The organism is Pirellulales bacterium, assembly GCA_019636345.1.
Classification (GTDB): domain Bacteria; phylum Planctomycetota; class Planctomycetia; order Pirellulales; family Lacipirellulaceae.
In genome coordinates, this window is record JAHBXQ010000011.1 from 57,672 (window position 1) to 142,589 (window position 84,918).

Here is an 84,918-nt window from a genome sequence, read left to right on the forward strand (position 1 = left end):
CTCGCCGGTTCTTGGCGATGGCTCGACCGGAGGGTGGATTCTACAGCGATGGATTCGCCGCATTGGCCGCCGCGGTTGACAGCGAGGGGGACGAAGTTCGCATCACTTGGCGGCGGCCCCATATCCGCCCGGCCGCCTTGCTCACGACTCCGCTGCGGGGGCTCGGAGGACCGGCGGCGGCCGAATTGTGGTTTGAACGCGACGCCGAACACGGCATGCCTGCTGAGGCGCGCTATGCCCGGGCGGCGATGACGGATGAATCGCCCGGAGCGTCGACGGTCCCGCGCTACATCGTCGAACAGGCGTTCGACGACGACGAGGGGGCCGCCGCGGCGCTCGCCGGCGGTTCGATCGATTTGCTCGACCGGGTCCCGCCGTGGCAGGTCGAACGTCTGACGCGGGCCGACGGCGTGCGGGTGGGTCGATACCGGTTGCCGACGGTGCACGTGCTGCTGCTGAACTACGACAATCCGCTGTTGGAACTGCGGGAGTTTCGGCGGGCCCTCTGCTACGGCACGGATCGTCAAGGGATCGTCCGCGACCTGCTGCTGGCGGGACGCGAGCAGATCGGGTTCCGCGTCCTCAGCGGGCCGTTTCTCGCCGGCGAGAACTCGACCGACCCGATCGGATACGCCTATCTGGAGCAACTCGCCCCCCGGCCGTACGAGCCGCGGTTGGCCTCGGTGTTGGCGTCTGTGGCACGGGGAGCGCTGGCCAAGCGGAGCGCCGCAAGCGATGCCGCTTCGCAGTCCGCGGAAACCGATGACGCGGCGACCGACGAGGACGACTCGAACTCCTCCGAAGAGTCCGAGGAGAACGGCGACGACAAGCCTGCGGCTGCGCCCCCGACCCCGCTGCGGCTCGTTCATGCCGGCGATCCGGTCGCTCGGCTGGCGTGTCAGTCGATCAAGAGCCAGCTCGATCAAGTCGGCATTCCCGTCGAACTGATCGAAATCGGCAGCGAAGAGGATACGGGCGCCGACGGCAAGTACGACCTCGTCTACGCCGAGTTGGCGATGTGGGACCCGATCGTCGACGCCCGGCGATTGCTCGGTCCGCGCGGCATCGCGGGGCAGTCCTCGGCCTACATGAGCCTCGCGCTCGATCGGCTGGAACGCGCGGAAAACTGGTCGCAGGTCATTCAACGGGCAAAGGAACTCCATCGGATCGCCCATTACGATCTGCCCGTGATCCCGTTATGGCAGACGGTCAACTACTACGCCTACCGCGACTGGCTGCAGGGAGTCGGCGAAGGACCGGTGACGCTCTACCAGAATCTGCCGCAGTGGCGCAAATCGTTCGCCGAGGGGGACCAGCCATGAGCCGTTCCCTCCGCCGCATTGCTGGCGTCGCGCGACTTGTCTTGCTGCTCGCGGCGGCGTTTGTTGCGCGATCGACCGATGCCCTCGAGCAGAAGTTCTGGGGCGTTACGCCGTACCGCGTCCGGGTCGAGGTCGCGGTCGACGCTGCGCTGCGGCCTGAGCCGCAGTTGGCGGAGCGTCTCGCGGCGGAACTCGCCGAGCGGATCGACGGAGCGATTGGGCCGTTGTGGCGACTGGAGATCGTCGCGACCGAAGGGCCGCGCCGCTGGTCGATCCTCCGCGAACTCGACGCGATCGACCGACGCGAGCCGACCGTGCCGGATCTCGCCGTCGACAAGCTGCTGCTGTTGGCGGTTCGCGCCGAGCGGAGCGGCTGGCGAATTGCGGCACGAGAATACGACGACTACCTCCGCCGGTGGGGCGAGGTCGGCGAGCGTACGGCGCCGCAGCGCGAGCTTTTGGGAGAAACCTGTTTCGAGCAGTTGGTCGCCGTGTTTTCGCCGTTGCTGTTGGTGCGCCCCCTGGACGAGGACGACGAGCGTGTCGAGCTCCTTCCTCGCGGGCGCGAGTTGCCGACGCCGGCGGGCGAAGCGCTGTTTCTGCGCCCCGGTCAACCGCTGCAACCGCTCATTCGTCGCACCGATCGCGCGGGCGAGTTGCTTCCCGACGGCGTGTCGAACGTTCCGTGGACCTATCTCGAAGCGATCGAGCCGCAGACCGACGGCAGTTGGCTGGCCGAGGTTCGGTCGGGGATTCGACGGCCGTTCCGGGCCCGGCGTCGCGGCCAGTTCGAGCAACTGGCGGTCGGGTTGCGCCCCTCCGGCGACTCGACCACGGTGCGTTTCTACGCCCGCAACAACCCCGCGACGGGGCTCGCCGGCTACGAAGTCTTCCGCAAGCTGCCCGGCGACCAGGGGACGGAACTGGTCGGCGTGACCAACCGCGACGGCGAGGCCACGATCCCCCGCTATGCCGAATCGGTGTCGACGTTGTTCCTGCGCAGCGACGGGCAGTTGCTGGCCCGTATCCCCGTCGTGTCAGGGACCGCGACGCGGGTCGAGGCCCCCATTGCGGACGACGGCGCCCGGTTGCGGGCCCAGGCCGAGTTGCGAACCGTGCGCGAGGACCTGATCGATTTGGTCGCCCGGCGCGCGATCCTCATGGGGCGGGTCCGGGCTTATCTCAACGGGGGACGCCTCGACGACGCCAAGCGGTTGATGACGGAGCTGAGCGGCTTGGCGACCGTCGCGGAGTTCAGCAGGCGGATCGACGTCTCGCAACGAGCCAACCGCTCCCCCGATCCGCAGGTGCAGGAGCGAATCGACGCGATGTTCGCCGACACGCGCTCGCTGCTCGCAAAATTCCTGAGCATGAAGCAGATCACCGAGCTGCAAGCTGAAGTGAACCAAGCGAGCGCGGCGGCGGCGACGGAGTGAGCGCCTCCCTGCCGGCACGCGCGATCTCTTGGCAATGCACTTCAGATTCGCCGCAACAAGGCGCGAAAGGTTCCCCAGGGGTTGCGGTACGGTCCTGAGCGAGCTGACCGACAGGCGATCGGTCATCGCCCCATGCCCACCCACAACGCCGCTCCGATCCCCGTGGCGATCGCGGCGAACAGCAGCAACCGGGCCAGCGGGCTGAGGAGCCGTTCCTTCGGCTCTAAGGGCGACCCGGCCGACTCGCCGACCGCGGCCGGCGACGCCGCACTTCCCTGCGGTCCTGAGCCCTCGACTCGCGTTCGCGAGCCGCTGGCAACAGGCGTGCCGCCGCCCCAGGAAGAGGGGGTCGCGTCGACCCCCTCGGCGGGCAGCGTGTCGGCCAATCCCGCGGTGATCAGCGATCGTTCCTGCTGCTCGCCGGCGCATTGCCCCAAGGCCTGCAATCGGCGTTCGTCCAGCCGCTCGGTCCATGGCCGCAATCGTTCGACGACCTCGGCCGCCGTGGCGATCCGATCCTCGGGACGCTTGCGGGTCATCGCGGCGATCAGATCCATCAGGTCGTCGTGCACGGCCGAGTTGAACCGCCGGGGCGTGATCGGCAACTCCTCGACGTGCCGCCGCAGCTTCTCGCTGGTGCGACCGCCGGGGAACGGCACCTTGCCGGTGACGGCGTAATACAGCGTGCACCCCAGCGAATAGACGTCGCTTACCGGGCGAACCGCCTGGGGGGAGAGGACGCACTCGGGGGCGAGGAAATCCGGGGTCCCGACGATGTTGCTCCGCTCGGCGGCGGGGGCGGGTTCGGCGTCGTTGGCGAACGCGGCGAGTCCCAGATCGGTCAGTTTCGTGCGGCCCTCGGGCGTCACCAGCAGGTTGCCCGGCTTCACGTCGCGATGCACGAGCCCTCGTTCGTGGGCGTAGGCGAGCGCCTCGGCCGCTTGGGCGATGACCCACGCCGCCTGTTCGTCGTCAAGCGGACCGTGATGCCGCACGAGACGCCGCAAGTCGGACCCCGGCACGTACTCGGTGACGAGATAATACGTCTCCCCGTCGCGATCGGCGAACGACAGCCGCACGAGGTTCGGGTGATCGAGCTGCGCCTGGGCGCGGATCTCGCGACAGAAACTGGCGATCGACATGGGCGTCATCTGCGATCGGGGCAAGACTTTGATCGCCTCGATGCGGCCTAGCAGTTGGTGCTCCCCCTTGAACACGTACCCCATGCCGCCGCGGCCGATCGCGTCGAAGATGCGGTAGGGCCCCAGGGTGAACTTGGTGCGACCCTGACGCAGCTGCTCGGCTTGCCAGCGGTTCACGAAGCCCAAAGCGACGAGGTGCTCGGCCAGCAGTTCGTCGGTGACGTCGTTGAGACACCGATCGCCCCCCGCCGAGCCGGCCACCAGCGCATCCCACGCCCGGTCGATTTGCGCCTGGGTCAAGAGCCCGCTGGCCAGACCGGCCTGTTCGAGGAGTGAATGAGGCGAGGAGCTCACGGGCAAAGTCGCACCGGGACGAAGGAATCGCGCCGCACCGCCGGCGGCGCGATCAAGTGTACCTCGCCTCGGACGGCTCGGCAAAACGGGGCTACTCCTCGAAGCCGTCCAGCAGCGCAGCGGCGTCGCGCCGTCGCCGCCACGAGCGCGGCAGCGGGGCGAGGATCTCCAGCGGCTCGCGCCGCACCGGATGTTCCAGCGCGAGGAACCTCGCATGCAGCGCGATTCCCTCCGGAAACGGCTCCGTGCTGCCGTACTTGCGGTCCCCAAGGATCGGCCAACCCGCCTTAGATAGTTGCACGCGAATCTGATGCTTGCGACCTGTCTCCAATTCGATCTGCACGTGCGTCAGTTCTCCGCGGGAAGCGAGCCGGCGATACGCCAAGCGAGCCAGTCGGGCGTCGGGACACGCGGCATGCGTCGCATGAACCCGGCGATGGCGCTCGTCGTGCCGCAGGTAGTGTTCGAGCTCGCCCGCCGCCGGTTCGACTTCGCCCGCGACGATCGCCCAGTAGATCTTGTCGACCCGGCGTGAACGAAACGCTTCGCTCAGCCGAGCCGCCGCCTTGGAGGTCTTCGCCAACAGCGTGACGCCGGTCACCGGGGCGTCGAGCCGGCTGACGATCCCCAGGTAGACGTTCCCCGGCTTCTGATACGCCTGCTTGAGATAGTCCTTGGCGATCGTCAACAGGCTCGCCTTGTCCTCGCTCACCCCCATCGTGGGGAGCATTGCCGGCTTGTTGACGGCCAGCAGATGGTTGTCCTCGTACAGAATGTCCAGCGGTGCAGGCATGTCGATCGACGGGCAAGAAGAAGTTCGGCGCCCGGGGGAGAGCGTCGTCGCGGGCTATGCGCTACAATGCGTTTGCTCCCCGCAGCTTACCCCAAGCTCGGGCGAAGCGAAGCGGTCGATCGGCGCCAAACCCGATCCGTCCCCCGAACCGGCGGTCCATGGCCGTCAGCCAGTTGCAGATCTGCTTGGGAGACCATGCCGAATTTGCCTTCCTTGATTCTCGCCAGCGGGTCGCCTCAGCGTCGACGGCTGATGGCCGAGGCGGGCTATCGGTTTACAGTGATGCGGCCCGACGACCACGTCGAGTGCGGCATCTGCTCGACCGGCGGTCCCGCGGCCCTGGTCGCCGAGTTGGCCGCGGAGAAAGCGGCGCACGTCGCCGCTCGGCTGGCGCAGGGCGAGCTTCCTTGGTCCGATGACGGACAAACCTCCGTGTCGGTCGTCGCCAATCAGGCCGCATCAGCCTTGATTGTCGCCTGCGACACGGTCGCCGAATGCGAAGGCCATATCCTGGGCAAACCCCATGACGAGGCCCACGCCGCCGACATGTTGCGCCGCTTGCGCGGCAATCGCCACCGCGTGTACAGCGGATTATGCCTCTGGCCGTGGGGGGGACCCGACGCCCCAGTCCCTGTGACGCGGTTGGCGGTCTCGGAACTGTTCATGGAGTCGATTTCCGAGGACCAGCTCGAGGAGTATCTCGCCAGCGGCCTGTGGGAAGGCAAGGCGGGCGCCTTCGGCTACCAGGACCGCCACGGCTGGCTCCGTCTCGACAGCGGCAGCGAGTCGAACGTCATCGGTCTTCCGCTGGAACTGCTGGCCGAAATGCTCGCCGACCACGATCGGTCGCTCTCGGGAGAGCGGGAGAGGTGACGCCTCGCTTCCTCCTTGCTCCAGCCGGTTCGACCCCTGCCAAGCGCAGGCTGACGTTTCGATCCGAACTGTCAGCTGATTGCCCCTGCGGATATACTCTCGACAGCACAGTTCCTCTGCTCGTTCTTGCCCCATGACGGACGTCGGCGGTCATCCATGAAGGTCAAAGTCGGAGTTGTCGGCGTCGGGTCCGACTGGGAGTCGCGGCGATTGCCGGCGTTGCGGGCGTTGCCGGACCGATTCGAAGTACGGGCCGTGTGCGACCCGGTCGGCCACCGTGCCGCCCAGGCCGCCCGCACGTTGCAGGCCGACGTTCATGACGGATTCCGGACGTTGATCGCGCGGGACGACGTCGAGGCGATTTTGCTGTTCGCCGACGAGTGGTACGGCGCGCTGCCGCTTTACGCAGCGTGCGAAGCGGGCAAGGGGATCTACTGCGCCGCCGCCCTGGAGTTGCGCGACGAGGAGGCCGCCGACCTCCGCGACCAGGTTCGTGAGTCGGGGGTCGCCTTCATGGCGGAGTTTCCCTGTCGGCTCTCTCCTGCGACGTTGCGGCTCAAGGAGCTGATCGCCACGAAGCTCGGCCGGCCGCGGCTGCTGTTCTGCAATCGTCGCCAGTTGGTCGGCTCGACCCCCGCCGACACCGAACCATGCGAGCACGACCTCATCGAACTGATCGATTGGTGCCGGTACATGGTCGACGACGAGCCGTCGTCGCTGTTGGCGTCGATGCACTGCAGCGCCAAGGGACCGTCGGATTACTTTTCGCTGAGTCTCGACTTCTCCCCGGTCGGCGACGTGGGAACAGGACCGCTGGCGATCATCGCGTGCGGCGAGTACGTCGCCCCGCAATTCGACGAATCGCTCGCCTATCGTCGCCCCGCCGACATGAAGGTCGTTTGCGAACGAGGGATCGCATTTCTTGACTTGCCGTCGACCTTGATCTGGTTCAACGACGCGGGACAGCACTTCGAGCGGCTCGAACACGAGCGCCCCGTCGGCGAGCAGATGCTGCTCCACTTCCACCGGGCCGTGGAAAGTCTCGTCCTCAAAACGGCGAGTCTGGAAGACGCCCACCGCGCGATCGCGATCGCCCACAAGGCCCGCCTGTCGGCCCGCAACGGCCAGCGGGCGCTGTGCTAAGATTCGGGCCCAGGGTTGCCCGGTGAAACTCGGGCGAAGGCGCAAAGCCCGGCGCAGGTTGAGATCAGAAAGCCACGCCAAGCTTTGCGCCTTAGCGCCTTTGCGTGATTCTCCTAGCGCAAATGCTTGCGGGTTCGGCGCAGTTTTTTGCGCGGAATCGTCCCGTGTCGCCTGCCCGGAGGCGTGGCGGCGTCTCGTCGCCGGGGAGGTGATGAGTTATCTTGAGGGGCTGTCGTCGCCGCGATGGCGATTCCTCCCCGCACAGCCCTCCGCACGCCTTGCCATGTCGACCGTTTCTCAGGATCTCTCGCAACTGACGATCAACACGATTCGCACACTGTCGATGGACGGCGTGCAGGCGGCTAACTCAGGGCACCCAGGGACCCCGATGGCCCTGGCGCCGGTCGCCTATCAGGTGTGGACCGAGGCGTTGCGGTTCGACCCCGAGGCGCCTCGGTGGCCCAATCGCGATCGGTTCGTTCTGTCGTGCGGCCACGCGTCGATGCTGATTTATTCGCTGTTGCATCTGGCGAGGGTGAAGAAGCTCGACGCCGCCGGCGCCCCGACCGACGAACTGGCGGTGACGCTCGAGGATCTCAAAAGCTTCCGGCAATGGGGAAGCCGCACCCCAGGGCATCCCGAGTTCGGGCACACCTACGGCGTCGAGACGACGACCGGCCCGCTGGGCCAAGGTTGCGGCAACAGCGTCGGCATGGCGATCGCCTCGCGCTGGCTCGCGGCCAACTACAACAAGCCGGGCTTCGATCTGTTCGACTTCAACGTCTATGCCCTCTGCGGCGACGGCGACATGATGGAAGGGGTCACTTGCGAGGCCGCTTCGCTTGCCGGGCATTTGAAGCTCTCCAACCTCTGCTGGATCTACGACGACAACAAGATCACGATCGAGGGCGCCACGACCCTTGCATTCAGCGAGGACGTCGCCACGCGGTTTGAGGGGTTGGGATGGAACGTCGTGCGGGTCGACGACGCGAATGACTTGGGCGCCTTGAGCGGCGCGCTGGCCAGTTTCGCCAAGTGCGACGACGCCCCCACGTTGATCATCGTGCGGAGCGTCATCGGCTACGGAGCCCCGAAGAAGGCCGGCACCCACGGCGCCCATGGCGAGCCGCTCGGCCCCGACGAGGTCCGAGCGACCAAGGCCGTGTACGGCTGGCCGGAGGATGCCCAGTTCTTGGTCCCGCCCGAGGCGCCGCAGCAGTTCGCCGAGACGCTGGGGCAACGGGGCGCCAAGGGTCGGCAGGCGTGGGAGAAGCTGTTTGCCGAGTACAAGAAGCGGCACCCGGAGCTGGCCGAGCAAATCACGCTGATGCAGTCGCGGGAACTGCCGGCCGAATGGGACGCCGACCTTCCCGAGTTTCCCGCTGATCCCAAGGGCGCCGCGACCCGCGCCACGGGCGGCAAGGCGCTCAACGCCTTCGGCAAGAAGATCCCCTGGCTTGCCGGCGGTTCGGCCGACTTGGCCCCCTCGACCAAGACGCTGCTCGAGTGGCCCGAAGCGGGGCACTTCGGCCCCGACAACTACGCGGGCCGCAACTTCCACTTCGGCATCCGCGAGCACGCGATGGCCGCCGCGGTGAACGGAATGTGCCTGTGCGGCATTCGCGGTTATGGCGCCACGTTCTTCGTGTTCAGCGATTACTGCCGGCCTTCGATCCGGCTCAGTTCGATCATGAACCTGCCGGCGTTGTACGTGTTCACGCACGACTCGATCGGCGTCGGCGAGGACGGCCCGACCCATCAGCCGGTCGAACAACTCGCCGCGGTGCGGGCGATCCCCGGCGTTGTCGTGCTGCGTCCCGGCGACGCGAACGAGTCGGTCCAGGCGTGGCGTGCCGCGCTCAAGGAAACGCATCGGCCCGCCCTGTTAATCCTCACCCGACAGAACATGCCGACGTTCGACCGGACCAAGGTTGCATCGGCCGAGGGGGTGTTGCGCGGCGGTTACGTGTTGTCCGACGCCCCCGACGGCAAGCCGCAGGTCGTGCTCATCGGCACGGGAAGCGAGCTGTCGCTGGCGGTGGCGGCCCAGGAGAAGCTCGCCGCCGAGGGGATTACGTCCCGGGTCGTCAGTCTTCCCTCGTTCGAGTTGTTCCAGGACCAGGACGCCTCCTACCGCGAGTCGGTCCTCCCCGCCGCGATCAAGGCCCGCGTCGCCGTCGAGGCGGGCATTCGCCAAGGCTGGGACCGATACCTGGGGGACCAGGGCGAGTTCGTCGGGATGCACGGCTTCGGCGCCTCGGCCCCGGCGGGAACCGTGTACGAGAAGATGGGGATCACCGTCGACGCCGTCGTCGCCGCGGCGAAGAAATCGCTCCAGGGGTAAAGTCCCTTTGCCCCGGGCGGTTCGCGAATCGTTGCCGAGGAACCGATTTTGCGCAGGCCCGGCAGTTTCTCTAGCTTGCCGCGCCATTGACTCCCCCTCCCTGCCCTGCCACGCTATTTGTTCGGTGCGGAGGCCTCAATCGGTCTCGCTGGCGTATTCGGAATCGTTGTGCGGAGGTCCATGATGCAGGCGTGTTTCGCGGTGTTGGCGCTCTTGTTGTCCAGTCAAGTCCAAGGAGGACGCTACGACGCCGAGCCGGCCGCCGAAGCTGCGGCCACGCCTGAGACCGCGGTCCCCGATCCCGCCGCTCCTGCTGAGCGGCCGCAGTTCCAGTACGTCGACCAGCCGCAGGGCGCCCCTGCGGGCAACGTCCTGCGAGCGCAGCCGACGCCGCAGCCGACGCTTCCCGCCGGTTTCACGCCGCACGCTTCCTCGGCCGGAAACTTCAACGAGGAGCTCGTGCAGCCTTCGGTGACGCCGCTCGACGCCCAGGCCGACAGCGCCGCCGCCGTCTCGCGGCCGCGCGAGTTGATGCAACTCGTCCTGGAGACGCCCCCGACGGGAAGCCAGCTTGCCGGCACGCCGATCGAGTTGATGACCGCGGTCGCCGGCGCTACGGGCCGTCGCGAGCAGACGCAGCTCGCTACGGCGTATTGGGACCTCTCGGCCGCTGTGGCCGACTACTATCTCGCGCTGCAGGAGTCCGCGGAGCTGCGCTCACTGGCTGCCGGAATTGCGGCGCCGAACGAGTCGTGGAATCGCGCTGCGGGTCAGTTGCAGGTTCGCTTGGCGACCGCGCTGAAGCGGGCCCAAGCCGCTCAGTCGCGGCTGCAGGGTCTCATGGGTCCCGCTGCCGGAGACCGCGTGCCGTTGCCCGCCGACGCTCCGCACGCCGGGCGCTACGACACGCGCTACGAGGAGATCTTCGCGGATCGCGACGATCCCGCGGCGCTGCAGTTGCATGATCTGATCCCCGCTGAGTTCGACAACATCTCGCGGCTGTGCGACGCGGTAGTCGAAGCCGACCTGTGGCTGCAGCGCGGTCCCGGCTCCGCGAATGATCCCGGCGGCGAGCATGTGCTGCGAGCCCATGAGCTGCTGTCGCTCCGTCGTCGCGAGTTCGTCGAGGCGGTGCGGCAGTACAACCAGCACATCGCCGAGTACAGCGAGCTGGCCACTCCGGGCCGCGTCGAGACGCGGCGTCTGGTGGCGATGTTGATCAAGACCTCGACGACGGCCGGCTCGGCGCCTGTCGGCGGACGTTTCGACGCTGCGGTTCAGGGGGCCAGCGCCTCCGAGCCGATGCTCGCCAACGACGCCGCCGAGGCGGAGCGGCTCCCCGCAGTCCCTCCGACCTACGCTTCCGAACAGGACGCCCCGCAACAGGCGGCGCCCGAGGCGGAAGAGACGCGAGTTCGCCGTCCGATCCTCGACAATCTGCGAGATCGCGAGCACTCGATCCTGCGCCGCCCGTTGAACCGGCTTCGCGGCGACCGTCGCGGCTAGGGTTCGCAGGGCGTCATCCATGATCGCTCCTCCGTCGCCGTCGAGCGCCTCCCCGGTCGTCGTCGCGGCGCCGTTTTACATCGGCTCGCTCAAAGTCGACCCGCCGATCCTGCAGGCCCCGATGGCGGGGTTCACGAACTTCGCCTTTCGGCAGATCGTGCGCGAGTTCGGCGGCGTCGGGCTGTTGGCCACCGAGATGGTCAACGCTCGCGGGTTCGTCTGGCTTGACGAGCAGGAGGCCGAGCACCCCGACCGGCTGTGGGGCGTGGCCGACGAACCGCGCCCGCTGGCCGTGCAGATCTGGGACAACGAGCCGGAGACGCTCGCCAAGGTCGGGGCCCGGCTGGCCGGCGAATACCGCGTGAGCGTCGTCGACATCAACTTCGGCTGCCCCGTGCGGCAGGTCACGCAGAAGGCCCATAGCGGGTCGTACCTGTTGAGTTTCCCCGAACGGATGGGGGCGATCATCGAGCAGGTGGTCGCAGCCTGCGCCCCGACGCCGGTCACGGCGAAAATTCGCCTGGGGTGCGCCCGCGATCGGATCAACGCGATCGACGTCGCCCAGGTGGTCGAAGGGGCCGGCGCCGCGGCGCTGACCGTCCACGGTCGCACGGCGGCCGACATGTTTCGCGGCTCGGCCGATTGGGATCAGATCGCGGCAATCAAGCCGCATCTCAAGCGGATTCCGCTGATCGGCAACGGCGACCTCGACGCGCCGCAGAAGGTGGTCGACGCCTTTCGCCGGTACGACGTCGACGGGGTGATGATCGCCCGGGCGGCGCTGGCCAAACCGTGGCTTTACGCCCAAGCGGCGGCCGCGGTGCGCGGTGAGCCGATCCCCCCCGAGCCGACGCTCGCCGAGGAGCGCGCCCTGCTGGTCCATCACTTTGCGCTGGTGCGGGCGCGATTCGGCGACGAGCGAGCCTGCGTGCTGATGCGCAAATTCGCCTGCTGCTACGCCCAAGGTCGCCCCGGCGCCCGGGAGTTTCGCAAGCAGATCGCCGTGATCGAAACGCCCGAACGATTCTACGACGTCGTCGAGCGCTGCTTCCCCCGCGATTGAGCGGTCCGCGGAGCCATGTCGGTCTCCAACGCCAGTGCGTGCAGCGAGCGTTGGATGTCGCGCAGGAAAAACAGGATCGCCGCGCCCACCGAGCCGAGGCAGCCCACAAACAGCCCGCCGACTAGCGGGGCTGCCTGCCACCGCATCACCGCGGCGAGGAACAGCACGATGACGAGCATCGCGGCCAGCAAGGCCGACGAGGCGGCCAGAAAGATCGCCGTCCGCAGCAGTCTTGCTCGGATCCAGAGGATTCGCAGTTGAGCGTCGTTCTTGGCTCGATCGCCGTGAGCCTGACGGTTGAATTCGATCAACTCGCGAGTCCGGTCGATGACCCGACCGAACCGATTGGTCATCGTCAGCAGCAACAGGCCGACTGCGGAGATCAAGATCGCCGGCCCGACGGCCACTTGGAGGACGGGCGCCAGTTCTTCGAGCGGCATAAGGCGGGGCGGGGTACGGCGGGAGGCGGAGCGGAGTGCGCCGAGACGTGACGCGGCGAATCAATCGGCGTCGTGGGTGTCTCGGGTGTCGATCTCCAGCGGGGCTTTGAGGTGGGATTGAACCACCTCCGCCGGCAGCGTCAGCATCCGCCAGAAGCAGAACCCGGCCAGCGACAGGACGAATCCCAACGAACCGCACATAATGGCCCAACCGGCGGAGGTCATAAGCGGTGCTCCTTGTTCGAAGCTCAGGCGAGGTTGAGTCGCGACCCGGACAGACGGGAAGCGTGTTGGCTAGTGGTCCGAAGACCGTTCCCGCGGCTCATGGCGTTCGGACGTCGACTCCAGTTTCCCCTCGCGCTCCCACCGCTTGCCGGCGATGTGCACGAGGATGAGCAGGAAAACCAACACCGTGGCGATCACCATGACCGCGTACTGCGGCACGCCGGGGGTGCTGAGCGTCTTGGCGTACTCTGGCCCCTGGGTGTAGCAGATGCCCGCGAAAATCGCCAGCAAGTAGACCGGCGTCACGTACTTCAACACGTACTGCACGATCCGCGGCACGCGGATGTGGGCGCCGCGGTGGAGTTCCTTCTCGCCCTCTTCGATTCCCAGGGCCCAGCCGTAGATCAGCGATTGGATCATGGCCAGGATGAAAATCAGCACGGTGCCGACCCAAAAATCGAGCGTGTCGAGGGCCGCGATGTCCTTGGAAAAGAACACGACGAACCCGGTGCCGAAGGCGGCGATCAGCCCCAGCAGCGTCACCGAGGCGTGCCGCTTGAGCCCCAATCCCTCCTCGAAAAAGGCGATCACCGGTTGCAGCATCGAGACGCTGCTGGTGATGGCCGCGAGAAACAACATGAAGAACCAGCAGAAGCCGAAGAATCGCCCGGCGGGCATCTCGGCAAAGACGCAGGGGAGTGCGTGGAATCCCAACGCGAACGACGACCCTGTGCTGTCGCGCATGGTCGCGCCAAGGAAGATAAACGCCGCCGGCAGGGTGATGAGTCCGCCCAGGCAGACCTCGAAAAATTCGTTGACGCTGCTGGCCGCGAGCCCGCTGAGGGCAATGTCGTCGTCCTTCTTAAGATAGCTCGAGTAGTTGACGATGATCCCGAAGCCGACCGAGAGGCTGAAGAAGATTTGCCCCGAGGCGGCGAGCCATGTCTTGGGATTCCAGAGCTCTTCGGGCTTGGGATTCCACATCTCGCCGAGGCCGGCGATCACCTTCTCGCCGTCGAGCGTCAGAACCCGCACCAAGACGCACAGGGCGCACATCGCCATCAGCGGCATGGCGAACTTGCAGAACGTCTCGATCCCCTTGGCCAGACCGCGGTAGATGAACACGAAGTTCAGCGTGAACACCGCAGCCAAAATGACGACCAGCGAGTTGTTGCCCCCCTCGTAGATGAAGCCGTCGGTCCCGGCGCCGACGAAATCGACGAAGTGTTCCTTGTACGCCGCGGGCTCGCCTTTGATCGACTCCATGTTGCCGACCAGGTAATCCCAGGCGTAGCCCAGGCACCACGCCTCAATGTGGACGTAGTACATGTAGATCACCAGCGGGATCAACAGCGCGATCGAACCGAAGTAGCGAGCCAGCTTGTGCCGCCAGATGACGCTGTAGATCCCCGGGGCCGAGTTGAACCCCTTTCCCCCGCCGTAGCGGCCCATCGTCCACTCGGCCCAGCAGAGAGGGATCCCCAACAAGAGCAGCGAGATGAAGTAGGGGAGCATGAACGCTCCCCCGCCGTTCTGGGCCGCGTTGCCAGGGAACCGGAGGAAGTTCCCCAACCCGACCGCTGACCCCGCCACCGCCAGGATGACCCCGATCCGTGACGCCCACTGGTCGCCGGCCGGTTTGACGCGCGGGGCGGGCTGGTTCGACATCGGCTCGGTCCTTTGCGAAATCACGAGTCCCGGCGACAGGGCGCCGCTGGCGGGTCGTTCCTGCCAAGCGGCGGCGAATCGCTGCTGTCACAAGCGCCGCCCAGGAACTGCAGTCGGCAAGCCGCAGCAGGTCCCTCTTTTATCGAATAAGCTGTTTTCGATCAACAAGTTACGACGTCAAAATAAAACCAGTTGTCTATTTGAAAAATAGGCGGTTGTTAAAAATAGCCACTCCGATATGATTAAACGAACAGCCGGCGAGCGTCTCCGCGGGCGTGGAGGCCCGTGGATTGCGGCTTGAGAGGCGTTACCAGCGATCTGCGATCGCGACCCATGATGTCGGCCGTCAGCGAAACCACCGACCGGACGATCCTCGACCGCCTGCGGCGCGAGCCGACGGCGACCGTGCAGTCTTTGGCCGACTGGCTCGGGGTCACGGCGACGGCTGTCCGCCAGCGGCTGACGCGGCTGATGGACCAGGGGCTCGTCGAGCGGACCGCCGAGGCGGCGGGGCGCGGGCGACCGACGCATTACTACCGAATTACCGACTTGGGCCGTCGCTCGGCCGGGAACAACTACAACGAATTGGCCGTGGCCCTCTGGGAGGAAATCCGCTCCGTGCGCGATCCCGAGGTCCGGCAGGGGCTGTTGCAGCGGATCGCCGTTCGCGTGGCCGACCTGTATCGCGACCAAGTGACGGGCGACTCCGCCGACGAGCGATTGGCGAGCCTCGCTCAGTGGATGTCCGACCGCGACATCCCGTGCGAGGTGGGTCACGATGGCGAAACGCCGGTGATGGCCGCGCTGGCGTGCCCTTACCCCGATTTGGCCGAGCAGGACCGGGGGGTGTGCGCCATGGAGAAGATGGTGTTCGCCGAGTTGGTCGGCGCGGGGGTGAAGCTGAGCGCGTGCCGGCTCGACGGAGCCGATTGTTGCTCGTTCGTCCCTTCGGGCTCGATCGTCGCAACGCCGCAAATCCCCCCGGAAACCCCGCTGGAGAGCGCCTAGTCGCTTGCTAGCTCGAATGTTACGCTGGCTGGGCTACCGACCTTTTCAGGCCGGCCCCCCGTCCCGCGAACAAGGTATTCAGGACCGAGTGCGATGTCGCAACCATGGATTGAAGGGCGTTTCGAGGAGAACGTCATCACGACGACCGTCGAGCAGGCCATCAACTGGGCCCGGCAGTCGAGCGTATGGCCGCTGACCTTCGGACTGGCCTGTTGCGCGATCGAAATGATGGCCGCCGGGGCGAGCCGATACGACTTGGACCGGTTCGGCGCAGGCGCCTTCCGGGCGACCCCGCGGCAGGCCGACCTGATGATTGTCGCCGGGACGGTGACCTACAAAATGGCGAGTCGGGTGCGGCGGCTTTACAACATGATGCCTGACCCCAAGTTCGTCATCGCGATGGGGGCCTGCACGGTCGGCGGGGGGCCGTACTTCAAGTACGGCTATCACGTCGTGAAGGGAGTCGACCTCGTCGTGCCGGTCGACGTCTACGTGCCGGGTTGTCCCCCGCGTCCCGAGGCGCTGCTCGAAGGGCTGATGAGAATCCAGGACAAAATTAAGGGGCATCGCATCGCGAAGCGCGCCGGCACGACCGGTCTGGGTCAGCTTGGCGAGAAGCTCGATGACGAGTTGCCGATTCCCCACCACAGCGGTTACGTGTCGACCGCGATTGACACCGAGCCGCTGCACGACCATCAGAAGATTGCTCCGTAGCGTCGTCCGCTGTTCGTCGGCTCCGTGGAGCCGAACTGTCACGAACGACTTTCGACGCCGATCACCAGTAACCAGTCGCTAAACACCGCCCCCATGCTCGAAACGCTCAAAATCACCGACCTTCATGTCGCCGTCGAAGGGAAGCCGATCCTCCGCGGCGTGAACCTCGTCATCAACCGCGGCGAGGTGCACGCCCTGATGGGCCCGAACGGCTCCGGCAAGAGCACCCTCGGCAACGCGATCATGGGACACCCGAATTACGAGGTGACCGGCGGCGCGATCGAGTTGAACGGCGAGGACGTCCTGGCGATGGACCCCTCGGAGCGCGCTCGGGCGGGCGTCTTCATGGCGTTCCAGCGCCCGATGGCGATCCCCGGCGTGAAGCTCGCCGACTTCCTCCGCCACGCGACCACCAACGTCCGCAACCCGGCCCGCAAGGAAGGGGAGGAGCTGATCCCGATGCGGCAGTTCCGCAAGGAGCTGACCGAGAAGATGGAACAACTGCGGATGGACGTGGACTTTGCCCGCCGCTACGTCAACGACGGGTTTTCGGGCGGCGAGATGAAGCGGGCCGAGATATTGCAGCTCGCCATGCTGCGGCCGAAGTTCGCGATCCTCGATGAAACCGACAGCGGGCTCGACGTCGACGCGGTTAAGCTGGCGAGCCAGAGCATCGCCGAGATCGGGGGCGCCGAGATGGGCATCCTGATCATCACCCACCACGACAAGCTGTTGGAGCACAACGCCCCGGACTTTACGCATGTCATGCTCGGCGGGCGGATCGTCGAAACCGGCGGCGTCGAACTGGCCCGCGAACTGTACACCCAAGGTTACGACCGCATCCGCGCCGCTTACCCCGCCGCCGCGGCCGTAGGCGACGAGATGACGACCGTCGCGACGGCTTGAGAGCTTCGCCGCGCAGTTCGCGGCGAATGCAGAGAGAGAGGCCAAGCAGATCGAAGCGATTCGCTCGCTGAGAACTCTTGGCGCTCCCTGGCGACGGCAAGGTCGCGACGAAGACGAGTTTCCCCCCCCATTTCGCGTAGGCAGCAATCATGGCCACCGACCTGAGCGAAGACGTCCATCCTGTCGCGTTGGGCGAAATCAACAAGTACGATTTCGTGACCCCGGCTCACGACGTGTTCAAGTCGCGCAAAGGGCTTGATCGCGAGATCGTGGCTCAGATTTCCGACATGAAGCAGGAGCCCGCGTGGATGCGCGATTTCCGGCTCCGCTCGCTGGAGATCTTCGAGTCGAAGCCGATGCCCCAATGGGGCGGCGCGATCAACATCGACTTCCAGGACATCTACTACTACCTGAAGCCGACCGAAGGCCAAGGCAAGACCTGGGACGACGTTCCCGCCGAGATCAAGGAAACGTTCGATCGTCTGGGGATTCCCGAGGCCGAGAAGAAATTCCTCGCCGGCGTCAAGGCGCAGTTCGAGAGCGAGGTCGTCTACGGCTCGCTGCAGGAGGACCTCGGCAACAAGGGGGTCATCTTCACCGACACCGATACGGCGGTTCGCGAGCACAGTGACCTGTTGCGGGAGTATTTCGGCAAGATCATCCCGCCGGAGGACAACAAATTCGCGGCGCTCAATTCGGCCGTGTGGTCGGGGGGCTCGTTCATCTACGTCCCCAAGGGGGTCAAGATCGAGTTCCCGCTGCAGGCCTATTTCCGAATCAACGCCGAGCGGATGGGGCAATTCGAGCGGACGTTGATCATCGTCGACGAGGGCGCCGAGGTGCACTACGTCGAGGGGTGCACGGCGCCGATGTATTCGTCCGAGAGTCTCCACTCGGCGGTCGTCGAGGTGATCGTCAAGAAGAACGGTCGCGCGCGATACACGACGATCCAGAACTGGGCGAACAACATCTACAATTTGGTCACCAAACGGGCCGTAGCGTACGAGAACGCTCTGATGGAGTGGATCGACGGCAACCTGGGAAGCCAGCTCACGATGAAGTACCCGGCCGTCTACATGATGGAACCGGGCGCTCGGGGCGAGATCCTGTCGATCGCCTTCTCCTCGAAGGGGCAACACCAGGATGCGGGCGCCAAGGTCGTCCACTGCGCCCCGCACACCAAGAGCCGGATCATCTCCAAGAGCATCTCGAAGAACGGCGGCCGCAGCAGCTATCGCGGTCTGTGCAAGGTCGAGGAGGGCGCCACCGACTGCAAGAGCAACGTTGTGTGCGACGCTCTGATCCTCGACAGCGCCAGCCGCAGCGACACCTATCCCTACATTGAGGTCGAAGAACAGGACGTGCAGGTCGAGCACGAGGCGAGCGTCTCGCGGATCGGCGAAGAGCAACTCTTCTACCTCATGAGCCGCGGGCTGACCGAGGCCGAGGCGAGCTCGATGATCGTCAGCGGGTTCATTGAGCCGTTGATCAAGGAGTTGCCGATGGAGTACGCCGTCGAGATGAACCGGCTGATCGAGCTGCAGATGGAAGGGTCGGTGGGTTAAATCGCCATCGTGATCGGCAAAGGAGTTTAACGGTGAACACCTTCAATCCGCTCGACTTGCTGATCTCCGAACTCTACTCTGTCGACGGGAAAGCCGAGATTGTCGATGGCAGGATCGTCGCTATGAGTCCGACCGGAAGTCGCCCAAGCCGAACGAGCGGTTTGATCTTCGCCAGCCTGTTGGAAGTTGAGGAGACTGCGAACGGTCGGGCGTATCCAGACAACGCCGCGTATATGGTCGACCTTCCCTGCCGGAAGTCTTTCAGTCCCGATGCCTCATTTTTTACGGGGCCCGATTCGGGGATGAAGTTCTTGGAGGGAGCGCCTGACTTTGCCGTCGAAGTTCGTAGTGAAAACGATTACGGTCCTGCTGCCGAACGAAAGATTGCCGCCAAGCGGGCTGACTATTTCGCCGCCGGAACGAAGGTTGTGTGGGACGTTGATTTGCTGAGCGACGAGGTCATTCGTTCTTATTGCAGCCAATCCCCCGATTCGCCCCAGATTTTTTGCCGCGGCGAAGTTGCGCGTGCAGAGTCTGCAGTGCCGGGTTGGATTGTCTCCGTGGATTCCATCCTGCGGTAGCACGGCAATTCGTCCGGTGCTGTTCGCCGCTTCATTTTTTTGACCGCCCCGAGTTGGGCTGCTTGGCATGACTGCTGCGACATTGAAGACGACTGGTTTCACTCGCGAGGCGTTCGACGCTTGGCTCGCTTCGCGCGACGAGCCAGGGTGGCTCGCCGATTTGCGGCGCGACGCGTGGCGGCGGTTCGAGTCGCTTCCGATGCCTTCGCGGACCGACGAGGAGTGGATGCGGACCGACGTTCGTCTGTTCCGGCTTGATCGGTACGCTCTGCCGAGCGACCTGCCGGCTGGCGTCGTCGCGCCTGCGGCGGTGCTGGCGGCGGGGGTGGAGTTGGGAGGGCGCGCGGTCTCGCTGAATTCGCGACCCGTCTCGAGCGACCTTGCCCCCGAACTGGCCGCCAAGGGAGTTCTGTTCGGCAGTCTCGACCAATTGGTCGCGGAGCATGGCGAACTGTTGCGGCCGTACATTGAACGGCACGTCGTCGATCCCGGTTACGACAAGTTCGCGGCCCTCAACGCGGCCTGCTGGAGCGGCGGTTCGGTGCTGTTCGTCCCGGCAGGGGTGCGCGTCGAGCAACCGCTGCACGCCCTGGCGGCCATGACCGACGGGGGGGTCGATCTGTCGCGGACGCTCGTCATTCTCCAGCGCAGGGCCGAGGCGACGCTGCTGACCGAGACGGCGAGTACGGGTGCGCAGGACTCCGGATTCCACTGCGGTTCGATCGAACTGCTGGTCGAACCCGAGGCCCGGCTGCGGTACGTCAATTTGCAGAACTGGGGAAGCGGGGTTTGGCATTTCGCCCACCAGAAGGCCCACGTCGCCCAAGCCGCGGGGTTGCAGTGGACGATTGGCGCCCTCGGCGCGCGGCTCGCCAAAGTGAACCAGCACGTCGCCCTGACCGGCCAGGACGCCGAGGCCCAGGTCAACGGCGTCATGTTCACGCACGGCAAGCAGCATTTGTCGTACAACACCCACCAGCACCACCAAGCGGCTTACTGCCGCAGCGACCTGCTGTACAAGACGGCGCTTCAGGACCAGTCGCGCACCGTGTGGCGCGGGATGATCAAGGTCGACGAGGGCGCCCAGCGGACCGACGCCTATCAGCGGAACGACAACCTGATGCTGTCCCGCGACGCCCGGGCCGATTCGATCCCAGGATTGGAGATCGAGGCGGACGACGTCCGCTGCACGCACGGCAGCACGGCGGGCCGGATCGACGACACGCAGGTGTTTTACGCGATGACCCGCGGCTACACGCGGACCGAAGCGATGCGGATGATCGTCGCGGGGTTTTTTCAGCAGGTGTTCGACAGGATCGCGATCGAGAGCGTTCGCGAAGCGCTGGGGCGGGCGATTGGGGATCGCGTGCGGGCGATCTCGGAGTAGGCGACTTGAGCGCCGCGTTCATGTCTGTCGACAGACGTGAGCCTGATAAGTCAGAGATCGCCATGGGTACGTCGGAAGACCACCGTGACCATGGGGCCCGGCGAGCAGACATGCGATCGTGGGTATGCGACCGGCTGCGGACCCTCTGGGCATCGTAGATATCACGAAAGCAACTTCAGAAGCCCGACCAACACGATTACAAAAACGCACAGCGAGAGGATGTACCAATAGCACCCAGAAGGTTCTCCGGGTTTCATGTTGACCCGGAACAGAGGTATATGCCGTTCCATAGCTTGCGCTTCGCGATTGAAAGCAAATGTCGGCGGACTCTGAAAGCGGGAGTTAGCGGCAGATCGAACTCCAAGAGTGAATCATAGCTGACGCCCCCGTTTCAAGAGAGCATGAACGAATTTCAAGCCGTGGCCTGTGTCGCCGATGTTCCTGATCCAGGTTCGCAACTGGTCGAGGTCGGCGATCGGCTGGTGGTGCTCATTCACGCGGCCGGGCATTGGTACGCGCTGGACGACGTTTGCACCCATGACGGGGGGCCGCTGTCCGACGGACCGGTCGACCCTCGACAGGTCTCGATCGCTTGTCCGCGCCATGGGGCGCAGTTCAGCGCCGAAACCGGGGCCGCGCTCACCATGCCGGCGACCAAAGCGACTGTTGCGCACGAAGTGCAGATCAACGGCGACCGCGTCTTAGTGCGGCTGTCTGACGCCTGACAATCGCCAGCCATGCGACTCTCGATAAGGAGCTCCTCATGCCTATCGCCGAAGACGCCGTTCGCGAGGCCCTCAAGTCGGTCATCGACCCCGAGTTGTTCGTCAACGTGGTCGACCTGGGGTTGATCTACACGGTCAACGTCGCCGAGCAAGACGACGGAACGTCGAACGTCGACGTCGAGATGACGATGACCAGCCCCGCGTGCCCCGCCGGGCCCCAACTGTTGGCCCAATCCAAGGAGGCGGTCGGCCGGCTGGAAGGGGTTGGCGCCGTCGACGTGCGGCTGGTGATGCATCCCCCGTGGACGCCGGATCGAATGACCGAGGACGCGCGAGATCAACTCGGCATTTTTTGAGCGTCTCGTCTTAGCGTCGCGATCGATCACCCTTCCCATTTCGCCCCCGGCCATCGGCCGGGGGTTATGTGCAAATGCACGTTTTCGTTTATGAATGGATCACCGGCGGGGGGCTCGTCGAACAAGCGGGGCGACTGCCGGAGTCGTTGCTGGCCGAGGGGACGGCGATGACGGCGGCCCTGACGGCCGACCTGCTAGCCATCTCTGGCTGCCGCGTGACGCGACTGGCCGATCACCGCTTGAGCGAGCCGCTGGCCGAGCGGGAGCGCGTGATCGAGGTCCACAGCGAGTCGCATCGCCGCGCGGAGTTCGCCGTCGCGGCAGCGGAGGCCGATTACACCGTCGTTATCGCCCCGGAGTTCGACCGCATCCTGATGCGATCCTTCCGCGCGGCGCTCGAAGCAGGAGCCCGACCGTTGGGGGGCTCGGCCGAATTCATCGCCCTGGCGAGCGACAAGCAGCGAACGGCCGGCCGGCTGGCCGCCGCCGGCGTGTCGACGCCCGAGGCGGTGCTCGTGCCCGCGGACGCCGAGCGGTTGCCGCACGACTTCCGTTACCCGGGGGTGCTCAAGCCGCTCGACGGGGCGGGCTCTCAGCACACGCTGCTCGTCGAAGGCCCGCAGGACGAGCCCCCCCCCTATCCTTGGCCGCGACGGTTGGAACGCTACTGTCCGGGGCGCGCGGCGAGCGCGGCCTTTCTGTGCGGGCCTGCCGGCGCCGTGGCGTTGCCGCCGTGCTGGCAGCACCAGTCGACCGACGGACGGTTTGCTTACCGAGGCGGCGCCGTGATCGACGATCCCGCGCTCGCGGCGCGAGCCGTTGCACTGGCCGAGCGGGCCCTCGCCGCGTTGCCCGCAGCGTACGGATACGCGGGAGTCGACCTTGTCCTGGGGGATGCTGCGGACGGCAGCGACGATGCGGCGATCGAAATCAATCCGCGGCTGACCACTTCCTACGTCGGCCTGCGGGCGGCCGTCGAGGGCAACTTGGCGGAAGCGATGATCGCCGTCCACCGGGGCGAATCGACGACCATGCGACCGCTCGAACTGTCGGTCGAGTTTACTGCCGAAGGAGGCGTCACGACCAAGCCTCGGCTGCAAGCGACCGCCGCGGGAGAGGGAGCATGAGCTGGCTCGCCCTTGACGTCGGCGGCGCCAATCTCAAGGTCGCCGATGGCCTTGGCTACGCAGCCGCGCGGCCGTTCGCGCTGTGGCGTGCTCCCGAACGATTGAGCGAGGAACTGGCGGCGCTCACGGCCGCGGCGCCCCCGGCGACTCGCTGGGCGGTGACCATGACCGGCGAGTTGGCCGATTGCTATTCGAGTCGCACCGACGGGGTCCGCGCCATCCTGGCCGCGGTCGAGACGGCGGCGGCGGGACGCGAGACCTGGATTTATCGCACCGACGGGCGCCTCGCTCCCCCTCCCGCCGAGGCGGAGTTGTTGTCGGTCGCCGCCAGCAACTGGCGTGCGCTCGCAGAGTATACGTTGCGGTTCTGTTCGACCGGGCGGGGGCTGCTTGTCGACATAGGTTCGACGACCGTCGACGCCATCCCGCTGGTCGACGGTCGCGTCGCGGCGCGCGGAAGCGATGACTTCGGGCGGTTGGGCGCCGGGGAACTCGTCTACACGGGGGTCGAGCGAACCCCCCTCTGTGCGGTCGTCGACGCCTTGCCGATCGACGGGCGCGAGTGCCCTGTCGCGGCGGAGCTGTTCGCCACGACGGCCGACGCGTATTTGCTCTCGGGCGATCTGCCGGAAGAACCGTCAAATTGCGACACGGCGGACGGCCGGCCGCGGACCCGCGAGCACTCCCGGCGCCGAATCGGACGTATGCTTTGCAGGGAAGTTGACGACGCGGCGGCCGCTGCATGCGCCCGTCGGGCCTGCACGGCGCAGCTCGACCAACTCGCCGGCGCGGTCCGACGCGTGGTCGCCGAGCTTGGCGGGCCGCTTGGCGTCGTCGTGCTCAGCGGACATGGCGAGTTCTTGGGGCGGCGGTTGCTCGAACGGTTGGAACTGCCCGACCCGCAACCTCGCGTCCTCTCGTTGGCAAGCGAACTTGGCGCCAGCGCGTCGCGCTGCGCCCCGGCCCACGCCCTGGCGGTGTTGGCGCGAGAAGGTTGTGAACGATGACTAGCCCCTCCTGCATTCGCGTGGTGAAGGTCGGAGGGAGTCTCTTTGATCTGCCCGACCTTCCCGAGCGATTGCTCGCATGGATGGAGCGGCAGACGCCTGCTCACCATGTGTTGGTGGCCGGAGGGGGCGAACTGGTCGAGACGATTCGCAAATGGCACCGGCAGCGGGCCCTCGACGCGACCGCCGCGCATTGGATGTGCGTCGATCTGATGACGGTCTCCGCTCATTTTTTGCACGATCGCCTGCCGCAGGTCCCCCTGGTCGAGGACGACCGGCTGTTGTGCCAGCGGGTCGGCGAGCAAGGGGTCACGATCTTCGGTCCGGCTCCCTGGATGCGCAGCGCCGAGCCGGCGCTGCCGGGGGTGTGGCTTCCCAGCGACTGGGTCACGACCAGCGACGCCATCGCCGGCCGTTTGGCCGTGGCGTTGCGGGCGCACGAGTTCGTGCTGATGAAGTCGGTGCTTCCTCCGCGCCGCAGCGGCTGGGAGTTGAGCGCGTTGGCTGCATCGGAGTTCATCGACCCGATCCTCGCCCAAATGGCGCCGGAGCTTCCCACGACCCGGTTGGTCAATATGCGTTCGCAACCGCCGGCCGAGGGGCGCGTGTCGCGCCCCGGCGAGGCGGCGTCGCGGTGACGATTCAGTGCTGCGCTTCGCGCGCCTTGTGAGCCCTGCCCAGCCAAGACGCCAGCAGGATGGACGCCCCCGCGACGGGAAGCATCCATCGGGCGTAGCCCGTCGCAGTGGAAAGCTGACCGCACCAAGCGGCGATCGCGTCGCCGACTCGCTTGAGCACCGTGTCGGCGAAGGCCTTGGCCCGATACTTTTCGTCGGGCGCCACCGTGGTGAACAGGACCTCGCGCGCCGGCCCCGCGAACGCGAAGCTGACGCACCGCTGCAGGACGTCGAACGCGCCCAGCAGCCACAGTTCGGAGTATCCCAGTCCCAGCACCGCGAACCCGGCGAGGTAGACGATCGGAGCGACCGCCAGCGTGGCGCCGACCCCGGCAGTGCGCATCAGCCACGACACGCCGACGAATTGCCCGAGGAGCGTCAGGCCGTTTTGGTACAGGTTGAGAGCGGAAAACCACTGACGCCGCTCCGCTTCGTCGGGAAGCTGCTGGCGGACCAGCTCGAGCATCTGCACGTAAACCCCGGTCGCGTTCACGCACGCCAAGACGATCGTGACGCCAATCGCCGCCAGAAACGGCGAACGGGCGACGTCGATTGCGCCGCGGAACGCCGAGAACGGATCCTCGGCCGGCACGCTCTCATCGGGAAGATCCCCCTCGTCGGGAGAGGCGTTCGCGGCGCGGCGCAGTCGATTGCCGCAGGCGATCGACCCGACCAACAGCGCCGCCGAGGCCAAGAGGACGTCATGCGGTCGACCGAATCTGACGAATGCGTCGCAGAGGAGCGAGCCGACGATTCCCCCTGTGGTTCCCGCAGCGGCGATGACGCCGAACAGCCGTTTCCCTTGGGCGCTGGTGAAGCTGTCGACCGCGACGCTCCAAAACAGAGTCACTACGTAGAGATTGAACACGCTGAGCCAAACGAAAAAGACCCGCTTGAGCGCCAGCGGGGCCGGGTCCCCGGCGTGGGCCAGCCCCCACCAAAGCCCCAGGAGATTCAACACGAAAAAACCGTCGACGACTGTCAGCAGGCGGCGTCGCGGCAGGGCGGCCACGACCAGCGAATAGATCGGCGTGGCGACGACCATGGCCGCGAGGGTCCAGACGAACGACCAAGCGAGCTCTGCGGAGCTGAACCCGGCCCCGTACGCCTCGCGGACCGGCCTCAGCACGTAGTACGAGGCGAGCACGCAGAAGAAACTCCCCGCTCCCCAGGCAAGCGGCCAAGCCTCGCCGGTGCGGACGTCGACCAAGGGGGGGCGGCGAGTGTGCGGATCGGACGGCATTGTGCGGGTCGGGCAAACTCGACGCAGGGTCGGCGGCTTGGGGCGTTCCCGCGGCGCGGGTATACTTGGGGACGACGACCGATTGTGACACTCCGCCGCAGCGGCCTCAATTCGACTGATTCGAGATTCTCATGGCCACGATTGATTCCGAAACGCTCCTCGAAGAGGACGTTGCCGTCTCGGACGACCCGACCGCGCTGAAGCCCGCCGACGAGCGCACGCTCGAATGGCCCGAGTCGACGGTCAATCCCGTTCAAGTCCGCTGGCGGTACGCGCTGGGCATTCCGCTGATTCACGCGTTGGCGTGTCTTGCGTTCTTTCCGTACTTCTTCAGTTGGACCGGCGTCGTGCTGGCCGTGTTGGGGTTGTACGTGTTCGGCACGCTGGGGATCAACTTGTGTTATCACCGCCTGCTGACCCATCAGGGGTTCGTGATGCCGAAGCGGCTGGAGCACTTGCTGGCGATCCTCGGCGTCTGCACGCTGCAAGACACGCCGGCCTGCTGGGTCGCGATGCACCGGATCCATCACCGCCACAGCGACGAGCGACCCGACCCCCACAGCCCGCTGGTGACGTTCTTGTGGGGGCACTGCGGGTGGTTGATGTTCAAGAATCGCGAGTTTCTGAACGTCAACTACTATCAGCGTTTCACCCGCGATCTGCTGCGAGACCCGTTCTATCTCAAGCTGGAACGGGGAGCCAAGTGGTTGTACGTCTATCTTGGCAGCATGCTTTTCTTTTACGGAATCGGCTTCGCGATCGGGGCCGCCTCGGGAGGGCTTGCCGCGGGGGTTCAATTCGGCGCCAGTTTAATGGTGTGGGGCGTCTTTGTGCGAACGGTCGTTACGTGGCACATCACCTGGAGCGTCAACTCGGTGACCCACGTGTGGGGCTATCGCAACTACGAGACGAGCGACAACAGCCGCAACAACGTGCTGGTGGGCCTGTGGAGCAACGGCGAGGGGTGGCACAACAACCACCACGCCGACCAGCGCGCCGCCGCTCACGGCCACAAGTGGTGGGAGTTCGACGTCACCTGGTTGACGATTCGTCTGTTGGAAAAAATCGGCTTGATTCGCGACGTCATCCGTCCCCGATCGTGGCAGGAACCGAAGACCAGACCCGCCCCCGGCGCATGAAAAAGCCCCGACCTTCCGGCCGGGGCTTGTGAACTGTGCGGATTGATCGGGACGTCGCGGCGGGCGTCAGTACGCCCCGTTCGCCGCGGCGAACTTTTCGCGGACTTCGGCCAAGGCTGCGACTGTCTCGTGCTTCTCGACGATCTGCCAGGGGAGCATCTCGACTCCGCCCGAGGCGGTCACGATCCAGTTGCGGCCCTTCTTCAGCAGCGTCGCCTTGCTGGAGGTCTGCGTAGCCGCCGCAAACCGGGCTAGGGGCAGCTCGCCCCGCAATTGCGGCGCGTCCAGTCCGGCCCGCTCGAACATCTGTTCGCGTTCGACCAGGGCGCCGACGACCGCCAGGTCCATCAGGTTTCGCAACTGGCCGAAGGTCGAGTCGTGCGCTGCCAGTTCCTCGTAGGCGGCGGTCATCATCGCGGCCCACTTTGCGGCAAGCGGGTCGCTCTGACCGGTCCGCTGTCGCTGGCCGTCGGCCGCGACGAATTCGCTTTCGCTGAGGCACTTCACCCCGGGACCGCGCAGTTCCCACGACAAGCCGTCGGCCGTTTGCGCGAGCGGCTCGTAGCTGGGCGCCAGCCACCACCGCGGGGTCATCGTTGCGCTGCGGCCGCTCATCATTTGAACGAAGCTCGGCAGGCCGCCGACCGGCGCCGGCTCGAATCCCATCGCGATCCGCTTCATCCGAAAGTCGGCGGCGACCATCGTGCGGGCGAACCGACTGGTTGCGGGGATTCCGGTCACGGTGATCCGCTGCGGTCCAAGGGCCTCTTCAACGGCCGTTGCGGTCTCGTCGGGATCGCCCATTCTCGACATCCGCGCAAACAGGGCCTGAGCCCGGGCCAAGCCCTCGGGGCTTGGATCAATCGAGCACGTGATTGGCTCGAGTCGCGACGGCGCTCCGCTGCGGAGGCCCGCCAGCAGGTCGTCGAGCAGAATGACCGGGCGATTCGTCGTGGCGCCGACGACGTTCCCCAAGCGGTCGATTTTCCAACCCTCGGCCGGGCCCACCAGCACGACATCGCCGCGCTCGGGGAAAGCGAACACGTAGCGCACCCGCTGCAGGCCGGCGACGTACGCGACCGCCGCAGGGACGTCCTTTCCTTCGGCTGTTGCTTGGGCGATCGACGCTTCGAGCCATTTCAGCGAAACGGCCCGCAGTTCTTCGTACTTCTCCAAGTCCTTCGGGACGCCGAGGTCGATTCTGGCGCGGGCGGCGGCGAGAGCCTCTTCCTCGGCTTGGGTCGGGGCTTCGAGGACTCCGTCGGCGTCGACCGAGACCCCGCCGACGGCACTGGGGAAGATCTGAGCCCCGGCGCCGGATGCAAGGCACGTCGCAGCCACGGCGACGACGAGGATCCCGCGAGAAAGAAGCCTCAACATGAACGCGTCTCCTAATCCGGCCCCGACCCGCACGCACGGGCGCGCGGGGTCGGAGGACCGGAAATGAACCCGGGAGCGCCTGCAGCCGGGGCGGCAACCGCCTGGCTGTGGGCGCAAAATCTGTTCCGTTGGCGGGGCACGCGCCGGCGTCGACGCCGAGTCCTGCCGCTCCACTCAGCCTAGTTGCTAACCCTTTGGCATTCAACAGTTTTGCCTGCCGCGCGGGCCGTCGTGACGGGCCTGAGCCGGCGCGGGCGGCACAATCGGCGCGTCCGGACCGGTCGGAATCGCCGGGCCCAGGCCGTTCCGCTCCCGGGCGATCGTCCGTGACCGGGACGATACGTCGTAAATCCAAGCTATTTCGGCGTTTGCGTGGCTGCCAGCTTGAACCCCGATGGCGTTGCGGAATAAGGTGATAGAGGGGGACCAAGTCCGCCTGAGTGTGGCAGAATTGAACAACTTCCCCGGGCGCACCCCGCCGCCGCCGCGCCACGCAGCCCGTGGTGCTCGACCTCAACGCCGCTGAGCATGGCCAACGCCTACCTGATCACGCGCGAGGGCTCCAAGTGGGCCGACGTCATCCGGCTCGTGCCGGGCGAGTCGGCGACCATCGGCCGAGCCCCCACCAACACGATCGTGATCAAGGACGAGCGCTGCAGCCGTAATCACGCCGAGGTGTTCCAAGCCGGCGGCGTCTGGAAGCTGCGCGACCTCGACAGCCGCAACGGCACAATCGTCGCCGGCGAGCGCGTAGTGCGGGACTACGACTTGCAGCCGGGCGATATTGTCCAAATCGGCAGTTCGCATTTGGCGTTCGTCGACGATTTGGCCAGCGCCTTTCCCGATACGAGCACGCTTCTCAAATCTTCGCGGCTGGTCGAGGGAAACACGGCCGAAATCGTGCTGCCCGTCGATCCCGACGAGGAGAGCGTGTTCGACGCGTTCGAGCCGACGACGATTACGCACCGCAAGGAACAGACGCGGTTTCTCGACGCGTCGTCGATCGACGAGGCCGAGGATTCGAGCCCCAAGATCGGCCGCGCCGCGGCAAAGTTGTGTCGGCTGGCGTTTGAACTGGCCAAGAGCACCGACGTCGTGTCGCTGGCGAATGTGGCGCTCGAGGGACTGTTTTCCGGCACGCAGGTCGACGCCGGCGCCGTCTTGCTTCGCCGCCGCGACGCCACCGGCCAACGCAGCGGCGAGGAGCTCGAGGTCGTCGCCTCGCGCAGCGAGAGCAGCCACTCGTATCATCGCGTTTCGGCGTTTCTGGCCGCCACCGTAATGCGCGACGGTCAGGCGGTCATGGCCCGCAACGTGATGGACGACAGCCAACTGGGCAATCGCGACAGCCGCGGCGAGATCCTCGCTACGAGCGTCATCTGCGCCCCGGTTCGCATGGACGGGCGTCTGTTGGGACTGATCCACCTCTATTCGACCGATCCCGAGCGCAGTACCGACCCTGAGGATTTGGAGTTCACCCTGGCCGTGGCCGACACGGTGGGCGTGGCGTTGCAGAATCTCAGCAAGCGGCAGGAACTGGCCGAGAACCTCAATCAGATCCGTACCGAGAATGTGCAGCTTCGCGAGCAATTGGGGGTGCAAAGCGAAATTGTCGGGGGCAGCGAGGTGATGAACCGCGTCGCCCAGCAGATCGGTCGTGCGGCGCCAAGCCGAGCCACCGTGCTCATCCGCGGCGAAAGCGGCGTCGGCAAGGAACTGGTCGCCCGGGCGGTTCACTTTTCCAGTCCGCGAAAGAAAGGTCCCTTCGTCTGTCTCAACTGCGCTGCGCTGTCCGAGACGCTGCTGGAGAGCGAGCTGTTCGGCCATGAGAAAGGGGCCTTCACCGGCGCCACCGAACGGAAGATCGGCAAGTTCGAGCAGGCGAATCGCGGGACCCTCATGCTCGACGAAATCGGCGAAATGAGTCCCACGATCCAAGCCAAGTTTCTGCGCGTGTTGGAAGGGCATCCGTTCGAGCGCGTCGGCGGCGCCGAGCAGATCAAGGTCGACGTCCGCACGATTGCCGCCACGAATCGCGATCTTGAGAAGGACGTCGCCGAGGGGAAATTCCGGCGCGATCTCTACTTCCGCCTGCACGTGCTCGAAATCATCGTCCCGGGGCTGCGCAAACGGCCCGAGGACATTCCGCTGTTGGCCGAGTACTTTCTTCGCAAGTTCAACGAAGAGACGGGCCGCAAACTCAAAGGCTTCACGCCCCGCGCGATGGAGGAGATGCTCCGCTATCGCTGGCCCGGCAACGTCCGGGAGATGAAGAACGTGATCGAACGGGCCGTTGTGTTGGCCCGGGGCGAGTACGTCGATCACGACGATCTGGTGTTGTCGCACCTCAAGACGGCCGGCGACACCGAGGTCGGCTACGAACTGGGCGAGCGACACGTCGGCTACGAGCCGGCCTCGCTGGTCGACGTCGAGCGGGCCCACATCCTGCGGACCCTCAATGCCACGCATTGGAACAAGAGCAAGGCCGCGTCGATCTTGGGGATCGAACGCTCGACGCTTGACCGCAAGATCAAGCGCTACCGCCTCAGCGACGACCGAGCCCGGTTCTGAGCTTCTTCGGCTTGCGGCACAGCAGCGGGCGCAGCGGGCCGGCTGTGCCGGCTGTAGCGTGCGGGGAGCCGCGTTTTTCCGGTTCTCGCCAGGCGAGGAGGGACGCCCCAGGCAATTGGCTATCCCATACTTTGCCAGCGCCGCCTGAGGCGGCGGCGCCGTTTCTGTTCCCATCCGATGTACGCGAGTCCGTTATGAGCGCCGCCCTTGCCGAGCGACAGTCTTTGGAAGCCGTCAGCGTCAATGGCGTGCTGTTCGACAGCGTTCAGACCGCCGTCCGAAACGCAATGGACATGTGCGGCGTCAAGATTCGCTGCACCGGCGTGTCGAGCGTCCCCACCGCGCAAACCGGGATCGTCACGGGCATGATCGGCGTGCACGGCAAGGTGACCGGGTTCGCCACGGTGAATCTTGCCGAGCAGTTCGCCGTGCGAGCGGTCGAGGGTCTTCTTGCCGACAAGTTCGACAAGCTCACGTCGCAAGTCGTCGACGGGGCCGGCGAGATCACCAACATCATCGTCGGCGGCATCAAGTCGGGGCTCGCCAAGACCGAGTGGGGATTCTCCCACATCACGATCCCGTCGGTGCTGGTGGGCAATAATCTGACGATCGCTTACGCCCGCGGGCTGGATTTTCTGACCGTCAGCTTCGAGCACGACGACCCCGAGGCGGTCCGCCTGGAAGACCGCATGATGCACGTCAGCCTGTCGCTGCTGACCCTATAGGGTCGGCGCGGCTGACGAGCGAGAGACCTGCGGAGCGATTCAGCCGGCCTACGCTTCGTCTGCCGCGCGCATCCACTTCGTGATCGTCGGCGTGTCTTCGCACAGTTCTTCGGGTTTGAAGTAGAGGGCGATCTCGCGGGCCGCGGCTTCTTCGCCGTCCGAGCCGTGGACGAGGTTCATCTGCCGGCTGCTGCTGAAATCGCCGCGGATCGTGCCGGGGGCGGCGTTCAGGCCATTGGTGGCGCCCAGCATGTCGCGGACGACGCGGATCGCTTCGAGCCCTTCGAGCACGGCGGCCACGACGGGGCCGCCGGTGATGAACCCCTCGAGCGTCGGGTACCAGCCCTTCTGCACGTGCTCGGCATAGTGCTGCTTGGCCAGTTCGGGGGTAATCCGCAGCATCTTCATCGCCACGACGTTGAGCCCCTTGTCCTCGAACCGGGCGAGGATGCGCCCCATCAGGCGGCGTTGAACGCAATCGGGTTTCAGCAGAATAAACGTGCGTTGCATGGCGAAACGGTCCGTGGTCAAGAAAGTCCGAAGAATGGCGGTCGAAACGATCGTCGCTGGTCTCCGCCCGCGGCGAACGCGAATTGTAAGCCAAGCCCTCTCTCCCCTCAACCGCCCCCTGTGCGCTGCGGCTGCGAGCCGCTAGCTTGGGCCGCATGGCACTGTTGGGCGCCCACATGTCGATCGCCGGCGGCTATTACAAAGCCGTCGAAGCCGCCTCCCGCGTCGGATGCGATTGCGTGCAGTTGTTCACCAAGAACAACAACCAGTGGCGGGCCAAGCCGATCGCCCCTGCCGAGGCCGAGCGGTTCAAGGCCGCGCTGGTCGAATTGGGAATCGCGCATCCCATCTCGCACGACTCGTATCTGATCAACCTCGGCAGCCCCGACGACGAGTTGTGGACGAAGTCGATCGACGCGACGGTCGTCGAACTGCAGCGGGCCGAGCAACTCGGGATCCCCTACGTCGTCGCCCATCCCGGGGCGTACACCACCAGCAGCGAGGCGGCCGGGATCAAGCGGATCGCCCAGGGGCTCGACGAGGTTCACAAGCAATCCCGCGGCGTCGCGGCGATGATCCTGCTTGAGACGACCGCCGGCCAGGGGAGCAACCTCGGCTGGCGGTTCGAGCACCTTGCGGCGATCCTCGATGCGGCGCGGCAACCCGAGCGGCTGGGAGTGTGCTTTGACACTTGCCACGTCTTCGCGGCGGGCTATGCGATGGGGACGCAGAAGGATTACCGGGCGACGATGCGGGCGTTCGATCAGTCCGTCGGCCTCGACCAGATCCGTGCGTTCCACCTCAACGACAGCAAGGCGAAGTTCGGTTCGCGCGTCGATCGCCATGCGGCGATTGGCCGGGGCGAGATGGGGATCGAGCCGTTCCGGTTCCTGGTGAACGATCGCCGCTTCCGCCGCGTGCCGATGTATCTGGAAACGCCCAAAGGGGAGGAGAACGGCGTCGACCTCGATGTGATCAATCTCGCTACGCTGCGCGGATTGATCGCGAAGCGAGCTTGAACGCTCGTGGCGCTCTCGGCGTTGCAGGAAAAAGCTGAAGCCGCAGCCGCCCGGGTTAGTTGGGGATCTCGCGCCCGTGCGGGTCGGTCCGCGCGTCGTCGAGCTTTTGCTCGAGCGACTCTTTCATCGTCGCGTCGATGTAGTGCTCGACCCGATCAGCCGGGGCGTGGACATGGTCGAGCGGCAGGCCGAGGTGCTGGACGAGGTAGTTTTCCCACAGGCGGTGGGCGCGGACCAATTGCCGCGCCGCGTCGCGTCCCGCAGGGGTGAGCTCCAGCCGACCGGTCGTCTGCGTCACCTGTCCGGCACGCAGCAAGCCGGCCAACCCGCGACGAGCGAGCAGGCCGCCGCCGACGGCCGCGCAGGCCTCAGCCGCGGCGAGGCGATGCTCGGTTCCCAGTTCTTCCAGTCGGTACAGCACTCCCAGCAAGTCGTCACGCACCACGGCCAAGGCGAGCCGAGCGTTGCGGACCACGGCGCTGAGGATGCCGTATTGCGGCGAGAGCAGCACGGCCAATCCGTAGAGCCCGCCGGCGACGACGGCCATCATGCCGGCGATGTTGACGTCGAACCACGCAGCCAGGGCGTATCCGAGACCGCTGCACACGGCCCCGAGCGCCGCGGAGAGAAAGACCATCGGTCCGAGCCGATCGACCAGGAGGTGGGCCGTCGCCGCGGGGACGATCAGCATCGCCACGACGAGGATCGACCCTACGGCCTCAAACGACGCAACTGCCGTGATCGCCGTCAGGGCCATCAGCAGATAGTGGAGCAGCCCCGCGGAGAATCCCATCGTTTCGGACAGCGCGGGGTCGAACGAACTGAGCTTCAGCTCTTTCCACAACAGCGCGACGATCAGCAGGTTCATGGCAAGCACGACCCCGCCGACGACCAATGCCCGGGGGAGTTCGACCCCTGCGATCGTGACCACGTACAGCGGCGTCAGTTCGAGGGCGCCCTCGAAGACGCATTGCTTGTCGAAGTGGACTCCCTTGACCTGCGTGATCAGAACGACCCCCAGCGCGAACAGCGACGTGAATACGACCCCCATGCTTGCGTCGGCGGGGACGCGAGCGTAGTGATGCAGCGATTGCGTGAGGGCGGCGGTCGCCAGACCCGCCACGATGGCGCCGACGAGCAACGGGCCCACGGAGTACGATTGGGTGATCAGAAACGCCGCGGCGATCCCGGGCAACACGGCATGCGAGATTGCGTCCCCCATCATGCTCATGCGCCGCAGCACGAGGAACGACCCGAGCACCGCGCAGGCCGCGGCCGTCACGGCTCCGGTGGCGATGATCGCCGCGGCGTCGGACACCAGCCACGTCGGCCACCCGACGGCCAAGGCAGGAGAGCAGCCGGTCATGGCGCGTCGCCCCCCATGCGATGCGGCGACGGGGGGACCGTGGGCGCGGCGGCGGCTTCGGCCGCGGTTTCGGCAGCCAGTTCCGCTTCCAACTCCAACAGCACGGCCGGCGGCAGCAGGTGCTCGACGTCGTCGGCCGAGCGATCGACGTGATCGGCCGCGGCCCCCGCGACCCGCATCATGTAAAGTTCCCACAGCCGATGCCGGCGCGTGGCTTCCGCGGCGGCGCGGATTCCCAGGGGTGTGAGCGTCACGGCGTCGCCCCGATATGCGAGCAGCCCCTGCTCCTGATTCGCCGAGAGCAGACGTCGCAACCGTGCCGGGCGCCAGCCGCGGTTGGCCGCCAGCGCGGCGAACGGGATCATCGGGGTCTCGGCGAGTCGCGGCTCGGCCAGTTCGTACAACGACCGCAGCAAATGGTCCTGCGCAACGCGCCGTCGCAGTCGCTGCTCGTGGACGAGCCGGGCGATCATCCCCTGCTCGGGGGCAAACAGCAGCGAGAGGACAAACAGCGTTGCGGCGGTCAGCACGATCGCCGGTCCCGCGGGTACGCCGTGCCCCAGCCGCGGACCGACTCCCCCGGCGACGACGCCCAGCGCCCCGGCCAACAACAAGAGCGTGTGAAGCCGATGGGTCCACATCCTTGCCGTCGCCGCGGGCAGGATGATCATCGCCGCCATGAGCACGACCCCCACGATCGGCAGTCCCGCAATCGTCACCGCGGCCACCAGCGTCATCATCGCCAAGTCGAGGCGCGTCGCGGGCCACCCCTGCGACAAGGCGAAGTCGGGATCAAACGCGACCAGCTTGAATTCCTTGAACAGCAGCGCCAGCGTCGCTGCGGAAGCGATTCCCACGGCGCCGATCAGAGCCAAGTCGCTGGTGAGCATGTTGCCCGGCTCGCCGAACAAGAAGGAGGTCAGTCCCGCGCTGTTGCCGCTCGCGGTCGAGCGGGTCGCCTTGGACAACAGCACGACCCCCAGTCCGAAAAAGGTGCTGAGCATGACGCCGATCGCGGCGTCCTCCTTGGTTCTTGTCCAGCGGATGACCAGCGTCATCAGGCCGACCGCCGCCAACCCGCTGGCCAGGGCGCCGACCGACAGCACGGCGAGGCTTCGCGAGCCGGTGAGCAGAAAGGCCAGCACGACTCCCGGCAACGCGGCGTGAGACAGCATGTCGCCCAGCAGCGAGCGACCGCGCAATACGGCGAGCGCGCCGATGGCGCCGGCGATTCCCCCCAGGGCCGCTGTACCCACGGTCACCTTGGTCGACAGGCTCAGGGCGAACATGGCATCGGGGACGTTCATCGCACGGCTTCGCCCTGCCGCATTGCCTCGGCGGCCGCATCGAGGATTGTGAGCCGGCCGCCGTAAGTCTTCTGCAGGTTCTCGGTCGTGAAGGTCGACTCGACCGGCCCGCACGCCACGAGCCGCATGTTGAGCAGGATTACGTAATCGAAATACTCGCGGACCGTTTCCAGGTCGTGGTGGACGACGAACACGGTGCGACCGTCGCTGCGGAGCGACTGCAAGAGCGCGACGATCGCCGACTCGGTCGCCGCGTCGACGCCGGCGAACGGTTCGTCGAGAAAGTAGATCCGCGCTTGCTCGGCGAGCGCCCGGGCAAGAAACACCCGCTGTTGTTGCCCGCCGGAAAGTTGCCGGATTTGCCGTTTGGCGAACGGCAGCATGCCGACCTGGTCGAGGCTGCGCGCGGCGGTCTCGCGCTCGCGGCGTCCCGGGCGTCGGATCCAGCCCAACCGACCGTAGGTCCCCATCAGCACGACGTCTTCGACGGTCACGGGGAAATCCCAGTCGACGCTCTCGCGCTGCGGCACGTATCCCACCAGATGCCGCTGCTCGCGGTAGGGTTTGCCGTAGATCTCGACCTTGCCGCTGGCCAGCGGCGTGAGCCCCAAGGCCGCCTTGATGAGGGTCGTCTTCCCTGCGCCGTTGGGGCCGATGATTCCCACCAGTTTTCCCTCGGGCACGATCAGGTCGACGTCCCACAACACGGGCCGACGGTGATAGGCGACGGTCATGTCGTGGATTTCGAAGGCGGGAGGCATAGGAGGATTGGTGCTTGGCGGGAACTGGTTGGTTGGCGGGCGTTCCTGGTGTTGCCAGCGGCGAAGGACAGCTCAGGCTTGCGGTGGATAACTTCTTGGGGCCGAGTTGCGTGAGAGAGGTCCTTGCCTTGTCACTTGCTCAGCCCTTCGACAATGACTCGAACGTTGTGTCGCAGCATGCCGGCGTAGGTCGCGGCGTCGCTGTCGGGGGCGCCCAGGGCGTCGGCGTACAGCGGTTCGTCGGGGAGCACGAGCGCGAACCCACGGGCCCGGACCGGTTCGACCAGCGCCTGCACGACCCGCGGAGCCACGGCAGACTCGACGAACACGGCCGGGATCTTTCGTTCGATAATCATCCGTTGCAAGTCTTCCTGCCGGCCTAGATCCTTCTCCTCTTCGGTGCTGATCCCCTTAAGACCGTGGACCTCCAAGCCATATGCGGCGCCAAAGTAACCGAAGGCGTCGTGGGCGGTGACCAACACCCGGCGTTCGGCGGGAATCTCCGCGATCGCGGCCCGGCACTCGGCGTCGAGCGACTCAAGCTCGGCGACGTACGCCGCCGCGTTCGCAAGATAATGCTCCGCATGAGCTTCGTCGAACTCGGCGAACGCCGCCGCGACATCGCCGGCGCACGTCGCCCACAGCGCCGCATCGTGCCAGACGTGCGGATCGTACAGCCCGGCGAACTCCGGCGGTTCGCGCAACCGCGGATCGTTGCGTTCGACCAAACCCGCCGCGACGGCGAGCGTGAATCTCCGTCGGGCAAGTTGCTCGAACAACTCGGCCATCCGGCCTTCCAGGTGGAGCCCGTTGTAAACGATCGCGTCGGCCCGCCGCAGCCGCGACACGTCGGAGGCGGCAGGGCTGTACAGGTGGGGGTCGACTCCCGGCCCCATGAGGGCCTCGACGCGGACCCGCTCCCCCCCGATGCGGCGCACCAACTCGGCCACCGGGCCCGTCGTGCAGACGACATGCACGGGCCCCGCGCCGGCGTAATGATGCACGACTTGTCGTTCGTCGGCATGGGGCCCCGCGGCGCCGCTCGAACAGCCGCCGCCGACCGCGATGCAAGCCGTCGCCACGACGGTTGCGACTGTGCCGAACAGGGCCGATGCGGTCGCGCCGGCTGCGGGTGAGCGGGCAGAGTTCATTTCGCCGGGCGGACCTGGTGTTGCATGAGCTTTCGGGCCGCGGTGCGTGCGGCGGCCCACTCGCCGCGCCGGGCGTCCTCGAGCATGTCGCCGAGCCGCTCGGCTTCGCTCGGCGAGAGTTTTCCCGCGGCGACCAGTTCGTCGATTTTCGCCGCCGCCGCGTCGATCTTTTCGGGGGCCTCGCGATTGGCCAGCGCATAAATCGCAGTCGCCGTTTCGTATCCTTCGGCGCTCAGCGGGGGTTCGCCGCAGCCCGCCGCGACGAGCGGCAGAACCAACGGGACGGACCGGAGGATGCGCCGCACGCGGCGCTGCGGGCAGCAGTGCGATGCAGTCATAGCTCGCCGCCCCCGACTTCGCCCTCGTTGATGCTCGAGTACTCGGCCCACACCAGCAGGTTGACGTCCTCGGAAACGAACCGCACCGAGGCGTCGCCGAGGGCCACGTTCCCGCCGCCGGCGTGCTCGGCGTACATCTGGCCGACGTGGAGCGTCGGAAAGTTCACCGGATGAATGATCGGCAAGCCGGTGATGTCCAATTCGCCCCCCGACGGCCCGCCATGCACGAGCACCAGCGTCGCGGCCGCATCGTCGCCGTTGGCCGGCGATTCCAATTTGGGAAGCGTCAGGGCGCCCGGCACGACGCCGACCCAGGTCTTGTCGCTCAGGAGCGAGGAATGCTCGCCGAAGAAGATCGTTTGCGACGTGCCGTCGGTGATTTCGCGGAGCGTGATCTGCGAGTTGCGATAGAACGGCCCGTCGGCCACGATCTTTACGTCGCCCCGATGCTCGACGACGGTCGTCGACCCCGAGTAGATGTCGGTGAAGACGAGGGCGTCGTTCGCGGCGCCGCATTCGCCCCAACACGACTCCTGACCGTGACTGGCCACGTAGTGCGAACGTCCGAGCTCGACCTGACGACCGCCGATCGTCAGCGGGGCCCCCTGGGGGTCGGTCACAAGGAACGGCTCTCGCTCGCCGGACGACGACGGGCAGAGGAACGACTCGATCTGCGCGCGCACCAGCGGGGCGAACTCGGCGATCCACAGCGGATCGTCGAGCCGAATCTGCTGGCCGATCGCGGTCTGTTCCATGTAGGGCAACAGATGGGCGGCCCAGCCCCAGCCCGGGCCCGCGTCCCATGTGTCCGGGTCGCGATCGGCTCGCGGGGGCTGCTCCAAGCTCCGCGACGCGTACCCTGGCGGCAAGACGCGCCGAGCCGCTTCGTGGTTGAGAGTCGCCAGACCGATCTGCCGCAGGTTGTTCGCGCACTGCGAGCGGCGGGCCGCCTCGCGCGCCGCCTGGATTGCCGGCAGCAAGAGCGCCACCAGCACGCCGATGATCGCGATGACGACCAACAGCTCGACGAGCGTGAAGCCCCGCGCGCCACGAACAGCGGCGCGGGGCCGACCGGACGATCGCAACGCCGAGAGCGAAAGCGAGGAGGCGGGACGACACTCCGTCAGACGAACCATGACACGACTCGCGGGCAAGGAGCGGGGCGCTGGGCGAGGGAAATGTAGCCAGTGCTACAAATCTGCGGAAAGTGTAGCCGCGGCTAAATTCGCCGTCAAGCGGGTTGGCGCCGTCAAAAAATTGCCGTCCTTGGTCGTCAGTTCTCCGGCTCCTGCCTATACTGCCTGCGGAGGCTTGTCCGAACCGGTCGGGCCGTTCTTCTTTCGCCCTGGCTCCTTGCGTGTGCGATGCCCCGCCCTGCCCCCGCCGCCGCCGACCCGCATCGCCGCACCCGGGACGATCACGCCCAAGAGACGGCCGAGGACTACGTCGAGGCGATTGCCGAGGTCCACGCCGCCGAGGGGCGTTGTCGAGTCATTGATCTCGCTCGGCTGTTCGACGTGAGCCACGTCACCGTCAGCAAGGTCGTCGCCCGGCTGCGCCGCGAGGGGCTGGTCGAGGGGGAGGCCTATGCCCCGCTGACCTTGACCCCTCGAGGTCGGCAGCTCGCCGACGAGTCGCGTCGCCGGCACGAGATCGTCTACAATTTTTTGCGCGCCATCGGGGTGAGCGCCCGCGTCGCGGCGATTGATACCGAGGGGATCGAGCACCACGTGAGTCCCCAAACGCTCGAGTGCTTCCGGAAGCTCACCGCCAAGATGCAGGGTTGATTCGCTGAATTTCCAGGCGGAGCCCCCCCGCAAACGCGGGATTGTCGATTCGGTTGCGGTTTGGCAGTTTGGCGTTCCGCCTCATTTCTTCTCCGGTTCGAGCCGTTTTGTTGGCCGAATCGGCGACAAGTGGTATCCTTGCGGAAGCCAAACCGTCCCCCCTCGGGGTCGGTCCGCCAAACCTGCCCGCGCAATCGGTCCCGCACACCTCGCCCGCATATGCGCACCTTCAGCTACCGGTACTACAAACGGTTCCGGATGGAACTCGATCTGCGCCGCTGGCGCCGGCCGACTGCCGCCGTTTGGTCTCCCGAGTACCGGCTGGTCCCCTGGTCCGCCGCTTTGGTCGAGTCTCACGGCGAAGTCAAGTTTCTCAGCTTCCGGGACGAGTTGGACGCGGTCGTCTTTCCGTGCCTGGGGCAAATGAACAGTTGCATTCGGCTGATGGAGGAGATCAGCCGGAAGCAGGGGTTCGTCCCCGAAGCGACTTGGCTGGCCGAGTACGTCGGCGCCGGGCCGAGGCTGGCGGAGTACTGCGGCACGATCCAGGCGATACGCATCAGCCGCTCGAAGGCCAACCTGCAGAACATCGGCGTCACCCCCCTCCACCGGGGCCACGGGGTCGCCAAGGCCCTGCTCGTGGCCGCCTGTACCGGGCTGCAGCAGGTCGGCGTCTCGCGAGTCGCTCTCGAGGTGACCGCCGATAATCAACTGGCGATCGGCTTGTACCGCCGCATGGGCTTCCGCACGGTGAAGACCCTCTACAAGGCGGTTGAACCGGACATGCCGCCGAACCCGGCGGCAGTGTAAGGGCGTCGAACTCGCCCGCGACGCCATTTTCGCCCGAGTCTCTGCCGTCGGCGCCCTCCGCAGGCGAGACGGCGCCTGAGAGCCCCGGTTGTGAGAATCCTGCGCGACCGCTAATCTCGGGGCGTCGCTTGTGCCGCCCGGATGGTCTTTGCCCCCTTTTCTATGACCGCTTCGCCCGTTTACCACGATCCGCCTGCTCGCGTGCACGAGTTTGCCAACGGGCTTGTGCTGTTGGCCGAACCGATCCCGTCGATGCAGTCGGCGGCGTTCACGCTGATGACCCCCTGCGGGTACAGTTGCGAGCCTGCCGATCGGCTGGGGTTGTCGGGGTTGGTGTGCGACATGGTCCTCCGCGGCGCGGGACGTCGCGACAGCCGGGCGCTGATCAACGACCTGGAGAACCTGGGGGTCGAGCGGGGCGAATCTGTCGGCGCCTCGCAGTCGAGCTTCAGCGGCGCCACGCTCGCTGAGAGCTTGCCTGAGGCCCTTTCGATTTACGCCGACATCGTTCGCCGGCCCCACCTGCCGGCTGATCAGCTCGAAGCTGCGCAGCAAGTGTGCCTGCAGGAGATTCGCGGCGTCGAAGACGAGCCGGGGCAGAGGGTGATGGTCGAATTGCGGCGCCGCACGTATCCCGATCCCTGGGGCCGTCCCAGCCACGGCGACGAGGCGGGCGTCATGGCCGCCACCGACGCCGAAGTCGCGGCCCACTGGCGGCACAACTATCGCCCCAACGGCTCCATCCTGGCGGTCGCAGGGAACTTTGACTGGGATCGACTGCTCGACCATGTCGACGACCTGCTCGGCGATTGGCCCGCGGTCGCCGTCGAACCGGCGATCGACCGCGATCCGGCCGACACGTCGCCTCACATTGAGTACGACTCGAACCAATGCCACATCGGCATCGCGTATGCGACCGTGCCGTACAAACACCCCGATTACATGCAGGCGTGGGCCGCGGTCGGGATTTTATCGGGGGGGATGAGCTCGCGGCTGTTCACCGAGGTCCGCGAGAAGCGGGGGCTGTGCTACACGGTGAGCGCCTCGCTGCAGACCCAGCGCGAACGGGCTCGGGTCCTGTGCTACGCCGGCACGACCGCTGAACGAGCCCAGGAGACGCTCGACGTCACCTACGCCGAGCTTGTGCGATTGGCCGACGGAGTGACTCAGGCCGAACTCGACCGGCTCAAGGCCCGCATCAAGAGCAGCCTGATCATGCAACAGGAATCGACCTCGGCCCGCTCGAGCGCGATTGCCCGCGATTGGTTCCACCTCGGCCGGGTTCGGACGCTCGAAGAGATCAGCGACTTGGTCGACGCCCTGACCGCCGAGACGATCAGCTCCTATCTGGCGGCCAATCCTCCGAGCGACTTCACCTTCGCTACGCTCGGCCCGACGCCGCTGGCGATCCCCACATAAACGAAACAAGCATCTCACGCTGCCGCGCCGAGTTCGAAGGGGGCTCGCGCCGCTGCATGAGATGAGAATAGGCCCTTGTCGAGACCAGCAAGCCATGGAATTCCGTCAGCACACGCTCGATAACGGCCTCGAGATCGTCGCCGAGTGCAACGAAGCGGCCCATACGTCGGGGATCGGCTTTTTCGTCCGCACGGGAGCTCGCGACGAGAGCGACGAGGTGGCCGGGGTCAGCCATTTTCTGGAACACATGGCGTTCAAGGGGACCCCGCGCCGTAGCGCCGAGGACGTCAATCGCGAGTTCGACGAGATCGGCGCCCACTACAACGCCTACACCAGCGAGGAGGCGACCGTCTACTACGCCTCGGTCCTGCCCGAGTGCCTGGGGGCCAGCGTCGACATCCTGGCTGACATTCTTCGGCCCAGCTTGCGGGTCGAGGATTTCGACATGGAGAAGAACGTCATCTTGGAAGAGATTCAGATGTACGCCGATCAGCCCCCGTTCGGCATGGACGACCATATCAAGGAGCTTCACTACGGCGACCACCCTCTTGCCCGCAGCGTGTTGGGGACCTTGGAGTCGGTCGGGGCGCTCTCCGCCGATCAGATGCGCAGCTACTTCGAGTCGCGGTACTCGCCCGGCAACGTGTTCGTGGCCGCGGCGGGCAAGATCGACTTCGACGAGTTGGTGAAGCAAGTCGCTGCGCGGTGCGACGCCTGGACGCCGCGGGCGACGCCGCGCGAGATTCGCCGCCCCGAGTCGCGCACGGCCGTGAAACATGTCGTCCGCGAGTCCTCGACGCAGCAATACATCTTGCAACTAGCCGACGGCCCCGCGGCCGAGGACGCCGACCGCTATGCCGCAAAGATCCTGGCCACGATGATCGGCGACGACTCGGGGAGCCGCATGTACTGGGATCTCGTGGACTCGGGGCTCGTCGAGTCGGCCAGCCTGGGGCACTACGAGTATCAGGGAGCCGGGATGATGTTCACCTGGGTGAGTTGCCTCCCCGAGGACGCGGTCGACAATTACGCGCGGATTCACGAGTTGCTCGCCGCTGTCGAGCGCGACGGGTTCCGCCCTGAGGAACTGCGGCAGGCCCAGAACAAGGTCAAGTCGCGCGTCGTGCTAGGGAGCGAAAAGCCCCGCAATCGACTGTTCAACGTCGGCGGCAACTGGATGCAGCGTCGCGAGTACCGCAGCGTCGCGGCCGACCTCGCCGCAGTCGACTCCCTCACGCTCGCCGACATTCACGCGGTGCTGGCGAAGTATCCGCTTACCCGGGCGACGACGGTCACGATCGGGCCGCTGACGAGCTTCGACGTGGGGTGACGTGCGTCCGAGGGGCGTCCGAGCAGGTCAATGCGGCGCCACGGACCGACCCCCGAACGGAGCCGCGACTCACCCTAAATCTCGCATCGCGTCGATCGCCGTTTGCTTGCCGATCACCAGCAGGAATTGGTCGATCTTCAGCTTGTAGTCGCCGCCGGGGAACATCTCCAACTCGCCGCTTAAGGCGTCCTTGACGCCCAAGACCCACACGCTGAATCGCTTGCGGATGTCGATCTCTTGCAGCGTCTTGCCGATCAGCGTATCGGGAACCGCGATTTCGACGAAGCTATAGTCGGGGCTCAGCGGCAGGAAATCGACGATGTTCGGGCGGATGAGTCGATCGGCGAGCGACTCTGCGATTTCCGCCTCGGGGAAGATCACTCGCGAGGCGCCGAGGCTCTTGAGGATCTGGCCGTGCTCGTGGGTCACCCCTTTGACGATGATCCGCTTGGCTCCCAGGTCGCGGCAGTGGAGCGTCGCCAACAGCGACTGGGTGATGTCTTCGCCCAGGCTGATGATGACCGCGGTCGCGTCGGCCAGGGCGAGGTGCTCGAGCGTGCTCCGTTCAGTCGCATTGCCGATGACGGGCTCGTAGAGCACGTCGCTCAAGTCGCTGATTTTTTCGCGACTGCCGTCAAGCCCGGTGATGCGGGCGCCGTGCGATGACAACCGGCGCGCCAGCGCGGCGCCGAAGGAGCCCATGCCGATGATGATGTAATGCTGCTTTTTCGGTTCAGCCATAACGGATCAGTCAGGTTGCGAGAACTGCGTTCTCAGTGGCGAGTGAAGCGGCGACGGGGATCTGCAGGGACAGTCAAGTCGTTGCAGCTCTGTTCGGCAAAACATCGCCGCCGAGTGCACGGAGAGTGCTGAGGGAGCGGAATTCGGAGTCGGCATACGTTGAGCGTCGATCATCCTCGGGCGTTCCAGCGTCCTCATATCTCAAGGTCCTCTCGTCAGCCCAACAACGGTTCCTCCCGCTCGTACTCGAGCGTGTGCCTCTGCTCGATCGAGGAGACGGCCGCGAACACCGAAATCGGCCCCAAGCGGCCGAGGAACATGCAACAGATGATGACGATCCGGGCGAGATTCGACAACTCGGTCGTCATGCCGGTGCTGAGCCCGACGGTTCCCAGGGCCGAGGCGGTCTCGAACAGCACGTCGATGAACAGACCCTGCGAGCGATCAGCGACGGGCTGACGCTGCTGCATGACGAGGATCGCGGTCACCGAGACGACCATGATGACGGTGAACAGCATGGCGACGGCGGTCGCTCGGCCGGCGGTCTCGGCGGGGATCGAACGGCGGAAGAAGTTGACGTGACTTGCTCCGCGAAATCGCGACCAAGCGTGGAGCACCAGCACCATCAGCGTCGAGATCTTGAATCCCCCTGCGGTCGAGCACGGCCCGGCTCCCACGAGCATCAACAGCAGCGTGATGAACAACGATGCGTTGGTCAACGTGCCGACGTCAATCGTGTTGAATCCCGCCGTGCGGCAGGAGACGGCGTGAAACGCGGCCCCCATCGCACGTTGCCACCATGGCATCGAGCGAAAGGCCTTGTCGAATTCCAACAGCAGGAAGGTCAACGTGCTGAGCGCCAACAGCCCGCCGGTGCCCAGCAGCATCACTTTGCTGTGCAGGCTGAGATGTTGCCACAACTCGCCCCAGGGGCGTTTCCAGTTGCGCGCCAAATCGAGAATGACCGGATAGCCCAGCCCCCCGACAATCACCAGCGCCATGATTGTGAGGCAGACGATCGGGTCGTCGCGGTACTGCACCATGCTGTTGGCGTAGAGCGCGAACCCCGCGTTGCAGAACGCGGACACCGAGTGGAATAAACCCGACCACAGTGCGCGGCTCAGGGACCCCTGTTCGGTCATCCAGAATCGCAACGACAGGATTGCCCAGCCGACAGCTTCGCAGACGAAGGTGGCGTAAATGACGTTTCGCAACACCCATTTCAGGTCGACGCGATCGCCGGCCCCCAGGGTTTCGGCGATGACGTTGCGTTGTCGCAGGCTTGCCTGCGAGCCGAGGTTCAGCAACGTAAAGGTCGTGACGGTGACAATGCCGATGCCGCCGAGTTGGATCAAGCCGAGAATGACGATTTGGCCGAACAGGCTGAACTCGCCGGCGGTGTCGCGGACCGTGAGTCCCGTGACGCAGGCCGCACTGGTGGCCGTGAAGTAGGCGTCCAACAGCGAGACGGGGCGATCGGCCCGTTCGCCGCGAGAAGCCGGCAGCTGCAGCAGCAGGGCCCCGACAGTGATCAGTCCGAAGAACGTGGCGAAAGAGACCCGGGCCGGGTACTTGACCATCGATCCGGAAAAAGTGGTGGCGGCCATAGGAGGCTACGATCAGACCGATTCTGTCAGGCTCAGGTTCAGCCAGGATCGCGGGAGTCGTGCCGCGCCGCTGCGACTGGGATATGCCAAGGGCCCGTTGTATCACAGGTTGCCGCAGCGGGAGAGGGGCGTTTCGACGCCCAGTTCTCCCGGAATTCGTCGGTTCGGCGACCGGCCGGCCGTCGCGGTTGCCCGTTTTCTCCGCAGAAAACGGTCGTAGGCTGGTTATGGCGGTCAAACCGATTTTCGTCCCACCCCGCCGAGGGGAGACGCGTCGCGAAATCCCCGGCCCCGCACTCTGCGGCAAGCTAGGTTTCACACGGGACCGAGGCGGTACGGCCGACAGGTCGGCGCCGCCAGCTTCCCCTCTCGCTCGTCACAGTCCTTCTCGTGGGTTCGATGCGACGCAACGCCCGGGGCGGAACGTTGCGAGGGTCGTTTCGGCCCCCTCGAGGCCTCCGGCCGAGCGCGAGCCTGTTTCGCGATTCCACGCCACGCTGCTGCACGGGACCACAGAATGGCCGCCAATGATCTGCGCGTCTTGATCGTCGACGACGATCGCGAGTCGCTGGACCGGACCCAGCGAATGCTGCGAGCCTATCGCCGCGATTGGGAAATGGAGTTTTGTCTCGGCGCCGCCGCGGGGCTCGATTCCCTCGCCCAAAAGCCCTACGACGCGGTGGTCGCCGACCTGAACATGTTCGGCGTCGACGGGGCCGAGATGCTCGGCTGCGTCCGCGACTTGTATCCCGACGCCGTGCGATTGTTGGTTTGCCCTCCCGAGAAGTCGGCGGCGCTTGTCAAGTCGCTGGGGGTGGCTCATCGGTACTTGTCCAAACCGGTCGACGTCGGCCTGATGCGCGAGTCGATCGCGCGCGCCGCGATGCTGGGTCGGCGCTTGCGCAAGCCGGGGGTGAAGGGGCTGGTGAGCCAGATCGACAAGCTCCCCTCGCTTCCCGACGTGTACATCGCCATCGTCGAGGAGCTGCAGCGCGAGGACGCCGAGGTGGGCCGCGTCTCTGAGTTGTTGGCTCGCGACGTCAGCATGACCGCCAAGGTGCTGCAATTGGTCAACAGCTCGTTTTTCGGACTGGCGGTCCACGTCTCCGACGTCCGGCACGCGGCGGCTCTGCTGGGGCTCAACTCGCTCAAGCCGCTCGTGTTGACGGCGGGAGTCTTTAAGCAGCTTGAAGAGTCGCGGATCCCCGCCGAACTGCTCGAACGGGTCATGGATCACAGTCTGGCCGTTGGGGCCTTGGCTCAGCACATCGCAATTGTCGAGGGGCTCCCTCGCGACGCGGCCGACAACGCGATGCTCGCCGGCGTGCTGCACGACATCGGCAAGCTGGTCCTCTCGGATCACTTCGGACGCAACTACGCGTTGGTCTGTCAGGCGGCCGAGCAATCGGGCCTGCCGCTGTTGGCCGCCGAGCAGGATCAGCTCGAAGCGACCCATGCCGACATCGGCGGTTACCTGCTGGGGCTGTGGGGTCTGCCTCAGGATATTGTCGAGGCGGTCGCCTTCCACCACGATCCCCGCGCGCTGGATTGCTCGACCTTCTCCCCGTTGACGGCCGTTCACGTCGCCAACGCGATCGTCCATGCCCGCCGGGACGAGGACGGTCAGCGGAAGGTCGATCCGACGAAGTTCGATCGCAAGCACTTGGCCAAGCTGAAGTGCGAGCATCGCGTATCAGCTTGGGTCGCGCTGGCCGAAGAGGCGGTCGCGGTCTGATCCGAGCGTCGGTTCACCACTGTCGCAGATACTCTGCGAGTCCGTGGTCCGCGAACCATGCGGCCGTCCACGATTGCTCGCTGGCGTACCCTCGCCGGTCGTCGGGCAGCAGATAGGTCTCGCACTCGATCGTGCGGCCGTCGTCGAGCGCGACCGTCACCGGCGCCCGGTCGTAGAGCGACGACTCGTACTCGTCCAACAGCGAGACGGTTTCCGGGTCGAGATCGAAGTAGACGAGCCCCGGCACTTGCTCGACGGGCTCCCCGCGGGACATGACCGGAAACAACTGCCCGGCGGCCCGCCGCACCCGATAGCCCGTCACGCTTCCCCCTTGGGAAGCGAACCGTCGCGGCACGACGCGGTCCCACACTTCGGCGAACATGAGCGTGCCGTAGGCGAACAGGTGCATGACGGAACCAGACAGAGAACTTGAGGATCGAAAGCCGCGAGTTTCCGATCGTCCGACGTCGCGTGGGAGATTCTAACAGAAACTGCCTCCGTTGCGTTTCGGCAAGGCGCGGGTTTCGCGACCGGCGAGTTCTTGCGATGCTTCCGCGAGGATGCCTACGCCTCGATCAGCACGCCGCCGCAGACATGGTTCAGCTTGTTCAACCCGTTGTACGCCGCCACTTTGTAGCACTCGGCGAGCGTCGGGAAGTTGAACACGTTGTTGATGAAGAACTCGACGTCCCCGTCGAGCGCCATGACCGCCTGCCCGATGTGAATCAGTTCGGTCGCCCCCGTACCGATGACGTGCACCCCCAGGATCTTGTGCGTCTCCTGGTGAATCAGCAGCTTGAGCATTCCGAGCGTGTCGCCGAGCAACTGCCCGCGGGCGATCTCGCGGTAATTGGCGACCCCCGCCTCGTAGGGAACTCCCTCCTCGGTGAGCTGCTCTTCGGTCTTGCCGACCATCGAGATCTCGGGCACGGCGTAGATGCCGTAGGGGAACAGCGACGTGTTGTAGTTGCCGACGTCGCACTGGCCGAAGGCGTGGCAGATCGCCCGGCGGCCTTGCTCCATCGAGGTGCTCGCCAGAGCGGGGAAGCCGATGACGTCCCCCGCGGCGTAGATGTGCTCGGCAGCGGTCTGATAGTTCTCGTTGACCCGCAGGCGTTCGCGGTCGTCGAACTCGATCCCCGCGCGCTCGAGCCCCAGCGAACCGCAGACGCCTTGTCGGCCGACGGCGTACAGCAGCGTCTCGGCGTGCAGCGTCTTGCCCGATTCGAGTCGCGCCTGAACCAGCCGCGGCGAGTTGCCTGCGCGGGCGTCGACTTCCTCGATCCGCTCCACTTTCTCGCCCAGTCGGAGGGTGATCCCCTTCTGGCGGAGGAAGTAGTGAAAAGCGTCGCAGATTTCCTGGTCGAGGAATCCCAGCACGCGGTCGCGGCCCTCGACGAGCGTCACCCGCACGCCGAGGGTCGCCATGATGCACGCGTACTCGGTGCCGATCACCCCGCCCCCCACGACGACCATCGTCCGCGGCAGGTGGTCGAGGTGGAGCACCTCGTCGCTTGTGAAGATGGTCCGGCCGTTGAACGGCACCGACTGGGGTCGCGCGGGGCGGGTCCCCACTCCCACGAGAAACCGGTCGGCCGAGATGACTTCGACCTGCTCGTCGCGGACGATCTTGACCTCGAACGGGCTGGCAAACTCGGCCCGGCCCCACAGCAGTTCGATGCCGTTGCGATCGAACTGGTCGCGAATGACGTCCCACTCGTGCCGGATGACCTGCTGCGAAGCGACCACCAGGTCGGCGATTGTGATGTGCTTCTTCGCTTGGTTGTTGCCTCCCAGAAGCCCGCGGCTGTTGGCGCCGGTCAGGTGGAGGACCGCCTCGCGGAGGGCCTTTGACGGGATCGTCCCCGTGTTGATCTGGGCTCCTCCCAGGACGGCGTTCTTCTCGATGATCGCCACCCGCTTGCCGAGCTTGGCGGCCTGGATGGCGCCCTTCTGCCCCGCGGGACCGGTGCCGATGACGATGCAGTCGTAGTGTTTCATGGGAAGATGGCAAGATCGGGGAGTGGTCGAAAGTCGCAACGGCCGCCGAGTTGAAAGAGCGTAATGCCGTCGCTTTCCATTTCGACCTTCCCAGCGAAGATTCTCCACTTAGGAAAACTTTGCCGTTATCACCCGCACTGCAGCCCGGGCAAGGAACGCCGCCGGCGCCGATTACGCGGGAACTGACGAATAGAGCGGGTCTTTGGTAGAATCGCTAAGTTCGCCAAGTGCGGCGTCGTGTCGCTGCCGACTCGACGCGATTTGGGATCTTTGCTGCGGAATCTTCCAACATGACGTTCCCGCGGAGATACTCGCTGCGACTGCTCCTAACGGCCTTGACGCTTGCGGCCGTGGCGTGCGGAGGGGCGGCTCGTTCGCTGCAACTCAAGCAGGCGGAACGCGCCGCGCTTCTGCATTTTCAACAGGCGTCCGTAGGCGCCGGCCCGCTCGCAGGTCCGTCGACTCCGGCTTGGCTCGTCCCGCTGCTCGGGCAGGATCACTTCCAGCATCTTCGCTCGCTGCAATTATGGGGCGTCGGGCCCGCAACGTTGACGGCGGCGGGCGACGTTCGCTGGGCGGAGACCGTCCATTTCATGGAGAGCTCGCGGAGCGACCGCGCTCCGCTCCTGCCGCTTGAGACCTTTGCCGCGTTCGCAAAGTTGTCTCGCGTGCGGGACTTCATGTTCACGGGACCTTACGACGATCGCGTTCTAGAGTACGTCAAGAACTGGCCTTTGGAGCGTTGCTGTTTGATCGACACGCGCATTCGCGGCGGCGGTCTGGCGGCGTTGAGGCCGGAACGCCTCAAGGTGTTGACGCTCGTCAATTCCCCGGTCGACGACGCGGGGCTCCTGGCGTTGGGGCGATTCGTCGACCTGCGAGGGCTGTTGCTCGACAACGTCCCTGTCGAGGGGACTGAACTGGGACGACTGAACTCCTTGGACTCTTTGGAGATGCTTTGTCTGATCAGACTTCCCCTCCGCCAGGGCGTTTTGCAAGAATTACGGCTGAAGAATCTCAAAACGCTCGCAGTCGCCCGCACTCGGCTCAGCGACCAGGATTGCTTGGCGCTCGCCAATTGCAGCCAATTGCGGGAGTTGTATCTGGTCGACGCGCGAGTTTCGGACCAGGCGATCAACCTCTTGGCGCAGCGGCTGCCGAAATGTCGCTTTCATCTGCAGGAGGGATACGCAGTCGCCCGAGAATTGCCCAGGCCGGCGCCGCACTTCCAATTCGACACGATCTTCCTCCTTCACCCGGGGATTCGAGACGTGCGTGATTTGACCGATATTCGTCGTGCTGCCTTTCCGGCGGCTTCGTCCGAAGCGGCGCCACCGCTTTCGTTCCTGGATCCTCCGGACGGACTGGCGCCGTAACCGTCTCTCAATTCCTTACTTCCCGTCGCATGTCCCTGTTCGCCGCTGCTGAAGCCGAGAATCGACGCCGGGCCGAGCCGCTCGCCGCACGGATGCGCCCTCGCACGCTTGCCGAGTTCGTCGGCCAATCGCATTTTCTTGGCGAAGGCAAACTGCTGCGGCGGCTCATCAAGGCCGACCGTCTCACCGCCCTCTTGTTTTACGGCCCCCCGGGAACCGGCAAGACGACGCTCGCGCACCTGTTGGCCAAGGAGACCCGGGCGCGGTTCCGCCAACTCAACGCCGTCACGAGCGGGATCAAAGAGCTGCGCGAGCTGTTGGACGACGCTCGCGACGTCCTCTCAGTCGACGGCGTGCGCACGCTGCTGTTCATCGACGAAATTCACCGCTTCAACAAGTCCCAGCAAGACGCCCTCCTCCCCGACGTGGAGAGCGGCGGGGTCGTGCTTGTCGGCGCCACGACGGCTAACCCGTTTTTTGCCGTCAACGACGCCCTGGTGAGTCGGGCGCGCGTGTTCGAGTTCCAGCCGTTGGCCGAGGAAGACGTCGTCGCCCTGCTGCGGCGGGCGATCGCCGACAGTGATCGCGGACTCGGCGCCGTGCCGATCGAGGCCGACGATGCCGCGCTGACCTTCCTCGCCGTCACGTGCGACGGCGACGCCCGGCGGGCTCTTTCGGCGCTCGAGGTCGGCGTCCTCTCGGCCGACGAGCGCCCGGTGCGATTCACGCGCGAACTGGCCGCCGAGAGCGTCCAGCGCAAAGCGATCCAGTACGACGCCGCGGGAGACTCCCACTACGACTCGGCCAGCGCGTTGATCAAGAGCATCCGCGGCAGCGATCCCGACGCGGGAATGTACTGGCTTGCCCGGATGCTCGAGGGGGGCGAGGACGTGCGGTTCCTGTGCCGACGGTTGGTGATCTTGGCGAGCGAGGACGTAGGGAACGCCGACCCGCACGCCTTGCCGCTGGCGGTGGGGACGATGCAGGCGTGTGAGTTTGTCGGCTTGCCGGAGTGCCAACTCGCCCTTGCGCAGTGCGTCGCGTATCTCGCCTGCGCCCCGAAGAGCAACGCCGCGACGGTCGCAATCGGCGAGGCCCGAGCCGACGTCCGCGAGGGGCGGCTCGTCCCCGTTCCCAAGCATCTGCAGGACGCCCACTACGCTGGCGCCCAGCGGCTTGGCCATGGCGCAGGATACCAATACGCCCACGACTCCCCGGGAGGCGTCGCGGCCCAGGACTACCTGGGGGTCAACCGCGAATACTATCGCCCGGTTGATCGGGGGTTTGAATCGCAGTTAGCTCAGCGGCTGGCCGCGATCCGCCGTCAACTGCGCGGCGAGTGAGTCGCTCGCGAAAGTCTTGCCTTCAAGCCGTTGGTCCTATGTCCGCCTACGATTCAGCCGCCGACCACGCCGCCGATGCTGCCGTCACTGCCGTGGTGATCGTCGATCACGGTTCGCGCCGCGCCGAGAGCAACGACCTGTTGGTGGCGGTCGTCGCGGCGTATCGGGCTCGCGGACAGTGGCCGATCGTCGAGCCGGCTCACATGGAGCTTGCCGAGCCGACGATCGTCCAGGCGTTCGCCCGATGCGTCGCCCAGGGAGCGACGCGGGTCATCGTGTTTCCGTATTTCCTGGCCCCGGGGCGGCATTGGGGCGAGGATATTCCGCGGCTGGCCGCTGAAGCGGCCGCCGCTTGCGGCGGGGTGGAGCACCTCGTGACGGCGCCGTTGGGGCTTCATCCCCTGGTGCTGGAGGTGATCGACGAGCGGATCGCCCACTGCCTGCGCCGCGTCCGCGGCGAGGGGGCCCCCTGCGACGCCTGTTCCCCGGACAGCGGTTGCCTGCTGCTGGCGCCGTCGAATCAGTAAAGTCGTCCAGGCTCGCGGGACGATACTCCCCGACGACGCCGTGCCGTTGTCGCATCGGCTCCCTCTTTTCTGCTCCTCATGTTCCCTTGCATCGAGGTCACTGATGGCCTGCCTGATGTTGGCCTTCGTCGTGCTGGCGATTCGTCGCGGGCCGCGGGCTGCCTTGCTCACGATCGCGGCCTGGCTCTCGCTGGCGCTTTCGACGGCCCAAGCGGCGCCCTTCGTCCCCGGCACGGGCGTGAAGGTCCCCGGCGTCGGCGACGACATGGAAGATCCCAACTGGCGGTACGTCCCCAACGGCGCCAAGGCAAGCTATGAACAGGACGAGCAACAGCGCCCCCCCGGCGGATACTCGACCAACGGCCGGTGGTACGAGAGCGCCATGCGGGGGCAGCCTGACGTGGTGAAGCGGATCGCCACCCCTCCCGGCGGGCTCGCGGGGAGCAAAGGCTCGCTCCTGCTCGTCACGCGCCTGTCGGGCGTTCCCGGAGAGCTGGCCCATAAGAAAATGCAAGACGACTTGCTGTTAGGCGTCAAGGAACGTCTCGGCCGGCCGATCGCCGTCAATTGGCAGCCAAGTTGCGTCGTCCGGGTTTACCTTCCTGAATGGGACCGCTGGGAACAACGGAGCGGCTCGAGTTTCGGCTTTCGAGCCGACGTCCGTGGTCGCAAGCCGAACGGCGACTCCGAAGCGTACTGGCCCGGCATGTTCATTTCGTTCCACAGCAGCACGAGCAAGCAGTTTGATCACGATCACGCCCAGATCCTCGTTCGTGCCGACGAGAAGGGGCGCGACGTCGACGGGCCGATCATCGAGGAGCCCGGCTGGATCACGCTCGGCCTTTCGTTCACGCCCGACGGACAGGTCCACTACTACGCCCGGCCCGGAGTCGAGGACCTGACCGAAGAGGATTACCTCTACAGCAGCCGAGCGTACGGCAATCGGTGTCTGTACGTCGACGCGATTTTCTTCAACGTCGCAAACTTCGAAAACGGCAAGAACTGGTCGACGCCGTGGGTCGTCGACGACCCGATGGCGTACGTCATCCCGCCGCAGGGGCAGCGAGTGGAGAACCTCGGGCGCGGCGCCGCGGGTTCGACGGCGGGGCGATCGCCGTCGAAGGGACTGATGGGGCTTTTCCGCAAGTAGCGCGGCGTTAACTCGCAAGCCTATTGCGACTTGGCGATTGCCGCGCGGGTTCGTGATACGCTTGCGGCAAGGCGCTCGCCCCCCCACAATGCGGCCATGAACCTCCGCGAGTTCTGGATCGACGTCGGCGGCACCTTCACCGATTGCCTCTCCCGTGTGCCCGACGGCCGCTTGGTCCGGCACAAGCTCCTTAGCTCCGGGGCGACCAAAGGGACCGTCGGCCCTGAGAGTTCGCCAAGCGCGATCTTCGATCCGCTCCGCAGCGGCGAACCCGCGGAGTTCTGGGTCGGGTTCGATCTGACGTTGCTCGATCCCGCCGGCCGGCCGGGAGAGTCGAGGCGGGTCGTCGCCTTCGACCCGCAGCTTGGTCGGCTTGAACTTGATCGCCCCGCGCCCGCGTCGGCGTTCGCCGGGGCCAGATACGAATTGACTTGCGGGCTCGGCTCGCCCGTCTTGGGGATCCGCTATCTCCTCGGCCTGCCCCTCGCTGAGGTTGTGCCGCCGATTCGATTGCGACTCGGCACCACGCGGGGCACGAACGCCCTGCTCACTCGTCGCGGCGCCCGCACCGCGCTGGCGACGACGCGCGGGTTTGGCGACCTGCCGCTCATCGGCTACCAGAACCGCCCACGGCTGTTCGACTTGACGATCCGCAAGGCCCCGCCGCTCGCCGAACGAATCGTCGAGATCGACGAGCGGATCGCCGCCGACGGAACAGTGCTCGTCCCGGTCGACGAGTCGCAGGTGCGCAAGCGGCTCGTCGCGCTCCGCGCCGCGGGGATCGAGTCGCTTGCCGTTTGCCTGCTTCACGCCGATCTCTATCCCGGCCACGAAATCGTCGTCGAGCGAATTGCTCGCGAGGTCGGGTTCATCGAGGCGAGTCGCTCGAGCGCCGTCGCGCCGCTGGTGAAGATCGTCTCGCGCGGCGACACGACCACGGTCGACGCCTATCTCAATCCCGTGCTGCGGCAGTACCTCGCCGAGCTCGAGGCCGCGCTCCCCGGCAGCGAGGTGCGGGTGATGACTTCGGCCGGCGGACTGGCGACCGCGGCGATGTTCCGTGGCCACGAGAGCGTGCTGTCCGGCCCCGCGGGGGGCGTCGTCGGGTACGCCCGCGTCGCCGCCGCGGCCGGTTGCCCGCGGGCGATCGGCTTCGACATGGGGGGCACGAGCACCGACGTCTCGCGGTTCGACGGCCGGTTCGAGTTCGAGTACGAAACCGAGAAGGCCGGCGTGCGGCTGGTGACGCCGACGCTGGCGATCGACACGGTGGCTGCGGGGGGAGGTTCGATCTGCGGATTCGACGGCGTCAAGCTCGTCGTCGGCCCCGCGAGCGCCGGGGCCGACCCCGGCCCGGCGTGCTACGGCCGCGGCGGGCCGCTTGCCGTAACCGATCTGAACGTCCGATTGGGGCGCATTGCGGCCGAGCGGTTTCCCTTTGCCGTCGATCGCGCCGCGGTCGACCGCCGACTTGCCGAACTGGCCGAGGAGGTCGCCGCTGCAACCGGCGAACGGCTTGCGCCGGACGACCTTGCTGCGGGACTGTTGCGCATCGCCAACGCGAACATGGCTCGCGCGATTCGCAACGTGACGGTCGCCAAGGGCTATCAGCCGGGCGAGTATGCGCTGGTGTCGTTCGGCGGCGCCGCAGGACAGCATGCGTGCGCCGTCGCCGAGGAGCTCGGCATCCGCCGCATCCTCGATCACCCCGACGCCAGTCTGCTCAGCGCCTACGGCATCGGTCTAGCCGACCTGTCGCGCCACGGCGCGGCGGGGGTGTACCGCCCCGCTGCGGTCGTCGCGGACGAACAGATCGATCGCGTGCTGACGGAGCTAGAGCAAGCGGAGATCGCGGCGCTCATGGCCGAAGGCGCCGATCAAGGCACGATCGAATCGACCCGATCGCTCGACGTGCGGTATCGCGGGACCGATGCGGCGCTCAACGTGCCGCTGACGCCCGGCGCCGATTGGCGCGAGGAATTCCGCCGCCGTCATCGGCGCGAGTTCGGTTACGAGCAGGCGTCGCGCGAGCTCGAGGTCGCGGTCGCGCGGGTCGAAGTCGTCGCCCGTTCGGCTGCCGCGCTCCCCGCAAGCGATTCGGCCCCGCGCTTTGCTGCGAGAACGGAGTCGGCGACCACCGCATGGTTTTCGGGGCGAGAACTCGAGACGTCGGTGTTCGGTCGCGAGGCGCTCGCCCCCGGGGCGGTCGTCGCGGGGCCGGCGCTTGTCGCGGGACCGCACTCGACCTTGGTCGTCGACCCCGGGTGGGAGGCCGAGTTACTTAGCGGCGGCGAGCTCTTGTTGACTCGCCTGGCCGAGCCGAGCGATCCTGCCGCAACGCCCAAAGGGGGGCCTGGCAGGCTGGAAAGCCGACCGTACGATGCGGCCTCCTCCGAGGCGGTCCTCTTGGAAGTGTTCAACAATTTGCTTGCCGGGGTCGCCGAGCGGATGGGGCACGTGTTGCGACGCACCGCGGGGAGCGTCAACGTCAAGGAGCGGCTCGACTACAGTTGTGCCGTGTTCAACGCCGCGGGCGAGCTGGCCGCGAACGCCCCGCACGTTCCGGTTCATCTGGGAGGGATGGGGGCGACGGTTCGCGCGCTGATCGCCGACAACCCCGACCTGCGGCCCGGCGACGTGTTTCTCACGAACGATCCCTATCGCGGGGGGTCGCATCTGCCCGACCTCACCGTGGCGCTTCCGGTGCACGATGAACCGACCGGCGAGTTGCTGTTCTGGACCGCGTGCCGAGCTCATCATGCTGAGATCGGCGGGGTGCGTCCCGGATCGATGCCCCCGCGGGCCGCCACGCTGGGCGAGGAAGGGGTCGTCATCGCCAATTTCCGAATTGTCCGTGCCGGCGAGTCGCAAGAGGAGGCGCTGCGCGAGCTGTTGACCTCGGCGCCATACCCCTCGCGAGCCGTCGAGGAAAACCTAGCCGACGTCCGCGCTCAGGTCGCCGCCGTGCAACAAGGCGCTTCGGATCTGCGCGAGTTGGCTAGCCGCTACGGCCGTCGCGAGTTGCTACGGCAGCTCGATGCGATTCAAACGGCTGCGGAAACCAAGGTCCGCACGGCGCTTGCCAAGCTGCCGCCGGGGGAACGACGGTTCGTCGATTTCCTCGAAACGGCCGAGGGAGCAAGCATTCCGATCGTCGTGAAGATTGCCCTCGGCGGCTCGTCATGCGAGTCGAGCGCCGGGCGCCTGGGAGCGAGCGGAGCGATCCCCGGTGGAAGCGCCGCGGAGGGCTCCGTCGTGCTCCGCCCCCAGACGCCCGAGGGACTTCCAATACTCGCGGGAAGCTCCCGCCCCCCCGCCGCGATCATTGACTTCACCGGCACGGCCTCTGCCGTCGCGGGCAACCTGAACGCCAACGCGGCGATCGTCTCTGCGGCGGTCATGTACGTGTTGCGACTGCTTGTGGCCGAGGACGTGCCGCTCAACGAAGGGATGCTGCGAGCGGTTGAGATCGTCCTCCCCGAGGGCGTGCTCAATCCCCGCCCGGCCGCGAATCTCAGCGAGTCGCCGGCGGTCGCCGCAGGGAACGTCGAGACCTCGCAGCGCGTGGTCGACGTGCTGTTGGGCGCCTTGGGGCTCGCCGCGGCGAGTCAGGGGACGATGAACAATCTGCTGTTCGGCAACGATCGGAGCAGTTGCTACGAAACGATCTGCGGCGGCAGCGGTGCGACGGCCGCGGGCCCCGGCGCCGACGCGGTCCAGGTGCACATGACCAACACCCGCGCGACCGACCCCGAAGTCCTGGAACGCCGCCTTCCGGTCCGCTTGCGGGAGTTCTCGATCCGTCACGGCTCCGGCGGCGCCGGAGGACATTGCGGCGGCGACGGGGCGGTGCGGACGATCGAGTTTCTCGAACCGATGGACGTCTCGCTCATCACGCAGCGCCGCGGGCCCCATCCTCCCTTCGGCGCCGCAGGAGGAGAGCCCGGCGTTGTGGGCGAAAACCGTTTGCTCCGAGCCGACGGGACTGTGGTCCTCCTCCCTGGCGTCGCCGAAGCGAGCGTCGAACCCGGCGACGCAATCGAAATTCGAACCCCCGGCGGCGGAGGGTGGGGCGCGCCTTTGTAGGAGGGCCTGGAGTGCGTGTTGCACCGCCTGGAGTTTCGTCCTTCGGCAACCGCTTCCGTTTGCCGTTCTTGACGCGAACGCCATGCTGCCGGCGGCCCGCAGACTTGCGTTCGAGACGCCTTCGCCCCGGGGTTGCCCGACGACCCAGTTGCCTCGATAATCATGCCTTTGCCTCTCCCCGCGACCGGTCCGATGTCCCGTCGCGAGCCCGCTTTTCACTGGCTTTGCCGCAGGAAGGGAAACCGATGCCCCGCAACAAGATCTTCGCCAACGCCGCCGAAGCCATTGGCGACACCCCGATGATCCGCATCAATCGGCTCGTCCCCGAGGGGCATGCCGTGGTGTACGCGAAGTGCGAGTTCTTCCAGCCGCTCAACAGCGTCAAGGATCGGATCGGCGCGGCGATGATCGCCGCGGGCGAGAAGTCCGGAGCGATTGACGCCGAGACGCACATCATCGAGCCGACCAGCGGCAATACGGGGATCGCGTTGGCGTTCGTCTGTGCGGCCAAGGGTTACAAACTCACGCTCACCATGCCCGAATCGATGTCGGTGGAACGCCGCGCGCTGCTCCGTGCGATGGGCGCGAACCTCGTGCTCACCCCCGCTGCCGAGGGGATGAAGGGCGCCATCGCCAAGGCGACCGAGATGGTCGCGACCGAGAAGAACGCCTGGATGCCGCAGCAGTTCGAGAATCCGGCCAACCCGGCCATCCATGAGGCGACGACCGGTCCCGAGATTTGGGAAGACTCCGGCCACGACGTCGACATGATCGTCGCGGGGGTCGGTACGGGAGGGACGATCACTGGGGCGACTCGGTACTTGCGAACGAAGAATCCCGCCTTCAAGGCGATCGCCGTCGAGCCGACCGACAGCCCCGTCATCAGCGGCGGCAAGCCTGGACCGCACAAGATTCAAGGCATCGGCGCCGGCTTTATCCCCAAGAACCTCGACACGTCGCTCGTCGACGAAGTGATCCAGGTCAGCAACGAGGAGGCGTTCATGTGGGCCCGCCGGCTCGCCAAGGAAGAAGGGATCATGGCCGGCATCTCGAGCGGCGCCAACATGTGCGCCGCCGCCAAAGTGGCCGCCCGACCCGAGAACCAAGGAAAAAAGATCGTCACGATCATGTGCAGCCTCGGCGAGCGGTACCTGTCGACCCCGTTGTTCGAGGGGCTCACCGGCTAGCGAGAATCACGTCCGCTAAGTGAACCGCGGAGACACGGCTGGCGCGGGGCGAACATATGCCTTCGCACTGTTGCCGCGCCCTCCGTGCCTCCGTGGTACGAACTCAATGACTCTGCTTCCAATTGTCGAACCCTCGCTGCGGCCGCGACTGCCTGAATGGCTGCGCGTGCAGCTTCCCGCGGGGCGGGCGCAGGCAGCGTTCAACGTCACCGACGGGGCGGTGCATGACCACGCCCTGCACACCGTGTGCGAGGAGGCCCGGTGTCCGAACGTGCATGACTGTTGGTCGCAGGGGACGGCCACGTTCATGATCGCGGGCAAGAGTTGCACACGCGGCTGCCGATTCTGTTCGGTCGAAACGCTCCGCGCCCCCGAGCCCCCCGACGCCGACGAGCCGGAGCGGCTTGCCGGAGCGTGCGGCCGGCTCAACCTCGACCATGTCGTGATCACCGTGGTCAATCGCGACGACCTGCCCGATGGCGGGGCGGCCCACTACAGGGCGTGCGTCGAGGCGGTCCGCCGTCGGTTGCCGGACGCGGGGATCGAACTGCTTTCCAGCGATCTGGCCGGCAATTGGGAGGCGCTTGAGTCGCTCGTGGTCGGCGCCCCGCTTGACGTCTTCGCCCACAACGTCGAGTGCGTTCCGCGGCTCGATCGCGAGGTCCGCGACCCGCGGGCGAGTTTTTTTCTCAGTCTTGAAGTCCTCCTGCGGGCGAAGGAGCTGCGACCCGACGTCGCCACGAAGAGCAGCCTGATGGTCGGCCTGGGCGAAACCGATGCCGAAGTGACCGCAGCGCTGCAGGAACTTCGCGGAGCCGGCGTCGATCTGTTGACGATCGGCCAGTACTTGGCGCCGGGCAAACCGGGAACTCGATTCCTGCCGGTTGCTCGGTACGTCCCCCCGGAACAGTTCGCTGCGTGGGAACGTGAATCGCTTGCCATGGGATTCCGCGGCGTCGCCGCGGGGCCGCTGGTGCGAAGCAGCTACAAGGCGGGCGAGCTTCTGGCCGCGACTCGATGAACGCCGTGTACCTCGCCGCGCCCTCTGGGCGAGACTGCGACGAATTCTTGGGCGCGGTCGAGCGAAGCCGTGAATTGCATTCCCATTGGGCCCATCCGCCGAACGCCCGAGAGGGGTTTGAGCAGTACTTGGAACGGCTGAAAGCGGATCGCCACGCGGGGTTTTTCGTACGACGCCAGATTGACGACGCACTAGCGGGCGTCGTAAACATCAACGAAATCGTCCGCGGATGCTTTTGCAGCGGCTACTTGGGGTACTACGCTTTCGTCCCGTATGCGGGGCAAGGGCTGATGCGACAGGGCTTGCGTTTGGTCATCGACGAGGCGTTCGACTCGCTCGGGTTGCATCGCGTGGAGGCGAACATCCAGCCCGACAATGCGGCGTCGATTGCGCTGGCAAGAAGACTGGGATTTTGCCGGGAGGGTTTCTCGCCTCGTTATCTGCGACTAGAGGGAGAATGGCGCGACCACGAGCGATGGGCTCTCACTAAAGAGAATCGCCCATGAATCGAAAAGTAGCTTGCAGTCTCGGGCGAGTGGTACGTCAATAGAACAGATTTCCGCCAAAGTTCGGGACTTCTCCTGCCTGTACGGCGGCGTTCCACCGGTCAAGCTCCTTTCGCGGCCAAAACTTGCGACAGAGTTCGAAGTACTCGAGCACGACGTCGCGTTCGCCTCTTTCCAACAGTTCCTTGGCCATGGCCATGTTGGGGCCGAAGGAGTTGAGCTGCGGCGAGCCCGACGTCTTGCCGGTCTTCAGCAAGCAAGTCTTCGCCTCCTCGACGTCGCCGTTCGCCAGTGCGATGCGTCCCAGGACGAGGTTGCCGTGATGCACGGCGTTGCCCGTGTTCCAGTCCCGCGGGGTCTTGTCGGCGAGTTCCAGCAATTCTTCGGCGTAGGCCGTCGCTGTTTCGAGTTTACCGGCCAAGAAGGCCGTCTTCGCGAGATCGCCCAAGGCGTAGAAGCGGGCGTTGACTCCGTCGTCGAGTTCAGTCGCCCGTTCCAGCTTTGCAAGCGATTGTGTCGCCAGTCGCCGGCTTTCCTTCTGCGAACGCCCCCTGGATAGACGAAGATAATGCTGACCAAGTTCACGAGACCAAGTCGGGGACTGGGGATCAAGCAATTCCGCTTTCTCCAGGAGAACTCCTGCTTCCTCGGGCTCGCTGAATTGCAGAAAGTTCGCGGCATTGCCGAAGACCTGGGCGTTTGCAGAGTGCCGCTTGGTCGCTGCGAGCCAGAGCTTCTTGACTTTGGAGTATCCGGCCGGGTTGATCGCAGCGTGCAGTTGCATGTAGGGCGTCCCGCACTCGGGCCAGTCGGGATGATGCGTGACGAACCACTCGATGAGTTCCTGTTGGGCGAGTTTGGATTCTGGGGTATGGGCGCGGCTGCTGAAGCAGCGGCCAAGCAGCATGAGACGTGAATCCGCGTCCGCTTGATCCGCGGCAGCTTTCTCAACAAGTTCTACGGCTTGTTCGTCCGACATGCGGCTGCCGCGCATGAACAACTCGAATCTGTCGCGTTCAGGTTTCGTATCTTCGCCGCGAGTTTCCAAGGGGATCATGGCGAGCAGCGCTAAAGCGCCTGCGGCAGAAAACTGAAGTGAGCATAGATGCGCCATGAGAAAACTCCTGAGACGGCAACAGTTGATGGAAGACGACGGCATTGGGAGCGAAGGCGATCAACTGTCAGGTGGCGCCGGGATTTCCTCCACGGGCGCCGCAGGCGGCCGCGGCCATGCAAACGATTCGGGGAGGGCTTTGCCGTCGACGTCCAACTCCGCGCGAACTCGGATCGAGTCGTCGTCCAGCCGGGCGTCGGCGCGGGCGCCCTCGAACCACGCGATCAACGGCAATTGAAAGTCGGCCGGGGGCTGCGTCAGCAGAAACTGGTTCGCCGGGGCGACGACCGTCGAGGTCCAGTACGGCTGCCGACCTTCGAGCGCAGCGAGTTGGTACTCCCCCCCCAGCGGGCAGACGAGCTGGCCGTCCATGAGTCGTTCGGCGACGATCAGGCACTGGTCGGGGGGAACGTGAAGTTGCGCGGCCAGCGCGCCGAGCAACCGGCTGTTGGCTCGCGACGTGGCGAGCACGCGCGAGTAACTCAGCTTGTTGACCATGTTCTCAAGGCCCGTCCCCGCGATCTGTCCGACGCGTAGCCAGACTTGCGCCGGCTCGCCGACCGGCTCGGTCGTCAACTGGGGCAACACTTCGCGGAGCAGCGTGGGCGAGAACGAGCCGAGAAACACGTCGTCCTGCCGTGCGACGAAGCCGCCGCGTTGGTCGGGCTGGGGCTCGGCGCCGGCCGCGGCGAGGTTGCCGAGCAGGCCCAACAGCCCCGGCTTCGGCCAGCTTCCCCAGTACGCTTTCACCGCTTGTCGCTGGTCGGGCAGCGGCAGCCCGAACTCGCCGCGGACAAGGTTCATCTCCGCGGAGAAATCGCGCACGCCGAGGAACAGTTGGTACTGCTCGGCCGCATTGGGCCCTAAAGGGAGCACGGCGTCGACGACGACTTCGAGGTTGGCCAAATCGCCGGGGAGCCAAGCGATGCGGCGGTCGCTGGGATTGCCAAGCATGTCGGGCAGCTTGCCGAGCTTCACGCGTTCGAGCGGCGCAGCAATCGCCTCGATCAGGATCGTTTCGTCGCCGGCCTGAAGTTCGCCCCCGGTCGGCGGTTGACCGTCCAGGCGAGGCGCGCCGGCGGCGCGCGGCTGGCGCTTGAGACTCACGGCGATCGGCGGGAACTGGCCGCATTGTTGGCGAAAGCGATCGGCGAACGCGACGTAGGCGGCTGCTTCTGTCGCGGTGACGCCCGCGACTTCCATGTCGGCCACGGGGGTAAAGTAGCCGACGGCTCCGCGGCGCGAGTCGACCGCCGGCGCCTCCCCGTGGCCGAGAACAAGCTCGCTGCCGTCGCTGCGGGCGCCGAAACCCGCGGGCAACAGCCCCGCGGCGACGAGCCCCGCGAGATCGGTCGCTGCGACCCCTTCGGCCGCGGCTTGCAGCTTGGCCAGTTCCAATAACTTCGCCTCGCGGAGGGACCGCAACCGGCGCCGACGTTCGATCCACGACGCGGGACTGGTCAATTCGCGAAACATCTCCGGGGCCGCGTAGGCAAATAGAGTGCTGTCGGCGTCAAAGGGGATGCGTTGGCGAACGTGCAAGAAGCCGGGGCTGGCCGCGAGCGAGCCGATCCCCTGCCCCGCTTCGAGAAACCGCTGCGCCAACCGCCGGGATGTCGTCACCAGATGAAAGTCGCCGTCCTGCACGTAGTACGATCGCACTTCGCCGCCGGGGGCGGCGATGAGGTTGACCTTGGCTCCGCCAAGGGTGAACTCAGACTCGGTCGCGTCGGGAAACTTCGCGAGCGCCTCGCGTCGCTTCTCCATCAAGTCGCGCGACAGGAGAAAGTTGTTCTTGGCTTGAAAGAGCATCCCGATCGCGGCGCCCTGCGACAGGTAAGGGTCGAGCCCCACGATCGCTACGTCGGCGATCACCTGGGGCCCCAGGATTTTCGACATCGCGGTCTGGCGGATCGCCAGTTGCTGCTCGATGCGTTTCGAGGCGTCACGGCGGATGCTGCGGCGCAAGATCATGTTGCCCAAGTCGTTCTGCCACTGTTCCGACCAGTCGCGGAACCACAGGTAGTTGCTGAAGGCGCCGAACCTCAGGTAAAGGCACTCGGCCGGGGCGTGGAGCGCGAGCGGCTCCACGGCTGTCGGCGGCGCGTCGACGGGCGGGTCGAGGTCGTACCATGGCATAGGCGTCGGCAGCGGGGCGTCGACGAATTGTGCCGAGGAGTCCTCGGCCAGCATCTCGCGATCGATCGCCAGGAGTTGCCGCTCGTTGGCCAGCAGTTCGTCGACCGCGCTGGGGCCTGCGGAGCTGAACGAGAGCAAGCTCTGTTTGGGTTGCGGCTGCGGCAGGCTCAGCCGCCGAGCGAGCGACGCCACGAGGTAGTTCTCGACGATCGGAGGAAACTGCGGGTCTTGGTCCAGTTGCTGCCAACGCCGGCTCGTCTGTTCCCACCACTCGCGCAGCGTACGCGACCACGCCGAGGGATTGTTCCGCGGCGTCACCATGTGCCGTCGTCCCGCGGGGCCGTAGGCGACCAGCTCGAACGGTTCCGCGCCGCGAAAAAGGAAGTAGATCGTCGTCGACGCGGGGGTCTCGATCTCCAAGATCTGCCGGAGGAGGCGGCGTGCCGGGGCGTCGCTCGCGACGGGGTACAGCACTCGTCCGGCTGCGTCGGCGACGGTGAGCCGCGGGTCGTCCGTTGCGACAATGCCGGCGCCACGGTCGATCGACACCGTGAGTTTGCCGACGCCGAATGGCTGGCCGACGTAGGCTTCGATCTGCGCCGCGCCGGAGCGAGCGACCAGGACGGCGAGCGCTGCGACGACGCATCTCGACACGACGGCAAGATTGAGTCTGTGCCGGCGAATCGTCAGGAACGGAATTTCGCCGAGAGTGATCCGCGGGACGAGGCGACCAGGAACAACATGACAGGTTGGCGACGGCATGATATCAGTCCAGCACAGGCGGCGTGGGAATGAGGTGCGTAGCGGGCCGGCGCGAGCGATTGGCCAAGGGCTTCGCGGGAGGCAGCGGGGTTCGCACTATCCTACCGCAATGACGCAGCGGGGCCTAATCCTCGCTGTCGGGAAGTGGGAGGCCTGGTTGCTTGCCACGCCGGCCCCGCATCTGGCACAATCGTGACATGCCGCTTCCTCGATTCACCCTTCGCACGGCTTTGCTGGTCTTCAGCGGGGCCAGCTTGCTGGCTCTGGTGCTCGCCCAGGGACTCAGCGCGTGGGCGTGGGCGTTCGGGCTGGCCCTCGGGGCGGCGAGCATTGCGGCGACCCTGATTGTCCATGCGGCGTTTTACGGCCTGTTCGTCCTGACCGGGCGCCTGCTGGGGGTCGAGGAGATCGTCTCGCGAACCAGTCAGGGGGCCATGGTGCGAACCGCCGCGGGCCAGACCGCGCGGACCGAAGCGCCTGCGCGCGCGGAGGGCGAAGCATGATGCGGGCCTGCTTGCCGCGGCTGGCGACGGCGTGCATGGTTGCGGCGTCGTTCGCAGTCCGTCTCCACGCGCAGAGTCCGACGCCGCTGGTCGTCGGAGGCTCCAACGTACTGAACAGTCCGATCGTCCCGGTGGCATTGCCCGATCCGGCGCGACTTGCCATGGGGCTGCCCGCGACCGGCCCCGTCTACTCTCAGGCGTCGGGCCTGCGAATTGAGAGCGAAACCGATCCCGCCGGTTCGTTCGGCTACGCGCGGCTGCGAATCAGGGTCGAGGGTCAGGCTCCCGTCGCCAAGCCGCGCCGTGTGCACATTCGCTTTCAAGCAGGTCACTGGCGCGATCCGCAGGAAACAGTCGTCGAAGGGGAATTCGAGGTTCCGGCCGGCGCCGTCTCGGCCGAGACTTCCATGCTGCTGCCGCGGTTCCTCGATTGGCAATTGTGCGGCATTCAGACCAAGATCGACGGACAACCGGACCCGGAGCTGTCGTTCGGCAGCGCCGGAATCATCCGCAGCGGTACGGCGCCGGGCATCGCCGTATTGACTCCCGATTGGATCGGGCTGGGACCGGCGACGAGCGCGTTCCTGCAATCCGTCAACGCGTTTCGCGGCGACGTCGAACAACGGACCTTGGCGAACTTCGCCGACTGGCCGGAAGCGTGGCTGGACTACTCGAGCTATGATTTGGTTCTGATCGACGCAAAAGGATTGAGTGATCTTGTCGCGGCGGAGCCGGTGCGGGCCGCAGCGCTCGCGCAGTGGGTTCGTGCCGGGGGGAACCTGTGGGTCACGCAGGTTGGGATCGAGTGGAACAGGATTGCCGTCGTCGACGATTTCCTCGGCGGCCTACCGAATCGCGCCAAGCGCGGCGCCTCGGATTCGGCTCGCGACAAGGAGACCGGGGCGACAGTTGCCAGTGATGCGAGCGAGCTTCCTGCCGGCTGGCTGAAACCGCCGCGGCTGCGAGAGAACGAAGCGGCGGTCGACGTGTTGCTCGCTTTGCGCGGGGTGCGCTCCGGCGAGGCGCCCGTCGATGAAACGGTGTTGTTCGACCGAGCACGTCCGGACCAGCGGTTCCTCATGCGCCCGTGCGGACTGGGGCTGACGGTCGCCTTCGTCAACGACTTGCCGGATCAAAATCGCACTCGCTCTCGATCGCTGCCGAATCTTGCCTCTCAGGCGGAAATGCAGCTCCTCGCCGCTTCGCCGGCGATGGGTCGGCTCGATTGGGTCGGTCGCCATGGCTTCACCCCAGGACAAAGCTGCGAAGAGTTCAACAATTGGTTGGTTCCCGGGGTGGGGCTGGCCCCGGTCACGGCGTTTCAGGTGCTGATCACGCTGTTCGTCGTTCTGGTGGGACCGGTGAATTACTGGTTGTTGGCGCGACGACAGAAGTTGCCGTTGTTGTTGGCCACGGCGCCCGCGGCGGCGTTTGCGGCGATCGCGCTGCTGTTTGCTTACGGCTTGATCACCGACGGCGTCGGAGCCCGAGTGCGCATGCGCAGCTACACCGAGCTCGATCAGCGAACCGGGCAGGCGGCATCCTGGGCCCGGATCTCGTACTACGCAGGAATGGCGCCGGCCGGCGGGCTGACCATGCCGGTCGACGCCGCCGTCTATCCCATGCTGCCGCGGTGGGAAGTCGATCGTCGCCACCGCGGCAGCGGGCAGCATCGAGAGGTCGCTTGGGTCGGAGGGCAACGGCTGTCGCGCGGCTGGCTCGCGTCGCGGACGCCGACCCAACTGCTGACAATTGCGGCGCGCCCGACGTCGCGTCGGCTTGAGCTGCGCGAAGGGCAACGAGGCGTACAAGCGACGAATCTGCTCGAAGTCGACGTCGCCAGCCTTGCGATCCAGGATCACCAGGGCCGGCTCTACTGGGCCGAGAACCTAGCCGCGGGAGAGGCGGTGCGGTTGGAGCCTGTCGAGTGGACCGTGATTGCTCCGAAACTACGGACCTTGTTCTCCGACAACGAGCCCCAATTCCCCGCCGGGGCCGACTACAACCGCCGCAATCGGCGCTACGCCCAGAAGTTTTCGACCGGCTTGCTCGAACTGCATCTTGCCGCGCTCACGTCGCCGATGGTGCGCGGGCTGGGGAACGGCGCGTACGTCGCCGTGACGCAGGGCGGGGTCGAGGTCGACCACGGATTGCCTGTCGACGCAGTCGACGACGAGGGAAGCTTCTGCGTCACGCGGGGGACGTGGTGACATGATGATTAGCCCGCGTCGTCCGGCCATTCAAGTCGATCGCCTCCACCGCTATTTTGGCGAGACCAAAGCGGTGCAGAATATGAGCTTCGAGGTCTACCCGGGGGAGGTGTTCGGATACATCGGCCCCAACGGCGCCGGCAAGACGACCAGCATGCGGATCATCGCGACGCTCGACGAGCCGACCTCCGGCGACGCGTTCGTCGACGGATTCTCGGTGGTCGACGATCCCGAGCGAGTCCGCAAGCGGTTGGGGTTCATGCCCGATTACTTCGGCGCCTATCACGACGTCAACGTTCGCGAGTATCTCGACTTCTTCGCCCGGGCGTACGGGTTGCGGGGGCCGCAGCGCAACGCGGCGATTGACCGGGTCATGGAGTTCACCATGCTCGACCGGCTGGCGCGGAAGCCGATCGACGGGCTCTCGAAGGGAATGAAGCAGCGGCTCTGTCTGGGCCGAACGATGATTCACGACCCGGCCGTGCTGATTCTCGACGAACCGGCCGCGGGGCTCGATCCGCGAGCTCGGATCGAGTTGCGGGAAATGATCGACGCGCTGGCTCAGGCGGGCAAGGCGGTGCTGATCAGCTCGCACATCCTCACCGAATTGGCCGAGATCTGCGATCGCGTCGGGATCATCGAGCAAGGACGGTTGTTGGCCGTCGGAAGCGTCGAGGAGATCAGCGCCGCGGCGGTCGAATCGGTCAGCCGCGTGCGGGTTCGCGTGCTTGAGGACGACGACGGACTGCGGCGCTGGCTTGCAGCCCGCGAGGACGTGTCGCAGGTGCTGTACGCCGACGGTCAGTTCACCCTGAATCATGAAGGGGGTCCGGCCGAGCAGGCGGAACTGCTGAAACAGCTCGTCGCCGCGGAGTTCCGGGTCATCGAGTTCGCCAGCAAGACCAAGACGCTCGAGGACGTGTTTCTGCACGTCACGGAGGGCCGGGTGCAATGAGCGTCGCCGAGGCGGAACCTGTAGAAACATCGACTCGCAGCGCCCTGGGCGCTGCGACGTCCTGGGCGCTGCGTGCGCTTGCTTGGGGCGAGCGGCAGCTTGTCGCGCTTACGGACGATCTCAACCCGATTCTCGTCAAAGAGACGCGCCAAGCGCTCAAGAGTCGGCAGTTCGTCATTTCGTTCCTTGTGGTGCTGGTGGCATGTTGGATCGTCACCATCGGAGGGGTCGCGGTCATCGGACCGGAGATCTACTGGGGCGCGGCCGGGCGCGAGATGCTAATCGCCTACTTTGCGGTACTGGCGTTTCCGTTGTGCGTCGTCGTCCCGTACTCGGCGTATCGCTCCCTGGCCGTCGAAAAGGAGGAGAACACTTACGACCTGCTGTCGATCACCACGCTTGCTTCGCGGCAGATTATCACCGGCAAGTTGCTGAGCGCCGGGGCGCAGATCGTCGCCTACTTTTCCGCGGTGGCGCCGTGCATTGCGTTCACCTTCCTGTTGCGGGGGGTTGACGCCGTGACCGTGGCCCTTGCGCTGGCGATGTTGGTGCTCTGCTCGCTCGGATTGGCGATGGCGTCGCTGCTGGTGGGGACTCTCGCGCATGCCCGCTACTCGCAGGTCGTCTTCTCGGTGGCGCTGGTGCTGGGGCTCGTGCTGACGTTCTGGGGACTGATGGCCCTGGCGTATTCGTTGCTCGAGGAGGGAGCCGTGCTGTACGCCGAGGACGGATTTTGGGTGTCGATCCTGCTGCTGGCGACGCTGTACGCCACGACGTTCGGGCTGCTGCACGCGGCCGCGGCGGCACGGATCACATTTGCCAGCGAAAACCGCTCGACGCCGTTGCGCAAGTGGATGCTCGTCCAGCAAGGAGCCCTCGTCGCCTGCGTGGCGGCGATCTTGTTTTACGTCGACCAGACGATGCCGGCGTCGCTGCCGGTTTACGTGCAATTGGTCGAGCCGTTGATGGTGCTGGGGATCGCGGCGCTTGGTTACTGGTACGTGATGGGCGCGCTGCTTACCAGCGAGTGGCCGCACTTGTCGCGGCGCGTGCAGCGTTCGTTGCCGAACGGCCGCGTGACGCGGGTCTTCGGCAGTTGGCTGAACCCAGGCCCCGGCGCCGGGTACGTGTTCGCCGTGGCCAATTACACGTTTTTCGCTGGATTGGGATTCGCGCTCACGATGCTGGCCGGCTACGTCTCGGGGGGGGGCAGATCGCGGATGTACGACGCGGCGCTCTACTATTTCCCGCTCAGTTGGGCGTACCTCGTCACGTTCCTCGGGGTCGGCCGGATGCTAATCGGGCTGTTTCGCCGGTACACGTTCGTTCCGATGGCGGCTGGGTTTCTCACGCAATTGATCCTGCTGTTGGTCGGGGTCGGCGTGCCGATGGTCGCGTATTTAATGTCGGTCGACGGGCGCTATCTGGGTTCGTACTCGCTGATGCAGGTCACCAATCCCGCGCTCACGCTGCAGAAGCTCGTCTCCGACGGTCCTGGCGCGATCGACGCGCCGACGGTGATGCTCATCGTCGGCGCCGCGGCGCTGGCGACGTTGCTGATCAACGCCCGGTCCGTGGCGACGGAACTCTACCGGCAGCGAATCCCGGTCCCGATCCGATTGATCGAGGACGACGCCGAGGAGCGAGCGGCCGCCAAGCAGGCGAAGCCGCAAAGCCCCTGGGACGAGCCGGAAGCTTGAACCGGGGCGTGCGCGGGGTCTGTCTCGACCCTCGTGCTTTGTCAGCTCAGGTCTTTTGGGCTGGGAACGACGCAACCTGGTGACAGAGAGTTGTTGCGCCGTCCCCAACCCATAATCTCGCCTGTGTCAAAGCGCTAGTGCATTGACCTAAGCCAGTCCCCTTTTCAACAAACCGTCAGCGCCCCGCGTTTCGTTGATAGCTTTCGGGCGACGCTTAGTTTTCGAGCGACGCTTGCCAGCGTTGCCGACCGCGTTGGAGGACGACCTTAGGAGTTTCGATCGAGATCACCTCGATGCCGTAGACAGTTCCCCCGGCGGGGATCGAGGCGACTTGCCCCGCGATCGACAGCACGACGCGCGGTTCGTTGACCGTCGCGAAGCCCAACAGTTCGACCGATTCCTCAAATCCGCCGTCGTGCTTCACTTGGCCCCCTTGCCGTTTCGGAGCGACAAACAGCTCGACGCGGTCTGGGAAGGGAGGTTCGTAATTGGCAATTCCCGTTGCCGGGGCGTCGACCTTCGGCTCGACCGGTTGCTTGGCGTCCGCAGGATTCGACACGGGGAGCGCGACGGGCGCCGGCGACTCCGCCGCTACAAGTGCCGCAGGAGTCGCCAGGGGCAGACTTTCCTCGGGCTGGTTGCACGCCGCGCACAACGCGGCTGCAAGCACGACGGCGGTTCGGCCGAGCTTGCTGCGGCGAGTCGTGGTGGTCGCGAGCGGATTCATAGCGATTGAAATCGAGACCTGTTCGCAATTGGCGGAGATTCCGCCAAGCAAATGTAGGTCAGGCGGGCGGAGTGCGGGTCAGAACAGGACCAGAGTGCAGAGCGAAGCGCCGCTGCGAAGCGTCGGCACAGGCGGCATGACCGGTGCAAACGGCCCGCCGGGGGGCGAGCCGTTTACTTGCCGAAGGTGCGGCTCCACCAACTGGACTGCTTTGCCTGGCGCACGGGGCTGGGGGGAACGAGATTTCGCCGCTGAGCTTCGCCCGCGGCGTTGGCGCGGTATCGGTCGGAGAAGCCGGGGCGGAGCTTGGACTCCGACGTCGCGGTGCTCGTGACGGGTCCAGGAGAGTACTGGCCCGGCGCCGCGTCCTCGACCGGCGGCAAGGGCATGATTTGCTCGTCCGCGCAGCCGAGCGGGCCGCACCCTTCGGCGTAGGGGATGCGTTCAAGCCGGCACTCGATCGTGTCACGGGCGGCAAATTCGCGGGGGCTATTCTGGTCGTCGTAGCCGACAATCTCGGGCTGAATGAACACGATCAGTTCGCTTTCACGGACGTCCGTGTTGCGCGATCGGAACAAGGCGCCGACGTATTTCACGTCCTTGAGAAAGGGGATGCCTTTGAATTCGCCCGTGTCGCTGCGATGGCGGAGACCGCTGATGACGATCGTTTGTTTGTTGGCGACGCGCACCCGAGTGGTCGTGCTGCGGGTGTCGATGATCGGCTGATTGTCGCCGGGGGTGAAGCCGGCGAGGCGGCTGTACTCCGGCTCTGCGATCAATTCGATCGTGCCGTCCCCGGCGATCAGCGGGCGGACCCGCAGCGTGATGCCGGCTGGTTTGAACGCGGTCGTGCCGATCTGGCCGCCGAGTTCCGACTGGGTGATCTGCTGGTAGGGAATTTCCGACACGCTCTTCATCTCCGCCTGTTCGTTGTCGAGGACGACGACGTTGGGGTTGGCCAACAACCGCGCGTCGTTGGCGCTTTGCAGCAGTTGAAGGACCGAGGTGATGTCGAAATTGCGAGTCAAGCTGCGAACCGTCAGCGCGCCGCCGGGGTTCGTGGCCGATACGAACGGCTCCAGGGTCGTCGTGTCGAATTGAAGCGCCTGGCTGGGCGTCCCGTCCGCTTGCAACGAGTTGCCTTTTGCGGCGCTTCCCCAGTTCAAGCCGAGTTGCTCGACGTCCTGCAGACTGAGATCGTAGATCAGCGCCGTGATCTTCACCTGGGGCCGCGGGCGGTCAACCCGATCGAGCACGTTGCGGGCCATCTCGATATTGCGGGGATAGTCGACCACCAGCAGGCGGTTTTCGCTGGGCATCACCGCGACCCGGCCTTGCATGCTGAGAACCGCTTGCAGCGCAGGCCGGGCGTTCTCCGCGGGGATGTATTGCGTGTGGAAGTAGACGACTTCCAACTGGTTCGCCACGGCGCTGGGGGTCCCCCCGGCCGCGGCGGCGGCGGATTCCTCCATCCGCTGGACGAAGGCGACGATCGACTTCACGCGATCTTCGTAGTCGACGATCAGCAGGCTGCGGGCCGAGTCGAGCGCCCGGATCTGTCCCTGGGCGCTCTTGAGCAGTTGCGCCGCCTCGGTGATCTCAGTGAGCGTGCCGTAGCGAATCGGGATCGTCGTGGAGGTGAACAGCGGATTGGCGCTCCCCACGTCAGCGACCATCTGAACGACAAGGCTATCGCCCACCGGGCGATAGCTGTAGCCGTTGGCCAGCAGGATCGAATCAAGCACCTCGCGGAGGGTCGCCTGCTTGAAATCGCAGTTGACGGTCCCTTCGATCGACTTGCCGGTAACGAGGTTGACCCCCCAGATCTCGCTGATCGTGAACAGGGCCGCTTCGATCGTCGAGTTGCGGAGTTTGAGGTCTCCCTTCTGCTGCAGCGCCTCGGAGAGCGCGACCTTGGGCCGTGCCGGCGTCGACGCCACGGGGGGCTTCGGCTGGTCCGCTTGCGGAGCTTCCAGAACGGGGCCCGCGGGCGAACCCTGTTGGGGAGCGACGAGTCGCTCGGGAGGCTGGCCTCGGACGGGCGTTGCGAGGCAAAGCGAGAGCGCACCAAGGGCGGCAAGCATCGGCGCAAGGGCCGGCGCTCGTCCGCGTCCGTGCGGAGGCCGTTTCAATCGTGCCTCGTCCGTCGTCATTCGGGCGCGTCCTCCTTGACGTGCCTCAGGGCGTCGTCGGCCTCATGGCCGCGGCAACCCGGGGGTCGAACCGACTGCGCATCCTTGCGTCAGCCGTTCTGCCGTGCGAGTGCGAAAAACCACAATTCCAATTCGAGGGTCACGGTTTGCCCGCCGCGGCTGGCTGAGTTCAAGTGCAGGCGATGTGCGTGGGCGAGTTGTTGTTCCTTGGCGATCCGATCCAGAAGTCCGTTGATCGAGTTCATTGGTCCGTCGACGGCCAGCGAAACCGCACGGCGTTCGAGCATGAACGGCGTTGGTTGCAGCGGGTCTCCCGGGGCTCTTTCTCCCAGCACGCGATCGCCTTGCAGCCAGGGGCGAACCGCCGGCGTTCCGACCTCCAACCGTCGCACCTGGCAGCCCGACTCTCGGACCAAGTTGACAAGCCGACTGCGGAAGGCGGCGACCGAGGCCTCGTCGACGGTGCGTTTCTCCAGCTCTGCAAGTTTGGCGTTGAGCGCGGCGACGGTGCTCTCGGCCTCGGGCAACCTAGCGGCGGTCGCTTCGGCCTCGACGAGTTGCGCGCTCAACTCCGCATGACGGGACTTTTCGTCAAAATACTCATCGGCCAACGGATATGCCGTGGCTAGGGTGAGCGCGATCGTCACAGTCGCAACGATTGGCCAACGGTAGCGGGATTCGCAAAATGTGCGGATTAGGCTGTCATTCACGACTGGCGACCTCCGGCGCCGGCGCCGACTCGTCGGCGAGCACCAGTTCGAGGAGGAATTGGGTGACAGGGCCCGAGTCGGAGGCGCCCGGGGCGGCCCCCTTGAGGGCGACCTCGCGGACCCCAGGGGCGTTTTCCAGCCATCCGACGAACGTGTAGACCCCCGCTTCGAGGTAGCTGGCGCCGTCGAGCGAGATCCGGGTCAGGTCGGTCATCAGGAAATCTCGCAGCCAGACGTCCTCGGGCATCGAGTTGGCGACGAGTTTGATCTCGGCTAGGCCCGACTTGGCGGGCAGCTGGACTGCCAGCAGTTCTAGCTGCGTCAGCTTGGCTCGGCTGCGCATGCCCTGCAGCCGTAGTTCGTTCGCGCGAGCCTGGGCGACGGCCAAGCCGTCGAGTTGAGCCTGAATCTCGGCGACCTTGCTTTGCTCGTTCGCCTTGAGCACAAACAACCCCGCGGACGCCAGCAGGACCGCCGCCAGAGGGGCCACGCTGCGAACGATTCGCGGTCGCAGCGGCGTCCGGGTGCGAGCCTCCAGGTGTTCCTTCAGATTGGGGCAATCGCGCTGAGCCGGAGGATAGTAGGCGGCGAGCAATCCGCCCAAGGTCGTCGCCGTCACGTGGGGGAGCGACTGCGCGTCGATCTTCCACGTCGCTTGCACCTGTTGCCCGGCGACGGTTTCGACCTCGAACGGCGCCTTCGACGACAGGCTTTGGCGGGCCAAAGCGACGGCTTGCGGTTCACCGGCGAGATAGAGCCGCTGAACGCGAGTCGCTCCCTCCGTGATGAATCGCGCCGCATAGCGTTCCAGTCGGCTGCAGTGTTGATCGGTGATTCGGGCGAGGTCCTGAGGACCGAATTGGCCGCCGGGGCGGTAGTCGATCAACAGCTCGCCGTCGTAGCAGACTCCCAGTTCGCATCGTCGATCATCCACGATCGCCAGCAAATAGGGCGCCTGGGGGGCGTCGGGAAGCCGCGACACCGCGCGACCGAGCGCCGTCAGTTCGGGTTCGATGCATTCGATTTGCAGGCCGGACGCCTCGGCGGCTTGAGACAGGACCGCGAGCGTGTCTTGATGGCTGGCGACGGCCAGGGCGTGCGTCAGGCGCGCGTTAATTTGCTTCACCTGCGTGACGAGCGCCTTCTCGCCGGCGCCGAGCGACAGGTACATGCGGCTGCGGTGTTCGAGCTCTTTGAGCTCGGCGCGCACTTTGTCGGACGAGCCGCGCAGCACGCGCGTCACGCAGTACTCGCCGCTGAGGACGATGTGCACGGCCGCGCCCTGCAGGGCGTGGTCGGCGACGATCTTGCGGAACCCGGCCGTGAGCTCCGCAAGGGCTGGAAGCGAACGGAGATCGGTCGATTCCTTTCGCCAGACGAAGGACGAGGCCGTGACGGAATCGGGATTATCTCCCCCGGACTTCGTGAGCACGGCAGTGGTCAGGAGATTGCGCGTCACTTCGATCACGACGGCCCGACCGGAGCCGGCGCGGTTGCGCGTGGCGCGACGGCGATCGCCGGAACGACGACGGTCGGGGGAGTTGGCTTTGCCTGGGAACTTCATAATTGACTCGCGACGGGCTAGAGTTCGATCACTGCAACCACGGTGCGGACGACCGATCCCGCGGCGCCCTGGGCCGTGACGGTTACGGTCGAGTTGGCGCCGCTGACGGCGGTGACAGTGTAGGCGTCGTCGGCAGGGAACAGGCCTTCGGTCAACGTGCCGCGCCACGTGGCGTCGGCCTCCAGTTCAGCGGCCGCGGCGTGGACTCCGGCGTTGGCCAGATACAAGGCGCGTTCGTAGGCGACGGCGTTGTTCAAGGCCGCGATCTCGCTGGTCAACGTCTCCATGACCGCGACCGTCGTGATCGACGAGACGATGACGATGAACATCGCCAACACCAACGCCATGCCGCGACGCCGCGGCATGCGGCGGCGACGGCGTCGGTTCGGCGTTGAGGCGACAGGGCGATTCATCGGGTTGCCGTCAAGCGTCCATAGCCGCCGGGGGACGGCGCGGGTCGGTGTTTACCAGGAGCGGAGCCAAGCGATGCACGACACGGTCTCGGTCGTCGTACCGCCGGGGCGCGACACGTCGTACGTGACGGTGCAACGAACGGCATGGACCAGATCCGGCTCGGTCGTGGCGGTCGAACCGTTTGCTTTGAGACCGGCGAACCGAAACGTCTTGATCTGCGGGGCCAGCAGGTTCGAGGCGGTCGTGACGCCGTACAACGCCTGCGAGTTTCCATTGTTGTGCGCGTAAACCAGCCGTGCGTTGTCGCTCATCACGAGCGTCAGCGTGCCCGAGGACGTCGATTCGTCCGAGACGTCGGCGACGCGAATCGCCTGCCGCACCTTGCGGGTGACGTGCCTGAGGACCGAGAGGGCCGACTCGCGCACCGAATATTCGTCGCGGTGCGACTTCCAGGCGCTTTGCCCGGTGCGCAGCAGGGCGACGCTGGTCGTCGTCAACGCGGCCAACATGGCCGTCGCGACGATGAGTTCGACCAGGGAGAACCCAGCTCGACGATGATCAGGAATTCGGGGCACTGACGTAACTGGCAAGTTTGGAGACTTTGGTGCGGACGGTGACGCGCAGCTCGCCGGAGTTCCAGGCGGAGTTGCCGTTGGCGTCCTCGTACACGGTCGCTTGAATGTGCATCAAGCGATTGACGAGCCCGCCGGACGCGGGCTGGTCGGACTTGACGACGGAGTATTTCAACGTGGCTCGGCCCTCGGCGGCGAACGTTCCCGTAGCGGTTCCCGAGGTCCAGTTCTGCATCGTCAGCGCGGCGTGTTCCTCCAGCAGTCGCACGGCGTAGTTGGCCAGCATCTCGCGCTGAGTCGCTTCGCGACTCTGAGTCATCCCGTTGCGCAGCGCGACCATCGTCGGCACGAGCGTCGCCGTTATGATCGCCGCCGCGGCGATTGTTTCGAGCAGCGTCAATCCGTGCCGAGCAACGGGGCGCCGGCGATGGCAGGCAATCTTCATGGCGAGGCGTCGGGTCGCATTCGTTGGCGTCGGAACCGCGGCGGCCCGAGCGTTCGAAAATGCCGACCGTAGGTCGGTCAAATCGAGGCTCACGGCGGTTTCGAGGATTGCACAATCGTAGCTTGCGGTGTGCAACCGGGCCGGCCGAAGAGTGCCCTGCTTTCGGCAGAATCCAAACGACCGGCGCCGAGTCGGCATGCGGCTGTCGGAGATCGCCTGTCTGCTCCCCGATCAGGGGGTCGTTTCGGCGACTTGCACGGCGCCCGTGGCCGCGGCCACCGAAAGGGTCCACGAGCGTGCGGGCCCGCTGACGGCGACCGAATAGGCCCCCAAGGCCGAGCCGTCGAAGTCGAACTCGAGCTGCGAACTGCTCGCGGTGACGTCGACCCCGGCGGGGGTGGCTCGCGGTGCGTCGACGGCGACGTCTCCTCCTGAGGCCCGCTGAGTCAGCACGTAACTGGCGACCTTGCCGCTGGCGAGCGTCAGCGCCAAGAAGTGATTGTCGCCGGTGGCGATGGTGCGGCGGCGGGCGTGCCGCAAATCGACGGCCAGCTTGCGAACGTAGGTCTCGGCCTGCACGGACTCGACCGTCCGACTGCCGAACCTGCCGAAGCTGGCGGCCGTGACCAGCCCGATGATCGCCAGCACTGCCAACAACTCGACAAGACTGAAGGCACGGCGCCCCGGGGGACGCCGTGCCTTCGTCAAGTTCGTATCGACTCTTCCCATGAACGTCACGAGGGGGACGCCTCTAGTTCACGCGGTGCGTGGTGCTGTTGAGGCTGTAGGCGCTGTTCGTGACCGGGTCGGCGGGGAGGCCCTCAGGGAAGTAGTTCGTGTTCCCGGCGATATCGGATAGGTTGTCGGCGGGCCACGACCCAGTGTCCATGTAATACCGCTCGACCGCGGCGTTGATGGTCGCCTTGTGGTGGTCGCGGACTTTTTGCTTGGCAGTCGTCGTCGAAACGGTGACGCGCGGCACGATGATTGCGGCGATGATGCCCATGATGGTCACCACAGCGAGCAGTTCGAGCAGCGAGAAGCCGCGCCGCTTTTTCTTTTGCAGCACGTTCATGGGGATAACACTCCTCACAAGTCAAAGGGGCGAATGTCGTCGCCGTAGGCCGGCGTAGGCGTCTGGTTCGGGGGCCCCGTCGGCCCTTGTTGCACAAGTCTAGGTCACGTAAGCCGCACAAGCAGAGGAAGCGACGACCAGGGCGGGAAAATATTGCGGGTGGCCGTCAAATTACGCAGGCAAAGGAATCCCCTCCGATCTGGGGCGTTTCAATCGTCACGACCCTGGCAATCCAGGGATACGGACCGCTTAGGAATGTCAATGAGCGTGTCCCGTCACGCGGCCGGAACTGTCGATCGTGTACGCGGAACCGTCGACCGGACAGGTTGGCAGGCCGCTGGGGAAATAGTCGAGGTCGCCGCCGATGTTTGACAAATTGCCGGCAGGCCAAGCCCCCGTGTTTCTCATCCAAAGCTCAGCCTGGATCTCGATGTCGCCGACGTTCGTCTGGCAGCCGGCCCGTTTCCCGGCGTCGGCGCCGCTCGTGGCTCGCGTTACGGCCAGCGCCACGACGATGGCCAGCAGGACAAGCACGGCCATGAGCTCCAGCAGCGATGCCCCGCGCTTTGTGCGGGCGATGAACAGAGCGACGGAACGTCGCGGAGCGCCAGAGGCGAACATCATTTCACCGTATTGATCATGTCGAACATGGGGAGGTAAATCGCCAACAGAATGACCGAGATCGCCCCGGCGAGCGTGATGGTGAGCACCGGTTCGAGCACGCCGACCATGAGGCTGGTCCGCCGCTCGATTTCACGCCGCAGGTGCTCGCAGATTTCGTTGGTCGCCTTGACGAGCAGGCCCGTGCTTTCGCCGACCACCACCAACTGGTAGACGATGGGGGGGAACAGGTTTTCGTGTTTTTCGATTTCGCGGCTGAACCGTTCGCCCCGTTGGACGGCCGCTTGCAGGTCGAGCACCCCCTTGCGCATCGCTCGGTTGTTGACGGCGTCCGCGGTGTGCCGTAGAGCTTCCATCAGCGTAAACCCCGCGGCCATGAGGCTGTGGAGCGCGTCCATCATCTGCAGCACGGCCATGTCGCGCAGCCAATCGCCGACGAGGGGAGCGTCGAGCAAGACCTTGTCGATGCGCGCAGCCGTGACGACGTTGCTGCGCAAGTGTCGGAAAACCAGCGCGGCGACAATGCCCGCGGCGAGAACGTAGAGGACATATTGCCGGACCATCGAGCCGGCAAAGATCATGACTTGCGTGATCAGCGGCAACGGGACCTTGGCGTCGGCGTAGGTCTGCTCGAAGACGGGGATGACGTACATCATCAGAAACCCGACGAGCCCGCTCCCGAGGACCATCAGCAGAGCCGGATAGGCGAGCTTCTTGACGACCTGCTGGCGGAGTTGCCGAGACTTGTCGCGGTTCTCGGCGAGGTGCTTCAACGTGTCGGCGAGCGTGCCCGATCGCTCGCCAAGACGGATCTGGCTGACGATCAGCCGATCGAACATCTCGGGAAATTCGGCCAAGGCCGAACTGAAGGGGGAGCCCGATTCGACTTTACGGTGGAGCGTCTCGAGCGTGGTGCGATGCCCGGCGAGCGATTCTTCCTTGGCCAAGGTCGCCAACGCCCGCGGCAACGGCACGCCGTTGCCGATCAAGGTCGCGAGATTGCGGAGCAGAAAGGTCGCTTCGTGCGGCTTGAATTTCTGAGGCGCGGCTTGCTTGCGCGGCGCGAACAGGCGCTTGCTCACCAGCAGCGAGGAAAGACCTCCCCACGCTCCGGGAGCTTCGGCAGCCAGGGCGAGTCGCTTACGTCGAGCCATGTTCGTCGTGGGTATGCGGGGAGCGAGTCGAGACTGTTTTTCGCAAGTTTCGCGATGCTTGCCGCTCGCGGCAGGCGTGATTCGTTTGCGATCGGACGGGCGGAGGATTATCCGGAGACCTTGTAAAACACCTCCTCCAGCGAGGTTCGCCCGGCGAGGGCTTGTTCCAGGCCCGCGGTGCGGAGATCGACCATGCCTTCCTCGAGCGCCAGTTCGCGCAGCTTGGTGGTGGGCAGGCCCTTTTCGATTGCTTGCGACATTCTGGGGGTGACGACCATCACCTCGAGCGCCGGGATGCGACCCATGTAACCGGTGCCGAGGCACTTCTTGCAGCCGCGACCGCGGTAGAAGTCGGCGTTGGCGGCGACTTCGGGACTGACACGCAAGGCGGTCAGGTAGTGCTCGCTGGGAGCGACAGGTTCCTTGCAGTGAGGGCAGATCGAGCGCAACAGCCGCTGCGCGATCGATCCCAACAAGGCGCCGCCGATCTTGAAGTGATCGATCCCCAGGTCGTTCAACCGGCTGATCGTGCCGACGGCGTCGTTGGTGTGGAGCGTGCTGATCAGCAGGTGCCCGGTGAGGGCCGCCTGAACCGCGGTCGCCGCCGTTTCGTGGTCGCGGATTTCGCCGACCATGATGACGTCGGGATCCTGGCGCATGATGTACTTGAGGGCGTTGGCGAAGCCGAGCCCGTGTTCGCTGTCGGAGTGGACCTGGTTGACCCCCGGGAGGCGGTATTCGACCGGGTCCTCGACGGTGACGATGTTGCGACTTACCGAGTTGAGCTTCGAGAGGACCGCGTACATGGTCGTGCTCTTGCCCGAGCCGGTCGGCCCGGTGACGACGATCATGCCGTGGGGCTTGTCGATCAGCTTCTGGACGAGCTCGATGTCGCGTTTCGGCAGGCCGATTTCTTCGAGGTGGAACGAGCGACTCCCTTCGTCCAGGAGCCGCATCACGACCTTTTCGCCGCCGACGGTGGGGATCGTGCTGACGCGAAAATTGACGCGGGCGCCCGCCTCGTGAACGGCGAGCTGACCGTCTTGCGGACGGCGGTTTTCGGTCGTGTCCATGTCGGCCATGACCTTGATGCGGGCCACGACCGGTTCCTCGATGTGCCGGGGGATCGTCATGACCGACTGCAGCGACCCGTCGACCCGGTACCGCACCCGCATTTCGGGTTCGTGGGGTTCGAGATGGATGTCGCTGGACCCCGCGTTGATGGCGCCCATGAGGATGGCGCGGACCAACCGCACGACTGGCGCCTGATCCTCTTCCAGCGTGAGTTCGGTCGGGGCGTCGTCGCCGATCGCGTGCTCGGCCGCCTCCAGGTCGGCCATCTTCATGTCGACGACCGTTTGACGCGCGACCACCCGGTCGTCGAAACCGCGATCGAGCACGGCGTCGATCCCCTCTCCTAGGGACACGACCGGTTCGATGTGGTAGCCGGTGATCAACTCCGCTTCGCCGATCGCGTCCATGTCGTCGGGCGCCAGCATGGCCAGTTGCAGCGAGCGACTATGCACGCTCACCGGCGCCATACGGCGCGAACGGGCGAGACTTTCCGGCAGCAACCGGACGACCTGCGGGTTGATCCCTTCGGGGATGATTTCCAGGAAAGGCACGCCGTACTGTTCGGACAGCGCTTCGCCCAGTTGATCGGCCGTGACCAAGCCGCGGCGGATGAGCAGTGAACCGAGCAGCCCCTTCTCGTCTCCTTGGGCGGCGAGCGCGCTGTCCAACTGGGCTGAGGTGATCCAGCCTTTGGAAACCAGGATGTCGCCGAGACGGGCCATGGAATCGGTCTCAATGCGGAGAGTCAGTCTTGCGGTCGCGACGGCTTTCGCCGAGGCATTTGGACGGAGGGAGTTACTTGCGCTTGACCGAGGCCGAGACGGCCAAGAGCCCCTCGACTTTTCGCTCCAATACCAACGGGTCGTACGGGGTGACCAAGTACTCGTCGGCGCCAGCGTTGAACGCTCGTTGAACTTCGCTGAGATCGGAGTTGGCTGACATAAATACCAGGGGCACGTCGCTGGTGCGGGTGTCGTCGCTGATACGGTTGAGCAATTCCACCGGGTCGACGTCAGAGACTTGCCCGACGGCGATTAGCCCTGGCTCGTTGGTTTCCAGCCACTTCAACCCCTGGGCCGCCGAATCGACGGCATGCACGACATGGCCGAGCAGTTCCAGCCGAAACGCCGTGATCTGCATCAGGGTCGGCTCTTCTTCGAGCAGCAGGATGTTGCTGTGGAGTCGTTGCATGGGAGAGAGTTCTATAGCTCAGCCGGAGCGGCGGGGGCTCGTTGCGATTTGGCAACGCGGCTCACAAACGTAGCTTGCAGGCGTGCGTCTTGCGGGAAGGCGTCGGAACGACGGCCGGCTCCCAGAGGCGAGAGTCCGGTTACGGAGGTTCAGCCGATACGACCGGCACGGACCGCTGAACTGAACGCGCCGGACGAATCCGCGCAACTGCTCCAAGACGATATGCCGCAACCGAAAAGCTTTGTGCCGAGGCTCCGGGCGGATACTAGACTTGCGGGTAAGGACCGTTTGTCGGCGGGAGGCCGCATTCCGAAATCGGGTTTCCACACGCGTGCGAGTTCGCCCCGCGGAGGGGCTGACCATGAACGACCCGCCGACCTATTGCCGACGCGGTTTCTCGCTCATCGAACTGTTGGCGGTCGTCGCCGTCATCGGGTTGCTCGCGGCCGTCATCATCGGTCGCATCTCCGATTCGAGCCAGAACTCGAAAGAGAAGGCGTGCCGACACAATTGCGCGCAGATCAATTCGGCGATTGATCGGTACTATTTCGAGCACGAATCGTTTCCGGCCAATCTTTCGACGCTTAACACGATCGAGTATTTCCCCGAGGGGATTCCGTCCTGCCCGATGAGCGGGTCGGCGTACTCGCTGAACTCGACCACGCACCGGGTCGAGGGGCACCCGGACTCGCATCCGTGACGGGTGTTCGCCTCTCAGGGGCAGGGCTTGGGGCCGTCGCGCAAGTCAGTGCGTGAGAAGTGGGCCCCTGCTCCAGAGGCCACGGATTGCAGCCAGTCCGCTCGTCTCGCCTGCGGCCGGCGCCGGTCGGCTCAGCTTCGCTGGCAGAGTCTATCGCGCCTCGACCCACCGCAGGATCTTGAGGCCGTCGATGCGGCCCCCCCGATAGGTGTTGAAGACTTCTCCCGGAGTCATCGCACGACTGTAGATGCGGACGTCATCAATCCGGCCGGTGAAGTCGAAGCTATTGCTCGTGTGGCCGTGCCGCCCGATGCGGGTGACGCTCCCCAAGCCGGAGTAGCTGATCGCCGGGGCGGCGCTGGTGCTGGCGACCTCGTTGCCGTCGATGTACAGCTTGATCGTTTCGCCGGCGGCGAGCGACGCTGCGAAGTGATGCCAGCCGCTCTTGGCCATCGAGCCGGCGAAATCGGCGCTGACCCAGCTCGAGCCGTTGTAGTACGAAGCCCGGGTGAGCGAACCGCTCGTGTTAAGTCGCAACAAGAAGTAGTCGCCAATGCTGACGATTTCCGCTCCCACGGAGTCGGCGGAATCGAGCTTGGCCCATCCCGCGACGCTCACGCTGGAGGTTCGGCCGACCAGGAGCGGGATCTCGACGTAGTTGGTGCCGTTCAGGGCGATTGCCGTTCCCATGCCTGCACGGCCGGTGCTCGTGACGCCCAAAGTCGGACTGCCGACGTACGTGCCGTCGTTCCCCTGTCCCGTCGCGTCGGCCGCGAGCGTGCCGCTGGGTTCGTCCAGCTTGTACCAGGCGGCCAAACCGAAGAGATCGTACACGTCTTGCTGCGACAAGACGCGGTTGTAAACTCGGACCTCGTCAAAAAGTCCGTTGCAGAATTTCTCAGGAGTTGCCGTCGTCGCGCCGATGCGAAGAGTATTGTCCGACGATGCGTCCCCGATTGTGCCGGAGCCGGCGAACGTTTCCGCCAACTCGCCGTTAACGTAGGTTTTGACGAGCCCTTCCTGGTAACTGAAGACGACATGCGACCACTGGTCGTCGGCGAGATAGGCGCCCGTGCTGTGCCAGTTCCAGCCGGGCGACGAATTGGCGTAAGACCACTTCAGCTCGTTCAGCGACGAGAGGGCGAACTTGTACTCACCCTCTTTGCTTAGCAAGGTCCGTTCAGACCCCGGCTTGGTCCCTGGTTTGACCCACAGGGCGACCGTGCAGTCGTCGTTCATGACGAGCGAGCGGGCCGCGGGGATCGAGACGTAGTCGTTCGTCCCGTCGAGCGAGACGCTCTTGCCGTAGACGCCCGCTTGGTTGACCGTCGGTCCGTTGACGTGGGTCCCCGTATTGCCGGCCGGGGACGAGTCGGCGGCGACCGTGCAGGAGAACTGCAAAGTCAGGAATTGAGCATTCGGAGCCCGAGTTCGGGGTTCCAGGCGACGTAGTCGGCGGCGGCCCGGAGGGGGATGGCCGCATCGGAGCAAAGGCGGTGGATGGTCACCGCCGCATTGTTGAGGGCGGCCAGGCAGGCGGAGAGTCCAGGTCTGCGGGTATGGTGGCGGTCTTCGTCCCACCAGCGGTCTTTGCAGAAGTGCAAGCCGTTTTCGACGCGCCAATGGTTGCGCACGTCGGCCAGGAGGTCGGCGGCGGTGACTTGGTCCGGGTCTTGGCTGGAAACGAAGTACCGCACGTCGTGCGAGACGAGCTCGCCGGCGGCATTGCGGACCTCGCGATCAATGCGGATCGCTACGCGGCAGCCGGGCAGATCGAGGACCTCGCGGATGTACGTCGCGTTGTCGACGTCGACCCAGATCCGGCGCGTTTCTCGGAAGCCCCCCTTTTACTCTTTTCGGTCGTTTGGGCGGCCGGCGGACGCTCGGGCGCCCCGACGAAGCAGTGGACCAGCGCGTCGAGCGTATCCGGCTGATTGTCCTTCACCTGCAGCAGATAGTCGCAGCCGCGGCTGGTGATCAATTCCGCCAGCGGCCGCTGGGCGAAGATGGCATCCCCAGTGATCAGTCGTAACATCGGGTAGGCGTCGAGCAACTCTGCCAGATGCCGCCGCAGGACCGTCGGTTCGTTCGTCTTCTCCGTCCCGGTCGACCATTGGCCGACGACGACCTGCAGGTCGTGAACGAAGGCGTTGAGCATGTGCAATGGATCGCCATCGTCGTCGACGGCTTGCTTGGCCGTCTTGCCGTCGACGGCCACCGCGCCGCGGGTCGCTCCCTCGGCGAGTTGCGCCCGCAGCCAGACCGTCAATGCGGCTTGAAACTCTTCGACCCGGCACTTGGCGAGCGTTCGGCTGAACGTCGTCGCACAGGGCGGCGCGCCCCGGTCGAATCCCAGCGGCTCCCGCAGTCGGTCCCAGTTCGCCGTCGCCCAGCGGACCAAAACCTCCATCTCCCGAATCCGCGCCAGCATCCCCAGCAGCGTCAGCACGACCATCCCAGCAAACGGATGACGCACTCCCCGCGCCTTACGCGGATCCTCCAGCCGACCAAACGCCTCAAGCAACGTCGACGCATGCATCGCAGGCCTCTTCCCCGCAGAAAAGAGCCCCCCTGCCGCCCTCATCTACGGAGCCGCCCCGCTCGCAGTTCGATGAAATCGACTATGCAGTTCTCCTG

Annotated in this window: 76 protein-coding genes (1 of these 76 cut by a window edge); 40 read left to right on the top strand and 36 right to left on the bottom strand. The window is 65.8% G+C overall.

What is annotated here, in order from left to right; all coding sequences use genetic code 11:
- A protein-coding gene (locus tag KF688_18745; protein ID MBX3427724.1) for a hypothetical protein crosses the window boundary here: on the top strand, positions 1–1,322 show its 3' portion. The gene continues 1,156 nt to the left of window position 1, outside the view; only the last 1,322 of its 2,478 coding nucleotides appear in the window; the start codon falls outside the window, past its left edge; the stop codon is at positions 1,320–1,322.
- Positions 1,319–2,758, top strand: coding sequence for a hypothetical protein (locus KF688_18750; protein ID MBX3427725.1), 1,440 nt, complete (start codon positions 1,319–1,321; stop codon positions 2,756–2,758). Before KF688_18745 ends, KF688_18750 begins: the two co-directional genes overlap by 4 nt.
- Before the next feature lie 122 nt (positions 2,759–2,880).
- Here KF688_18750 and KF688_18755 read toward each other — a convergent pair whose 3' ends face one another.
- Together KF688_18755 and KF688_18760 are read right to left on the bottom strand one after the other, a co-directional pair.
- Positions 2,881–4,254, bottom strand: coding sequence for a serine/threonine protein kinase (locus KF688_18755; protein MBX3427726.1), 1,374 nt, complete (start codon positions 4,252–4,254; stop codon positions 2,881–2,883).
- 91 nt (positions 4,255–4,345) lie between these two features.
- The gene (locus KF688_18760) at positions 4,346–5,047 is read right to left on the bottom strand and encodes an RluA family pseudouridine synthase (GenBank protein MBX3427727.1); all 702 of its coding nucleotides are present in this window, start codon (positions 5,045–5,047) and stop codon (positions 4,346–4,348) included.
- 195 nt (positions 5,048–5,242) lie between these two features.
- Between KF688_18760 and KF688_18765 the strand changes: the two genes are divergently transcribed.
- The 5 genes from KF688_18765 to KF688_18785 all read left to right on the top strand — a co-directional run bounded on the left by KF688_18765 (position 5,243) and on the right by KF688_18785 (position 11,976).
- Complete coding sequence (locus tag KF688_18765; protein ID MBX3427728.1) at positions 5,243–5,920, top strand: Maf family protein; 678 nt, start codon at positions 5,243–5,245, stop codon at positions 5,918–5,920.
- A gap of 156 nt (positions 5,921–6,076) precedes the next feature.
- Entirely contained in the window at positions 6,077–7,063 is a 987-nt protein-coding gene (locus KF688_18770) for a Gfo/Idh/MocA family oxidoreductase (GenBank protein ID MBX3427729.1), read from the top strand.
- A 283-nt stretch (positions 7,064–7,346) separates the two neighbouring features.
- Entirely contained in the window at positions 7,347–9,407 is a 2,061-nt protein-coding gene (gene tkt, locus KF688_18775) for a transketolase (GenBank protein MBX3427730.1), read from the top strand.
- A gap of 180 nt (positions 9,408–9,587) precedes the next feature.
- Entirely contained in the window at positions 9,588–10,913 is a 1,326-nt protein-coding gene (locus KF688_18780; protein MBX3427731.1) for a hypothetical protein, read from the top strand.
- A 19-nt stretch (positions 10,914–10,932) separates the two neighbouring features.
- Entirely contained in the window at positions 10,933–11,976 is a 1,044-nt protein-coding gene (locus KF688_18785) for a tRNA-dihydrouridine synthase (protein MBX3427732.1), read from the top strand.
- On the opposite strand, the gene KF688_18790 is transcribed toward KF688_18785, so the two are convergent.
- From KF688_18790 to KF688_18800, 3 genes are all read right to left on the bottom strand, one after another.
- Positions 11,940–12,416, bottom strand: a complete 477-nt coding sequence (locus KF688_18790; protein ID MBX3427733.1) for a DUF2721 domain-containing protein — start codon at positions 12,414–12,416, stop codon at positions 11,940–11,942. The genes KF688_18785 and KF688_18790 overlap by 37 nt on opposite strands.
- 60 nt (positions 12,417–12,476) lie before the next feature.
- Positions 12,477–12,641 carry a hypothetical protein gene (locus KF688_18795; protein ID MBX3427734.1) on the bottom strand — a complete coding sequence of 55 codons (165 nt, stop codon included), beginning with the start codon at positions 12,639–12,641 and terminating at the stop codon, positions 12,477–12,479.
- 69 nt (positions 12,642–12,710) lie between these two features.
- A complete protein-coding gene (locus KF688_18800) occupies positions 12,711–14,309 on the bottom strand; it encodes a sodium-dependent transporter (GenBank protein MBX3427735.1) in 1,599 nt (532 codons plus the stop codon).
- Positions 14,310–14,642: 333 nt separating this feature from the next.
- Here KF688_18800 and KF688_18805 point away from each other — a divergent pair, with 333 nt between their 5' ends.
- The 11 genes from KF688_18805 (at position 14,643) to KF688_18855 (ending at position 24,323) form a co-directional block, all read left to right on the top strand.
- The gene (locus KF688_18805) at positions 14,643–15,317 is read left to right on the top strand and encodes a winged helix-turn-helix transcriptional regulator (GenBank protein ID MBX3427736.1); all 675 of its coding nucleotides are present in this window, start codon (positions 14,643–14,645) and stop codon (positions 15,315–15,317) included.
- A 93-nt stretch (positions 15,318–15,410) separates the two neighbouring features.
- Positions 15,411–16,031, top strand: a complete 621-nt coding sequence (gene nuoB / locus KF688_18810; GenBank protein ID MBX3427737.1) for an NADH-quinone oxidoreductase subunit NuoB — start codon at positions 15,411–15,413, stop codon at positions 16,029–16,031.
- A gap of 93 nt (positions 16,032–16,124) precedes the next feature.
- Complete coding sequence (gene sufC, locus KF688_18815; protein MBX3427738.1) at positions 16,125–16,937, top strand: Fe-S cluster assembly ATPase SufC; 813 nt, start codon at positions 16,125–16,127, stop codon at positions 16,935–16,937.
- 149 nt (positions 16,938–17,086) lie between these two features.
- The gene (gene sufB / locus KF688_18820) at positions 17,087–18,502 is read left to right on the top strand and encodes a Fe-S cluster assembly protein SufB (GenBank protein MBX3427739.1); all 1,416 of its coding nucleotides are present in this window, start codon (positions 17,087–17,089) and stop codon (positions 18,500–18,502) included.
- Positions 18,503–18,534: 32 nt separating this feature from the next.
- Positions 18,535–19,083: a Uma2 family endonuclease gene (locus KF688_18825; protein MBX3427740.1), complete on the top strand. Its 549-nt coding sequence runs from the start codon at positions 18,535–18,537 to the stop codon at positions 19,081–19,083.
- A 67-nt stretch (positions 19,084–19,150) separates the two neighbouring features.
- Positions 19,151–20,470, top strand: coding sequence for a Fe-S cluster assembly protein SufD (gene sufD / locus KF688_18830; protein MBX3427741.1), 1,320 nt, complete (start codon positions 19,151–19,153; stop codon positions 20,468–20,470).
- 401 nt (positions 20,471–20,871) lie between these two features.
- Entirely contained in the window at positions 20,872–21,195 is a 324-nt protein-coding gene (locus KF688_18835) for a Rieske 2Fe-2S domain-containing protein (protein ID MBX3427742.1), read from the top strand.
- A 38-nt stretch (positions 21,196–21,233) separates the two neighbouring features.
- A complete protein-coding gene (locus tag KF688_18840; GenBank protein ID MBX3427743.1) occupies positions 21,234–21,551 on the top strand; it encodes a metal-sulfur cluster assembly factor in 318 nt (105 codons plus the stop codon).
- Positions 21,552–21,625: 74 nt separating this feature from the next.
- Positions 21,626–22,678 (top strand): ATP-grasp domain-containing protein, encoded by a 1,053-nt coding sequence (locus KF688_18845; protein MBX3427744.1) that lies wholly within the window; start codon positions 21,626–21,628, stop codon positions 22,676–22,678.
- Positions 22,675–23,685, top strand: a complete 1,011-nt coding sequence (locus KF688_18850) for a hypothetical protein (protein MBX3427745.1) — start codon at positions 22,675–22,677, stop codon at positions 23,683–23,685. The genes KF688_18845 and KF688_18850 overlap by 4 nt, the downstream gene beginning before the upstream one ends.
- A complete protein-coding gene (locus tag KF688_18855; protein MBX3427746.1) occupies positions 23,682–24,323 on the top strand; it encodes a hypothetical protein in 642 nt (213 codons plus the stop codon). Before KF688_18850 ends, KF688_18855 begins: the two co-directional genes overlap by 4 nt.
- Positions 24,324–24,327: 4 nt before the next feature.
- On the opposite strand, the gene KF688_18860 is transcribed toward KF688_18855, so the two are convergent.
- Positions 24,328–25,605, bottom strand: a complete 1,278-nt coding sequence (locus KF688_18860; protein MBX3427747.1) for a hypothetical protein — start codon at positions 25,603–25,605, stop codon at positions 24,328–24,330.
- Positions 25,606–25,736: 131 nt separating this feature from the next.
- Between KF688_18860 and KF688_18865 the strand changes: the two genes are divergently transcribed.
- The gene (locus KF688_18865) at positions 25,737–26,744 is read left to right on the top strand and encodes a fatty acid desaturase (GenBank protein MBX3427748.1); all 1,008 of its coding nucleotides are present in this window, start codon (positions 25,737–25,739) and stop codon (positions 26,742–26,744) included.
- A gap of 66 nt (positions 26,745–26,810) precedes the next feature.
- Here the strand turns inward: KF688_18865 and KF688_18870 are convergent, their stop codons facing one another.
- Positions 26,811–28,124, bottom strand: coding sequence for a DUF1598 domain-containing protein (locus KF688_18870; GenBank protein MBX3427749.1), 1,314 nt, complete (start codon positions 28,122–28,124; stop codon positions 26,811–26,813).
- A 528-nt stretch (positions 28,125–28,652) separates the two neighbouring features.
- Between KF688_18870 and KF688_18875 the strand changes: the two genes are divergently transcribed.
- Positions 28,653–30,695: a sigma 54-interacting transcriptional regulator gene (locus tag KF688_18875; protein MBX3427750.1), complete on the top strand. Its 2,043-nt coding sequence runs from the start codon at positions 28,653–28,655 to the stop codon at positions 30,693–30,695.
- Between the two features lie 194 nt (positions 30,696–30,889).
- Complete coding sequence (locus KF688_18880; protein MBX3427751.1) at positions 30,890–31,420, top strand: chemotaxis protein CheX; 531 nt, start codon at positions 30,890–30,892, stop codon at positions 31,418–31,420.
- A 48-nt stretch (positions 31,421–31,468) separates the two neighbouring features.
- Here the strand turns inward: KF688_18880 and ndk are convergent, their stop codons facing one another.
- Positions 31,469–31,930 (bottom strand): nucleoside-diphosphate kinase, encoded by a 462-nt coding sequence (gene ndk / locus KF688_18885; GenBank protein MBX3427752.1) that lies wholly within the window; start codon positions 31,928–31,930, stop codon positions 31,469–31,471.
- 176 nt (positions 31,931–32,106) lie between these two features.
- Between ndk and KF688_18890 the strand changes: the two genes are divergently transcribed.
- Positions 32,107–32,949, top strand: a complete 843-nt coding sequence (locus KF688_18890) for a deoxyribonuclease IV (GenBank protein ID MBX3427753.1) — start codon at positions 32,107–32,109, stop codon at positions 32,947–32,949.
- A 55-nt stretch (positions 32,950–33,004) separates the two neighbouring features.
- Here KF688_18890 and KF688_18895 read toward each other — a convergent pair whose 3' ends face one another.
- The 6 genes from KF688_18895 to KF688_18920 form a co-directional block, all read right to left on the bottom strand.
- Positions 33,005–34,315, bottom strand: coding sequence for a metal ABC transporter permease (locus tag KF688_18895; protein MBX3427754.1), 1,311 nt, complete (start codon positions 34,313–34,315; stop codon positions 33,005–33,007).
- Positions 34,312–35,622 (bottom strand): metal ABC transporter permease, encoded by a 1,311-nt coding sequence (locus tag KF688_18900; protein MBX3427755.1) that lies wholly within the window; start codon positions 35,620–35,622, stop codon positions 34,312–34,314. Before KF688_18900 ends, KF688_18895 begins: the two co-directional genes overlap by 4 nt.
- Positions 35,619–36,383 carry a metal ABC transporter ATP-binding protein gene (locus KF688_18905; GenBank protein ID MBX3427756.1) on the bottom strand — a complete coding sequence of 255 codons (765 nt, stop codon included), beginning with the start codon at positions 36,381–36,383 and terminating at the stop codon, positions 35,619–35,621. The genes KF688_18900 and KF688_18905 overlap by 4 nt, the downstream gene beginning before the upstream one ends.
- A gap of 131 nt (positions 36,384–36,514) precedes the next feature.
- Positions 36,515–37,534, bottom strand: a complete 1,020-nt coding sequence (locus tag KF688_18910) for a zinc ABC transporter substrate-binding protein (protein MBX3427757.1) — start codon at positions 37,532–37,534, stop codon at positions 36,515–36,517.
- Complete coding sequence (locus tag KF688_18915) at positions 37,531–37,872, bottom strand: hypothetical protein (GenBank protein MBX3427758.1); 342 nt, start codon at positions 37,870–37,872, stop codon at positions 37,531–37,533. The genes KF688_18910 and KF688_18915 overlap by 4 nt, the downstream gene beginning before the upstream one ends.
- Positions 37,869–39,008, bottom strand: a complete 1,140-nt coding sequence (locus KF688_18920; GenBank protein MBX3427759.1) for a DUF1559 domain-containing protein — start codon at positions 39,006–39,008, stop codon at positions 37,869–37,871. The genes KF688_18915 and KF688_18920 overlap by 4 nt, the downstream gene beginning before the upstream one ends.
- Before the next feature lie 228 nt (positions 39,009–39,236).
- Here KF688_18920 and mntR point away from each other — a divergent pair, with 228 nt between their 5' ends.
- The 4 genes from mntR to KF688_18940 all read left to right on the top strand — a co-directional run bounded on the left by mntR (position 39,237) and on the right by KF688_18940 (position 43,218).
- The gene (mntR, locus tag KF688_18925) at positions 39,237–39,659 is read left to right on the top strand and encodes a manganese-binding transcriptional regulator MntR (protein MBX3427760.1); all 423 of its coding nucleotides are present in this window, start codon (positions 39,237–39,239) and stop codon (positions 39,657–39,659) included.
- A 219-nt stretch (positions 39,660–39,878) separates the two neighbouring features.
- Positions 39,879–40,469: a GNAT family N-acetyltransferase gene (locus KF688_18930; GenBank protein MBX3427761.1), complete on the top strand. Its 591-nt coding sequence runs from the start codon at positions 39,879–39,881 to the stop codon at positions 40,467–40,469.
- A 162-nt stretch (positions 40,470–40,631) separates the two neighbouring features.
- Positions 40,632–41,888, top strand: coding sequence for an insulinase family protein (locus tag KF688_18935; protein ID MBX3427762.1), 1,257 nt, complete (start codon positions 40,632–40,634; stop codon positions 41,886–41,888).
- 94 nt (positions 41,889–41,982) lie between these two features.
- Positions 41,983–43,218: an insulinase family protein gene (locus KF688_18940; GenBank protein ID MBX3427763.1), complete on the top strand. Its 1,236-nt coding sequence runs from the start codon at positions 41,983–41,985 to the stop codon at positions 43,216–43,218.
- A gap of 69 nt (positions 43,219–43,287) precedes the next feature.
- Here the strand turns inward: KF688_18940 and KF688_18945 are convergent, their stop codons facing one another.
- Both KF688_18945 and KF688_18950 read right to left on the bottom strand, forming a co-directional pair.
- Positions 43,288–43,959 (bottom strand): TrkA family potassium uptake protein, encoded by a 672-nt coding sequence (locus tag KF688_18945; protein MBX3427764.1) that lies wholly within the window; start codon positions 43,957–43,959, stop codon positions 43,288–43,290.
- Between the two features lie 215 nt (positions 43,960–44,174).
- On the bottom strand, positions 44,175–45,566 hold the full coding sequence (locus KF688_18950; GenBank protein MBX3427765.1) for a hypothetical protein: 1,392 nt from the start codon (positions 45,564–45,566) through the stop codon (positions 44,175–44,177).
- A 517-nt stretch (positions 45,567–46,083) separates the two neighbouring features.
- On the opposite strand from KF688_18950, the gene KF688_18955 reads away from it, so the two are divergent.
- Positions 46,084–47,301, top strand: a complete 1,218-nt coding sequence (locus tag KF688_18955) for an HDOD domain-containing protein (GenBank protein MBX3427766.1) — start codon at positions 46,084–46,086, stop codon at positions 47,299–47,301.
- 13 nt (positions 47,302–47,314) lie between these two features.
- Here the strand turns inward: KF688_18955 and KF688_18960 are convergent, their stop codons facing one another.
- Together KF688_18960 and sthA are read right to left on the bottom strand one after the other, a co-directional pair.
- The gene (locus tag KF688_18960; GenBank protein MBX3427767.1) at positions 47,315–47,710 is read right to left on the bottom strand and encodes a gamma-glutamylcyclotransferase; all 396 of its coding nucleotides are present in this window, start codon (positions 47,708–47,710) and stop codon (positions 47,315–47,317) included.
- Between the two features lie 155 nt (positions 47,711–47,865).
- Complete coding sequence (gene sthA / locus KF688_18965; GenBank protein ID MBX3427768.1) at positions 47,866–49,302, bottom strand: Si-specific NAD(P)(+) transhydrogenase; 1,437 nt, start codon at positions 49,300–49,302, stop codon at positions 47,866–47,868.
- A 290-nt stretch (positions 49,303–49,592) separates the two neighbouring features.
- On the opposite strand from sthA, the gene KF688_18970 reads away from it, so the two are divergent.
- From KF688_18970 to KF688_19005, 8 genes are all read left to right on the top strand, one after another.
- On the top strand, positions 49,593–50,678 hold the full coding sequence (locus KF688_18970) for a hypothetical protein (protein ID MBX3427769.1): 1,086 nt from the start codon (positions 49,593–49,595) through the stop codon (positions 50,676–50,678).
- A 29-nt stretch (positions 50,679–50,707) separates the two neighbouring features.
- Positions 50,708–52,021 (top strand): replication-associated recombination protein A, encoded by a 1,314-nt coding sequence (locus KF688_18975; protein MBX3427770.1) that lies wholly within the window; start codon positions 50,708–50,710, stop codon positions 52,019–52,021.
- Between the two features lie 38 nt (positions 52,022–52,059).
- Positions 52,060–52,548 carry a hypothetical protein gene (locus KF688_18980; GenBank protein MBX3427771.1) on the top strand — a complete coding sequence of 163 codons (489 nt, stop codon included), beginning with the start codon at positions 52,060–52,062 and terminating at the stop codon, positions 52,546–52,548.
- 103 nt (positions 52,549–52,651) lie between these two features.
- Positions 52,652–53,698, top strand: a complete 1,047-nt coding sequence (locus KF688_18985; protein MBX3427772.1) for a hypothetical protein — start codon at positions 52,652–52,654, stop codon at positions 53,696–53,698.
- Positions 53,699–53,794: 96 nt separating this feature from the next.
- Positions 53,795–57,784: a hydantoinase B/oxoprolinase family protein gene (locus KF688_18990; GenBank protein ID MBX3427773.1), complete on the top strand. Its 3,990-nt coding sequence runs from the start codon at positions 53,795–53,797 to the stop codon at positions 57,782–57,784.
- 245 nt (positions 57,785–58,029) lie between these two features.
- Entirely contained in the window at positions 58,030–58,971 is a 942-nt protein-coding gene (gene cysK / locus KF688_18995; protein MBX3427774.1) for a cysteine synthase A, read from the top strand.
- Positions 58,972–59,077: 106 nt separating this feature from the next.
- The gene (lipA, locus tag KF688_19000; GenBank protein ID MBX3427775.1) at positions 59,078–59,992 is read left to right on the top strand and encodes a lipoyl synthase; all 915 of its coding nucleotides are present in this window, start codon (positions 59,078–59,080) and stop codon (positions 59,990–59,992) included.
- Entirely contained in the window at positions 59,989–60,498 is a 510-nt protein-coding gene (locus KF688_19005) for a GNAT family N-acetyltransferase (protein ID MBX3427776.1), read from the top strand. The genes lipA and KF688_19005 overlap by 4 nt, the downstream gene beginning before the upstream one ends.
- A 37-nt stretch (positions 60,499–60,535) precedes the next feature.
- On the opposite strand, the gene KF688_19010 is transcribed toward KF688_19005, so the two are convergent.
- Positions 60,536–61,555 carry an RNA polymerase subunit sigma-24 gene (locus KF688_19010; protein ID MBX3427777.1) on the bottom strand — a complete coding sequence of 340 codons (1,020 nt, stop codon included), beginning with the start codon at positions 61,553–61,555 and terminating at the stop codon, positions 60,536–60,538.
- A 117-nt stretch (positions 61,556–61,672) separates the two neighbouring features.
- Positions 61,673–64,513, bottom strand: coding sequence for a hypothetical protein (locus KF688_19015; GenBank protein MBX3427778.1), 2,841 nt, complete (start codon positions 64,511–64,513; stop codon positions 61,673–61,675).
- A 197-nt stretch (positions 64,514–64,710) separates the two neighbouring features.
- Here KF688_19015 and KF688_19020 point away from each other — a divergent pair, with 197 nt between their 5' ends.
- The 4 genes from KF688_19020 to KF688_19035 are packed head-to-tail and all read left to right on the top strand — an operon-like array spanning position 64,711 to position 69,881.
- Complete coding sequence (locus KF688_19020) at positions 64,711–65,016, top strand: hypothetical protein (GenBank protein MBX3427779.1); 306 nt, start codon at positions 64,711–64,713, stop codon at positions 65,014–65,016.
- Entirely contained in the window at positions 65,013–67,226 is a 2,214-nt protein-coding gene (locus KF688_19025) for a hypothetical protein (protein MBX3427780.1), read from the top strand. Before KF688_19020 ends, KF688_19025 begins: the two co-directional genes overlap by 4 nt.
- A 4-nt stretch (positions 67,227–67,230) precedes the next feature.
- Positions 67,231–68,181, top strand: coding sequence for an ABC transporter ATP-binding protein (locus KF688_19030; GenBank protein MBX3427781.1), 951 nt, complete (start codon positions 67,231–67,233; stop codon positions 68,179–68,181).
- The gene (locus KF688_19035; GenBank protein ID MBX3427782.1) at positions 68,178–69,881 is read left to right on the top strand and encodes a hypothetical protein; all 1,704 of its coding nucleotides are present in this window, start codon (positions 68,178–68,180) and stop codon (positions 69,879–69,881) included. The genes KF688_19030 and KF688_19035 overlap by 4 nt, the downstream gene beginning before the upstream one ends.
- Before the next feature lie 214 nt (positions 69,882–70,095).
- Here KF688_19035 and KF688_19040 read toward each other — a convergent pair whose 3' ends face one another.
- From KF688_19040 to KF688_19100, 13 genes are all read right to left on the bottom strand, one after another.
- Positions 70,096–70,608: a hypothetical protein gene (locus KF688_19040; GenBank protein MBX3427783.1), complete on the bottom strand. Its 513-nt coding sequence runs from the start codon at positions 70,606–70,608 to the stop codon at positions 70,096–70,098.
- Between the two features lie 173 nt (positions 70,609–70,781).
- Positions 70,782–72,548, bottom strand: a complete 1,767-nt coding sequence (locus KF688_19045) for a type II secretion system protein GspD (GenBank protein MBX3427784.1) — start codon at positions 72,546–72,548, stop codon at positions 70,782–70,784.
- A gap of 302 nt (positions 72,549–72,850) precedes the next feature.
- Entirely contained in the window at positions 72,851–73,471 is a 621-nt protein-coding gene (locus tag KF688_19050) for a hypothetical protein (GenBank protein ID MBX3427785.1), read from the bottom strand.
- A complete protein-coding gene (locus tag KF688_19055) occupies positions 73,464–75,035 on the bottom strand; it encodes a hypothetical protein (GenBank protein ID MBX3427786.1) in 1,572 nt (523 codons plus the stop codon). Before KF688_19055 ends, KF688_19050 begins: the two co-directional genes overlap by 8 nt.
- A gap of 17 nt (positions 75,036–75,052) precedes the next feature.
- A complete protein-coding gene (locus KF688_19060) occupies positions 75,053–75,448 on the bottom strand; it encodes a hypothetical protein (GenBank protein ID MBX3427787.1) in 396 nt (131 codons plus the stop codon).
- A gap of 51 nt (positions 75,449–75,499) precedes the next feature.
- On the bottom strand, positions 75,500–76,024 hold the full coding sequence (locus KF688_19065; GenBank protein ID MBX3427788.1) for a prepilin-type N-terminal cleavage/methylation domain-containing protein: 525 nt from the start codon (positions 76,022–76,024) through the stop codon (positions 75,500–75,502).
- Positions 76,008–76,466, bottom strand: coding sequence for a hypothetical protein (locus KF688_19070; GenBank protein ID MBX3427789.1), 459 nt, complete (start codon positions 76,464–76,466; stop codon positions 76,008–76,010). Before KF688_19070 ends, KF688_19065 begins: the two co-directional genes overlap by 17 nt.
- A 231-nt stretch (positions 76,467–76,697) precedes the next feature.
- The gene (locus KF688_19075; protein ID MBX3427790.1) at positions 76,698–77,195 is read right to left on the bottom strand and encodes a prepilin-type N-terminal cleavage/methylation domain-containing protein; all 498 of its coding nucleotides are present in this window, start codon (positions 77,193–77,195) and stop codon (positions 76,698–76,700) included.
- A 22-nt stretch (positions 77,196–77,217) separates the two neighbouring features.
- Entirely contained in the window at positions 77,218–77,541 is a 324-nt protein-coding gene (locus KF688_19080; GenBank protein ID MBX3427791.1) for a prepilin-type N-terminal cleavage/methylation domain-containing protein, read from the bottom strand.
- A gap of 258 nt (positions 77,542–77,799) precedes the next feature.
- Complete coding sequence (locus KF688_19085) at positions 77,800–78,165, bottom strand: prepilin-type N-terminal cleavage/methylation domain-containing protein (GenBank protein MBX3427792.1); 366 nt, start codon at positions 78,163–78,165, stop codon at positions 77,800–77,802.
- The gene (locus KF688_19090; protein ID MBX3427793.1) at positions 78,162–79,316 is read right to left on the bottom strand and encodes a type II secretion system F family protein; all 1,155 of its coding nucleotides are present in this window, start codon (positions 79,314–79,316) and stop codon (positions 78,162–78,164) included. The genes KF688_19085 and KF688_19090 overlap by 4 nt, the downstream gene beginning before the upstream one ends.
- A 107-nt stretch (positions 79,317–79,423) precedes the next feature.
- Positions 79,424–81,112, bottom strand: a complete 1,689-nt coding sequence (tadA, locus tag KF688_19095) for a Flp pilus assembly complex ATPase component TadA (protein MBX3427794.1) — start codon at positions 81,110–81,112, stop codon at positions 79,424–79,426.
- 73 nt (positions 81,113–81,185) lie between these two features.
- Positions 81,186–81,581 carry a response regulator gene (locus tag KF688_19100; protein ID MBX3427795.1) on the bottom strand — a complete coding sequence of 132 codons (396 nt, stop codon included), beginning with the start codon at positions 81,579–81,581 and terminating at the stop codon, positions 81,186–81,188.
- Between the two features lie 361 nt (positions 81,582–81,942).
- On the opposite strand from KF688_19100, the gene KF688_19105 reads away from it, so the two are divergent.
- Positions 81,943–82,281 carry a type II secretion system protein gene (locus tag KF688_19105; protein ID MBX3427796.1) on the top strand — a complete coding sequence of 113 codons (339 nt, stop codon included), beginning with the start codon at positions 81,943–81,945 and terminating at the stop codon, positions 82,279–82,281.
- 150 nt (positions 82,282–82,431) lie between these two features.
- Here KF688_19105 and KF688_19110 read toward each other — a convergent pair whose 3' ends face one another.
- Genes KF688_19110 through KF688_19120 form a run of 3 tightly spaced genes read right to left on the bottom strand, consistent with a single transcriptional unit; the run spans position 82,432 to position 84,820 of the window.
- Positions 82,432–83,682, bottom strand: a complete 1,251-nt coding sequence (locus tag KF688_19110; GenBank protein ID MBX3427797.1) for a LamG domain-containing protein — start codon at positions 83,680–83,682, stop codon at positions 82,432–82,434.
- Between the two features lie 2 nt (positions 83,683–83,684).
- Complete coding sequence (locus tag KF688_19115; protein ID MBX3427798.1) at positions 83,685–83,978, bottom strand: transposase; 294 nt, start codon at positions 83,976–83,978, stop codon at positions 83,685–83,687.
- Between the two features lie 56 nt (positions 83,979–84,034).
- Positions 84,035–84,820 carry an ISAs1 family transposase gene (locus KF688_19120; protein ID MBX3427799.1) on the bottom strand — a complete coding sequence of 262 codons (786 nt, stop codon included), beginning with the start codon at positions 84,818–84,820 and terminating at the stop codon, positions 84,035–84,037.
- Positions 84,821–84,918: the final 98 nt, after the last annotated feature.

What these genes read in the sequence shown, in the direction of transcription:
- KF688_18875 (MBX3427750.1), top strand. Translation starts at nt 28,653, where the DNA reads ATGGCCAACGCCTACCTGATCACGCGCGAGGGCTCCAAGTGGGCCGAC.
- KF688_18960 (MBX3427767.1), bottom strand. Translation starts at nt 47,710, where the DNA reads ATGCACCTGTTCGCCTACGGCACGCTCATGTTCGCCGAAGTGTGGGAC.
- lipA (MBX3427775.1), top strand. Translation starts at nt 59,078, where the DNA reads ATGACTCTGCTTCCAATTGTCGAACCCTCGCTGCGGCCGCGACTGCCT.
- KF688_19030 (MBX3427781.1), top strand. Translation starts at nt 67,231, where the DNA reads ATGATTAGCCCGCGTCGTCCGGCCATTCAAGTCGATCGCCTCCACCGC.
- KF688_18860 (MBX3427747.1), bottom strand. Translation starts at nt 25,605, where the DNA reads ATGCCGTCCGATCCGCACACTCGCCGCCCCCCCTTGGTCGACGTCCGC.
- KF688_18880 (MBX3427751.1), top strand. Translation starts at nt 30,890, where the DNA reads ATGAGCGCCGCCCTTGCCGAGCGACAGTCTTTGGAAGCCGTCAGCGTC.
- KF688_18805 (MBX3427736.1), top strand. Translation starts at nt 14,643, where the DNA reads ATGATGTCGGCCGTCAGCGAAACCACCGACCGGACGATCCTCGACCGC.
- KF688_18950 (MBX3427765.1), bottom strand. Translation starts at nt 45,566, where the DNA reads ATGGCCGCCACCACTTTTTCCGGATCGATGGTCAAGTACCCGGCCCGG.
- KF688_18980 (MBX3427771.1), top strand. Translation starts at nt 52,060, where the DNA reads ATGTCCGCCTACGATTCAGCCGCCGACCACGCCGCCGATGCTGCCGTC.
- KF688_18975 (MBX3427770.1), top strand. Translation starts at nt 50,708, where the DNA reads ATGTCCCTGTTCGCCGCTGCTGAAGCCGAGAATCGACGCCGGGCCGAG.
- KF688_18760 (MBX3427727.1), bottom strand. Translation starts at nt 5,047, where the DNA reads ATGCCTGCACCGCTGGACATTCTGTACGAGGACAACCATCTGCTGGCC.
- KF688_18850 (MBX3427745.1), top strand. Translation starts at nt 22,675, where the DNA reads ATGAGCTGGCTCGCCCTTGACGTCGGCGGCGCCAATCTCAAGGTCGCC.
- KF688_19010 (MBX3427777.1), bottom strand. Translation starts at nt 61,555, where the DNA reads ATGATCCCCTTGGAAACTCGCGGCGAAGATACGAAACCTGAACGCGAC.
- KF688_18955 (MBX3427766.1), top strand. Translation starts at nt 46,084, where the DNA reads ATGGCCGCCAATGATCTGCGCGTCTTGATCGTCGACGACGATCGCGAG.
- tkt (MBX3427730.1), top strand. Translation starts at nt 7,347, where the DNA reads ATGTCGACCGTTTCTCAGGATCTCTCGCAACTGACGATCAACACGATT.
- KF688_18770 (MBX3427729.1), top strand. Translation starts at nt 6,077, where the DNA reads ATGAAGGTCAAAGTCGGAGTTGTCGGCGTCGGGTCCGACTGGGAGTCG.
- KF688_18940 (MBX3427763.1), top strand. Translation starts at nt 41,983, where the DNA reads ATGGAATTCCGTCAGCACACGCTCGATAACGGCCTCGAGATCGTCGCC.
- KF688_18930 (MBX3427761.1), top strand. Translation starts at nt 39,879, where the DNA reads ATGCGCACCTTCAGCTACCGGTACTACAAACGGTTCCGGATGGAACTC.
- KF688_18865 (MBX3427748.1), top strand. Translation starts at nt 25,737, where the DNA reads ATGGCCACGATTGATTCCGAAACGCTCCTCGAAGAGGACGTTGCCGTC.
- KF688_19040 (MBX3427783.1), bottom strand. Translation starts at nt 70,608, where the DNA reads ATGAATCCGCTCGCGACCACCACGACTCGCCGCAGCAAGCTCGGCCGA.
- sufB (MBX3427739.1), top strand. Translation starts at nt 17,087, where the DNA reads ATGGCCACCGACCTGAGCGAAGACGTCCATCCTGTCGCGTTGGGCGAA.
- sufC (MBX3427738.1), top strand. Translation starts at nt 16,125, where the DNA reads ATGCTCGAAACGCTCAAAATCACCGACCTTCATGTCGCCGTCGAAGGG.
- KF688_19055 (MBX3427786.1), bottom strand. Translation starts at nt 75,035, where the DNA reads ATGAAGTTCCCAGGCAAAGCCAACTCCCCCGACCGTCGTCGTTCCGGC.
- sthA (MBX3427768.1), bottom strand. Translation starts at nt 49,302, where the DNA reads ATGAAACACTACGACTGCATCGTCATCGGCACCGGTCCCGCGGGGCAG.
- nuoB (MBX3427737.1), top strand. Translation starts at nt 15,411, where the DNA reads ATGTCGCAACCATGGATTGAAGGGCGTTTCGAGGAGAACGTCATCACG.
- KF688_18945 (MBX3427764.1), bottom strand. Translation starts at nt 43,959, where the DNA reads ATGGCTGAACCGAAAAAGCAGCATTACATCATCATCGGCATGGGCTCC.
- KF688_19080 (MBX3427791.1), bottom strand. Translation starts at nt 77,541, where the DNA reads ATGAACGTGCTGCAAAAGAAAAAGCGGCGCGGCTTCTCGCTGCTCGAA.
- KF688_18920 (MBX3427759.1), bottom strand. Translation starts at nt 39,008, where the DNA reads ATGGTTCGTCTGACGGAGTGTCGTCCCGCCTCCTCGCTTTCGCTCTCG.
- KF688_18750 (MBX3427725.1), top strand. Translation starts at nt 1,319, where the DNA reads ATGAGCCGTTCCCTCCGCCGCATTGCTGGCGTCGCGCGACTTGTCTTG.
- KF688_18840 (MBX3427743.1), top strand. Translation starts at nt 21,234, where the DNA reads ATGCCTATCGCCGAAGACGCCGTTCGCGAGGCCCTCAAGTCGGTCATC.
- sufD (MBX3427741.1), top strand. Translation starts at nt 19,151, where the DNA reads ATGACTGCTGCGACATTGAAGACGACTGGTTTCACTCGCGAGGCGTTC.
- KF688_19025 (MBX3427780.1), top strand. Translation starts at nt 65,013, where the DNA reads ATGATGCGGGCCTGCTTGCCGCGGCTGGCGACGGCGTGCATGGTTGCG.
- KF688_19005 (MBX3427776.1), top strand. Translation starts at nt 59,989, where the DNA reads ATGAACGCCGTGTACCTCGCCGCGCCCTCTGGGCGAGACTGCGACGAA.
- KF688_19120 (MBX3427799.1), bottom strand. Translation starts at nt 84,820, where the DNA reads ATGCATGCGTCGACGTTGCTTGAGGCGTTTGGTCGGCTGGAGGATCCG.
- KF688_18845 (MBX3427744.1), top strand. Translation starts at nt 21,626, where the DNA reads ATGCACGTTTTCGTTTATGAATGGATCACCGGCGGGGGGCTCGTCGAA.
- KF688_18895 (MBX3427754.1), bottom strand. Translation starts at nt 34,315, where the DNA reads ATGACCGGCTGCTCTCCTGCCTTGGCCGTCGGGTGGCCGACGTGGCTG.
- KF688_19090 (MBX3427793.1), bottom strand. Translation starts at nt 79,316, where the DNA reads ATGGCTCGACGTAAGCGACTCGCCCTGGCTGCCGAAGCTCCCGGAGCG.
- KF688_18780 (MBX3427731.1), top strand. Translation starts at nt 9,588, where the DNA reads ATGATGCAGGCGTGTTTCGCGGTGTTGGCGCTCTTGTTGTCCAGTCAA.
- ndk (MBX3427752.1), bottom strand. Translation starts at nt 31,930, where the DNA reads ATGCAACGCACGTTTATTCTGCTGAAACCCGATTGCGTTCAACGCCGC.
- KF688_18835 (MBX3427742.1), top strand. Translation starts at nt 20,872, where the DNA reads ATGAACGAATTTCAAGCCGTGGCCTGTGTCGCCGATGTTCCTGATCCA.
- KF688_19070 (MBX3427789.1), bottom strand. Translation starts at nt 76,466, where the DNA reads ATGAAGATTGCCTGCCATCGCCGGCGCCCCGTTGCTCGGCACGGATTG.
- KF688_18910 (MBX3427757.1), bottom strand. Translation starts at nt 37,534, where the DNA reads ATGAACTCTGCCCGCTCACCCGCAGCCGGCGCGACCGCATCGGCCCTG.
- cysK (MBX3427774.1), top strand. Translation starts at nt 58,030, where the DNA reads ATGCCCCGCAACAAGATCTTCGCCAACGCCGCCGAAGCCATTGGCGAC.
- KF688_19075 (MBX3427790.1), bottom strand. Translation starts at nt 77,195, where the DNA reads ATGGGAAGAGTCGATACGAACTTGACGAAGGCACGGCGTCCCCCGGGG.
- KF688_18990 (MBX3427773.1), top strand. Translation starts at nt 53,795, where the DNA reads ATGAACCTCCGCGAGTTCTGGATCGACGTCGGCGGCACCTTCACCGAT.
- KF688_18800 (MBX3427735.1), bottom strand. Translation starts at nt 14,309, where the DNA reads ATGTCGAACCAGCCCGCCCCGCGCGTCAAACCGGCCGGCGACCAGTGG.
- mntR (MBX3427760.1), top strand. Translation starts at nt 39,237, where the DNA reads ATGCCCCGCCCTGCCCCCGCCGCCGCCGACCCGCATCGCCGCACCCGG.
- KF688_19060 (MBX3427787.1), bottom strand. Translation starts at nt 75,448, where the DNA reads ATGAATCGCCCTGTCGCCTCAACGCCGAACCGACGCCGTCGCCGCCGC.
- KF688_18915 (MBX3427758.1), bottom strand. Translation starts at nt 37,872, where the DNA reads ATGACTGCATCGCACTGCTGCCCGCAGCGCCGCGTGCGGCGCATCCTC.
- KF688_18795 (MBX3427734.1), bottom strand. Translation starts at nt 12,641, where the DNA reads ATGACCTCCGCCGGTTGGGCCATTATGTGCGGTTCGTTGGGATTCGTC.
- KF688_18900 (MBX3427755.1), bottom strand. Translation starts at nt 35,622, where the DNA reads ATGAACGTCCCCGATGCCATGTTCGCCCTGAGCCTGTCGACCAAGGTG.
- KF688_19035 (MBX3427782.1), top strand. Translation starts at nt 68,178, where the DNA reads ATGAGCGTCGCCGAGGCGGAACCTGTAGAAACATCGACTCGCAGCGCC.
- KF688_18970 (MBX3427769.1), top strand. Translation starts at nt 49,593, where the DNA reads ATGACGTTCCCGCGGAGATACTCGCTGCGACTGCTCCTAACGGCCTTG.
- KF688_19020 (MBX3427779.1), top strand. Translation starts at nt 64,711, where the DNA reads ATGCCGCTTCCTCGATTCACCCTTCGCACGGCTTTGCTGGTCTTCAGC.
- KF688_18890 (MBX3427753.1), top strand. Translation starts at nt 32,107, where the DNA reads ATGTCGATCGCCGGCGGCTATTACAAAGCCGTCGAAGCCGCCTCCCGC.
- KF688_18790 (MBX3427733.1), bottom strand. Translation starts at nt 12,416, where the DNA reads ATGCCGCTCGAAGAACTGGCGCCCGTCCTCCAAGTGGCCGTCGGGCCG.
- KF688_18785 (MBX3427732.1), top strand. Translation starts at nt 10,933, where the DNA reads ATGATCGCTCCTCCGTCGCCGTCGAGCGCCTCCCCGGTCGTCGTCGCG.
- KF688_19100 (MBX3427795.1), bottom strand. Translation starts at nt 81,581, where the DNA reads ATGCAACGACTCCACAGCAACATCCTGCTGCTCGAAGAAGAGCCGACC.
- KF688_18905 (MBX3427756.1), bottom strand. Translation starts at nt 36,383, where the DNA reads ATGCCTCCCGCCTTCGAAATCCACGACATGACCGTCGCCTATCACCGT.
- KF688_18870 (MBX3427749.1), bottom strand. Translation starts at nt 28,124, where the DNA reads ATGTTGAGGCTTCTTTCTCGCGGGATCCTCGTCGTCGCCGTGGCTGCG.
- KF688_18765 (MBX3427728.1), top strand. Translation starts at nt 5,243, where the DNA reads ATGCCGAATTTGCCTTCCTTGATTCTCGCCAGCGGGTCGCCTCAGCGT.
- KF688_18935 (MBX3427762.1), top strand. Translation starts at nt 40,632, where the DNA reads ATGACCGCTTCGCCCGTTTACCACGATCCGCCTGCTCGCGTGCACGAG.
- KF688_19085 (MBX3427792.1), bottom strand. Translation starts at nt 78,165, where the DNA reads ATGATGTTCGCCTCTGGCGCTCCGCGACGTTCCGTCGCTCTGTTCATC.
- KF688_19105 (MBX3427796.1), top strand. Translation starts at nt 81,943, where the DNA reads ATGAACGACCCGCCGACCTATTGCCGACGCGGTTTCTCGCTCATCGAA.
- tadA (MBX3427794.1), bottom strand. Translation starts at nt 81,112, where the DNA reads ATGGCCCGTCTCGGCGACATCCTGGTTTCCAAAGGCTGGATCACCTCA.
- KF688_19015 (MBX3427778.1), bottom strand. Translation starts at nt 64,513, where the DNA reads ATGCCGTCGCCAACCTGTCATGTTGTTCCTGGTCGCCTCGTCCCGCGG.
- KF688_18985 (MBX3427772.1), top strand. Translation starts at nt 52,652, where the DNA reads ATGGCCTGCCTGATGTTGGCCTTCGTCGTGCTGGCGATTCGTCGCGGG.
- KF688_18855 (MBX3427746.1), top strand. Translation starts at nt 23,682, where the DNA reads ATGACTAGCCCCTCCTGCATTCGCGTGGTGAAGGTCGGAGGGAGTCTC.